Raw genomic sequence first — 114,545 nt, forward strand, 5'->3', positions numbered from 1 at the left:
TGATATTAAAGTTTATCTAGATTCTCCGCAGTCATTAATTGATACCAACTTCAGTGCTGGTAACAGTTATTGTAAGGCAATTCTGTGCTTACTGGTCTACCACGAACCAAAAGATTTTCAGGATAACGGAAAAGTTATTCTGGACAATTCCTGGCTGAAAGTTGCTAGTAGTAAAAATTATCATCATTTTTTCCCAAAGCATACTTAAAGAGTAAATCAGTTCTTGATAGCAATAGCCTGGTAAATATCACTTTCGTAAGTGATCATCTTAATAAATACAAAATTGGAGCGAAGTCACCATCTAGTTATATTGGTGATTTTCGGGATGAAAACAGCAATATAAATAAAGCACTCGACTCTCATTTAATTGATATAAATGGCTTTGGAATAGAAAGTAACGATTACGATACATTTCTGCAGGCGAGAGGCAGTCGCATTTACAACGAATTAAAATCACGAATTGACTTGAACCATAAAGAGCCTTTCAACGAGGCCATCAAGGAACTCATTCTGGCAGGTGAAAGTGACTCGATCGAATTTAAATCAACCCTCCGATATGACTTGCGGGAAAAAGGGATCAACAAGAAGTTGGAGTATGTCATTGCAAAAACCCTGTCCGCTTTTATGAACAGTGAAGGTGGACATTTGTTTATAGGCATAGATGATAACCAAAATGCATTAGGGCTTGATAACGACATTGAAACGTTAAGTAATAAAAGCATTGATGGCTTTGAGTTACAGGTTATTGAAGTGATAAAAAAATATATTGGTAGCGAATACAGTTCTCACATCAAAATTACATTCCCCGTTTTCGATGAAACTAGAATTTGTCATGTAAAAACTTCAAAAAGCAGTAAGCCTATATTTATCAGACACGGTGAAAATGAAGAATTTTTCGTGCGCATAGGATGCTCGTCGCAGCCATTATTGATCCGGCACAAATTATTCATGAAGCCGCGTAGGCGACTTTTGGGTCGCGGAAATAACGGCGCACGCGTTCGGGGTTTTGCTCAAGCATGGTCATGTGATCAGTCGCAGCAGCTCTGAGTTTTGCCTTGGTGCGCACTGGCACCTTTGAAGTGATGACGTGTTTGAGATCCGCATTCAGTCTTTCTTCGGGGTTGAGTTCAGGGCTGTAGCTGGGCAAGTAGAACAACTCGATTTTCTGTGCGTTCTCGGCAGCCCAAGCCTTTACAGGTTTGCTGTGATGAACTCTCAAGTTGTCCAGTATCAGAAACACCTTGCGGTCTGTATCCTTGATGAGCGCCTCCAGAAATTCAATGAGCTTGTCGGAGTTAAATGCCTCATCAATAATCATCCAGCGCGTTTTACCCTGATTGGTTACCGTCGCAATCATCGATAGCTTGTGGCGCGTGCCGCCTACTGCGAACGTCACAGGTGTCTTGCCCACCGGCGCATAGCTCCTGCCTCTGACATCCGTGTTGACTAGCGCCGTCTCGTTGCCCCAGTGAATTTCCGCACCTTCTGTTTTTGCTCTGGCTTCAATGGCCGGATATTGTTCATCAAGCCAAGCCTGGACGGCTTCAGGCCGCTGCTCGTATGCTTTTTTAATGGGTTTTTGTGGTGTAAAACCCCAACGTGCCAAGTAGTTGCCTACTGCCCGAATAGACAGCTTGATACCGTGCGCCAGCTCAATGTGCTGGCGCACAGCGGGCCTGCTCCATAGCGCAACATCGAAAACCAATAAAAATTCATTTATAAATCGTGCCGGGCCTATAGTGTGCCATTTATTGTGATGGGGGATTTCAATCAAACACGTGATGGAAAGAGCAGGGGGTATCGTTCACCCAATGGCATACAACTCCTTAATGGACAGCTAAGCCACAATCAACTCACATGCATAACGGAAGAGGATTTTGGTTCGCATGGAAAATTAAACCTGATCCTAAAAACAAAGACCTCTACAGGCATAACGTTGATCATATATGTGTATCTCGCTCTCGGATTACTGTCGAGCATGTAGGCGTTTGGGATCATTTTTCTGAAATGACGTATTGGTCTGATCACAACGGTGTATGTGCTGAATTATCATTACGGTAGCCTCTAACTGTGGCGAAACCATGTGGGTCATAGTTGTAAGGTTACCTGCACATATATTCTGAAAATCGTTGTTCGGCTAAGCCGCGTATGTCAGGTCGGCAATGCACTGTACGGCAATGAGTGTGTAAGTTGATCAAGTTCCCTTCATATTTTGGACGCAAAAAAAGCGTGCTCATTTGCAGGCAAGGATGAAGGGTGAAAGATTAAGGCGTGAAGCGGTTAATGCAGAATGGGTTGCTAGGCATGGATGGTTACCGTTTATGGATGGCTATTTAATTCAATTCTTCCTGAATTTGTGCCAAATGAAATACAGGACAGCACAGCAGTTACGAGTAGTATCAGCATTATTTTCAGTGCTATTGATCCGGCCAGTTGAAGTTTGAAGTTTTCATGCTGCATATTTCACGCGAGCATCCTGAAAGTATTTTTTGACACGCTCGGGTGATTTCTTCAATGTCTGCATATGCTCGGTTGTTGCGGCAGTTTCTTAAAGTTGATAACAGTGCATGACATATCTATGCGCAACAAATCACTGTAGATTTGGAAGGTCAACCTACACCCTCAACTAAAAATCAAAGATGCCGATAATAAATAATTAAGGCAAGTTACTGATGCGCTATCTAACACGCTATTAAACTCGTTATCGGACGGTGGCCGGGAAATCCTAAGCTGCCCTTACAAGACCAATGATTTAAACAAAAAAAAGCCCTGCATCGCTGCAAGGCTCTATATCTGAGTCGCTGATGCTTTGGGGGTACTCAATGAGAAAACCAACATTAAGAAAGCGCATTCGATTTAAAGATGTAAATTTGGACAAATAATAGGGTGAGCTATGAAAAAAATAATGATACTTCTGATCGTTGGCGGTATTGCATGGACTGGTTACACGAAATTTCAAACAGAAAGCTTGGCGAAAGCTAACGAGCAACAAGAATCGCAAGTTGGTAAAAAGCTTTTACCAGAACAAAATGAATCTACAAAGAGCATTGCCAATTCAAGTAATTTCAGATGTGATGGCAGAGTCTACTGCTCTCAAATGACATCCTGCGAAGAGGCTACATATTTTCTGCAAAACTGTCCTGGAGTGAAAATGGACGGCGGAAATGGTGGGCACCCGGATGGTGTTCCTTGCGAGAGCCAGTGGTGCAAATATAAATAGCTGATCTGTTAGTCAGCGTCGAAATCTAAAATTGGCGCAGGTGCAAGAAGGACGTTGCAATAGTGCCGGTTGCCCATTTATGCGCCTCGAAGGTTCTTTGTAGTGTGTAGTAGGATATCTACCTTGAGTTAACCCCTACCCGCATCTTCACGCTATGACTGAAGTTATTGGAATTGACCATATCTACATTGCAGCGTCTGATCTTCAGCGTTCCGAGTCTTTCTACGATCAGATCTTGCTAAAGGTGCTTGGCTTCCGAAAAAATAAATTCATCATAGGTGGCGATCCGCATATCCAATACTTCAATCGATATTTCGGGTATGTTCTTCGACCGGCTCGCAATTCCTCCGAGCATGACTCCTACTCTCCAGGGCTTCATCATTTTTGCCTTCGCGTCGATGCAATTGTTGATGTTATAGCTGTTGCCAATCAGTTACGTGCGGCAGGGATCGAAGCTTCGGAAGCAAAGCTTTACTCCGAGTACGCTCCCGACTATTGGGCAACATTCTTTCTGACCCCGATGGCGTTCGCCTAGAAGTTACTAACTATCGCCAAGAGCGTCGAGACCGCCATGACAATTGGTAGTTCGAGTAGAAACTTATTTTATTAATATATTAACCATGTGCTTATGTTATCTCTCGTACAGAACTTCCAGCATTAATTAAATAGAATTGTTTACGTATTTAAATTTAATTGCTCAATTGATAAAGGAGTTCCTAACATGGCTGCCGGACAAAATAAAAAATCTTCATCTAAGCAAGGGAAGCATCGAGCCCACGATTTTATGGAAAATATAGCATTAGCGGTCGAACCCACTTCAGGTGAACATCATCTACGGCATCATATAAGTCCGTCTGGAGTGTATAAAGGAAGAAAAGTGGTCAAAAGCAAAGGCAATTAGCGAGTTTAATAGTTCATGGTCTTGTCATTTAGCAAATATAAGTAGGGATTTAACAATTGTGTTGATCTGAGGCCGTATTCCAAGGTTGGCTTTATGTCATCAGTAAATTACATATCATATTGAATCCTGTAAATTTAAATTTCTCAAGGAGAATGCAATGGCTTATGTAGATGGTTTCGTTTTGCCGCTTCCAACAAAGAATTTAGAAACCTATCGTGAAATGGCGATCAAGTGCGGCGCAATATGGCGGGAGCACGGCGCACTGCAATTTCGGATAATGTAAAGCCTGGGAAGCTTACATCGTTTCCTCAAAGCGTTAATCTAGAAGCAGAAGAAACAGTGATCTTCTCGTGGATCGTGTATGAATCGCGTGCTCACCGCGACGAGGTCAATGACAAAGTAATGAAGGATCCTCGAATGGCCGATATGATGAAACCAGAGACTGCCCCGTTTGATGGAAAGCGAATGATTTACGGCGGTTTCGAGGTGTTGGTTGATCTTTAAACTTGCGAATAGATCTATGCGTGGTGCGAAACTGTAGCGGCAAATTATGCTGTGGTTCGAAGGCGAGGTTCCATAATTACTTTTATAAAATAAATACAATGAACTAAATTGTAAGTCTCAGTATATACCTTCAAAATTATAGGGATGTTCCTATGAGGAAACTCATCGCATCTACATTTGTGTCGCTTGACGGCATTATGCAAGCACCCAGTGGGCCGGAAGAAGACCCGACTGGCGGTTTTACTCTTGGTGGCTGGATATTCCCCTACTGGGGGACGCAAGCATGAATCTCTCGACATCAGGTTTCGACGGCAAGGATCGAGAGCTGGTACTTGGTCGGAGAACCTATGAGATATTTGAAGCGCATTGGCCCTACCAGCCTGATGATGATCCGACTGCGAGTACGCTTAATGCAGCAAAAAAGTATGTTGCTTCGAGCACATTGACGACGCTCGATTGGAAAAATTCGACTCTGCTTCACGGCGATGTAGTCTCGGCAGTTATCGCTCTCAAAACCCAACATGGCCCTAACTTGCAGATTATTGGCAGCGGCAATTTGATTCAAACGCTACAGGCCGCATCACAGATAGATGAGTACAACGTGTGGACTTTTCCAGTGGTGCTTGGGCGGGGTAAGCGCCTCTTCAGCGAGATTAGCAAGCCATCGGGGCTTAGGCTCCTTCACTCTCAAGTTTCTACCACTGGCGTTGTGATGAGTACCTATGTGCCAAGTGGCGATATCCTGCCTGGTTCGTTCCTGAGTGTCGCGCCTAGTGAGAAGGAGTTGGCTCGACGCAAAAAGATGGCAAACCAGATGCAATGGACGCTAGCATTTCATTAAAGCCGACGTCATTTCGCTGGGGGGATTATCTTATTTGACTGTCGTTTGAATGAACTTGGCGTGTTCCAAGTGAGCGGCGGCAGATTGTCGGAATTTAACTAACGCATCCTTAAGTTCTGTCATCTGTGCATTCGGAATTAATATTTTATCTAAAGTATCTAATAATACTTCGTGATCGATCACTTCATTATCAATATAAGCTTTATCAAAATGCTTACCTTTTAAGCTTTCGAGCCTTGCTATAACTACCTCACCCACATACTTAATGTTTTTACTAGCATCGCTCTCTGTTATAGATAATTTTTGTTTTTCGGCAAGTGCGATCGCCTGCTTGTTCATGTCTAAATGATCAATGACCATTCGTTCAGAGAAAATTTTAGTTTCTTTATCTTCGGATATTTTTATAGCTAGCTTACTAGTATCGATATCAACAGTATTGGCAGTTATTATGATTCCAAGTATCTGTGCATCGTTAGGTACAAACGTTTGAGATAATGCGGAGCTTGTTGCGATAACAAACACGCTTGCGACAAAAAAAGACAAATTGTTTCTCACGTTATGAGTCCTTTTTAATGATGATGGCTGAAATATTGCCAGCAATCTCTTCATACTAGTAATTATTGCGTGAATTACACAAAGCAAACAGATAAATGATAGCTGAGCTGGGTTGCATAGTCTGTACGTTGGAACACAATTTAGGGTGAAGTGAGTTATTGATAGTGGAAAATTATTTTGCTATTAAGGATTTTGGGTGTGATTCTCAAAGTAGCAATGATTCAGGTCAGAAAAGGTAAGGTGTAACAAAATGGAGGTGGCACTTTATGCTTCCAATTGAAGTGTTCCATATTAATTAACACTGGAAATGAAAAACCCCCTAATTATTTATCTTGATAGCTCTGACTTTTCAGATTTATCTAATCCTGAAAAAAGAACATCAGAAATAATTGAATTAGAAAGCCAACTGCTAAATTGGCAAATGCAAGGATATATAGAGCTAAGATTTAGCCATGTCCACCTGTTGGAAGCTGCTGCAACTGAACATAAATATGCTGATATAGCCGTCAAGACGGTTCTCTCTGATAAAGAATCTATGTAAATCGAGATGTTTCATTTCCCCGATCAAAATACTAGAAAATGAAGCTAGGATTCTCAGTGCAATGAATGATTTAGAAAATAAAATCATGATTTTTAATGACGAGGGTGGCTGGTTTCCAGATTTTGTAGATAACGATGAAACTGATGAATTAGAGACTTATGTTCATGAAGCACTAAATAGGATCCCAAATCGAGTAGAGCGAAGAATAAAACAAAGAAAATATTTGGATAAAAATGGTAAGTTAAAAATAGAATCCAGAAAAATGCTTTGTGAATCAGAAGACCTCTGTACATATTTTGCAGGAAAATTTACTATTTCATCTGAAGCTCTTGAGGCATCCTTAAAAAGCTATTTCAAAACAGGGTCATTCAAAGTCTTTCTGGATTCCATAAAACAGTCTATGTCCGACCTAGATAAACTGGGTCATATGTATGAAAAATATTGGGGAATTATTTCTCCCATTTCTTTATACCTTCGTGAAATTGGCATGGACATACTTAAATCTAAGACCCCAATATTAAAGTTCTTCGTAAATCAATTAAAGAAAACAATTTGCGTGGTGGAGATAATACAAATTTTTTAAATTTCGCAAATGAAAGTCTTAATAATTTAATTAGAGATATGCCAATTAATTTTGTAAGAAAATTAGCTGTTAGCCTTGGGTTAAATGTAGTGCAAGCTCCAAATTGGATATTGACCCCATCATTATTTACGATGACAACGTTGGCAGGTCATATAATTAAAACCACTACTCTAACGGAACGCAATGCAAAGGTAAGTGATTTTGGAGACATTAATCATCTAACTTATCTGCCATATGTTGATTTATTTCGCGCAGATGGTTTTATTTCATCGGTTATCAATGATGTTAAGTTGCCCTTTGAAACAGTTGTAGTAAGCAAACTTATCAACTTGCCGAATGCAATAGAAAAAAGCTTGAATAGGAGACCGTAAGTTGTCGAAGAAATCCCACTATCAGTAAAGATACGTTTCTTTGATCGCCTAGCTCTTAAGAAACACCTCCCAACCAACTGATTTTAAAAAGTAGAGTTAAGCGGGCTGTTCATTGACGACGAGTTTCATCCCCATTTTTTCAGCGCGCTGGGCTAGTTGCCGCAACACTCTTTCGCGATAGCGTTCTTCGTAGTAGTCCTGCCCTTGGTCGGTATATTCTTCTCCCTTGGTAAGCATGGTGTAAATCAGGCGTGCCAACTTGTGCGCGGCGGCGGTTACGGCTTTAGGTTTGTCCATGCGCCCGCACATCCTGCGGAAATATGCGCCCAGCGCCGACTGGCTGCTGCGCAATGCTGCTGCGGCCAATCTCAAGGCTTGGGCCGCCCGGTTGGCTACGCGCTTGGTCTTGCCGCTCATCACTTTGCCTCCGGTAATCTTGGTGCCGGGGCATAGCCCCAGCCAACTCGCGAAGTGCCCTGCCGTGGGGAAGCGCGACATGTCCGCCCCGGTCTCGGAGATCACCGCAAGCGCGGTGGTGACGTCGATGCCGTCGATGCGCGTAAGATCAACTCCGCACATCCTGAACAATTGCGTGCGCAGATCAAACTTCGGCGCGTTGCGGGCGCGACCACGCTTCTTTCCCTTCGCTGGTTCGCCGTCATGAACTTGCAGGCTTTGCAATTGCCCCTCGATCTCACGGTCGCACTCGGCTAGCTGTGTGCCGATGAAATCGAACATATCCAGCGCTTGCTTGAGCGCAAACAGATGCTCTGCGCGCCAGTTGCCTTGCAGGCTTTTTGCGATTTCGTCAGCGGTAGCGCGAATGCGCACATTCTTCATTGCGGCCAGCACTTGACCGTCGCGCTCGCCAGCGACAATGGCGCGCAGAATCTTTTGCCCCGTCTCGCCGACCACGTCCGAGATGACGTTGGTGAGCTGGATGTTCATCTGCGTGAGCGCCTTTTGCATGCGCTGCACATGCGTGCCCTGGCTTCTCAAAAGCATCCCGCGCTGGCGCCATAGAGAGCGCAATACGCACACGGCTTCGGTAGGACGAAATGCGCCGCGAAGCAAACCGTAGGTCATGAGTTGCTGCAACCATTGGCAGTCCAGCACGTCAGACTTGCGGCCCGAGACATTTTTGACGTGGCGCGCATTGACCAGAAACACTTTGAAGCCGCGCGATTCCAGAAGCTCGAACAAAGGGATCCAGTACACGCCCGTGGATTCCATCGCGACCGTGTCCACCCCGCAAGCGTCGAGCCAGTCGGCCAAGGCGTTGAGGTCAACCGTAAAGCTCGAAAACTCCCGGACAGGCTCGTCGTCCCTGTCCGGCGGCACAGATACGTAATGGGACGAACTACCGATATCGACTCCAGCCGCATGGGGATGGGTGATCGTTAAAGGCTCTCTGGATTTGCCGGGTTTGATACTGATTTTTTGCTTGCGTTGCACCATGATTATCTCCATCATTCGTTTTGGAATGTGGTGCCACATCGGGTACGTCGTCAAGCTCACTCTCTTAAACGGGATATCGGCCAAGCGTCCCAACAACGCCAAGCCAATTCATCAATGTCGATGACGTCACCCATGACCACGCTAACCCTCGGGCAATATGCACCATTGCTATTCCGGTCTTCCGTGGCACCTCATTCCACTTTGCCACATTCGGAGAGCGACGTGTTTCTTCGGCGCGATTTGCGGCACGGGGCCGATTACTACGCTAACCATTCCTCAACTAAAAATAAAATTTGCCGAAAAAGTAAACAAGGTAATCATTAATGCAATATTAAACATGCTACTCAGAATGATATCCAATTCATTACCGGATGGTGACTGGAAAATTTTAAGCTGCTGCACCTCACAGGTTTAGGTTAATGATTTAGACAATAAAAAAGCCCTGCATAGCTGCAAGGCTCTATATTTGGCTCCCCGACCTGGAGTCGAACCAGGCGTTACATGCATCAAAATCGCTAAAACATATCTATCGAGGAATGGGGCGTGTTGGTGCTTTCTTGAGGCGGCTCCAGCCGAGTCCCATAAGCCCAAAGGTGAGTAGGGCAAGAGTCGTAGGCTCGGGTACTCCCGAAACTTGCGTAAGGAAACCGCGAATCTCACCACTACCAACTACAGTAGTATGAATGTTGAAATAGGATTGATTGAGAGACATCCCATTGAACAAAAATGCTTCTGCTCCTGCTGTCGTCCCGCCATGAGCTGTGACAAAACTCGGGTTATAGGAAGAACTCAGGGTCATGTCCAAGATATTGTCGTAGATTCCTAAAGTAACTCCCAGAGAAAAACCTGCAAAATTTGGTGTGGTCGTAGCAACTCCGGCTGTCCCTGTCAAAGGATTCGCTGTGCAACAATGAATATGCGCAGCGGTTGTATTTCCCAGTAAGCCAGAAAATGTGACTTGTATATGCATCGTGTTAGCCACGTCATCAACAGTTATCATGGCAACACCTATTCCAGGCGAGGCGTTTGGAGGATCTTCATTCGGCCCGCCCAGATTCGCAGTGTATTGGATGATCGTCGCGTGAGAGAGAGGAGCAGTGAAAAGAATAGATATAGCCATCGCAAAGACAAATAATGAATTTTTCATAAATATCTCCTGTTGATCGTTGCATTGAATGTATGAAGCCAGTGCGGTACGAGCAGTAATTGCAAGCACACAACGGCTTGTAAATTGAAGGCAGCAAGAATTACGCCAAATAAAAACTGTTTAGTATAATCAGTATGTTGAAAGAGTGTTTAATAGTGCTGTAAATCAGACTGTAAAATTTCCTGACAGAACTCCCTTTAAAAATTCTGTTTTCATGGTTTTTTCTAAAAAATCTTCTAAAGAACATTTACTGTTAATGATTGTTAGACAGCTACAGAAAGCACGATATTGCAGGGTGCCGTTTTTGGCATGGTTACGTTTTGGCTACGACACATTTCACAGACACAATCCAATTTCAGCAAAGGTCTTTGCCTTAATAAAAGGCGGACTTACCGAACCTTAGGCACTGCATTTATGTAAATGATGAGCACAGTAATATTGCTGCAACATAATAATGATCAAATTTATACCAGCTCCAGCATACAAAGTTTTATGAAAGCAGTATGCGAATTGGAGACCCAATGAACTTTCCGAACCAAATAATGGAGAATGTATGAAAAGACTGGATAACGATAATTGGACTTTTGGCTCCCGTAAAACTCTCGTTAGGTTGAAGTTAGCGCTATTAATTGTTAATATAACGGTCTCTATTAGCTAAGAAGAATCTGATGTAAGAATGGGTATCTGTTGTTATTTTATGTTGCCTGATAGTTGCGTGCTTTTGTCCTATTAATTATTACCCTCAATAAACTATGACAACTTAGTAAAATCAAGGGGATATTGATGAAAGACTGGATACCGATGATTGCTTCAATGTGCGCAATAATTATGTGCTTTGCACTAACATGTGCTTACATTCTTAAGCTATGACAATTTAATCACAGAGTCACCAAAATTTTGGATTGCTCGGAAAGATATATTGCAATAGGAAATTGTTATGTCAATAGAATCCATGCTTAAAGCAATGGTTCATGAAATTCGAGTGCTGGGTGGTGCAGAAGCTCAGATCGATGCATATCTTACTGACTGGACTATGGCTACTGAGGATTCCGCGAACTCGTTGCCATGTCCTTCCTGTAATCTGATAGGTGAGCTCAAGCAACTAAATCACCTTGATGATACAGACGGAGTAAGTAAAGTCAGATGCACGTACTGTCGTAAGTTCTTTCGGTTCGGTAACACAATGTAACGATCCATAAGTAATTGGGCAAACCTCCTTTTTTCCTTAAAGCTTATGATCTTCTTCATCATTAATTATAATGATTCTCATTATCGAATAAATAACGGATAGATTTGTATGACACTTAAATTTTTGCTCGTAGAAATGTTACAACAAATTAGATTTAATAACGGTACAGAAACACAAGTCGAAACATATGTGACCGAATGGCGTAGCGCTATTGAAAATTTTGGGAAGCCTTGCCATGCCACTGTGCTTTATGAAAGGCCAAATTTAACGCCTAAACCATCTTGACGACGAAAAAGGAGAAAGTTGAACATCACTTTGTATATTCGCCCGACCTTTCTGGTTGGTAACTGATATCGAGCACCCGTACCTTTATGGTATTGCCTCCGGGTACCGGCCATTCCATCTGCTGACCGACCGCCCCAGCAACGCGCTACCGACCGGCGCCAATACGGAAATCCGACTGGGCTTTCCCAACGCGTCCTCAGGATATGACAGTGTCAGTTCGAACGTCTTTCCCGTCGGCTCAATAATAAAGCGAATGGTTGAGTTCATGGTTACAACGGTCGCCGGGATATTCTCGGGCTCAATTACCACCGCACGATCTAATTCATACCGCAGATTGTCCAATTCGGGCTGTGAATCTTTCGGCAGCGTATCTATTAAGTAGTTGAGCCGCACTAGATCCAGACTCGAAACAATGATGTTGGGAAGATCAGTCACAATAAATTTTCCTTATTTCCTGATTGATTTTAATTGCTTATGAAGTGGCACTCTTTGTAAGTTTTCATGAGGTGGCAATGAATTGTTCCAATTTAATATCCCACAAAGTAATCATTGATGCGTTATTCAACTCTTTATTCAAAGGAGATCGTGTAAAGAACACCCTCGATTTCAATTGAACTGAGGCGTGGTTTGCGCTACCAATAATCCCTATCTTGTTACTTCTATGGTTCAATCAGTACTCTGAACCGATCACTCTCACGCAGACCAAGAATCAAATAAATGCCCCTGAACCTAATGGGAACAGGGGCAATATCTTAACTAATAATGTGATAAGTTAAGATTCCACGTCCAAGGAGGAAAAACGTGGGAATAGCTTACGCTATACGAAAAGTATAGACAAAAAAATGCTGAAATAGTTCCCACCGCATTGCAACAGAGGTGAACCTACCGCATAGTCATAAGGACTTAAACTGAGGAGATAATCGCTTCAGCGTGAACATTAAATAAAAATCATATTACACACAGGGGAGAAAAAATTGGTCGTCTACCTATTGATACGGCCAAGTGAAGTTTGAAGGGGGAGGTGTCGTCACTGTGCAGTTTGACTAGCAGTGTTTGTAATATCGTTCTGATCATCGCCTCGGTTGCCTTTACGACGGCTTACGCGTAGACAAATAGGAAGCAAGGGAACCTGGTAGCCGTCTATGTTCTCCCCCGCACAGATTGAATTTGATTGTAAGCCTATACTTTAATTATTGAATACCTTTAATTTCGATTTAATGGATAACTTCGATTTTGATGCTTGGGCAAAGCTGGCGAGAACAGCTCCAGATGATTTTGAGTTGCGACGTCGTGCTGTTATCGAAAGTCAAATCTCCAGTAGTGATAATGTTTTCCGCTTGCGAGGATTGCAATGTCGTATTGACATGGAAAGGATACGTGCTCACACCCCGTTGAAGGCATGTTTGCGACTATTAACCTTGATGTGGGATGCGTTCGTAGATTTAAATAAGTCATTGAACACCTTGATGGGAAATGATTGCAGATCAACAAACGCATCATCTCATTCTGCGAGAAGTGCAGAAATTATCCCTCTGGCAACTAAATACAAACCACACGAATGAAACGTCGACCATTGCTTTCTAACCGTAACTGTTAAGGCGGTGGGGTTGGTTACTAATTCCAGCAGCTGGGTAACAATGAATCATGGATTCGCTCAAAGAGGGGGAGTATGTGCCGCTATACCTCGGCACTCATTTGAGTCCAGCCTGCTGCCTGTCAGAACCCTGAGCGTCTGCAGCGAAATTTATAACCGCCATGCGTAACGCTCAATCCGACAGAAAGTAATCAACAGTGGACACCACTCTTATTTTCTTGATGTGGGGAGTGCTGCTGTCTCTATCTGAAATCGTGAACTGACCCTGGTTGGCACTCTTAATTTTACCGAGCTTACTATTCGAATCAGCTGCGAATTGCTCAGCAACATGACGTGCATTCCTCGTGGCTTCTTCCACCATAGATGGCTTGACAGCGTTTAGCTTAGTAAACAGGTATTCCGTTTTCTGTTCGTATTCTTCCCCGCCGAAGGCGATTCCCTTTTTTCCCAACTCACCCAGGTTGTTTTTTGCGGATCGAGCAAGATCGATTTTAGTGGTATAGACAGCAATAGTTTGCTTAGCAGTGTAGCGTAGGCTCACATTTTGACCGCCGTAATTCTGCGCGAGCTTATCTGTTATCACGGGAGCCGCAATAGTGATTTCGGAAGGCGAGAAACCCGCCACTTCCAGAAATTTTGAGACCTGTTTAGTGTTTGTCTCCATCGACGCATAAAGTGCGCTCAGATCATTGCCAGCTGCAGTAAATCGAATAGGCCATGCAGCGATATCAGCTGGAACTTCCCGCTCAGAAAGCCCTTTAACGGAAACACTCCGATCATACGACTTAAATTTAAGTGCACTTTCTCCGAGGATATATCCAGCTACGATCAGTCCAATGCACAGCAGTGCGCCAAGAGTAAATGATGATTTTAGTTCGTTCGTCATATTAGATTTCTTTAAGCTCCAGTTGCGGTCTAATCGGGATAGAAAGGAGCATCGCCTCTCTCTCAAAGTCTCTCCGTCACGGTCAGGTACGGATTATCCAAAAATTATTCATGGCGGTTGGTATTATGTGAAGACATAAAACCCGTTTTACTCAGCATATGCTCGCTTTAATTCCTCAATGTCGATTTTCTTCATTTTAAGCATAGCTTCCATAGCTCTTTGTGATTTCTCAGAATTGGGATCATTGATCATCTCAACTAAATCAGTAGGGACAACTTGCCATGAAACGCCATACTTGTCTTTGAGCCAGCCACATTGCTATGCCTTTTCATCCCCACCTTAGATAGCCTCTCCCAGTAATAATCTACTTCTTCTTGCGTCTTGCAATTGATTTGAAACGAAATGGCCTCGTTAAATTGGAATATCGGCCTCCCGTTGAGAGCGGTAAACATCTGTCCATCAAGTTCAAAGGCCACGGTCATTACGATCCCACCAGTTTTCCATGAATTGCATATCCCGCTTTTCCGTATCGAGTAATTTTTAAGATTTTTGAGTTTTTAAAGATAGCGGTATAAAACCCCACTGCCTCTTCGGCTTATCATCAAACCACAAACAGGGTGTTATTTTTTATATAACTTGCATGATGGTTTGTAGTGGTCAAGTAATTTCGGACACAACGATAGGTTTTTTTGCTGCCCTGTTCCGCTCAAAGACGGAGGGCGACAGATTGCCCAATACTGAGTGTATGCGATTACAGTTATAGAATCCCACGATGTATGCGGTGATATCTGTTTTAGCTTCCGTTTGATTGGCATATTCGCGCTGCCAAACGCGCTCCATTTTGAGGTTCAGAAAAAAGCGTTCTGCCACTGCATTGTCCCAACAGTTGCCCTTACGGCTCATGCTGCAGACGAAGCCATGCTTCACTAGCAAAGCCTGATACTGGCCGCAGACATATTGACTGCCACGGTCGGAGTGGACGATCAACCCCGGCTCTGGTTGACGCTGCTGTATTGCCATGTGCAGTGCGGTGCAGACCAATTCAGCAGGCATGCTCGGCGCCATCGCCCATCCAACCACCTTGCGCGAGAATAAATCCAGCACTATCGCCAAATAGAGCCAGCCTGACCCGGTGCGGATATAGGTGATATCGCCCACCCAAGCAATATTGGGTGCGACCGGATTGAATTGCCGATCCAGAATATTGGCAGCAATTGGCAGATTGTGTTTGCTGTCAGTTGTGTGGATGAATTTACGCTTCCATACTGGCTTCAAGCCTGCCTGACGCATCAGGCAGCGCACCCGATAGCGACCAACTTGAATACCTTGCGCTTCCAATGCGGTGACCAGACGACGGCTGCCATAGCTTTGATGACTGGCCATGAAAGCAGCTCGCAGATGAGTGCTTGTTTTGCAAATCATTGGTTTGGCGAGACGGCTTCTAGCCTCATAAAAACCGGAACGACTCACTTCCAAGACGCGGCAACTCTGCTGAACAGGGATCGCCTTCTGTTGCAACAGGCAAATAAGCTGGTAGCTCATTTCAGTTCCCGGGCAAAGAAGGCTGACGCTTTTTTTAAAATATCAACATCCATACGAAGTCGACGGTTTTCTTGCTCCAGTTGGCGGACACGCTGTTGTTCAGCAGTAAGTGGATTGCCGATGCCACGCTGTCCATTTTGCTCGGCTTTATATTGCGTCACCCAACGACGGATCGCAGTCAGACCGATTCCCATGCTTTGGCTGACATGCTGAACACTCAGTCCCTGTTCCTTGATCATGCGCACAACTTCCAGTTTGAAACTGGTGTCGAATTTTTTTCGTTGCTTTGTCATTTAGTACTCCTCTGATGGTGGATTTTCCACCTATCGAGGTGTCCGTGCAAATTAGACCACTACATTCCTTAGAAATAGCCTGTGAATTATGAGGGTACTCTCATGGAGGCACTCCCTCACTATCGTCGTGGGTCCAGGGGGGGGTTACATTTTGACGGAAGGTGTGCCTAAGTATAATAACTATTTGTTTTTAATGGACAATATAGCAATATTTAGTTATAATTCAGTTGTCGCAATGATATGATATAAGCGGCGAATCGGGGAGCGCTAACTCTCCGACCGCCTAACCAAAATCGACTATTAAGAAGTCAAAAATGGCTAAGCAAGAGTATAGCCGCGCATTGTCGCGGGAGTGTGCATTTTTCTACGTTGACGGCATTCCTACCAAGGGCGCATGGCTTGAGCTGGACGATGTGGATTCATGGGATAAGGTGCGCGATGAGTTATCACAGCAAAGGCTTCACCTGTGATGAATTCGGGGGCGACATCCTTGTCGCTGACATCGAAGGATCACTGGCGCGGTGCTGCTACTCATCCAGCTTCGATCTGTTTGACCTTGACCGATTCATCGAAGTGCAAGAAGACATCATCCGGCACGGGTTCGACAGCGAGGCTGTGGCGGCATTTATTGGTTGGTATGGCTCATGGTCTCGGGATTCTTTCGAAAGTGCTTACATGGGCAGCTACGACAGCGAGGAAGATTTCGCTCAGCAGTATCTTGATGACTCAGGCACGCTAGATCAAATTCCCGAGAGTTTGCGGTACTACTTCGACGTGGAGCGATTTACCCGTGATCTGTTTATGGATGGCTACTACTATGACTCTGGGTTTGTGTTCTGTACAAACTGTTGACTGGGTGGGAGGAGCTTCCCCTATAGAGTTTTGACGACGGCAGAGTGTTCCCCTGAGCGCGGCCTCTATATGTATGGCCTCTTGCAGCCTAAGAAAGAACTATAACTCGCGCCGAGCAACGGCCCCGCCTTGTGCGGAGTTAGTTATTGTTGGGGGATAGAAAAATCCTGTTGTATGTGCAGTCCAATAAAAAGCGGGTAGAAATGAGGGTAGGATCAGAAACACAATCAGACTCAACCGGCGGGAACCAGCTTGGTTGTTGGCTTTGCAAAAATCACTTGCGGATATGTTGCAGGCGTATTATTTATCAATGTAACATGCTAATAAATAACGTTTTATTGATTTTTCCATTTAAATTCATCACAGCAGCTCAAGGCAAAGCGGTATAAATGAGGTATGTCAAAACAACCTACAAATTCTGCCCACCTTTAACGCATCAACCCACCCACCGTGGCAATTACAGGATGTTTCTACCCTATCGAAGAACTCATATTTACCGATACCCAGATCAGAAACACCCAGCTAGAAGCCAAATTCATCAAGCTTACCGGCGGGGGCGGATTATACATTGAAGTCACTCCATCAGGCGGCAAGCATTGGCGTTACCGTTTTAGGCTACGACTTTTAGGCTACAACAAGAATGCTTGTTCGCTATCGACCAATACCCGACATCAAGGCCGCCAAAACCAGATGTCTGCAAGCGATGCTCGCCTGTTAGTCAAGCAAGGCATAAATCCCGCTCAACAGCGAAAATTAAAGCCATAGTTATTAAATCAGAAATAGCTGAAGAGGCCTATTAATATTCTTCTCACCACTCTTAGTTAAAATAAACCACCGATAACCATTCTCAAGCGAAATTGTTTCGATAACTCCTGATTCCTTTAGGAAAAAGCCGGATTTCCCCGGTCATTGTGCAAATATGCTTAGGAAATCGCGAGTGTGGTGAAGTAAAAGTCCTGGCGAATTTAGAGGTATAATGAAATAAAACAACATCGCCGTGCTGGCTGCGTTTCGCTTGCACGATCCGACCTTATCAGGTGATCAACCTGATGCGTTAGGCCGGACAAGATTCATTTTCTTTTATAATAACTAAAAGCTTGCTCAGCAGACATCGGCTCAACCAATGAGTAGCAACGATTATATACATTATTCTTTTCGATCTTGGCTCTTACCACCATATTTTTGGATGCCTCAAGATTCCCTCTTTCCAAATTTGCGTCGATAGACACGGGGGTTTCAGTGCAAACATTCTCATATGTTGTATTTGTATTTTGTTTGCAATCAGTATTAATAGAGTTTCCTACGCCATTGGACGTACAGGAGACAGTACCAGGCTTCTCCACTTTTACAGTTCTGCATGCTTTATGCACACGATAGCCGCGCGATAAAACACTACTAATCTCGTCAATTTTGGCTTCGTGGATGGATTCATCATTACTTAAACGTTTGTAGTCACCATCTCGGGAGCAGACATATTGAGCTCTTTCGTATGAAGGCATTTTTTGAAAAGAGCTAACCGTTGTGCATCCACAAATAGAAACAAAAATTGCAGCAAAATATTTCATGTTGCTTGTCATTTATACCCCCCTTATGTGATGCGCGTCATCAGTCTTCGCTAAAACTAAGCATTCACTTTTACTATTTATCGCATAGGTTCATTACTGCTACAACTCGAGGTTAGATTTTTTTCTGAATATTGCCACGTCCAACAATATCAGATTTACGGGTTGAAACAAGCGGGTTTAAATCAAATTCAGATTGGCCAAAAAATTGAAGTTGTCAAATCGACGATTTCACGAGAATTTAGGTCAAATAAAAGGTGAGCCTCAGGGTTTAAAACATGATATCGAAAAATGAGGTATGAGATTAATTCAGAAATAATGAGATAACGTGCCCCGGCTGTGTGGGGCACGCTTAATTGCGCTGGTTACTTTTTCTTAGCTTTTACGCCAGCAACTGCGTCTTTCAACTTGCTGCCAACTTTAAATTTCGCGACTTTCTTGGCCGGTATTTTCAGCTCTTTTCCGGTAGCTGGATTCCGACCTATCCGAGCAGCACGCTGTTCAACAGCAAAGGTGCCAAAACCAATCAGCTGCACGTTATCGTCTTTTACCAATGACGCTTGTATAGCAGCCATCAACGCATTCAGTATTTCCTCGACATTGACCTTGGAATTCTTTGTGGACTTCGCTACTGCATCAATCAACTCTGCTTTATTCATAGTTATGACTCCCTTTAGTTGAAAAAACACTGCACTGTATCAAGCCATCGGATCAATGGCAATCACAGCCTCACAAATTAATTAAGAATCCCTCAAGAAAATTTACAGCCTCTATCCTAGTTCATGAACAGTACTGGTTCTGATAAGTGCAACTTGAAGTTACCTTGTATTATCGCCTTAGTTCTAGGTAAAACACGAAGCGAGCACAAAATATATTGTATTGTTGAACTTTAAAACCATTGGCAGAGTTTTTAAATTGGAGTCATAACGATTGATACCTTTATTGAGCAATCCCACCTAATTTTCGGTGGTGAAATCGAATATGTTCTTCGATGAACGTCGAAATAAAATAATACCCATGGTCGTAGTCGTCATGCCAGCGCAGTTCCAAGGGCTGCTGAGCAGCTTGGCAGACTGCTTCGAACGCGTGAGGAAACAATTGATTAGACAGAAATTTATCGCTTAACCCCTGATCAATCAGTATTCCGCTTGGAAATGGCGCATGCCTTTGTTTCATGAGCGCACTGGCATCGTATTGCTGCCAGGCCTCTTGCTCGCTGCCCAGATATGCAGTAAATGCCTTTACACCCCAAGGACATTTACTCGGTGCACAGATCGGCGCAAATGCCGACACCGTTTTAAAAAGATCCGGATTGCGTAGCGCCAAAACAAGCGCCCCATGCCCGCCCATTGAGTGTCCGGTAATACCAATACTGGAAAGCAACACCGGAAATTCCCGCACTATCAATTCATATAGTTCCAACACGTAACTGTACATACGGTAATGCTTGTTCCATGGTGCTTCTGTCGCATCGAGATAGAAACCTGCGCCGACCCCAAAATCCCAGCTATCTGCTTCTCCTGGAAGATTAGCGCCGCGCGGGCTGGTATCGGGCGTAATCAGCATCAGTCCTTGCTGCGCAGCACTACGCTGTGCACCCGCCTTGATCATGAAAGTTTCTTCCGTACAGGTCAGACCAGCCAGGCAGAACAGGGCGGGAACCTTGCCTTCTCGAGCCTGCGGCGGCAGGAATACCGAAAACCGCATCGGCAAGCCGATTGCTTCGGAATGATGACTATAGAACCGCTGGGCCCCTCCAAAACATGCGTGTTCGCTGATCAGCTCAAGCATGGTGCAGCCCCTTCAATACAGCACGACGGAACGGATCGACTCGCCGCTCTTCATCAAATCAAAACCCTCATTGATGCGCTCCAGCGGCAATGTATGGGTAATCAAATCATCGATATTCAATTTACCGTCCATGTACCAGTCAACAATTTTCGGCACATCAGTACGGCCACGCGCCCCGCCGAAAGCGGATCCTTTCCATTCACGACCGGTGACCAGTTGAAATGGGCGAGTGCTGATTTCTTGCCCGGCAGCAGCAACGCCAATGATGAACGATTGGCCCCACCCTTTATGGCAACACTCAAGTGCCTGCCGCATAGTGGTAATGTTGCCAATACATTCGAAAGAGTAATCAGCCCCACCATCGGTCAACTGAATTATGTGATTGACAATATCTCCAACTTCTTTCGGGTTCACAAAATCGGTCATTCCGAACTTGCGTGCTATCTCGATTCGCCCGGGATTGATGTCAACTCCGATAATTTTATTGGCACCCACCATCTTTGAACCTTGAATTACGTTCAGACCAATGCCGCCCAGTCCAAACACGACCACATTCGCGCCAGCTTCCACTTTGGCTGAAAAAACCACGGCACCGACACCGGTTGTCACACCACAGCCGATGTAACACGCCTTATCGAAGGGCGCATCCTCACGGATTTTAGCTAATGCGATTTCAGGAACGACGATGTAGTTGGAGAAAGTCGAGGTTCCCATGTAGTGATAGATGAGCTTGCCGTCAATTGAGAAACGTGATGTGGAATCCGGCATCAAGCCGCGACCCTGAGTCGAGCGGATGGCCTGACAAAGATTGGTCTTGCGCGACAGGCAGTACTTGCATTGACGGCATTCCGGGGTATATAGAGGAATGACATGGTCGTATTTTTTAAGAGAGGAAACACCCGGACCGACATCGACTACGATACCCGCGCCTTCGTGACCTAGAATCGACGGAAAAATACCTTCCGGATCAGAACCCGACAGGGTGTAATAGTCGGTATGACAGATTCCGGTGGCTTTAATCTCGACCAGTACTTCACCCTCTTTTGGCCCTGCAAGATCAACTTCTTCAATCGTAAGCGGCGCACTGGCCTTCCATGCGACTGCAGCTTTTGTTTTCATCAGTGAACTCCATAATAATTCATGAAAAAATAGCTCAATACAGAAGTATTGTAAACCAAGCATTACTAACATAAGGTCAGTTTTTATGCTTGCAAGGTTTGGATCACTAAGTTCTCCAATACACGTTAACCGAGCTACTTGCTGCCTATAATGTAGCTTGATTTCTGCTACCATTAGTCATGGGTTGTGTCACAAAATAATTTCACTTTTTGACCTCAATTACAACGCTCATTACGTAGCGCAGAACAAGTATCAACTTAATTTATTTAAAGGAAGCATCATGCCTAGCAACATCCATAGTAAAGCCATCACACAAGGTGTGCAGCGTTCGCCTAATCGTGCCATGTTGCGCGCCGTAGGGTTTGGCGATGATGATTTCAACAAGCCAATTGTAGGCATTGCCAATGCGTATAGCACTATTACACCCTGCAATGCGGGGTTGGGAACTTTAGCAACCCGGGCTGAGCAAGCGGCCCACGCCGCTGGTGCGATGCCACAGATATTTGGAACTATTACGATTTCTGACGGCATCTCAATGGGTACCGAAGGCATGAAATGCTCGCTGGTGAGCCGCGAGGTGATTGCTGACTCAATCGAGACGGTCTGTCGTGCTCAAAGTATGGACGGCATACTCGCCGTCGGTGGCTGCGATAAAAATATGCCGGGCGCCATGATTGCATTCGCACGTTTGAACATTCCTGCTATTTTCGTTTATGGTGGCACCATCAAACCCGGTCACCTCAACGGACGGGATTTGACCATTGTCAGCAGTTTCGAAGCAGTGGGGCAATTTATCGCGCATCGAATCGATGCAGCAGAGCTTCTGGCCGTAGAGCGCAAAGCCTGTCCCGGAATTGGTTCCTGTGGTGGAATGTTTACAGCGAACACCATGTCATCCACATTCGAAGTCATGGGCATAAGTCTGCCGTATTCGTCCACCATGGCGGCAGAAGACGCGGAAAAATCCGACAGCGCGGCACGGTCAGCCGAAGTGCTGGTGCAAGCCATCCAGAAGCAAATATTACCGTCTCAAATTTTAACCAAAAAAGCTTTCGAAAACGCAATTTCCGTGGTTATGGCGGTAGGTGGCACAACTAATGCGGTCTTGCATTTGCTGGCAATCGCGCATGCGATGGATGTTGACTTAAGCATTGATGATTTTGAAACAATCCGAAAACGCGTTCCAGTGTTTGCCGATATGAAGCCATCCGGCCGTTACGTGGTAACCGATCTTCACCAAGCCGGCGGCATTCCGCAGATAATGAAGATGCTCTTGGTACACGGCTTGCTGCACGGCGACTGCTTGACTATCACCGGCGAAACTATCGCGGAGGTACTTAAGGATGTACCTGCAGAACCACGTTCAGATCAAGACGTGATCCGCGCTTGGAATAATCCAATTTATCCGCAAGGACATTTAGCGATTCTTAAAGGCAATCTGGCGACGGAAGGTTCAGTGGCCAAAATAAGTGGCATTAAAAATCCGAAAATAACCGGCCCCGCGCGCGTGTTCGATTCAGAAGAAGCTTGCATGGAAGCAATTCTTGCAGAAAAAATCAATCCCGGGGAAGTGCTCGTAATCCGCTACGAAGGTCCTAAAGGGGGGCCGGGGATGCGTGAAATGTTATCACCCACTGCCGCCTTGGTGGGCGCCGGGATGGGCGAAAGTGTCGCGCTTATTACCGACGGTCGCTTTTCAGGTGGCACTTACGGCTTTGTAGTTGGACACGTTGCACCCGAAGCGGCAATGGGCGGTACCATAGCACTGGTCGAAGAAGGAGATTCTATTACCATTGATGCTGAAGCCCGCCTGATACAACTGAATGTAAGCGACCAAGAGCTTGCACGGCGTCGTGCCCTGTGGCAGCCACCGGCACCACACTATAAACGCGGCGTACTAGCAAAATATGCCCGACTGGTCTCTAGCGCAAGCTTAGGCGCGGTAACGGACGCATAAACGTGGGCATGCTAATTCAATTTTTATTCAACAGATGAAGGATTTTTGATAGGTGTACAAATAGTTAAACGTTTGATCAAGAATGAAAAGCGCAGCGTGATGTAGGTGCGATTTATGCACTCATATCACGCCGCACTTTCTCACCCTACGCAGTACCGCCCACTGTCAGTCCATCTATTTTTACCGTTGGCTGGCCGACGCCTACCGGCACGCTCTGTCCTTCCTTGCCACAAACGCCGACACCAGGATCGAGCGCCATGTCGTTACCTATCATTGAGATGCGGGTCAATGCCTCAGGACCATTGCCGATCAGAGTTGCACCCTTCACCGGGTAGGTGATTTTACCGTCTTCAATCATGTATGCTTCAGCGGTGGAAAACACAAACTTGCCGCTGGTAATATCCACCTGTCCCCCGCCAAAGTTCGCGGCATACAGTCCATGCTTGACTGAAGCAATAATATCCTGTGGATCTTTATCGCCATTCAGCATATAGGTATTGGTCATGCGCGGCATCGGCAGATGCGCAAAAGATTCGCGCCGAGCATTACCGGTAATTGGCACACCCATCAGGCGTGCATTCAAAGTATCCTGCAAATAACCCATGAGGATGCCGTCCTCGATCAAAACCGTGCGTTGCGTAGGATTGCCTTCATCATCCATTTGCAGGGAGCCGCGTCTGTTCGCAATCGTGCCATCGTCCACTACCGTAACACCCTCGGCCGCTACCCGTTCACCAATACGGCCGGAAAAAGTGGAGCTGCCTTTACGGTTGAAATCACCTTCCAGGCCGTGCCCCACGGCCTCATGCAGCAGAATACCAGGCCAGCCGGAACCGAGCACCACAGTCATATTACCCGCTGGTGCGGGCTTGGCATCCAGATTAATAACTGCCTGATGTACCGCCTTGGCGGCGTAATCGTATAATACTTCGTCCGTAAAAAAGGCATAGTCGAAACGCCCGCCCCCACCAGATGAACCCTGCTCACGCTTGCCGTTACTTTCCACAATAACTTGCACCGACAGGCGCACCAGTGGGCGGATGTCAGCATTCATCAAGCCATCGCTACGCGCCACCAACACCACCTCATACTCGCCTGCCAGGCCCGCTATCACCTGAGTAACACGCGGATCCAGGGCACGCGCATAACGCTCCAGGCGTTCCAGCATCGCGACCTTGTCTGCATCTTTCAAACTGGCGATAGGGTCGTGTGGTAGATAGAAATGTTTGTTGCTGTTCGCGCGTAACAGTGGCACAGTTTGCGTCCCGCCCTGCCGTGCAATCGCGCGTGTAGCCAGTGCTGCACTTTCCAAAGCGGCCCAACTGATGTCATCGGAATAGGCAAAAGCGGTCTTTTCACCGCTCACCGCCCGCACACCTACACCCTGCTCGATACCAAAGCTGCCAGACTTGACTATACCTTCTTCAAGCGACCAGCTTTCGGCGCGACTGTATTGAAAATACAGGTCAGCGTAATCCACTTTATGCGCCAGCATTTTAGAAAACATTTGCTCCAGATGGCGAGTTTCAAGCGCATGCGGTGCAAGCAGTGACTGCTGTGCAAGAGCAAATACAGTATCGTTATTTTGCATTGTCAAACCCATAGAAATTTAAAAGATCGTTACAAAAAATCCAGCTCATTTATGAAGCGCGTATTTGAAGCGGAAAAAAATTACTCGGACTTCTATATATCAAGTCATATATATAAAGTCGCATAGGGTTCCACCATAAAAAGAATACTGTTCAAAGAGACAAGCTTTGCATCAAGTCTTTCCTCACTATGCACTCCAAGAGCCAGGCGCTTCACATGTTTACACCTAACATGAGGTAAGCGTACGGTGAGACAGCGCTGGCAAGCTGGCGCGCAAGCTAGCATGATAGGATGGATCTATTTCCGCGACCACGACTCCTGAGCCGCGTGGCAATCGATCCAGCACTCTCCCCCACGGATCGACGATCATACTATTACCGTGTGTTTCGCGGCCGTTGATATGATAACCGCCCTGCCCTGCGGCCACTACATAAGCCAGATTTTCGATGGCGCGCGCGCGCACCAATATCTCCCAATGCATTTTTCCAGTAGTCTCAGTGAAAGCGGAAGGCAACACAATAATATTTACATCGTGCATAGCGCGAAACAACTCAGGAAAACGCAAATCGTAACAAATTGCCAAACCAATGCGGCCGAACGGACTATCTACCACCACTACCTGTTCACCTGCCTCAATAGTACGACCCTCATGGTAACGCTCATTGCCGAGTTCGAGATTGAATAAATGGATTTTGTCATAGCGCGCAACCTGTTCCCCCTTATCGTCATACACCAGGCAGGCATTACGCATTTTATCCGGCGCATCAGCAACCAACGGGATGGAACCACCAACCAGCCAGATTTTATGCTCACGCGCAGTCTCGCTCAAAAAAGTCTGGATCGCGCCACTGCCCGGTTGCTCACGCACTGCCAATTTATCCGTATCATTCAGTCCCATAATGGGAAAGTATTCCGGCAATACAACCAAGCGCGCCCCCTGATCCACAGCTTTTTCGATCAGGCGGCGTGCCTCGCTCAGGTTGGCCGGTACATTGGGTCCCGAAGCCATCTGCACGGCAGCAACCTTGAAAGTCTTTGCTTGCGCGTGAGCAGCCACACGTCGTTGGGTAGCATTTTCTTCTTGCATACTTCCAATTCTTTCATAGTATTATTTCATGGTGACGCAACAGACTTGCTTACACCCACTTTTTCTACATTCGGGTCGGCCCAAGCACCCGTAATATTGTATTCAAATGACGCCAACTTATCGAGCGGTTCGCGCAATATCTTGTTGGCAATGAAGACCCCAATGCCTACTACCGGACCAGCAGCAAACGCGCTCAGTAGGGATGCTGTGTTCCCCACAGTAGGCAGAATGCGCACACGCAAGTTTTGCGTTTCTTGGTTTAGATCCACCTGCCCTCTCATTGTCACTTTGGCGGCCGAACCTTCAATTTTAAAATCATCGGTAAACAGCATCCCGTTCTTGACTTGCGCCACTCCGTTGATGCTATCAAATTTAAAACCAGCGCTAAACACATCCGTAAAATCCAGCGTAATCCGCTTGGGCAGCGCTTGCAGACTCAAAATGCTGAGCAGCTTACCAAGACCCGGATCGATTCGCAGGAACTGTCCTTTTCCGGTACTCAGCTTGAGCGTGCCATCCAGTGTGGCATAGCTGAATTCAGCAGGAGGGCCGGGCCAAGAAAACGTCCCTTCCAGTTCTCCGCTGCCGTCCTTCACGCTATTTGGGTAGCCGGAACGGCCCAGAATTTTCCCTGCATCACTGATTTCCAGCTTGAGGTTGACTTGAGTCTGCTCCCCGCCAGGGCCCATCTGCCATTTTCCATCCGCAGTCAACTCACCGTCTGGGTTAGTGATAATTAAGCGCTCCAACAGCCAGTCGCGCTCATGCTGTTGCGCCAATAACTCCAGCTTGCCCAGATTTTTTCCATTCAGTATGAGACTGCTCACGGCCACGTCGAGCGCAGGGTGTTTCATGCTAGCAACATTTTTTTTAATAGCAATAGATGGAATTGCCGTACTTTTCTTTTTGCCACTTTCGTCCCGATCCAATTCCAGAGACAAGTTTTTCAAACGAGCAACAAACTTACCGTTACCCTGCGGCTGCCAACTCACTTCGCCATTAACTGACTTAGCTGCCAGTTGCGCAGCAATCGTGCCATTAATATTGCGTGCAATGATACGAAGATCATCTGCCATATAACCATACCCATTGATCTTCTGGATCAGCAAATCGACACCTGCGATACCGACCGGTGTCAATCCGTCCGACGCACTAGCCAGCGCTCCCCAACCTTCCATCGATAACTGCGGCAGGGTGCCGACGAGCCACACACCATCCTTTTCCAACCACTTGCCCGCATTGCCAAAATTGACTGTGCCGCGCTTGATGACCCGCTCGCCTCCCTCATCCCAACGCAAAAATTTCGCACTGAGGAGTTTGCCATATTGCACCGATAACAAGTCCTGTTGCGGAGTCATGCTATTCATCTCGAAGCGCAGCGGAATAATCTCGCTGGCGCGCTTTGTAAATGGCGCGGGCAGGTCAGATGCCAGCCCGACCAAATTGGAAGTGAGCTGCATACTGATGTGTTTTTTTAAAACCGTAATTTCTGACTCCCAATCGCTACTACCATGCAGATAATCTAGCAACGAATGCGGCGCTGCCTCACGTAGAGCGTCTATATTTGCGCGCCCAGCTATCTTTGCATTTGCAGCGCCACCTTTGTTGCTCTGCACTATTAGGGTGGCAGGTCCTCCAAAAACTTGCATCGTGACGTTCTCCGTGCGTAGCGATGATTCACTGAACAGCAGATCGCCATTAACTTTATGTAAAATTGGCACACTCTTGCCCAAGCTCACTTCATTGTCGAGAAAATGATAATGGCCGGAAACTATTGCCGGCTTACTACCACGCAATGGAATGTCCACTTGTAGATTCAGATTGCCAATACCACTCGACGTCATGTTGTCAGTGAGGCCATCGATATACCCGCGCACCGGGCTTTGCTGAATAAAATTCAGACCATGCTTCGTTTCACCCACCGACTCGCCCCGCACTTGCAATAGCAGGCCAGGACTTTCTATATCCGGCAGAATGACACTAATATTTTTCACAGACCCGCCCGCAGTCATAGCGGTCGGAGCAGTCACCTCAAGCCGTTTACCCTGAATCACCAATTTTGCAACGGCATTTTCCACACGAGGCCATCCTTTGGCGTACTCCACTGTCACTCCAGTTGCACGCGCCCGGATTTGAAACAAGCCCTTACGGTTTCCATCAAACGGAAAATCATTCAAATTACCCTTTAGGCGCAGATTAAAATCATCTGCTTGCCCGTCGATCAACGCATTTCGTATCCAAGTGTGGGCTTCGTTATTCAAAGCAACCAATGGAATATAGCGAGCGGTATGCTGCACTGCGGCGCGCGTCAGGCGAACAGTCAAGTCAATCAGACCAGGACTTTGAGGTAGTGACTGATAGCTACCAAAAAGATTTCCGGCAAGATCTGCGTTAGCTATAGAAACCTTATTAAACTTGACTTCCATCCCGCGGTCGTGCTTTTGCCAACTCAACTGTGCAATGAGTGAATCAAATGCCAAAGGCTCCGGCATAATCAGTGGCGCATCCACCGACAAATTTCGTGTGTTAAGTGACAGCGTACCGTTGGCGTCGTTACCATCCACTTGGCCGCTCAATCGAGTAAATCCAGGAACATTCCCCGCGCGCCGTATGGATAGTCCGTCGAAACGCGCCTTAATCTCGTAATTCAATAACTTGTCAAAATCACCCCGCCATTTTGCCTGCACATCGGACATACGCCCCTGAGGCGCAAATTTAGCTAGCTGCTGCTTCAGGCTAGACGTCAACGGCAGGAAATGCATCAAGCTGGTGAAACGGTCAATATCCAGCGTATTGACGCGCACCGCACCACTAGCAGGTTGTTTGTCTGTAGCATCTGCAAAACGCATGTATAAATCAATGGGCTGCAACACCAGGTCATTACTCATCTGCAAGGATAATTTCCGCGTGGAAATCTCAAAGCCCCGAACCACGTCGTGCCATTCAACACGCCCGCGCAACTTGATCACATCGAGCAGCGGCAAATCATCGGCCAATTGTGTCTGTAGGTCAGCCAGCGCCAGATCAGCAGTAAACTGGTTGATTTTTCCGTTCTCGACTCCCAGCCAACCACGCAACGCGCCTCTACCCCGTTTGGGTGAAATAGGTAGCGGTAACCATGTATTCCAAGCGGCAACATCGACATAATCCAGCTGGGTATATAGCTCCCCGCGCCAAGCATTGAAGTTGTCAAAGCTGGCACCAAAAAAATCACCCCGGAGATCCAATTGCGCAGACAATCCCGCTGGAGGTTGCGCTCGCAACGAAAAACTGTGACGGCGCCCACTGTTTTCAATGAGCATGTTCACTTGATTTAATATTAATGGGGGCGCAGCACGCTGCTCGTCCTGCCAAGTGATGCGAGCACCACGAACTACAATGTGTTTTTGGTGCAGTAACCAATCCGCCAGCCCGTGATCCGCAGGTTGGCCGGGAATATTACTCGACATTTTCATGCCAGCGATATGCAACAAGCCTTGCGCGTCCCGTTTTATCACCAGATCTGGCTGGTTAATCTCCAGGCTATATAGGCGCACCTGACCGGTCAGAGCTGTTATCCACGACACCACATTGTCCACTTGCTGCAATGCGAGCAAAGTTTGCCCCTGTTTATCCAGAATAAGTACATCGGTAAACAAGAGATGCGGGCGAATGCCATGCCAGTCTGCCTCAATCTTGCCAATAGTCACTGGCTGACCGACCACGTGACTGACCATAGCGGTGATGTTGTCGTGATAGCGTTCGATATCCGGCAATATCCAGTAACGCAATATCAACAACAATCCCCCGCCGGCGAACAACAGCAACACTGCACCCAATAGTGCGAATCGTGTTAATTGATTGCAACAGCGCCCACAAAAGCGCAAGCAAACTCTCAACATAAGATGGGATGGCCAAGTGACCATGTAAACAAACAAGCCAAGGCACGCATAGCAGATTTATAATGAACCATAAAGATGCGAACAGTTTAACCCTAAGCCCCCTCAATGAATACCGTCATCGCGCCCATTTCTGCTAATTTTGACACTGTTTTACAGCGCGCCCTGCGTGGTAGTCGATATGCACAACGCCTGCTCGATAGCCAGGAAGAATTACTACCGTGGCTGCGCGCGCACTATGCTCAACCGTGCAATATGGATGAAATGGCGGCATGGCTAGCCACCATACCAGTAACGAATGAAGATTCACTGTCACGCGCGCTACGCTGCTTGCGCAAGCGAGTCATGCTCAAGCTACTGACGCGCGACCTGGGCGGACTGGCCAATCTGGAGGAGGTAATGACCTGCATGTCTGCACTGGCAGAGCTAAGCGTAGGGCGCGCGCAAAACTTTATTATGGAAACACTGGTGCAACAGTATGGCCAGCCGATAGGTGCACTAAGCAGCACGCCGCAACAATTGCTGGTAATTGGCATGGGCAAACTGGGCGGCATGGAACTCAATGTTTCCTCTGATATTGATCTTATTTTCGTCTACCCGGAAGATGGCAACAGCAATGGTTCTCGCAGTATAAGTAACCACGATTTTTTTACCCGCCTGGGGCGTCGCCTCATTAACCTGATTAGCGAATTAACCCAAGAAGGCTATGTATTCCGCGTGGACATGCGTTTACGGCCTTATGGTGACAGCGGACCATTGGTGATGAGTTTCGCAGCGGTGGAGGAATATCTGGTAGAACAAGGTCGAGAATGGGAACGTTACGCTTGGATTAAAGCTCGAGTCATCTCTCCGGCAGAATATCCCGCTACGCAAGAACTTATGCAACTCGTACAACCCTTCATATTCCGCAAATATCTCGACTTCGGCGCATTCGAATCCATGCGCAAGCTGCATGCACAAATTAGCCAGGAAGTGCAGCGACGCGACCGAATTGACAATATCAAACTGGGGCCAGGTGGCATCCGCGAAATTGAGTTTATAGCCCAAGTTTTTCAATTGATACGGGGTGGGCGCGATGCCAGCCTGCGTATCCGTCCCACTTTGCAAGTATTGCAACTTCTGCGCGAGAACGACCAACTTACCCCAGATACCGTAATAGGGTTGAGTGCAGCTTATGTGTTTTTGCGTAATCTGGAGCATCGCCTGCAATATCTGGATGACCAGCAAACTCATGGCTTACCTAAAAATATTACCGATCAAGCGTTGCTAGCCGAAGACATGGGCTATCCAGATTACGATGCCATGTTGAAACAATTAAATCACCACCGCTCGTTAGTAAGCGGTCAGTTCGCCCAAATTTTCAGCACGCAAAAAGATAACACGATAACAAGTACGCTTTGGCACGAAAATTTGAACGCGGAAGCGTTACAAAAAGACCTTGGCAAATTAGATTATGCAGACACAGCAACCCTAGCTGAACGGCTGTTGCATATCCGTGACAGTGGCCGCTACCGCCAACTGCCGGACACCAGCCGCCAACGCATGGACAAATTGATCCCGCAGTTCATCACGCTATGTGCTGTGCCGAGCAACCGTGACCAAACCTTGCTACGCATACTCAATCTGTTGGAAAGCATTAGTCGACGCGCCTCCTATCTGGCCTTTCTGGCCGAATATCCCAAGGTGTTGCCACGGTTGATCGGACTTGCCAGCGCCAGTGAGTGGGCGTGCGAATACTTAATCAAGCATCCCATTCTGCTGGATGAGTTGCTTGATGCGCGTGAAATCTACCATGCACCCGATTGGATTGCTCTAGATACTGAACTGTTGACACAACTGGATCAATGCAATACGGATACCGAACGCCAAATGGATGTGCTTCGTCAGTTTCAGCATGCCCAAACATTCCATTTATTGGCAATGGATTTGCAAGGGCTGTTGCCGTTGGAAACTCTAAGCGATCATCTCAGCAACTTGGCCGACCTGATTTTGCACCATGTGTTGCAACTGTGCTGGCGTGACGCGCGCAAGAAGCACCAACAGCAAGCGCAATTTGCCATTATTGCCTACGGCAAATTGGGTGGGCGCGAACTTGGCTATTCTGCCGATCTCGACCTGATTTTTTTGTACGACGACCCGCATCCCGACGCAGCAGAAATCTATGCCCGGCTGGCTCAGCGCATCAATACCTTATTAAGCAGCTATACCTCCGCGGGCCGTTTGTATGAGATCGATTTGCGCCTGCGCCCCAATGGCGCTAGCGGCTTGTTGGTCAGTTCCATTCCCGCATTCGCTGAATATCAGCAGCATCATGCTTGGGTGTGGGAACACCAGGCGCTGACACGCGCGCGCTTCTGTGCCGGAGATGCACAAGTGGGCAAACAATTTGAAATCATTCGCACCAACGTGTTGCGCAAACCGCGTGATCTGAATGTGCTGCGCCAGGAGATCGTGGCAATGCGGCAGAAAATGCTGGACACCCATCCAAATGACAGCAATTTGTTCGATATCAAACATGATCGCGGCGGCATGGTAGATATCGAGTTCATAGTGCAATTTTTAATACTGGCACATGCTCACACCGAGCCAAAATTGACTGCTAACAGCGGCAATTTGGCACTATTACTGCTCGCCGGTGAATTAGGATTAATAAAAGTAGAATTGGCGGAAGCGGTCAGCAACTGCTACCGCAACCTACGCGCACTACAACACAAGATGCGCCTGAATAACCAATCACCCTATCGAATTGACAGGAAAGCAATCGACACCACATCGGTGCTTACGCTATGGGAAGAACTCTTGGGGCCACATGGTCAAGAAAAACGATAACTATCATCTCAAATGAAAACAACAATCACATTATGAGCACACAAAGCATTCAGAGTCAGGACATTAAAATTTCCGAAGTATTTCAAGGGTTCTACTCCGTCCCCGACTATCAGCGAGAATATGTCTGGCAGTCTGAGCAGGTTGAGCAGTTGCTGACCGATATCTATGGTGAGCTCAATGGAGCTGATCCAGAAAAGGCACCGGAATACTTCATCGGCAGTATCGTCGTGTGCCCAAGCAAGAATGGCGTTTTTGATCTCATTGACGGGCAGCAGCGGATGACAACACTCTTCCTGATCTTGTGTGCGATTCGGGATCGATTCGAAGTTCTCGGCTACAAGGCACCTGGAGCCCTTGCTCCCCAAATCGCGACGACATCTTCTGATGCTCACGGACGCGATGTGTTCCGGTATCGGCTGGATTTGCAGTATGAAGACAGTGGCGATGTGCTTGTTGGAATCGCTGATAAGAAAGAAGATCCTGCGAATGGCCAAAAGACCCGTTCTATTGAGAACATTCTGAATGCCTATTCGTCAGTCATGACGTTCCTCACCCAGCAGTATGGTGACAATCCGGACGCCCTTCGGGTTTTCTACGGTTATTTCATCAACAAGGTGAAGCTCATCCGCATACAAACGGAAGACGTCGCCAAGGCACTCAAGATTTTTGAGACGATCAATGACCGTGGTATTGGACTCGATTCCATGGACCTGTTGAAGAATCTACTGTTCATGAAGTCGGACCAGGATGAGTTTGAGGCACTAAAGAAGGTTTGGAAGGAACTTCAAGACACCATCTTCGATGCTGGGGAGAAGCCTCTTCGGTTCCTTCGTTATTTCATCTTTAGCAGCTATAGCGTGGAAGCGTTGAGGGAGGACGAGATTTACGGATGGTTCTCGAAAAATCAGAAGGTGTGCGGCTACGCGGACGACTCGCTGAAATTCGCGAAAGAGCTGCTCGATGCCGCAAAAGCCTACGGGCTATTCCTCAAGGGATGCGACCCATCTGGGAAGCAACGTCCCGAATTGCAGAGCTTGCAATTCCTTGGGGGCAGCGCAGCAAGGCAACATTTGATCCTGTTGCTCGCAGGAAGACATCTCCCAGATGTGCTGTTCAGCCAGTTGGTTCGCGAGGTCGAAAACTTGTTTTTCATCTACGTGGCGAGCCGCGAGAACACTCGTGATTTCGAGCGAAACTTTGCCAGATGGGCACCTGAACTGAAGAAGGCAAAAACAGAGGAAACTTTACAGCTGTTCCTGCGACAACGCATTGAACCGTCAAAGGCTGCCCTATCCGGGAGATTCGACGACGCATTCAAGCGAATGACTTCCGAAGAACTTCAGGTTTATCGCTTGCGCTACATTCTCGCAAAGCTTAACCAATATGTAGAGGTCAGCGCATACGGCGAAACAGAAGGCACGAAGTGGTTGAAGAACTATGTAGCAAACGAGTTTCAGATCGAGCACATCCAGCCACAAAAACCATGTCAGGAAGCACTCGATGAATTTGGAAATGTCTCAGACCCAGCAATCATCAATCGCTTGGGTAACCTTGTCTTGGTCGAGAAGCCGATCAACGCGTCGTTGGGAAATAAGCCGTATTCGAAGAAGCGGTTAGTCTATCCGCAGTCCAAGCTGTTGTTGGTTCACTCCATTTCTGAGCGACCCAAGATTGGGACGAATACGAGCATCGACCGCGCTGTTCGAGAACTCGAACCGTTTGCCGACTGGAATGAAGAAGCGGTGATTTCCCGACAAGCAAAGCTGGGTAGCATGGCTCGCGAAATCTGGAACGTCCCGAATACTGAGAAGAAGTAACCTCCGTCATGTCTATCAATGAATCCATCGTATGGAGCGGATGAACACCCGCGTTACCAACGTTGCGATGCAGTGGGAGGCACATCTTCTCACTGTGAATCCGGCCAAACGGCGCTCCGATTTATTGATGCGGCATATTAATGACTTGCATGCAGCCATGAAAACGGTGAAGAGTATATTCGTGCCAGTCGCCAATCCAAAACTGAGCGCAGCATCTGGCAGCGGCGGTATTGGGAACATCAAATCCGGGATGATAGCAACCAACGTATTGACAATAGATACACAGATGGCTATGCTTCGTGTATCTATTGTGTATGCACCGAAAGGAGAATTCCATGCGCGACGCCGCCATCAACCTACGGGCTTTGCCCGAGCAACGAGATTTAATTGATCACGCTGCAACTCTGCTAGGCAAGAACCGTTCGGATTTCATGCTCGAGGCTGCCTGCTCAGCCGCGCAGGCGGTAATACTTGACCAGGTTTTTTTCAGCCTGAATACCGACAAGTTCCAGCAGTTCACGGCAATGCTCGACGCCCCGCCCAGCCCAAATCCAGGGCTTGAGCGCCTCATGGCCGTGACAGCTCCTTGGGCCACCGTCAAAGCATGAGTTTGCAACTCAACGCACCTCAGCCACTCGCCACCACCCACATTTTGGATCGATTTGAGTGCGGCGAGGGCGTTCTCGACGAGTGGCTCAAGCGCCGCGCAATGGTCAACCAAATGAGCGGAGCTAGCCGCACGTTTGTAGTGGCGGATCAGGATAGTCATGTTTACGGCTACTATGCCATGGCTGCGGGCGCTGTCTCGCATCAGATGGCAACCAGTTCTGTGCGTCGAAACATGCCCGATCCCGTTCCCGTAATGGTTCTGGCTCGGCTCGCGGTTGACCACCATGCCCAAGGCATTAAGCTTGGCGCATCCCTACTGCAAGACGCCGTCAACCGGGCTGTGGTGGTTTCTCAGAACGCCGGTGTCCGAGCTCTGCTGGTGCATGCACTTCACGACCGCGCCAAGGAGTTCTACGAGCACTACGGTTTTCAGTCGTCGCCGTTGCATCCGATGACGCTGATGCTGAGATTGAATATCGGCAAGGCATGAACAAATGAAATTCAGCGCTCCTCACTTGGGCAGCATGATTGCCGAAGCGGATGCGGCGGCTTGGGCAACTGACTGATGCGATCCATGCGCTGCTGTAGCTTCGTTGCTGATCCACGCTTCTCTGTTGCCGCCGTCACCGACAACGCCAAAGACAACTCACCACCTACCAGCTCCCATTTGATCTTTGCCCGCTCCATTTTTCCCCCCCTTATTTCAAGTGTTGATAACTGGCCATTTACTGCACATTACAAATCCGCGTGTCGCTTCGCGCCAGCTATTATCCATATTGCGCTGGAGCTCGATCACCTGCACAGATTCGTCGGAAACCGCGAAATGTGCATCGAGTGCAGCGCCTATCTCAGTATGCTGCATCACGCTGGCTCCCGCATCCAGGCGCACCGGGGCCAGAAAACGTAAGCGTGGCAATATAGTCCAGTAGCTATCCGGTGTTGCTTGCGGTAGTACACCCACTGGGTGGCGTATCCACCAGCCGGACAAATGGTTGACAGATACGCCAGGGATTGGTGTGATGGGAATAAAAGATTTTCCCACTTGTATTACAGGGTAGAACAAGTAGCCTTTGATGAAAGCTTGTGTTTTTTTCAGCGCTACCCCTTGTGGCAGTGCTGCGCGCCCGGCGGGTGTGTGGCCTAATTCAAGTTGATGCTGAAATACGCGATCCAATTTAATATCGAGCCGGTCGCGCACCGCAAGGCCGATGAATGCATGTTGCTCGGACAATGGCTCCGCTTGCAGGTAGAACTTTACGGCGGTTTCCCAATGACAAGTATTTCCATCGGCATCACGAAATAAAAAGTCATATTCACCCAAGGTGCGTTGCGCATTTTGAACCTGCAAATTGGTGGCAAAAATTTGCGTATCAGGTATGTGCGCTAACCAGAATGCAATGAGCGATTCAAAATATTGGCCAAGGCGGCGTGTTGGACGCTGGGCAATAAAGTCATGCAGGCTGTGCGGGTCATGATCCAATCCAGCCAACCACTGGACACATGTTTTTAATTGCGCGCGGCACCATTCGTCTTCCACCACGCGTCCGGCATACGCCGCCCAAGTTTCATCCAGCAATCCCGGCGAACCGATAACCCACGCGAGGTCGCGGACAGTAGGGTCGCGTAATGAGTCCATGAACGAATCTTGCGGGAGGAGAGACATATTGACTAAAGTTGTTGTGGCAATGACGGCTGTGTGAGTGTAGCCGGATAACAGCAGGGGTCTGCCTCTATACGGGCTTATAGCCCACGCTGATGAGAATTTCCACATTCATCCAAATGCCTTGCTCTTCGACAAGTAATTCTATTTCTTCCTGATGCGATTGCCGGAAGCGTGCTAAATCAGATGAAGAAAGCTGACTCAATAAGCCGCGAAAGCCGCTATACCATAAAACATCCCACCACTCTTCAAACCCGGCAAGATGGTATCCAACCTGATAGGTATACGTATGCAATCGTTCCAGCTCCGCTGCTTGATACAAAATATGGATTTTCTCTACGCTGTCCAGTCGTTTCCAAGATAGCGATGGCATAGCTACCCCATAGGTCAAAATGCGCTCGATAAATTTTTGCGCTAGAGGATCCATAACAGCGCCCGTAAAGCTTGAAATTCCAATAGCGCCACCGGGTTTAACATGTTTGGCGATGGCTTTGAATCCGGCCTCCATATCAGGCAGGAAGAAGATGCCAAAACCACAACAAGCGGCATCAAATGAGTCGGCGTTAAAATTTGAGGCCTCCATATCCAGACATAAAAAATCGAGATTGGTTAACTGTTGTTGCTGAGCTTTGACCTTCGCCTTCGCCAACATTCCATCGGATAAATCAATGGCCGTCACATGCCCTGCGCCCAGCCGCTGTGCACAAGCCAGCGCAACCAAGCCTGTGCCAGTGGCTACATCCAACACATGTTCATTTCCAGCAAACTTCATGCTGTTCGCCAAATGTTCTGCCGCCGCTAAAAAAAAGCGCAGTGCGGGCTTGTCATAGCCTTCTGCCGCATTATTAAACGTTTCTTTAATTTTATATTTATACTCTTGCGTATCCATAACAATATTGGAGTGTGGGTGTTTTTCTAAATGTTGAAAATAGTCTTGAGCGAAAAGGCGCTACGCTCCAGGTCCAAGCCATGGAAAGCTACGCCAGCTGCAATTCCTGGTTTATTGAATAACGTGCTTTAGTTGTTCAAGAATCGCCGGATTTTCCAGCGTCGAAATGTCCTGCGTTATTTCTTCACCCTTGGCAAGGGCGCGCAGCAAACGACGCATAATCTTGCCGGAGCGCGTCTTGGGCAAATTGTCACCGAAGCGAATTTCGTCCGGCTTGGCGATTGGACCGAGTTCCTTGCTGACCCACTCACGCAGAATTTCTGAAATTTGTTTTGCGGTAGCGGCATCCTTCGGCCGCGAGCCTTTTAACACCACAAATACTACTATGGCCTCTCCTTTTATCTCATGCGGCTTTCCAACGACAGCAGCTTCCGCCACCAACGAATTGGACGCCAGCGCAGACTCTATTTCCATAGTTCCCAAGCGGTGGCCGGATACTTTCAGTACGTCGTCAATGCGTCCCAGGATCCAGAAATAACCGTCTTCGTCGCGGTGTGCTGAATCGCCCGCCAAGTAAGCGCCTTTCATTTCTTCTGGAAAATAGCCTTTGCGATAGCGCTCATCATTACCCCATATGGTGCGAATTTGAGACGGGAAGGAACGTTTGATAACGAGAAATCCTCCATGTTGGTCATGCACTTCATCACCTGCTTCGTTAACGATGGCGGCCATTATGCCGGGCAATGGCAGGGTGCAGGAACCAGGTTTGGTTGCCATTGCTCCCGGCAGTGGTGCAATCATGTGACAACCAGTTTCAGTCTGCCACCAGGTATCCACAATGGGACAGCGCGACTGGCCGACTACGGTGTAATACCACATCCATGCATCTGGATTAATCGGCTCGCCTACGCTACCGAGCAAACGCAGACTGGAAAGGTTGTATTGTTTCGGCAATTCGCCACCTAATTTAATCAGCGAGCGGATGGCGGTGGGCGCAGTATAAAAAGTGGTGACCTGATGGTCCTGAATCATCTTCCAGAAACGCCCGGCATCGGGCCAAGTGGGCACACCCTCAAATATCACTTGTGTCGCACCCATCGCCAGCGGGCCATATGCAACATAGCTGTGGCCAGTCACCCAGCCCACGTCAGCGGTACACCAAAAAATATCAGTAGGCTTATAGTCAAATACCCATTGCATGGAAACCATTGTGCCGAGTAGATAGCCGCCGCTGGAATGCTGCACCCCTTTGGGTTTTCCGGTAGAACCTGAGGTATATAAAATGAATAATGGATGTTCCGCGCCCACCCATTCCGGTTCGCATGTGCATGGGAGACCGTCAATCAGATCATGCCACCACAGGTCATGTTTCGCATTCCACTGAACATCATTGCCCGCGCGTTTATAAACAATTACGCTATGCACTGCATCACAACCGCCCATGCTAAGCGCCTCATCCACGGCTGGTTTGAGCGGCATCATCTTACCGCCGCGGAATTGCGCATCAGCAGTAATGACGGCACACGCCTGCGCATTTTCGATACGCTCGTTCAAACTTCTGGAAGAGAAACCGCCAAAAACGACTGAATGGATTGCGCCAATGCGCGCGCATGCCTGCATCGCTATCACTACCTCAATGCTCATGGGCATATAGATAACTACACGATCACCCTTCTGAATATTGCGTGACTTTAGGGCATTGGCGAACTGGCACACGCGAGCGTGTAACTCGCGGTAGGAAATCTTGATCACTTGGCTGTCGTCCGCTTCAAAAATCAGCGCAGTTTTTTCAGGTTGCGTTGCCAGATGCTTATCCAGACAATTATAAGAAACATTCAATTCGCCATCCGCAAACCACTCGTAAAATGGCGCGCGACTTTCATCTAACACTGTATTGAACGGTTTGTGCCATACGATATGCTCGCGTGCTAGCCGTGCCCAATATTCTTCATAGTTTTGTGCCGCCTCACTGCATAGAGCCTGGTAGGCTGCCATACCAGAAATATTAGCTTGTTCGACGAATGCATTGGCAGGTTGAAAAACACGGGTTTCTTGCAAAACTGATTTGATGCTGGTGGGCATGGCGCTCTCTCGGTATGGTTAATGTTTCATATTCTGGCGGGATTTAATGTAGATTTATTTTCGGATAGCGTCAACATTAAAGCTCACAGATGAGGCTCCACCCGTGCTTATTAGTCTAGTTAGGATATATTTGAACTTATTTGCCAGTCAAACTGCCAAATTGCGCAGTGACTGTACCTTGCCACTTCAAACTCCACTTGGCTGTATCAATAGTGGAGAAATGCTTATGATTATGTTTCTTCTGGCCCACCGAGAGATTCTGCCAAGCCTATATGATCAAAAGTCTATAATACAAACTTCTAAATTGACTCACTTTGAACCATTAACTATCAATCACGTTCAGGAGGCCCGATGCAAAAAATTATTCTTTCATTATCATTGTTGCTCGCGGTATCAACAGCAAACTCGGCAGAATCTCATATGCGCCCGGGATTATGGGAAATGACGACGACATCAGGCTTATTATCGCTCGTGCCAATGATTCCGCCGGATCAAATGCAAAATTTGACGAACTTGGCTAAACAGTACGGATTTGATATGCCCAAGATTAATAATGGTGCAGCAACCTCTCAAGTTTGCATTACCCAGGAAATGGCAAATCAAAAAATTCCAACTGTTTTGAATCAAAATCAATATGGATGTGATGTTAAAAATGCTGTCCAAACTGGAAACGACTACAAAATAAACCTTATCTGTGAGAACTCTGTCCTCAAGGGGAATGGAGTAACTGAGGGGATTTTTACGAGTCCAGAGAGCTTTACCGGGCGAACTGAATTCAATGGAGTTGTACAGGGCAATCCTGTTAGTGAACGCGCCTACACTGATGGTCGATGGATTAGTGAAAACTGCGGAACAGTGAAACCTTTCCGTGATCCTCGTTAAGCAAATTTACAACAACCTATGTCGTTTAGAAGGGGCTTGTTCCATAACGGCTCGAACTGGAGTGCGGTAAAACAGGTCAATTCCTTGACCCTTCATACGGGAAAAAGCGGGCAATCTTAATGATTTCCAAAATCTGTTATTATTAAACTCCAATAACAACAACTGTTCCCGGTTTGCAATTTAAAGATAAAAATTTATATATAAAGAGCTGCCCAGCCTTTATAAGATTTATTTCACGGCTAACCGCAGGGTTGCTATGGGGAGGTACACTATCGCTGTTTGGTTGTACGAGCGTAGGGCCTGATTTTAAGCAACCTGACCCGCCCGCTGTGACAAGCTACACCACCCAAAAATTACCGCTGCAAACTGCAACAGCACAAGGTAACTTTGGCGGAGCACAACATTTCGTAGTCGGGAAAGATGTACCCGTGAATTGGTGGCAGAATTTTGGCTCGCCCAAACTTAATGCGCTCATCGACCAAGCCCTAAACGCCAGTCCAACGTTAGATGCGGCGCAAGCTACTTTGTTTCAAGCACAGCAAACCTATGCTGCGCAAGCGGGTTCCTTGCAGTACCCCCAGGTGAATGCCAAGCTGGGTGCACAGCGTCAAAAGTTCAATCCTTCAATTTTTGGTCAGCCCGGCGGGAGCAAAATATTCGATTTGTATAACGCTGGCGTAACGGTTAGTTATAACCTCGATCTGTTCGGGGGCAACCGCCGCGCGCTCGAATCTTTTGCTGCGCAGGCTGACTATCAACGTTACCAGTTTGAAGGTGCGCGACTTACGCTTGCTGCCAATATCACGACTACTGCAATGTCACAGGCACAATTTACCGCACAGATTAAGGCCACTGTGGCCATTTTGGCAGCACAAAAAAAACAGCTGAATATTACGAGACAACGCTTCCAACTGGGGGCTGTGCCGCGCAGTGACGAATTTGCTTTACTTACCCAGGTAGAGCAAACCCGCGCTAGCATTCCGCTTTTGCGTAACAATCTTGAGAAAACAAATCACTTGCTTGCTGTGTTAGTGGGTCAACTACCCGGCACGGCGCAAATACCTAAATTTGTTTTAGCAGATTTTAATTTGCCGGCAGACCTTCCTCTTATCATACCTTCAGAACTGGTGCGTCAGCGTCCTGACATTCAGGCGTCTGAGGCCTTGTTGCATGTAGCAAATGCACAATATGGAGTAGCAGTCTCCACTGGCTATCCGCAAATTAACTTGTCTCCTACTCTGGGCTCGCAGGCTCTTGCTGCATCCAGCTTATTCGGAGCCGGATCAATGATTTGGAGTTTGGTAGGTCAAGTAACGCAGCCATTGTTCAATGCCGGCCTCAAAGCTGGGATTAAATCAGCAGAAGCTGGTTTCAATGCAGCAACAGCTAACTATCGCCAAACCGTGTTGCAAGCTTTACGTAATGTTGCTGACGTTCTGCGTGCACTAGACAATGACGCGCAAATATTACAAGCACAAGCCGCCGCCGATGCATCGGCACAAGCATCGCTTAATCTTATCCAACAGCAATTTTTATTAGGTGGAGTGAATTATTTGCAGCTACTTACCGCGCAACAACAGGCGCAACAAACTCAGATTAACTTAATTGCCGCGCAAGTTCAGCGTTTGACGGATACCGCAGCGCTTTATCAGGCTATGGGTGGTGGCTGGGTTGCCGCATCAAAGCAACGGGCGGAGATACCGCCGCAGCATACTCAATTAGCAATGCAAAATACCGAGCACAAAGGTTTTGTGCGGCATCTTTTGAACCCAAAGTGAGCATGGAGTATTTTCATGACTAAAGGAACGACCAAGCGCATGATCATCATGCTGCTCATAGCTGCAATAATATTCGGCGGAATTTATGCTTTTCAACAATTTCGCAACAAAATGATACAACAGTCTATCAAAAGACAGGCTAACCCACCGCAAAGTGTATCTACCACCGTAGCACAAACATCCACTTGGCAACCTTCAGTCGAAGCGGTAGGCAATCTGCGTGCTTCTAATGGCACCAGCCTGGCAGCCGAGGTCAGCGGCATAGTCACAGCCATACACTTTGATTCTGGAGCAATGGTGAAAACGGGCCAGCTGATATTAGAACTGAATGCCGCACCGCTTAAAGCTCAGCTCGAGCAGCTCAAGGTTGCCGTCCGGCTCGCCAAACAGACTTTCGACCGCGACCTGGCTCAACTCAAAATGCAGGCGGTCAGCCAAGCTGCAGTAGATATTTCGGCAGCCAATTTGAAAAGTGCCTTAGCGCAGGTAACGATGCAAGAAGCAATCATTGCACAGAAAAGTATTCGCGCTCCCTTTTCTGGCCAGCTGGGTATACGCCAAGTAGATCTTGGCCAATATCTGGCGCCAGGCACTGCGCTTGTAAATCTACAAAAACTCGACCCCATGTATCTGGACTTTACGGTGCCACAGGCCCAGATTGACTTGATTCATGTCGGCGAGAGCGTCACTGTGCAAACCAATGCATTTCCGAACAAAGCTTTCACCGGTACCATTTCCGCGATTGAACCGCAGGTGGATATATCCACACGTAATCTCAAAGTACGAGCAAGCATTGCCAATCCTAATGGTGAATTACTACCCGGATTATTTGCTACGGCGCGGGTAAAGAGAGGGGAGGAAAAACAGTACGTCACCCTGCCAAATTCAGCCATTGCTTATAACCCTTATGGCAGCACCGTGTTTTTAGTGAAAAATGAAGGAAAGGGAGCCGATGGCAAGCCTAAGCTGGTAGCCGAGCAGCGTTTTGTCACTACCGGCGTTACGCGCGGTGATCAAGTGGCAGTAATTAGCGGTCTGCAAGTGAATGAAGTTGTAGTCACTTCGGGTCAACTCAAGCTACGCAATGGCACGCCGATATTTATAAATAATAGCTTGCAACCGTCGAACAATCCCAATCCACAGGTAAAAGACGAATGAACAACACTGCTGGCGCTGCGATTAGAAAATTTACTGACATTTTCGTCGAACGCCCAGTTCTGGCAACCGTCATTAGCCTGGTAATACTGGTGCTGGGATTACGCTCGCTGGCCTCATTGCCGGTACTGCAATATCCTTACACCCAAAACGCGGTAGTCACCATCAACACGGCTTATCCCGGCGCCGATGCCAATCTGGTAGCTAGTTTCATCACCACTCCCCTAGAAAATGCAGTCGCTCAGGCCAACGGTATTGATTACATGACCTCCAGCAGTACCCAGGGAGTGAGCACTATTAGTGCCAATCTTCGATTAAATTATGATTCAAGCAATGCCTTAACCGAAATTAACACCAAGGTGAATGCCGTTCTTAATCAATTGCCACCACAGGCGCAAAAACCCACACTTTCTGTTAGCATCGGACAGACCATCGATGCGATGTACATCGGTTTCTACAGTGATGTTCTCAAACCTAACCAAGTCACTGACTATCTCGTGCGGTCCGTTCAACCCAAGCTACAAGCGATTGAAGGCGTACAAGTTGCCGAATTGCTGGGTGCAAAAAACTTCGCCTTGCGGGCATGGCTTGATCCACAAAAACTCGCCGCTGTGGGTCTCACCGCTGCCGATATCTATAGTCTTTTGGCTGCAAACAACTTTCTCTCATCCAGCGGCCAATCCAAGGGACAAATGGTGCAGATCAACCTGAATGCATCTACTGCGCTGCATTCAGTAGAGGAATTCAAGCAAATGATCATCAAGCAACAAGGCAGCTCGGTAGTGCGCTTAGCAGACGTAGCGAATGTTACTTTAGGCGCAGATGACTATGACACCAGCGTATCTTTTGACGGTAAAAAAGCGGTATACGTGGGTATTCAGGTTGCGCCAGGTGCCAATCTGTTGGATGTGATTGCTCGAGTACGCAAAGTGATGCCTGAAATTCAGGCACAGCTACCGCAGGGTATGAATAGCAATATCGTTTATGACTCGACCAAATTCGTCAATTCGTCGATTAACGAGGTCGTAAAAACGCTTGTGGAAGCTGTCCTCATTGTCACTGCAGTGGTATTTGTTTTCTTGGGCTCGCTGCGCTCGGTACTGATTCCGGTGATTGCGATACCCCTTTCACTGATAGGCACTTTCTCAGTAATGCTGGCCCTGGGCTATTCCATCAACCTGCTCACACTCTTAGCTCTCGTACTTGCCATCGGGCTAGTGGTAGACGATGCCATCATCGTAGTAGAAAACGTAAATCGTCATCTGGAAGAAGGACTATCACCTTTTGACTCAGCGACGAAGGCGGCGCGTGAACTCGCTAATCCTATTATTGCAATGACCATCGTGCTTGTTGCGGTATATGTACCGATAGGCTTTATGAGTGGCCTCACTGGCGCCCTGTTTACCGAATTTGCTTTTACTCTGGTCGGCGCTGTGACTATGTCCGCCGTGATAGCGCTGACACTTTCACCGATGATGTGTTCGCGCCTTCTACGCTCACCTAAGCGCGAGGGGGGTAACTGGCAAGATCGTTTAGAAATATGGTTGGATAAACAATTTGAACGGTTACACGTTCGGTATGAAAAAACTCTGCACGGCACACTCAACTTCGTCACGGTAATAGCCATATTCGCATTGGTGGTAATGGGTGGAATTTACTTTCTGTACACCACCTCGATGTCTGAACTCGCTCCGCAGGAAGACCAAGGTGTGCTGATTGCAGCCTCTTTTAACGCACCGGATGCGACACTCCAGCAACGAGAAATATTTGGTGAACAGATTCAGAAAGTTTTCAAAGCTCACCCGGAAACAGATCACATTTTCCAGCTAAATATGCCGACACAGGTTATCACCGGCATGGTACTCAAGCCTTGGGATGAGCGTGCTAAAACCTCCATGCAGCTACAACCCGAAGTACAAAAAGAATTGGGAGAAATTGCAGGCACGCAAAATGCTCTTTTCCAGCCACCTCCGCTGCCCGGTGCACGCGGCTTGCCAATACAATTTGTGATTACTACCACCGAACCATTCTCCAAGCTCTACGATGTATCCCAGAAGTTCTTGCAAGAAGCTGAGAAAACGGGCGAATTTATTTTCGTGCAGTCAGATTTGCGCATTGACCTACCCCAAACTACGGTAGTAATTGATCGCAATATGGCGTCACAGCTCGGGCTAAATATGCAGGACATCGGCTCTGGCCTGTCTGCCATGCTCGGCGGTGGATATGTGAACTATTTCGCGCTTGAGGGTCGGTCTTATAAAGTTATTCCTCAGGTAGCACAGCGTTTCCGCCTTAATACAGATCAACTCAAACACTATTATCTGCGTACTGCAAGCGGACAGATGGTGCCACTATCTACGGTAGCGCATCTGCAAACCAGTACCGAACCAGAAACCATCAATCACTTTCAGCAACAAAATATGGCAACCATACAGGGGGTGGCCTTTCCTACTATTTCACAAGGTCAGGCACTGGAAAGACTCAAAACTTTAGCGCAGGAAACTTTACCTGCTGGATACAACTATGACTACTCAGGCCCCTCACGACAATTTATACAAGAATCTGGCGGACTATTACTTACCTTTTTCTTTGCTATTATTATTATTTTCCTGGCACTTGCGGCTCAATTTGAGAGCTTCCGCGACCCTCTTGTTATTTTAGTCTCTGTGCCCATGTCTATTGCAGGAGCATTGATTTTTATCAATCTTGGTATTGGGCATGCCAAGCTCAATATTTACACTGAAGTTGGCTTGGTAACACTCATTGCTCTTATCTCAAAACATGGCATTTTGATTGTGGAATTCGCCAATAATTTACAACAAACAGGACTGAACAAGCGTGATGCCATAGAGAAAGCTGCTGGTTTACGTCTACGCCCGATACTAATGACAACTGCCGCCATGGTACTGGGTGTTTTGCCACTTATCACAGCCAGCGGTGCCGGAGCAGAAAGCCGCTTTAATATGGGCTTAGTGATCGCCAGCGGCTTATCGATAGGCACATTGTTTACCCTATTCGTTGTACCGGGAATGTATATGTTACTTGCTGCTGAACGTAACCATGAAGCAACCGTACCAAGGTTAAATACCCAAACTTAAAGGGCTCTATGTAATTCGTAGTGAGCCCGCAGCTTTTCCAGAATAGTCACGTGCGAACTGCCACGCCACGCGACCACTGCGCGACGCGCGCATCATCGACCACTGCAGCGCTTCACGACGGATCACGTCGTCCCAGTCCTTGAGATCGACGCCGAACACACTCAGCCAATGTCGCACGATCTGCAGATAGGCTTCCTGGTTAAAGCTATAGAATGACACCCACAGGCCGAAACGATCCGATAACGAAACTTTCTCTTCTACAGCTTCCCCGGGATGCAGCTCACCGTCGTCACCGTGCGTCATCTGCAGGTTCTCGGAGAAGTACTCCGGCATAAGGTGGCGGCGATTGCTGGTGGCATAAATCAGCACATTATCCGGTACAGAAGCGAAACTGCCATCGAGCACCGTCTTGAGCGCCTTATAACCCGGCTCACCATCTTCGAAGCTCAGATCGTCACAGAAGATGATGAAGCGCTCGGAGCGCTTACGCACTAGATCAACAATGTGCGGCAAGTCGACCAAATCAGTCTTGTCGACCTCGATCACGCGCAGACCTTCTGACGAATATTCAGTCAGCATAGCCCGGACAATGGAACTCTTACCCGTACCGCGCGCTCCGGTCAGCAATACATTATTGGCGCGCTGGCCACATACAAACTGGCGCGTGTTATCATCAACGCGCTTTTTCTGATCGTCGATATCCTTCAGGTCAGAGAGATGAATGAGTTGCAAAACGTGCAGCGGCTCAAGCCAGCCGCGGCCCTGATTCGTACGCCAGCGCTGGGCCAGCGCGCTCCAGTCGGGCATCGGAGGCGCCGGTGGCAGTATGGCTTCAAAGAGCGACATGAGATGCTCGGCGCGCGCGACCAAGCGCTCGATATCATCGGGGTTCATTGGCTTCCCTCCTTATTCCGGCTTGTCGTAGTCAATGCTCAAAACCACAGCCTACGTACCGGGCTGCTCGAGCTTTCCTTTCGGCCAAGTTGCCCACACAATCCTCAGTAATAAGTACAACGCTATAAATGTCTCAAGCAAAATAACCAACAAACCGTCCATAAGCGCTCCACTGCTTAAACAATTCAAACGAAACCAAACGTATATTTAGTCCAGCGCGGTACTGGCTCATGCCCACCCGTTCTCGACGGGCCCGATGCCCTGACCTTAACGAGATCTATCCCGAGCTGAAAGGCATGCGTCTGCGGGGGCACATCGAAGGTCGCAACTGGTGTTGTACTGAACCAATGGTAGCTCGCCATGATGCCTGACACGCAACGTCAGCGACTGCCAGCGAAGACTTGATGCGAATCGACGTCAAAGGATAGGAAATTCAACCGCGTAAGTCAAATTAACAACGAACGATACAGATTCCATGACTTCCGCGCAAAACGGTCACAGATCTGATCGAGGATGGAAGAAAAGCAAGTGAGCTGACTGACCACAAAACCGAGAGCATCCCGGGCCAAGGTTACAACCATCGAGCCGGTAGAAAATCCAAAGCGGTGAAATAATCTTACAAAAACAGCACTTCATCTTACAAGGTAAGCCAGTATCAATCTGAAACTGCTTGAATATATGGGGTGACTGATGGGGCTCGAACCCACGACAACCGGAATCACAATCCGGGGCTCTACCAACTGAGCTACAGCCACCACGGGGTAAAACATCAACAAGATGTGTCGTTGGCGTGCCCGACAGGAATCGAACCTGTAACCCCCAGCTTAGAAGGCTGGTGCTCTATCCGGTTGAGCTACGGGCACAATTTCCTGTGGAGCCATTCGACTCTGTACCACTAAGATATACTGGTCGGGGTGGAGAGATTCGAACTCCCGACATCCTGCTCCCAAAGCAGGCGCGCTACCAGGCTACGCTACACCCCGAAAGCGGAGCACTATACCTCGCATGCGATAAAAAATCAATAATGTTCGGGTTATTTGTCGCTGGCCTAATGAAATATTCATTTCTGTATAGACCAATGGCGAAACTTTATGTCGTGTCACTCCTTGCCACTAGAATGGGACCTTTTATGCAAGATAATGCCCACCTCTATTTGCGTGCAATTTGTGGCAACGCAAGTTTCAAGTAATAAATCATTGACCACAATGTCAAAATAGCAGCAAGATAAATCAACAATGTACCTAATGCATTAGCAGGTAAACCAACCAACGATTCATGGCAAAGCAGCAACAATATGGCAATCATTTGAAATACAGTTTTCACCTTACCCAGCATGGAAACCGCGGTGCTCTTGCTTTCACCAAGCTGAGCCATCCATTCGCGTAGTGCAGAGATGGCAATTTCACGACCGATAATGATGAAAGCAATGACCATATCCACATAGCCAAGCTTTACCAACATAATCAATGCAGCAGCTACCATCAGCTTATCAGCGACCGGATCGAGAAATGCGCCAAAAGCGGAAGTCTGATTGAGCGCACGCGCCAGATAACCATCTAGCCAATCTGTGAGAGCAGCCAACGCAAATATCATCGTACTGACTAGATGCTTGTGGTGCAGAGAAAGTGTTGTGTCAGGCAGGTAAAACACCCCGAGAAACACCGGTATAAGCATAATGCGCAACCAAGTCAGTAGATTTGGGATATTGAGTGGCATGATCAATGCAATTGTTGATAAATTTTTTCCGCTAGCGACAGACTAATACCCTCTACCTGCGCCAACTCTTCCAAACTGGCTTGGTACACGCCCTGCAGACCTCCGAACCGAGCGAGCAAATTACGCCTACGCCTCTCTCCTACCCCGCTGATCTCCTCCAGCATGGATGTAGTGCGCGTTTTACCGCGCTTAGCGCGGTGTCCCCTAATAGCAAAACGGTGCGCTTCATCGCGCACCTGCTGAATCAAGTGCAATGCTGGATTGTCCGGCAACAATTGTAGCGGTTTTTCATGCTGCGGAAGCAATAATTGCTCTAACCCGGGCTTGCGCTCCACGCCTTTGGCTACGCCCATTAAGGGGATTTCCATCAGGCCTAGTTGTTCCAACACCTGACAAGCCACACTTAGCTGACCCGCACCGCCATCTATCAAAATCAAATCGGGACGCTTGCCTTCCCCCGCCTGTAATTTTTGATAGCGACGAAACAAGGCTTGGCGCATGGCTGCATAGTCGTCTCCCCCAGTAATACCGCTAATGTTGTAGCGCCGATACTCGGCAGTACGCATAGCCAAATTGTCGTACACGACACAGGAAGCCACAGTCGCTTCGCCCATGGTGTGACTGATATCAAAACATTCGATGCGTGACAGTTGCGGTAGTGCAAGCACTTCGCGCAATTTCTCCAGTCGAGCAAGCTGCCCGGCCTGCTGGCCTGCTTGCTGGTGTAATGTCAGCAGAGCATTTTTCAGCGCCATATCCAACCATTGTCGCCGCTCACCACTTGCACTGTGACGTATCTGTACCTTATGCCCGACCTGCTCGCCAAGTAATTCTTCCAAGGCATTTGCCGCGAGAGGCGTGCTGGTGAGAATAAGAGGCGGCACGCTATGGTTTAAATAATGCTGTGCCAGAAAAGCATGCAACACTTCGTCAGCCGCCTGCCCTTCGGCATTTTGCGGAAAAAAGCTCTTATCACCGAGATGTCTGCCGCCACGCACCATGGCCAAGTTTAAACACAACACGCCGTTCAGCTCAGCGACAGCGACGATGTCCGCATCTGTTGCACGACCACTTTCCATGAACTGCTTTTGCTGCACCGTATGCAGCGCATGCAACTGGTCGCGTAGCGCAGCGGCCTGCTCGTAATGTTGTGCCTCTGCCGCTTGCTCCATGCCTTGGCGCAGCAATCCTTCCACCTCACTCTGCTTGCCCTGTAATAGCAAATTCGCATTGCGCACATCGATTGCGTAATTCTGCTGGCTAATCAATCCAACACAAGGGGCAGTACAACGATGAATCTGATGCAACAAACAGGGACGAGCACGATTGGAAAATGTGCTGTCCTCGCACGTACGGATGCGAAAAATTTTTTGCAGCAACTGTATACTTTCCTTGGCGGCATGTGAGTTGGGGTAAGGCCCGAAGTATTGATGTTGCTTACCAGTCGCGCCCCGATAATAAGCCAAACGAGGAAAACCATGCCCGGTCAGGACGATATATGGGTAAGATTTATCATCTCTAAAAAGTATGTTATATCGTGGTTTTAATGTTTTTATTAAGTTATTTTCCAGCAGCAGAGCCTCAGCCTCGGAGCGTGTGACCGTCACCTCAATACGGGCAATATGCGACACCATCAAGCTAATGCGTGGTGAAATATTTTTTTTCTGGAAGTAGGATGCGACGCGTTTTTTAAGCTGTCCAGCTTTGCCGACATAAAGCACTTGCCCTTGGCTATCCAGCATACGGTACACACCAGGCAGCAGGGGCAGACTGGCAACAAATGATTTAAGATCAAACTCGGTTGTTTGGGTCAAGGTTATTATTTAGATCACGGCTATGCAAATGTAGAACAATTGCGCTAAAAACGGCATGAAACATGGCCTCTGTCAGGCGCTTGGTCTGGGTATTGTAGCGGCTGCAATGGTAGCTGTCATACAGCATTATGCCGTTCGGCAATGCATGTCGCATGCCATGCGAAAATTTATAGTCTTTTATTTTCAAGTCCAGCGCACGCAACACCGCAAGATGAGCAATCGCCCCTAAAGCCAACACGACTGCGCCTAACGGTAAAGAAGCCAGTTCAGCCACCAGATATTGATTGCATTGTCGTACTTCGGCAGGTTCCGGCTTGTTCTGCGGCGGTAGGCAACGCACAGCATTAGTAATGCGGCAATCGCTTAAAATCAGTTCGGCATTAGCATGGCCTGCCACATCCAAAGGCTCGGCTTGGTTGGCAAAACCAAATTGACAAAGTGTGGAATACAGCAATTTTCCGGCAAAATCACCGGTGAATGGCCGACCTGTGCGATTCGCTCCGTGCATACCGGGTGCCAACCCCACTATTAGCAGGCGCGCCTGCGCATCGCCAAAGGATGGCACCGGGCGAGCATAGTAATCTGGATGCGTTTGGCGCACCTCATCCAGAAAGTTCGCCAAGCGTGGACATAAACAGCAAGCAGTTGAAAATTTCATACTAAAAAATAAAATACCGCGGATATCCAAATTAATTAAAGTAGACCCAGCGAACTTTGCATACCCTTATTACGAGAATTAATATATACATATTTTGTAAAAATATGAACGACGTTCAGTTCCAAGTGCACGAAATTATTAAAGTTTTAACCCGTGCCAGCAACTCAATCGTATAGCCTGAATTGCCTTCGTCGTGAACGTTGTATGCGATACATTTATAAACTTAGTATTTTAATTTTCACATATCCAGATAGATATTTCTAATTCGTCGGCTCTCGACGACAATAACATTTACTGTATTTCAAGTAGTTAGAATTATCATGCAAACTTTCTGTTGCCATGTAACGACACAAATATTCCAATTATCTAGTATTAGTATCATCTACATATCAAAAATACAATACTAATTAATTGTTTATTAAAAAATTAATTAGTATTGGCATGATAGATGCTTAGTTTATCAATACAGCAATATTGCTGAGCTGATATTAAGGAAAAAGATGAATTATTCTTCAACTTTACAAAATAAAGCGGCCCAATCAATAGCTCTTGCTTCCATGCTGTTAATTGGCGCGATTGGCATTGTTCAGGCTGATTCTGTTACAAAAGAAGGTGCGCCGTCTTGGGCAGCTTACGACACAAACAATGATAGCTCTGTTAGTTTGGAAGAAGCCACAACTAATAAAATGCCCATTCAAGTATTCAAAGAGCTGGATACCAACCATGACGGCAAATTGAGCTCAGATGAGTTCAACAAAGAAAGTAGGCCTATGAAATAATGTGAGTTTGTTCTGTTTTTTCATGAAAGCTCCCCTTCTGGTGCGTCAGCTCCCCTGACGCACTTTTTTTGAATCGCCTAAATATATTTTGTCCATATTTAAACAAATTGAGTCAAAACAAAATTCCGCATTAGATATGTAAACCCAAAATTACATTTGTGACATCGTAAGACTAGGAGCCTGCCCGCCTTCACATTCACTGACTAACAACTTGGATTGTGCGAGCACACGTAATCATGTTTACAAAAAAATATTTCAGATTGTCATCAAATCACTTTTCAGACTCTCAAGAACGACCATTATCATCGTAACTCAGCACCCATAAAATCACCTTTGCCGACTTCCAGACCATTGTGCCGCAAGATCGCATAAGCCGTGGTGGCATGGAAGAAAAATTGCGGCAGACCATAGTTAGATAGGTAAGTGTGGCCAACCATTTTTTTCTCTTTGGGTGTGCCCGGGCGCAACACGATTTCACGCGTTTCGCTGCCTTCGAATTGTGCGGGCGTTAGACTTTCGATAAACGACAAAGTCTTGCCAATTCGTTCCTGTAACTCGGCGAAGGTTTGTTCGTTATCGTCATACGCAGGTACCTCAACCCCTGCCAGCCGCGCTGACACACTCTTGGCAAAATCGGTGGCAATTTGCACTTGGCGGTTCAAGGGAAACATATCAGGGAATAGCCGTGCATCCAACAATACTGTCGGTTTAAATTTTTTCTCGATAGCGTATGCTTCAGCCTTGGTCAAAATAACGCTGAGGCTGTTCAGTAGCTGTTTGAAAACGGGTACGGACGTGGTGTACATATAAGTGGCCATAGATTTTTCTCGGTTAATTGATAAAAGTTATTTGCATACACTAAAATTTAAGCTTTACATGAATACGCATGGTTTCCCTTGCAATTATGATTTTATAGGAATCTCAATTAGCATTACACTTAATTTAACAGCCCAAAACTCCATCAACTGTGCAGCAACTACACTAACCTAACACAAGGGGCAGCAGAGTGCCCTTGGAACATTCTGGAGCACTCTATAGCTCCAACTTCACTCGAAAGACGTTCGGTGCCAGCGATAGAAAGTATTTATATATTTATTACTTTTTAATAAAAATTACATTAAATCACTGAAATTCAAGATAACTCAGTCTGAACCGCAGTTCGTTTTATTTAACTTGACAGGTATCTAGAATGAATTTCCTTCTTATTCTTCAACTTTGGATGCATAATTTTATGCTTGTGAAGCTCTGTTCCATTCTTGGCTAGTAGTAGATCACAATGCCTATGGCATGACACCATCAGAAAAGCTAAACAAGAAGTAGAAAGATCTTTCATACTCTACAAGAGACATACGCGGTATTCTGAGCTAAGTAAAAGCTACAAGATGACCATTAGTGCAAAGGTGAAATGATGTTTAATAAAGAAATCGTCATGGAAACACTCAATTGTTTACCAAATGCATACCCGCAAATGCTTGAAAAACGATTTCCTCATGTCCTCAGTAAAATTATTGAGCTCTGGGATTCACCTCATTGCGAAGCCTATTTCACCGACCTGCTACAACCCAATGGTCGTGGTGGTGGGAGACTGAATCGAGATGGCTTCCCAGATGAGGCATGGCAGGAAATATTCCAACTGAACGAGCTTTGCTGGATGCGCCGGTCTAAACTTGACGACAGTCAGTATTATTGAACAATGAAGTGAGTTTCTGGGTTCCATACAGAAACACCCTTCAAGCAATCTTTATGCTCGAGTCAGCTTGCCATTCTTTACCTTGACACGATCTCCTACCTGATAGCTAGTTCTTGAAGAATACTTGAAGGTCTTGCTGGAGCCGTCCTCCATCTCTACGAGAACGTGATATCTGATTCCAGATTTTGATTTTTTCTCCACCTGATGGCCGACATAAGCACCCCCTACAAGCCCTCCAATAGTTGCTAAATCTTGACCTCTCCCCCCTCCCACTTGGTGACCCACTACGCCACCCAAGACGCCACCGGTGACAGCTCCAACACCGCTCCCCTGTCCCTCAATTTTTATGGTCTTCACATCTGTGACCGTACCGCACTCATTACAAATTGCTTGAGCTCCTTGAGCTCCTTGAGCTGCTTGACTAAAAATAGCGATCGTTAGAACAGTGGATATAACCATTGTGATCCGAGATGAGAAATAATATTTAGAACGTTTCATAATTCCTCCATAAATTTTTTGGTTAGCGTGAAAAAAGCATATAGAACAATATGTTGTTAACACATACAAATATCATCCAAGCAATTAGTGGATAGGGTATCAATATTACCTTAATTTTTATTACTAGCATCTTTAGATTTAATGGAGGGGCATTTGTCGGAAACTGTCAATCGCGGATTATGTGAATTTTTGAGTTACCTACCGGAATGATTTCTCCTTATAATAAACATTCTCTATTTTATTGATGACTGAATTCACCGTAGTGCGGATTAATTCCCCTTTATTAAAGAACACTTATGACGCTAAAGAATAGTAAGCTGGACAAAATCGTGCTGGATGCACGTCAAAACGCAGAAAAACGTGCTATGGGATATCGCGAGCAAGCACTCAAGATGTATCCTTGGGTTTGTGGTCGCTGTGCCCGTACCTTTACCCGCGAGAATCTTCAGTTATTAGAAGTCCATCACAAAAATAACAACCATGACCATAATCCCACGGATGGTAGCAACTGGGAGCTTTTATGTACCTATTGCCATGAAAATGAGCACTCGCGAGTTAAAGACTCAGTAGGTCGTTCCGATGGTAAAAGCCCAGAAACTCTGGCTACCTTTAATCCTTTCGCAGACCTTAAAAATATCTTAAAAAAATAATATAGGATATTTATCAGGATCCGAATAACCATTAATAATTGTTCTATTGCATTCCCGAACTAGTCTCAAACGGTAACGAATAACGCAAGGTACAACATGCACCTGTTAATCTGCGTTTCAATAGTTGAAAGTATTATTGAATGGATGAAAAAAATGGGCGAGAATTTTTGCTATACATCACGGGCAAATTGAGGCGTTTGGCTTCTTTTTTTATTTTTGCTGCCAAACTATGATTAATAAAATTTGTTACCACTACGATTAGCTCGGTATTTTTTGGAATAACCCGAGATTTCTCGCCAGGCTTGCGACCGTTCCAATGTTCGATATCAACAATACCACGACCGAAAAGTTCATCTTTGATAGTTGCGACTTTGTCACCCCCTACAATTAATGCAGCCATTTGATTCCCCATATTTAGTATGTTGGAATCAGTCTAAAAGATAAACTTCTTTTTTAAAACCAATAAGATATTATATTCTTTGCAGTATTTAAGCTATGTAAACCTAACTAAACTAGACTTGATAACACAGTAAAACAGCATCAGCTTATTGGCTTTATTGATGCTGCCATCAGTTCCAGCTTTGCACTGTTTGTTAGGGTCGCTGCATTCAGTTACATTCCTAAAATGCATTGAATTGGACTTTCAGCTCGCTCGCGTAATTTACCTACGGCACGACATAGATTTGACTACACTGATAACAACCAGTACCGGCACATATTTAAGCTGCAACGCTTAAGGTCAAATCCACTTGTTCCCAGCTAAGCGCAGGCGCGGGACGCCCAAGGAAATAGCCTTGCACCCATTGCGCCCCAGCATGTTGTGCAAGTTCAAGTTGGCTTGGGGTTTCAATACCCTCAATAATTACTTCCGCACCCAGCTCACTAATAATTTCGACCAGCTTGGGTAGAATGCGTTGCATGCGGTTGTTGTGTTCTGCAAGGTGAATAATACTGCTATCAAGTTTCACATAGTCAGGCGAGAATTTGCACAGCCGGTTGATATTGGAATGTTCTTTACCAAAATCATCAATGGCAATTTTGTAGCCCCGTTCACGGTAATTGGCAATGGCATCATTCAGCAAATTATCTTGACTAACTGCACTTTCGTTAATTTCGATAACAACTTTATCGGTTGGCAAAGAATGATTATGCAATACTTGTTCGAATATTTTTCCATGCGAATTGACTGCCACTAGCAGCTCGGGATGTACATTGAGGAATAGCAGCTCTTTGCTTGGGCCCATGTTTAAATAGTTTAGCGTGTGCAAGGTACGGCATAAACGATCAAACTTTACCAGCTTCTCGGCGACCTCTGCCTGTTTGAACGCGGTGGGCGGAGCGATAGCATTACCTTCAAGATCGAATGCCCGTAGCAATGCCTCATATCCCAAAAGTGTATTTGTGGCCAAATTAAATATGGGTTGAAACACGCTACGCAATTCCAAACCGATGAAGTTCGCGCGTACATCGTTTTCCTGAACTTCAAGTCTATAATCGCTGAGACTGAGACTTAGAACATCGCGTAGCTCATTCTGTAGTGCATTTAAGCGATAAAGTTGTGACATGGCGAAACACCCTTATTTCCTGGAATAGATTTGGTCGAACAAGCCTCCATCTTTGAAATGCACTGCCTGCGCTTGTTTCAAGCTGCCAAACACTTCGTTCACGGTGAATAGCTTGAGCGGCGGCAAGGTGCTGGAATATTTCGCCAGAATCGCTGGATCACGTGGGCGCAATTCATGTTGCGCGGCGATATCTTGTGCTTCCGGTGAATACAGATGTTGCAGATAGGCTTCCGCTACTTTGCGCGTACCGCGTTTGTCCACCACTTTGTCCACCACGCTCACCGGCAGGTCCGCTACGATGCTGACAGGCGGATATGCTATGTCGAATTTGTCAGCACCATATTCCTGTTTGATGAGTTGCACCTCGTTTTCAAAGGTAACCAGCACGTCGCCGATATTGCGTTGTACGAAGGCTGTGGTTGCGCCACGGCCGCCGGATTCCAATATGGGTACATTGGCGAAAATCTTGGCTATCAAGTCTCTTGCCTGCGTTTCATTCCCCCCTTGTTTGATGATTGAGCCCCAAGCTGCTAGATAAGCATAGCGTCCATTGCCGGAGGTTTTCGGATTGGCAATAATTACCGACACGCCGGTTTTCGCCAAGTCAGTCCAATTTTTGATGCCTTTGGGATTGCCTTTACGTACCAGGAATACTGAAGTCGAGCTGAAAGGCGAACTGCCGTATGGCAAACGTTCAGCCCAATTGGCTGGAACCAAATGTTTGTCGGCCAGAATGTCTACATCAATGGATTGGTTCATCGTCACTACATCTGCTTCCATCCCATCCAAAACAGACCGCGCCTGTTTGCTGGAGCCGCCATGCGACTGGTTAATGGTCAGATCATCTGCGGTTTTTTGTTTCCAAAATTTGATAAATAGCGGATTGTAATTTTTATAAAATTCGCGCGACACATCATAGGACGCATTTAGCAGCGTCACCTTGGCAGCAAAGCTGGGTTGCACAACTGTCACTAACATGGCAAGTAACAGGGAGACTGGCAATAAATATTTCATCATTTCACTTGTTCCTTTCATCATATTCTTCTGCGGCCATATAGCCTTTTATAACCGTTTTTTCCTCTGTCATTCTTTATTATAAAAACAGGGCAGATATAACATCTGCCCTGAAACTGGACAGAGGTGCCCCGCAGGAAAATCGAGCCTATAAAATATATACATTAAAATTAAATAGTTAAAATTTTAAAAAGCATAGAGTGAAGTTTCAACATACAAAAAACTTGAGTTATCTTTACGCCCGGGCTGTACTAGCTGGGACGTTTTTTTAGTGAAGTCACCGGCCATGAAGTATACATAGCCCACGTTAAGCCCGATGTATTTGCTAATTGGATACCGCACGCGAATATCGAACTCTTCTCCTATGTTTTTGCCACTTTTACCAGTGGTATCGCGTAAGTTAGCCCCACCATTCCAGCGGTCAGTGGCACTGGCTAACTCATACCAGTTGTACCCAAAGTCAATTTTTAATTTACTGGTCGGATTAAGCTCAACGCGAACCTTGGAGGCATGGATATTTTCCATTTGGATATAGTCATTATTGGACCACGGCCTCGCAAAGCCAAACAGACGATCAAAGCGTTGACTGGTACCGTCTTTTGGGTTTTTATCCCCGCTGGCAAAGCCAACACTGCCACTAAAGCGGGGCTTCCATGCATGTTTGGCGGTATAGCCTGCTTCCAGGTTATAGGCGTAAGCATCCTGGTTCAGCCCGCCATCATTGCCCCATTGCTTAGCATAGTTAAAGTCATAATCAAGCCCTGTATCGCCTACAACACCATAACCTCGTAACCCGCCCGTGTTGATTTCACGGTTTATGTGAGCGCTGGCAGCAGCAATTGTTCCATCCGACGCATATTGAACTTTACTACCATTTTGTCGAAGCAAGTAATAGTAGGGTTGCAGTGTGACAATTTTGGACCATTTGCGCCAATCCCCGACAGCGCCATAGAACCATTGAGCATGATCGGCTTGATCCGTTGTTTCTATCAAGCGAACCATGGGTTGCAGCGCAAACACGTCTGCTTGCCAGTCACTTTTTTGCTGACCTAAAGTTGCCCGTAAGCCTTGAAAGGAATTCGTTGTATTACGCCATTCATTACGTGCAACCAAGCGTCTATCTGTTAACTCGAATGCCATGCGACCAACTTTCACACTGATAGGCCTGTCGTTACCCAGATCATCTTTACCTAGCGCATCTTTAAAATACAGCTCTCCGTAGCCTTGAATGAAATCAAGCTTATTTATATCCTTATTGTCGGGTGCGAAAACACTGCCAAACCGTCGCGAATCTTGAATTTCAATGGTCGCGCGCACCGGATCAAATTTACTTTTAACAGCAGCATAAAAGCGGTTACGAAGTAAAATCGGTGTATCTAAAGCATCTTTATTACGTCGAAAATCATTGTCACGATATTCATAGCGAATTCGAGATTCCAGGCCCAAATCCACCCAGTCCACATTGTCCAAGCCATCTATATCTTTCAGCCATGTCTTGTTGAGTTGTCTGACATAGCGAGGAGGTTCAGTTTCACGCTGCAACCCATAACTACGGATTGGAACATAATAGCTGGGGTTTGCTGCCGTGGTATTTGATGCTTCCGCTTTGGACGATTCTTTAATTTTCAAGGAAGCATTTTCCTTTTCTATCTCCTGTAGTCGTTCTGATATGCGTCTTTTTTGGTCCAATTCTTCGGCTTGCTGCTGGCTTAACTCCGGTTCATTTGCCTGCGCAAAGGCAATAAGTGGCGTTATTAGTACGGTACCAGCCAACAGGCTGGCTATTACCCGTAACCGGGAAGTTTTTTTCTTGTGTAACTGCAATGCTTTCATTCAGGCGTTCCTTAAAATTATGGGAGATTCAGTGGTCCAGTCAGTCTGGAAATAACCCTTGATTGTTTATCTCATTCTTCCGGTTATAATTTTGCAATTGATACTTCGGTAGATTTCACTAATGCCACTACGTCTGAGCCGACGCTCAACTCCAGCTCGTTGATGGAACGGGTGGTAATAACTGAAGTTACCGTACCAAATGGCGTTCCTACCACGACTTCCGATACGACTGGTCCGGTCACGATTTCAATAATCTTACCCTTGAATTGATTCCTTGTATTAATTGTTTTGATGCTCATTTTTCCTCCGGAATTGGTCATATCTAACCGACTGCATATCAGTCCTGATATCGAACATCGTTATATTCGTATTAGTAATATCGTATTTGCATCGGCAATGAGCTCGCTAATTTAGCCATGCGTGCTCCCATTGAATTGCCAAGTGAGATCGCGCAGCTGTGATTGCATTTATACCTGCCCGAATTTCATAGAGCAGCAGGCTGTTCGAATAACCATTTAACTGTTGCAATATCGCATCGACATTTAAATACTCCTCCTGATCGGTCCCGATTACGAATTGAAGAACACTTTGATAATTATTCAATTCGCTGTTTGTGTTTACTGCTTGAGCGGCCAATTCGTCTTTGTTGTATGTGTCCATGAACTACTCCTTGGTTAATGGAAAATCAATTTCTGTAAATTGGAATTAACAACACATTCGACAAATCAGCCAGATATCCATTACCGTTACTTTTTGGAATAAATCTGATCGAACACACCGCCATCAGCAAAGTGTTCCTTTTGCGCCTTGCTCCAACCGCCGAATTCACCATCTATGGTAATAAGGTTCAGTTTCGGGAACTGTTTGGCGTATTTCGCGGCCACTTTTACATCCGTAGGGCGATAGTAATTTTTGGCCGCGATTTCCTGACCTTCCGGGCTATAAAGATAGTTCAAATAAGCCTCCGCCACTTTACGTGTGCCATGTTTGGTAACGTTCTTGTCAACCACGGTAACGGGGGGCTCAGCCAGAATACTCAACGAAGGTGCCACGATGTCAAATTTATCCGGTCCCAGTTCCTTGACGGCAAGGGAAGCTTCGTTTTCCCAGGCCAGCAATACATCGCCAATTCCGCGCTCAACAAATGTAGTTGTGGAACCACGGGCACCCGAATCTAATACAGGCACATTGGCAAACAATTTGCCGACAAACTCCTTGGCCTTGGCTGGATTGTTGCCATTCTTCTTTAACGCATATCCCCACGCTGCCAGATAATTCCAACGCGCACCCCCTGAAGTTTTAGGATTAGGCGTAATTACAGATACACCGGGTTTAATCAAATCATCCCAGTCGCGAATATTTTTTGGATTACCCTTGCGTACCAGAAACACGATGGTGGATGTATAGGGCGAGCTATTGTGATTCAAGCGGGTTTGCCAGTTAGCCGGAATTAAACCAGCCTTGGTTTGTAGTACGTCCACATCGTAAGCCAGAGCTAGTGTCGCCACGTCTGCTTCCAGACCATCGATAATGGCGCGTGCTTGCTTACCCGAGCCGCCATGCGATTGCTTGATGGTGACATCATCACCGGTCTGAGCTTTCCAGTGTTTGACGAATGCTTCATTGAATTCCTGGTAAAGCTCACGCGTTGGATCGTAGGAGACGTTCAGCAACTTGATGTTTGCCGCCAGGACGAGCGGACTTACTGCGGTGAATAGCAATGCCAGTGTCGATGTGATAATAATTTTATTCACTTAAATTTCCTTTAAAGTTGAAGTGCATTAACAAATTTGTCGCGAATGTTCTTGAGCGAGGTGTGCATTCTGGAGAGGTTCTTTTCTTGCGTGAACCAATTAATTCTTAATTGCATATCTGTTTTTTTTATATAGGAGAAAATTACAGAATTAGATCGGCTATACAACGAACGGTGCAACGAAATTGACAGTACTGCGCAAAACACGGAAACTACATAACAGTGCCGATTTGACATCAGCTTGCGGGGCACTTTAAAAATTCCAGCTAAAGCGAAGCAACCCGCTCCGCTCAAGCTGAACGGGTTTTGTTTTTAGGGATTCTTAATTGAACGTATCAAATAGCGTCGGCATCGTCAGTGCACAACACGCACAATTCAACACCCCTTTTTTATGTAAAAGCGGGGCTGTGTTGCCCAGTTATGAGCTGATTTATGAGACTTACGGCACGTTAAATAAAGATAAATCCAACGCCGTCCTCGTCTGCCATGCGCTTTCCGGCCATCATCATGTAGCGGGGTATTACGCGGAGGATCCAAAAAACATCGGTTGGTGGGATACGATGATCGGTCCCGGCAAGCCTATCGATACGCAAAAATTTTTCATCATCGGGCTGAATAATCTTGGTGGATGTAATGGTTCCACGGGGCCCATCAGCATCAACCTCAACACGGGAAAACCTTATGGTGCAAGCTTTCCCGTGGTGACAGTGGAAGACTGGGTGAAGTCGCAAGCTCAGCTGGCCGATAAACTCGGCATTAATCAATTTGCTGCAGTGATTGGCGGCAGCCTGGGCGGGATGCAAGCGTTGCAATGGTCGCTGGCCTATCCGGGGCGCGTGCGCCATGTACTGGCGATCGCCTCGGCACCTCGCCTGACCGCACAGAATATCGCTTTCAATGATGTGGCACGCAGTGCGATTTTGACTGACCCAAACTTCTACGGCGGTGATTATTACGAACACGGCGTGGTGCCGACGCGTGGCTTGCGCTTGGCGCGCATGCTAGGGCATATCACCTATCTTTCCAACGATGCGATGGCGGACAAATTCGGGCGTGGCCTGCGCTCCGATAAGTACAGCTACAGCTATGATATCGAGTTCGAGATCGAGTCTTACCTGCGCTACCAAGGCGATAAATTCGCCGCCTATTTTGATGCCAACACCTATTTGCTTATGACCAAGGCGCTGGATTATTTTGATCCCGCCCGCGAATACAATGATGACCTGAATAAAGCTTTCGCCGTTGCTCGCGCAAACTTTTTAGTTCTGTCATTTACCACCGACTGGCGTTTTGCACCGGAACGTTCGCGCGCCATCGTCAAGGCACTCCTTCATAACCGCCTTAAAGTCAGCTACGCGGAGATTACCTCGACGCACGGGCATGATTCTTTTCTTATGCAGCATACGCATTACCATGATGTGATGCGCGCTTACTTCGACAATATTGCCAGCGAGTTTACTGCATGAGCACGCACGATCACTCTACACTCGCCGCAACCCGCCCTGATTTTGCTGCAATCGCAGCATGGATTCCGCAGGGCGCTTCAGTGCTGGATTTGGGTTGCGGTGACGGCAGCTTATTGCGCTATTTACAGGGTACGAGCAAGGTGCAGGGCTACGGAGTGGAAATCAGCGACGATAATGTCGTGGCATGTATTCGGAATCAGGTGAATGTAATTCAAGGCGACTTGGAATCGGGACTTTCCGGCTTTGAAAGCAATGCCTTTGATTATGTCATCCTGTCACAGACGCTACAGGCCACTCGTCACACGGAACCTCTGATGCAGGAAATGCTGCGCGTGGGACGTGAGGGTATCGTCAGCTTTCCCAATTTCGGCTACTGGCGGAACCGTATGAACATATTGCAGGGCAATATGCCCGTATCTGAAGATCTGCCCTATCAGTGGTATGACACACCCAATATTCATCTGTGCACACTGCATGACTTTGAGACATTCTGCCATGACAATAAAATATATATTCTCGACCGCCGTGTCATGACAGGCGATAGCGAGATAAAACTATTGCCTAATCTGCTAGGTAGCACAGCGGTGTATCGCTTCAAGCGTGCTGTTTAATTCATGAGTGTGATCGCGCAGCTGTTCACGCGGCGCATGTTGATTTGTATATTTACAGGATTCAGCTCTGGTCTTCCGTTGTACCTGTTGTTCAATTTGGTGCCCGCCTGGCTGCGGAGTGAGCACGTTGATCTCAAAACCATCGGCCTATTCGCGCTGATCCAGTTTCCCTATACTTGGAAATTCCTGTGGTCACCCCTGCTGGACCGCTATGTCCTGCCTATCCTTGGGCGACGGCGCGGCTGGATGCTGCTCACCCAACTGGGTCTATTGGCAGTAATTGCCTCGATGGGTGCATTTTCGCCGCAAAGCGATCTACACACTATTGCCTACATTGCAACGCTATTGGCATTTCTGAGCGCGACTCAGGACATCGTGCTTGATGCCTATCGGCGCGAACTGCTAGAGGAAAGTGAACTGGGATTGGGCAATGCGGTGCATGTAAATGCCTATCGCATCGCTGGCTTGGTGCCGGGTTCACTGTCACTGATCCTGGCAGATTTTATGCCGTGGAGTATAGTATTTATCATTACAGCGTTGTTCATGTTGCCCGGCATGGCGATGACGCTAATGGTGAAGGAACCACTGAATACTAACTCGCCAAAATCCCTGCGTGATGCGGTTGTTGAACCGTTTCACGAATTCATCACTCGGCAAGGTTGGAAAAGTGCGCTGCTCATCCTCACCTTCCTGTTCTTTTACAAACTCGGCGACAGCATGTGCACCGCACTGGCCACCCCGTTCTACATGGATATGGGATTCTCTAAAACACAGATCGGCCTGATCGCCAAGAATGCGGGACTGTGGCCCGCTGTAATTGGCGGCTTGCTGGGTGGATTATGGATGGTAAGGATCGGCATCAATCGCGCCTTATGGTTGTTTGGTGTTGTTCAAGTGGTATCAATCTTTGGTTTTTTCTGGCTGGCATCTGTGGGGTTCCATGCCGAAATTACCACCGTGGAACTCACTCAGCTCGCCATAGTAATCGGCATAGAAGCTTTGGGCGTGGGACTCGGTACAGCCGCGTTCGTCGCCTTCATTGCGCGCACCACCCACCCCGCCTACACCGCCACGCAATTCGCGCTATTCACCAGCCTTGCGGCTATGCCACGCACCTTCGCCAATGCAGCGACTGGCTGGCTGGTGGAAGCAATCGGCTGGACGGGATTCTTTTTGCTGTGCGCACTGCTGGCACTGCCAGGAATGGTATTGCTATTAAAAGTGGCGCCGTGGAATGGGTCGAATTCATTAACACATCAATAGTTAGCAAAAAAAGATGGGTATCTTATTAAATTTTGCACGACCTATCCAGCACCAAGTTCCGAATTCACTCCGTCATATCTCCATTCAGCACCTTGTAGCGATACTTTGTTACCAGACAAAATGGTACTCAATTTGAAACACCGTATGACTGCCATATATCCATTCGTGTGACATGTTGTCGCAGCTAAAACTGACTGGCTAACCCAATGGTTTATTAAATCATGTGATTAATAATTCGTCATCTATCGAAACCCCACTCGGACGTGTAGGTATCTATGCTGCGTGCGACATCGTTCGTTGGCTCGGCTTTCCAACCCGTATTGTACGAATGATTCTGTTCAGGCTACAATTACGAAAACGCGAACAATTTTTATTTACATTTGAGAGGGTGCCAGCCACCTGATCGGGAAGGAATGTTCATGGGGACCGCTGAGCTTGTCCTTCAGCAAGAAGTGCATGCGCTCTACAGCAACCACCACGGTTGGCTGTATGGCTGGCTGCGCAAGAAACTGGGCTGCTCGCATCGTGCTGCCGATCTGGCACATGATACTTTTGTGCGGTTGCTTGCCCGCGAAGAACCGGTGGCCATCCAGGAACCCCGCGCCTTTCTTACAACTGTGGCACAGCGCGTGCTGGCCAACCATTGGCGGCGCGAACAGATCGAACGGGCCTACCTCGATGTGCTGGCACGGGTGCCGGAAGCCTTGGTACCATCGCCGGAAGAACGAACCATCCTGCTCAAAACACTCGTCGAGATCGACTGCCTTCTTGACGGCTTGCCAGCTTTGGCCAAGCGCGCGTTCTTGCATGCCCAGCTCGACGACATGACGCATGCTGAAATCGCGGCCGAACTCGGCATCTCTATCAGCACCGTCAAGCGCCATCTGGTGCGTGCGGGCATCCAATGCTATTTCGCGTTGACGGCGGACTGAGGTAAGTACGCTGATGAGTCTGGACGCAAGCCTGGGAGTAAATCCCGATGCAAACAGCGACCCATCTTCACCGAGCGCCCCTCGCAACGACCATGGCCTTGGCCGCTCCAGCGACATCCCGCCGCACGTTGCTCGGCGTGCGGTGGAATGGTTGGTAGAGCTGCAATCCGGTGACGTCAGCACCACCACCCGGCAGAGCCTCCAGCACTGGCTGGGCTTACATCCCGACCACGAACGTGCCTGGCAACACATAGAGGCCGTCAATGGCCAGCTACGTAGCGTGGTCTCGCCCATGGCTTCGGCCATCGCACATGCTACGCTGGTCCCCCGCCGTTCAGTCAAACGTCGTGAGGTGATCAAAACCTTGGCCGTCCTGTTGTTCGCGGGCGGTACAACCTGGGTGGCCAAAGACAGCATGCCTTGGCGCGAATGGACAGCGGACGAGCACACTGGCGTGGGCGAACGGCGCACCGTCACACTGGCCGACGGCACCACCGTGACCCTGAACACCGACAGCGCCATCAACATTCGCTTCAGCGTCACCGAACGCCGCGTGCGGCTGGTCAGCGGTGAAATTTTAGTGAGCACCGGCAAGGATGGCGATCACAACGGCAACGGCCGCAGCAGTATTGGCAATGGCGTGACACGCCCCTTTGTGATTGAAACCGCGCAAGGTGAGCTTCAGCCACTGGGCACGCGCTTCGTCGTGCGCCAACAGGCAGATGCTAGCCGGGTGGATGTCTTTGAAGGCGCAGTCGACATCCGCCCGCACGATGGCGCCGGGGCAACCCGCATCCTGCACGCTGGCGAGCAAACCCGCTTTACTCGCAACGCCATCAATGAACCCACCGCGATCAATGACACCGATGCCGCGTGGATCGACGGCATGCTGATCGCGAGTGGCATGCGCCTGGCCGACTTCCTCGTCGAACTCAGCCGCCACCGTCCCGGCCGCCTGAGATGTGATCCGGCCATCGCCGAACTGCTCATTTCCGGCAGCTATCCACTGGCCGACACCGATCACATCCTCGACACCCTGCGCACCACGCTGCCAGTAGAGATTCACTTTCTCACGCGCTACTGGGTCACCGTACGGCCGGCTCATACATAGCTTTGTACTGCCGCACCAAACCTGTGGCGGAAAAATATTTCGGCTCAGGTGGTCTATTTTCGATTCTCACGGGACATAGGAGTTGAGCGCATCACATCTCCAACCTGCCAGAGAGGAATCAAACATGGAGCAACACGACAGAGCCGACATCGGCGGCGGCATCGACACCCGCAACAGCGGCAAGGCACCAAGTCTTCAACGCTTCACCCATAGCCTACTGGCATGCGCCTTTACGACGTCGGTTTTTACGACAACAGCCATCTGGGCAACATCGGTGCATGCGGCCGACGTAGCGACCATCGCAACTTCGCGCACTGCCTACAACATTCCCCCTGGTCCACTTGAAGGCGCACTCAACCGTTACGGTCGCGAGGCGGGCATCCTGTTGTCCTACCCCACCGAGCTCACGGCTGGACGGCGCAGCCAGGGCCTGGCCGGCACCTACAGCGTACAGGAAGCCCTGCCGCTGCTACTTGCCGGCACTGGCTTGGCGGCGGTGGCTCAGCCAGGGGATGGCTGGACGCTAGTGAACGTCCAGACTTCGAGCCAGGCCGAACCGGGCAAAGAACTCCCCCTTGTAAGTGTGACGGCCGAGCGCACGGGAAGCTTCAAGTCCAATGTTGTCCAGGTTGGTGCGTTCCGGGACATGGCACCGCTTGATGTCCCGCAGACCAGCAATGTAATCACGCGCGAAGTGCTCGATGCACAGGCTACCACCAGTCTGTTTGGAGCCTTGCGTAATACGGCTGGCATTACACGCACGCAGTTAAGTGGTTCGACTTATGACAACGTCGCCATTCGTGGCATCTTGGTAGAAAATCGCGGCAACTACCGCCTGAACGGATCACTGCCAATAATCAACTTGATCGACATCCCGCTGGAAAACAAGGAGCGAGTCGAGGTTCTCAAGGGGGCGTCCTCGTTATATTACGGCTTCGTACCGCCATCCGGTATTGTTAATATGGTGACCAAGCGGGCGGGCAATAATCCGGTAACAAATCTCGGACTGATGGGTAATCAGTATGGCGGCGCGAATGCTCACCTCGACGTTGGGCGACGTTTCGGTAGTCAGCAACAATTCGGCGCACGGGTTAACTTGCTTAAAGGTCGCGAGGATATTGGCATTAACAACTATTCCGGTGACCGCATGCTGGCTTCAGGCGCATTCGACTGGCGGGTTAGCGTAGTAATCGGCCCCGTGCCGCAAATCGCGCCGAAGAAACACGTCGCTCTCCGAATGTGGCAAAGTGGAATGAGGTGCCACGGAAGACCGGAATAGCAATGGTGCATATTGCCCGAGGGTTAGCGTGGTCATGGGTGACGTCATCGACATTGGTGAATTGGCTTGGCGTTGTTGGGACGCTTGGCCGATATCCCGTTTAAGAGAGTGAGCTTGACGACGTACCCGATGTGGCACCACATTCCAAAACGAATGATGGAGATAATCATGGTGCAACGCAAGCAAAAAATCAGTATCAAACCCGGCAAATCCAGAGAGCCTTTAACGATCACCCATCCCCATGCGGCTGGAGTCGATATCGGTAGTTCGTCCCATTACGTATCTGTGCCGCCGGACAGGGACGACGAGCCTGTCCGGGAGTTTTCGAGCTTTACGGTTGACCTCAACGCCTTGGCCGACTGGCTCGACGCTTGCGGGGTGGACACGGTCGCGATGGAATCCACGGGCGTGTACTGGATCCCTTTGTTCGAGCTTCTGGAATCGCGCGGCTTCAAAGTGTTTCTGGTCAATGCGCGCCACGTCAAAAATGTCTCGGGCCGCAAGTCTGACGTGCTGGACTGCCAATGGTTGCAGCAACTCATGACCTACGGTTTGCTTCGCGGCGCATTTCGTCCTACCGAAGCCGTGTGCGTATTGCGCTCTCTATGGCGCCAGCGCGGGATGCTTTTGAGAAGCCAGGGCACGCATGTGCAGCGCATGCAAAAGGCGCTCACGCAGATGAACATCCAGCTCACCAACGTCATCTCGGACGTGGTCGGCGAGACGGGGCAAAAGATTCTGCGCGCCATTGTCGCTGGCGAGCGCGACGGTCAAGTGCTGGCCGCAATGAAGAATGTGCGCATTCGCGCTACCGCTGACGAAATCGCAAAAAGCCTGCAAGGCAACTGGCGCGCAGAGCATCTGTTTGCGCTCAAGCAAGCGCTGGATATGTTCGATTTCATCGGCACACAGCTAGCCGAGTGCGACCGTGAGATCGAGGGGCAATTGCAAAGCCTGCAAGTTCATGACGGCGAACCAGCGAAGGGAAAGAAGCGTGGTCGCGCCCGCAACGCGCCGAAGTTTGATCTGCGCACGCAATTGTTCAGGATGTGCGGAGTTGATCTTACGCGCATCGACGGCATCGACGTCACCACCGCGCTTGCGGTGATCTCCGAGACCGGGGCGGACATGTCGCGCTTCCCCACGGCAGGGCACTTCGCGAGTTGGCTGGGGCTATGCCCCGGCACCAAGATTACCGGAGGCAAAGTGATGAGCGGCAAGACCAAGCGCGTAGCCAACCGGGCGGCCCAAGCCTTGAGATTGGCCGCAGCAGCATTGCGCAGCAGCCAGTCGGCGCTGGGCGCATATTTCCGCAGGATGTGCGGGCGCATGGACAAACCTAAAGCCGTAACCGCCGCCGCGCACAAGTTGGCACGCCTGATTTACACCATGCTTACCAAGGGAGAAGAATATACCGACCAAGGGCAGGACTACTACGAAGAACGCTATCGCGAAAGAGTGTTGCGGCAACTAGCCCAGCGCGCTGAAAAAATGGGGATGAAACTCGTCGTCAATGAACAGCCCGCTTAACTCTACTTTTTAAAATCAGTTGGTTGGGAGGTGTTTCTTAAGAGCGACAATCTTTCCTTCAAGCTCGATCTGGAACATTACCGCAAGAACGTTTCCGAGCAAGCAGCGATAGTAGCGCCTGCGGCAGTCAACGGTATAATCACACTGCCCGGGGTACCTGACGCTCAACTCAATCTGGCCGGCGAATGGCAAAAATACGATGCCAAGGCCACCAACCTGCTGTTTCGCACTGACTATGTGCTGAGCGAAAACTGGGGGATGCTGTTTGAAGCGGGCAAGGCGCGCACGGAACGTGACCGCAACTTTTCCCAATTCCAGAATTACAACCTCACCACTGGGCAAGGCACTTTACGGACCTTCTTTGCCCGTGGCCAGGAGTTTGAAAACAAGAACTACCGCGCAGAACTGTATGGGCGCTTGCCGGGCCAGTTGATCACGCACGAGCTGACGTTTGGCTATAACGCCAATGAGCGTAGCGCAGATTTACGCACCCAGCCTCTCGGCCAGGATGTCGCGCAGAACCTGTACACACCGGTTGCCATCGCGCAGCAATTTCCCACCTCGGCGTTCACTTCCATGCCATCAACGATTAAAGATAAGGGTTTGTATCTTACTGACAGGGTATTGATTGGTGAAAAATGGCAAGCCACGCTGGGTGTGCGGGCAAGCAACTACGAGAGCGTTACCACCACTACACGCTATGAAGCGGATGGACTCAATCCGCAACTTTCGCTTATGTACAAGCCGGTCAAAAATGTGTCCATTTATACCAGCTATCTTGAGGGACGCGAAGAAAGCGGTCAGGCACCCGCAAACCGTGCAAATGCTGGCGAATTATTGGGTCCAGCCTTATCCAAGCAAAAGGAAATAGGGATGAAGGCAGAGATTGCAAAAGGTATCCTGCTGCAAGCCGCCTATTTCGATATCACCCGTTCGTCTACCACGGTAGATTCGTCCAACCGCTTTGTCCTCAACGGATTAGCGCAATATAAAGGTATAGAGCTGGCGGCCTCAGGTGAAGTGACCAAACAACTATCGCTCATCGCCTCGGCCCTGTTTCTGGATGCCAAACAATTGAACGCAGCTAATGCAGGGACATTCGGCAAGACTCCCGACAACACTCCGGAGCAAACTGCAAGCCTGTTTTCTGAATATCGTCTGCAGAGTGTGCCAGGTCTGGCACTTAGTGGTGGCTTGTATTACGTGGGCAAGCGTCCGGTCAATAATGAAAATCAAGCTTTCGTAGACGGTTATACGACAGTGTCATTGGGCGCCCGTCATAACACAATTATTGCAGGTCAACGAACTACATTCCAGGCTGTGCTTGACAATGCAGCCAACAGAAACTACTGGAGTACAGCTGGCAATGGCCTGCTGGGCGTGGGGGCACCGCGTATGCTGAAGATCACAGCCCGGATGCAATTTTGAAAGGTGATTATATAAAAGGACACCGAGACATAGTCTTTCGGGCCGTATTAATTACGTAATCGGCCCATTTGATTGAAGATGTTTATCGTACAGACAGCCCTTCAGGAATCGAAACAAGACTGCCGGAGATATCAGCTGTGACTGTTAGAAAAATTGTTTCCAAACTACATCTGTATACCGGTTTGGCTATTGGATTGCTGCTGATATTAAGCGGGCTGACTGGTAGTGTGTTGGTATTCCGCGAAGAGGTCGAGGCGCTGGTATATCCAGAATTGATGAAATCAGTGCCGCGTGACGAGCGTGCTTCTTTACAGACGGTGCTGGAAGCAGTGCAGCACGCCTATCCGGAAGACAAACCGTTTTTCATCCGTATGCCGCGAACTCCAGAGCAAACCTATTTAGTTAAAATGAACAGTGCGCATGACTTGTTTGTTTATGTTGATTCTTATAACGGCATGATCTTGGGGGAACATCGACAGGAAGATACATTTACTGGATGGATTTCGCTACTGCACACTGAACTTTTAAGTGGCGATCGTGGCGAAATTATCCTTGGGGTAAGTGCACTGCTACTGATTGGAATGAGCATAACGGGCCTCATTTTATGGTGGCCCCGAAAAGGAAAGTTTTTATCGGGGTTTAAAATCCAATGGGCCGCACATTGGAAAAGAATGAATTTTGATATACATCGCGCTTCGGGTATCTATACCGTTGTTTTTCTTCTACTGACTGCTTTTACAGGCACGTCTTTAGTATTTAATAAAACGGTTATCAACTTGATCAATGCAATCACTCAAAGCCCACCGCGGGCTGCCCCACCGCTTTCCGATCCTCATCAAGCATGGATGCCGAGGCCTGCACTCGACATGATGTTGCATCAAGCCGACTATATGCTGTCCGCCACCACCACCTGGGTTAATCTTCCCCAAAAACCGGGGGCACCCTTGGTGATACGAAAGAAATTCGTCCAAGAATTTCATCCAAATGGCAGAAGTTTCGTCTATTTTGATCAATATTCAGGAAAGGTATTACAGGTGGAAAACGTGTTGATGGCTTCTCTGGGCACGCGCATTTTTAACACACTTTACCCGATACATATCGGCGCAATAGGCGGGACACCTACCCGTCTTTTACAGGTGATCATCGGTCTGTCGCCGCTCATTCTATTTACCACCGGCTATGTCATGTGGTGGAACCGAAGGAAGGCGAAACGATATCACTCCCGCCTAATAAAATAAGGCGTAAGTTTGAATATGCGAACAGGTTTCCTCTCTTTACCAATGCTAAAAATCAACCGCTTGACTCGTCCGCTCGTAACCAATTTATTTAAGAGTGAACAGTGATCACGGCCGAAGGACTCGCTCAACTCAATGTATTGACTGACCAACCTTCTGTTCCCAATTACCCCAGTGTGATTGATGCAGCGGGTTAATCAATGGCATGACCACCGCCAATGATCTGGGTTTGACCATGCTGTGCCTGGACAGGACATCGTGCATACTGATGGCTGGCTGCGTCCTATCCGGTTGAGCAATTTGACCATCCACTTTAAATTGACCGCGCCCAGCAACTCTATTGGGCGTGACATCCGGCCATGCGCATCGCCTTGTACTGGCTGCGCGATAGCATCGAAGTGATGCTCAATCGGGACAGGATACCGTTATTATAGGAATTCACTATTCCATTGAATATCCGTTTTAAGCTCATTCGTTCGTGTCCATTTTCTTCAACTTACATCAAATAAAAATCATTCAAAATTTGAAGGAATGAAGATAAATCTACTTCTCTAAGCGCCAACTATGTATGACCGGATAAAGAACAATGATGCTTGTCCATATCAATCTGAATTGTCACATGTCCAATAGTAAAGTTGTCGTGCAATTCTGCGGCAACACGGCACAGGAACTCATTCCCCGGATGTCCATCTCGCACGACCAGATGAACGGTAAGTGCAATTTCTGAGGTGCTCATCGCCCACACATGCAGATCATGTACTTCGATGACATTGGGCTGCGCTGCCAGATAATTTTTCACCTCGTCTAATTTAATTGATACCGGCACACCATCCAGAGAAAGGTGTAAAGACTGGCGCAACAAGTCCCATGTACTCCACAATATCACTACAGCAATGACCAAGCTGATGGCGGGGTCGAGCCAAGCCCAACCCGTCCAGATAAACATCGCGCCTGCGATGACCACACCAAGTGAAACCAGCGCATCTGCCGCCATATGAAGAAAAGCGCCACGCAGGTTGAGATCTGTTTTATTGCCGGACATGAATAGCCAAGCGGTGATGCCGTTGATCACTACTCCAATAGCGGCAACCAGCATGACGATGCCACCCTGAATCGGCACCGGATGACTGAATCTGCCGACGGCTTCCCACACGATGCCGCCTATCGCAATCAACAAGATCATCGCATTAAACAATGCGGCAAGAATCGTGGCGCGCCCCAAACCGTAAGTGTGTTTCTGATTGGGTCGCAACCGTGCCAGATATAAACCGCCATATGCCACAAGTAAGCCAAGCACATCGCTCAGGTTATGCCCGGCATCAGAGAGGAGTGCGAGTGAGTCGGCTTGCCAGCCGAAAATCGTTTCAACGACTACGAACAGCACATTCAGTGCAATGCCGATGGCAAATGCTCGGCCGTAGTTTGCGGCGTGGCTGTGTGAGTGATTATGGGCTGTCATGATATTCCTTAAGGAGCAGCGGTGACATGAGATATACACTAGCAGCAAAATCTCCTGTAAACAATGGGCTGACGCTATCCCCTACCATAAACACAGGGACATAAAAAAGCCCCGCAGGTTAAACGTGCGGGGCTGACATCACATTGACAGTAGCTATATGTTGCGATCCAACTGTCGCACCACCCTTACCAGGCGATCGATTTCTTCGTAGGTGTTGTAGAACGCCAGTGAAGGGCGCACGGTTGCTTCGAGTCCGAAGCGACGCAGAATTGGTTGGGCACAGTGGTGGCCGGAGCGCACGGCAATTCCTTCCTTGTTGAGCGCGTCGCCTACTTCGGAAGTTTGGTAGCCCTCCAGCACGAAGGACAGCACACTAGTTTTCTCCGGTGCAGTGCCGATCAAACGCAGGCCAGGAATGCTATTCAGCCCCTTATTCGCGTACACCAGCAACTCATGCTCATAACGATTGATGTTGTCGATGCCGATCTTCTGCACATAATCAATGGCCGCACCAAGACCAACCGCATCGGCAATATTGCCTGTACCTGCCTCGAAGCGCATGGGGGCGTCGTGGTAGCGCGTCTTCTCGAAGGTAACATCTTCGATCATGTTACCGCCGCCCTGCCACGGGGGCATAGCTTCTAGTATTTCCCTCTTTCCATACAGCACCCCGATGCCAGTGGGTCCGAATACCTTGTGACCCGAAAATACAAACCAGTCGCAATCGAGATACTGCACGTCGGCACGCATATGCGAAACGGACTGTGCGCCATCGACCAACACTCGAGCGCCGTAACGATGCGCCATCTCCACCATCTGTTTGGCAGGAGTGACCGTGCCGAGCGCATTGGATACCTGGGTGAACGACACCAGCTTGGTGCGGGAATTGAGCAGCTTCTCGTACTCGTCGAGCAGCACCTGACCATTGTCATCTACTGGTGCGACGCGCAGCTTCGCGCCCGTCTCGGCACACAGCATTTGCCACGGCACGATGTTGGCGTGATGTTCCAGCCAAGTGATGACGATCTCGTCGTCCTTAACGATGTTCTTGCGTCCCCAGCTTTGGGCGACAAGATTGATCGCTTCGGTCGTGCCGCGCACGAACACAATCTCGCTGCTGGAGCTGGCATTAATGAAGTTGGCGACCTTGTCGCGTGCACCTTCATATGCATTAGTGGCGCGCGCCGCGAGCTCGTGTGCCGCGCGATGAATGTTAGAATTCGCGTGCTGATAGAAATAGGATAAGCTGTCAATCACCGACTGCGGTTTCTGTGTCGTCGCGGCATTGTCCAGCCACGCCAACGGACGACCATTCACCAACTCTTTCAGAATAGGAAAATCGCGACGCACCGCAAGTACATCGAACGGTGGATGAGCCGATGCTGCGATCTGTTCTGTTGCAGACGTTTGCGGCAAACTGGCTGGTGCTGGTTTTCGGTTAAATCGTGCTGCTTCTTCCAAAAAATACAACGTAGCGCCGGTCGCCCTCGGATGTTCCTTGGCATTTTCTTTTAGCAAATCGCGCAGCACGTCTTCACCGGGCAGCCCCATACCCAGATTCGGTGCTAGCAGGAAGTCTGAACCGGGTACGAAATTGCGACTCACTGCTACTTCCGGTACCGGATTATTTCGGGTTGCCAAGTGCAAATCCAACGGATCGTGACCAGTCAACGGCAAGTTCAGGTCGTTTGTGCGTGGCGGTGTAGTAGCGCTTTGCGAGGGCGTGTGAGCGGACGGACTGCCCGGCACGGCAGAAAAGAGTTCATTCGCCAGCCGAGCAATCAGCGCGGTATCCGGCACAAAATTTCGCCCGCCCGCCAATGCGACAACATCTTCGTGCGCTGGAATACCGCCCGTACTGATATCCGGAAAAGGTAGATTACTTGTACTCATGGTACTTATCCACTTCAACATTATCGAGCACGGCAAGCGCGTCATCGGTCAACACGGCAAGTGAGCAATACAACGAAACCAGATAGGACGCGATCGCTTTGCGATCGATGCCCATGAAACGAACCGATAAGCCTATGCTTTGTTCGCCGGGGAGATTCGGTTGATACAAGCCGACTACGCCCTGTCTGCTTTCGCCCGTGCGCAACAAGATGATGCTGGTCTTGTTCTTGACGACGGACAGCTTGTCTAAAGGAACCAGAGGGATGCCGCGCCAAGTCAGAAATGGCGATCCAAACATAGTAATAGTGGGCGGTGGTACGCCACGGCGCGTACATTCGCGACCGAATGCGGCGATCGCCGAGGGGTGTGCCAGGAAGAAGCCGGGTTCTTTCCATACTTTAGCGATCAGCTCGTCTAGATCATCCGGTGTCGGCGCGCCGGTGCGGGTCTTGATGCGTTGGCTATCCGAAACGTTGTTCAATAAACCGTATTCCTTGTTGTTGATCAGTTCACTTTCCTGACGTTCTTTAACAGTCTCTATAGTCAGACGCAATTGCTCGCGAATCTGATTGTGCGGGCTGCTGTACAGGTCGGACACACGGGTATGGACATCAACCACGGTATTCACCGCACTTAGCATGTATTCACGACCCCATTCTTCGTAATCGACGAAGGTCTGCGGCAATTCGCGTTCATCGCGTTGCGAGCAGGCAACGGTTACACGCGACGCATCTTTCACCTTGTTCACACGATAAATACCGGCCTCAAGTGGGACCCAGTTCAGCATATGTGCGAGCCAACGTGGAGTGATGGTAGATAATTGCGGGACGGTCTTGGTGGCATTCGCCAGCGTACGCGCGGCGACATCGCCCAGCGCCAATTGTTCTTTGTGGTCTACAGCCATGATCAACTCCTTATGAAATAAAAGAATAAAGTTATTCGAAACAATGCTAAGTGATATTCCGCCAGTTCTCGAGGGGCTTCAACATGCTATAGCCACCAAACCGCCTTGTAACATCTCAAAGATGTTCGCAGCGGGCAATTAATGTTGACAGCCGAACCTCTAACGCACTGGCCAGTTTGAAAACGGTTATTAGAGAGGGCGTGGCACAGCCGCGCTCAACCTCGCCCAAATAGGAGGGCGCGCTCAATAACCAACCGCAACACCTTGGAGAGGTTAAGGTGTTGGAATGGAGAAATCAGGAAAGCATTACAAGCAGTTGAATGCTGAAGAGCGCGCGACGATTATGCTAATGAAACGAGAAGGAAGTGGACTGAGGGAAATTGGGCGATTCTTGAAACGCTCGCCAAGCACTATCTCAAACGAGATTGCACGAGATTTGGGATGTGAGTCTGGCTACGTTGCCTCCTTGGCTGGCGAACAGGCACGCCGTTTGCGAATCAAGCCCCGTAGGCCATTGAAGCTCGTGGAGGGGAATCCGTTGTTTGAAGTTGTGAAGGAACATCTCAAGAAGAAATGGTCACCTGAGCAAATTGCAGGCACACTTAAAAGTATGTACCCAGATCAGCCTTCACAACGTGTAAGCCATGAAACGATTTACCACACCCTTTACGCCATGCCGCGTGGTGAACTGCGCCGTGAATTGATTGCCAGCTTACGCTGGAGTCGTGACAAGCGCCGTTCCAAGACCCGTGCTCCAGATGGTCGCGGACATATCGCAGAAATGCAGAGCATCCACCTGCGTCCGCCGGAAGTGGCGGATCGTTTGATAGCGGGGCACTGGGAAGCCGACATGATCAAAGGTGCGATGAACCGTTCCTCAGTCGGCACGCTGGTCGAACGCACTACATTACTGGTGGTGTTAGCCAAAATGGCTGATGGCACGGCGCAATCTGCCCTGGACGGTTTCAGTGAAGCGCTCAGTGCAATTCCGCCAGAGCTACGCAAGACCTTCACCTACGATCAGGGGCGCGAGATGAGCAAACACGTGCAACTGACTGAACGAACGGGTATGGCGGTTTACTTCTGCGACCCGCACAGCCCGTGGCAACGCGGCTTGAACGAAAATACGAACGGACTGCTGCGCCAGTATTTGCCGAAGGGAGTAGACCTGTCGACCTACACGCAAGAACAGTTGGATGAAATTGCTTGGAGTTTAAATACACGTCCGAGGAAATCGCTCGGATTTCGAACACCCGTAGCGGTTTACAACGAGCTCCTGCTCAATATGGAATTCGCTAAATTCGCGACTAAACATTAACTGTTGTGGTTGGTTCTTGAATCCGCCAAGCGATTAAGGCAGGCACGTTCTGCCAACTGCTCCTGAGACCAGCCACGCTCTTTCCTTAATTGACGTAGCACCAAAGAGAATTGTTCAATGAATGTGCTCATGGCTGGCGCATCTCGGTATTGGATAATTCATGCTTCGAACTGGCTTGAGTGATATGGCTATTTGGCGGCACGCTGTGGGTCAACCAGACATTTCCGCCGATAGTTGAGCCCTTTCCGATCGTGATTCGACCCAGAATGGTGGCCCCTGCATAAATAACCACATCGTCTTCCAGAATTGGATGGCGCGGCTGACCCTTTTCCAGGATGCCGTCTGAACCCACGGAAAATCTTTTTGCCCCTAACGTCACGGCCTGGTACAAACGAACCCGTTCGCCAATGATTGCGGTTTCGCCAATTACCACGCCGGTACCGTGATCAATAAAGAATCCGGAACCGATCTGTGCGCCCGGATGGATGTCGATGCTGGTTTTGGAATGTGCCAGCTCGGCAAAAATGCGCGCAATCATGGGAACACCCAGACGATACAATTCATGCGCTAGCCGATGATAAATAATGGCCTGTGCACCGGGATAACACAGCAGGATTTCATCCACGCTATGTGCCGCCGGATCGCCGATGTAGGCTGCACGGACATCGGTATCCAGCAAGCTTCGCACCTTGGGCAGCGAGGCCGCAAAAGCCAGTACGATGTCCCTCGAGTGAGCCTTGATGTCATTGTCCGGTTCTCTGCCGGATTGCCGGGCGGTGTAATTCAACTCCAACAGCACCTGCTGATGTAAGGCATGCAGTGTGGTATCCAACGTATACGCCACAAAGAAGTCTTCGCTCTCCTGCCGCAGATCAGGTGGGCCAAGACGCATGGGAAACAATGCACCGCGCAACCCTGCCGCAATGTCGCGGATGGAGCCTGGGGCGGGTAGTTCGCGCCCACCGCTTTCTTGATCACGTGCACAGGTTTCGCGCCAGTGCCGACGCACTTCATGTAACTCGCTGACTACACGATCTAGCCCCCAGTTATGATGCGGAACAAAGGTATCCATCAATTTCATACTAGCAAGCCCATAACGTTGGACATCCCATCGAACAAGATGGAATGCATTTAACCCCAGCGTAGAATTTAGCTGCAATCTCTGTGTGTATGTGTGCAATACCCCGATGCAAGCCATGCCTACTTTGAGTGGCAATAAACATACAACAATCTCCTCAAACGAATGCCTATCAAAACGGGCTCTGTGCGAATACAAACGCATCCTTGGTAATCAAGGATGCTGATCGTACTCTTCCAAGCTAAAAACAATAACCAAGAAAATCAGATAAGTTATGCACAAAACAGAATATCGGTGCAAAGCCTGCCCAGCTATCATTCAACGAGCCTTGAGCGTGGTCAGCCTTGTTTGATCTGATCCTTGTCATTGCACGCTTGGATCACAGCCGTGGCAACAATGAGCATGCTAAAGCTGTTCAAAGATACTCTGGACACCTTCATGATGCGCGATTGATCAATGGTGTTTAAATCGAGACCATATTTACAAGCAAAATGAGCAACCCATCGTTATATTTTTTGTTATCTTGGGCCTCTTTAGTGAGGCAATCATATGAAAATCGGAATACCAAAAGAAATCAAAGCTAACGAAAGCCGTGTCGCACTGGTTCCATCCGGTGCAGAATCGCTTATTGCGGCCGGGCATTCTGTGCTGGTCGAGGCAGATGCAGGATTTGGTAGTGGCTTCAGGGACGAGCAGTATCTTGCGGTAGGGGCACGTATCGTCTCCGATGCCAATACAATATGGAAGGATGCCGATCTAATAGTTAAAGTTAAAGAGCCGATTGAGTCAGAGTGGCAGCACATCAAGCCTGGTCAAACACTGTTCACCTATTTTCATTTTTCCGCAAATGAAAAATTAACCCAAGCACATCTGGATTCTGGTGCAACCTGCATCGCTTATGAAACGATTGAATTGCCCTCACGCGAATTGCCACTGCTGACACCCATGTCTGAAGTCGCCGGACGCATGGCCGTACATGAAGGGGCCAAATATCTCGAAAAACCATATGGTGGACGGGGCGTTTTGTTAGGGGGTGTCCCCGGTGTGCCACCCGCACATGTTGTCATCCTCGGCGGCGGCGTAGTGGGCATGAATGCCGCCAAGATGGCAGCAGGTCTGGGCGCAAGTGTCACCATCCTTGACCTTTCACTAGAGCGGCTACGCTACCTGAGCGATGTCATGCCAGCTAACGTACAGTTGGTTTTTTCCAATCGACACAATCTGCTGGAACAAATTGCCAGCGCCGACCTTGTCATTGGCGGGGTGTTGATCACCGGAGCAATTGCACCCAAGCTGATACGCTACGAGGATCTCAAGACCATGCGCCAAGGCTCGGTGATCGTGGATGTTGCAGTGGATCAAGGTGGCTGCATTGAAACAACCCATCCCACCACGCACGAGAACCCGATTTATGTGGTCGAGGGAGTCATTCATTATGCTGTGGCGAACATGCCCGGCGCAGTACCTCGCACCTCCACGCTGGCGCTAACTAATGCAACTTTGCCTTATGTGCTGCAATTGGCAAATAAGGGCTGGAAGCAGGCACTTAAGGATAACTCTGCGTTGCGCAAAGGACTCAATATCGTGAATGGGAAAATAACTCATCACGCGGTCGCGCAGGCATTCGGAATGCTTGCCTACGCTCCGGAAAATTTTCTCGATTAACCCCTCGATTAATTCGTGGTACGCAAATCTTCGGCCAGCGATTTTATTGGGCTGGGAGTCGTGGCAAGTTGTGCGACAGCCTCACCCTCATGGAACATCCACAATGTGCCCGGCACCATGGCTTGCCAAGGCTCGTTATCGGTCAACGGCACGGTAGCGATAATAGCCACGCGATCATTAGGCGTGGTCACGTGGCTGAAATCAACTGTCATATCCTCATCCTTAAGATGCGCCACATTGAATGGGCTATGGCGGATCAGGTAGTTTAATTCAGTAGAGCAATGCGCGAAAAGGCATTCGCCATTAGACAATAGATAGTTAAAGATGCCCATGCCAGCAAGCTGGTCGGTTAGCTCATGCAGTGCGGCAAACAGAACGTCACGCGCTGGCGGTGTGTCATTAAAACGAATTCTCAGACTTTGCAGCAACCAGCAAAAAATACGTTCACTATCAGTATTTCCCACAGGAAGAAAAGCACCATATAACTCAGGCTGGAATTGCGGCAGATTACCGTTGTGCGCAAAAACCCAGTACTGGCCCCACAGCTCGCGCACAAACGGATGGGTGTTTTCTAACGACACCAAGCCTTGTGTCGCCTTACGAATATGCGCAATGACGTTAAGGGATTGGATAGGATAGTTGCGCACCAGTTCAGCGATAGGCGATTGGGCTGAAGGTTTTGGATCTAAAAATAGCCGCACGCCCTTGCCCTCGAAAAAAGCGATGCCCCAACCATCAGCATGTATGCTCGTTTCTCCGCCCCGTTTCTGGAAGCCAGTAAAGGAAAAACAAATATCAGTGGGAACATTGCAGTTCATGCCGAGCAGTTCGCACATATCTCAAAACAGCGCAAGCTGATGGTTCGAGGGCAATTTATGATACTCATCGCCTTGATTCTTGACGTACTTGCCTATCATAGCTTCTCCATGTACCCAACCGGTTTTGCAAAAAAAACCTTCCGTCCAGATTCACCATCCCACAACTGTTCGCTCATTCGAAATGCTTACCCCGCAAAGCGGCGGGGAATTTAACCCACAAAGATTAATTGGTAAGCCTAGCCACAGTAACTATTACCAGTGCAAAGATAATGATAACCGAGCATATCGCAAAAAATACCGGGATCCAGTCTTTCATAAAATGCCTCTTTATTTGAAAGATGAATGATTCTAATAATAGATGAAAATGGCTTCAAGTTTTCGTGAAGATTGACTGGGCTTCTATTTCTTAAGCAACGATGAAGTAAATTGCAAGCTTTAATGAGAGTAAACGAGGTTTGCCAAATTACTTGTGGATCGTCACATTGTGTTTATAAACACAAAATACTTACGACAACGTGTGCATCTGACTTTACCCACGCCCTTTTCGTCATCAAGATGATTTAGGCGTTGAATCGCGCCTTTCAAAAAACAAATGGGACATGGTAAAGGCTCCCCAAAATTCTTAATAGCGCTACGCCATTCGGTCAAATATGCGTCGACATGTGTTTCTGCACCACCCCGAACTCGAATTTGTTGCAACATTTCTTGAAGCATAAATTCAAGCGACATTACATCTCCTGTTCAAACGTTGACAGTTCATTTTGACTTATTATTAGCAGGTACCTGTAAGGCAGAAGAATTGTTAGTTGATGCGTTACCGTAAGGATTGCCATAAGGTGAGTAAGGATCAGTAATTTTTGTTGGTGATTGACTCCCGCCATGCCTTCCATATCCGTTGGACGAATAACTCTGCTCGCTCTTATTTTTACTAAGATTGCTCATATGCCGCCCGGTCTGGCTATCTTTTGTCTCAGCTGCTGCATTCGCAGGACTTGTGAATGCTATATAGACAAGTGTCACTAGCACGACGATTGCTACGGCTTGCAATGACATTATTTTGATTCCTGGTGACATGATATTTTTCCTTATTCATTTTTATTTTGTTGAAGGTTTGCCACTATCTCAAGCAACCTATCAATGATGCACCATGCCTATATCAGCTCATCCGGCTAGGTCTAGTATATGCTGCTTACAGGGCTGCTGCTAATCACCTTTACGCGCGTATGCTTCAAGGATGATAGGAGTGAAGCTCGGGCACAATCACATTACATTGTACTCAGGTTATTTGACGAGGCGGCTGTACGCATGGATGCACAAGCCAAGATATTGGTTGCTCCGGCGCGTTCCCAGCCATATTTAATTCCAGAATAAATTTCCGAAACCATTCATTCCAATCAACAACAAGTTCGTTAAATTTCTCACTGTCTGAATTCATTAATTCTTTGGTTGCTATTTCTGGCATTGGAGGAATATTCATATCTGCCCATCATTATTTGATAATGAGAATCATTCTATTTATAGTCGAACAAAATAGCAAGCTTTAATGAAAATTAAAAGGAATTATGTCTTTGACTCCTTTACATTCTGTTAAGTATTGCATCTCTGCATATCGTGCTTATTCCCAAATAAGATAAGCAAAGCTGAATTTATGATTTTTACTATGTTCTTGGCGTCTATACACTGCACGACTGATTTGATTTAAGGATAATTTGATGGCGTCATTTAAAGCGCACAGCGTGTTGCCGGGATTCAATCTGGCACTTGGCTTCACGCTTTTGTATCTCTCGTTGATCGTACTAATTCCGCTATCTTCGCTGTTCTTCAAAACAGCGACACTAGGCTGGGGCGGTTTTTGGGAGGTGGCCACAGGCGAGCGGGTGCTAGCCTCGCTGCGTGTCACATTTGTAGCTTCCTTTGCTGCTGCGGTACTGAATGCCATCTTTGGTCTGGTAGTCGCATGGGTACTGGTGCGCTATACCTTCCCCGGCAAGCGTTTAGTGGATGCGTTGGTGGATTTGCCATTCGCCTTGCCTACCGCCGTAGCGGGCATCACTCTAGCCATGCTGTATGCACCTAATGGCTGGATCGGCCACTACTTTGCCGAGCATGACATCAAAATAGCGTATACCCCGCTCGGCATAGTGGTGGCGCTCACTTTCATCGGCTTGCCCTTCGTGGTACGTACGGTACAGCCAGTACTGGCTGATGTTGAGGCCGAAATAGAAGAGGCAGCCGCGAGCTTGGGTGCAAGTCGTTGGGATGTATTTCGTCGGGTTATTTTTCCTTCAATATATCCAGCTTTGTTGACGGGTTTCGCATTAGCTTTCGCACGCTCGATTGGTGAATACGGCTCAGTCATTTTCATCGCGGGCAACATGCCGTTCATTTCAGAAATCGCGCCATTGCTAATCGTCTCCAAACTGGAGCAATACGATTATGCGGGTGCCACGGCAATTGCCTTGGTCATGTTGATAATTTCATTCGCCCTGTTATTGGCTATCAATGGCTTGCAGTGGTGGAGCAACCGCCGGGAAATTAGATAATGTCTTTACCCCAACAATTGATCAATAATCGAAAAATCGCCACGCATGAATCCAAAGCGGTAACGCTGGTACTCATCACTGTTGCGCTGTCATATCTGTTGCTTTTTCTCGGCATACCGTTATTTGCTGTGTTCTACGAAGCACTGGGCAAAGGCTGGTCTCTTTACTGGGCAGCATTGCAAGACCCTGATGCGTGGTCGGCTATCGAATTAACCTTGATTGCAGCGGCTATTGCGGTGCCAGCCAACCTGGTGTTTGGTGTCGCAGCGGCTTGGGCTATTGCCAAATTCGAATTTCGTGGAAAAAGTGTATTGATCACACTGATTGATCTACCGTTTGCCGTCAGCCCGGTAGTGTCCGGCCTGATCTATGTACTACTGTTCGGCGCGCAGGGCTGGTTCGGGCCGTGGCTGCAAGAACATGATATCAAACTTATTTTTGCTGTGCCGGGTATTGTTTTGGTCACTATTTTTGTTACCTTTCCATTCATTGCACGTGAGTTAATTCCGTTGATGCAGGCACAAGGCAAAGAGGAAGAAGAAGCGGCGGTATCGCTCGGCGCTTCTGGCTGGCAAACCTTTTGGCGCGTCACCGTGCCCAACATCAAATGGGGTCTGCTGTATGGTGTGATTCTTTGTAATGCCCGTGCGATGGGTGAATTCGGCGCGGTGTCAGTGGTGTCCGGGCACATTCGAGGTATGACCAACACCATACCGCTGCACGTAGAGATTCTTTACAACGAATACAATTTTGTTGCAGCTTTCAGCGTGGCCTCACTGCTGGCCTTATTAGCTTTGGTTACGTTGCTCGCCAAGTCGATCGTCGAATTTAAGGTCAAGAGCAATGGCGACAGACTTCCTCATGGAGAAACGGAATGAGCATCACTATTCAAAATTTGAATAAGCAGTTCGGCAATTTTACCGCGCTAAACAACATCAATCTCGAAGTAAATAGCGGCGAATTGCTTGCGCTACTGGGCCCTTCTGGATGTGGCAAAACATCATTGCTGCGCATTATCGGCGGACTGGATGTACAGAATTCCGGCAAAATATTTTTTCATGGCAAAGACGTTGAACAGCGCGATGCGCGTGAGCGCAATGTCGGTTTCGTGTTTCAGCATTACGCACTGTTTCGTCACATGACAGTGTTCGAAAATGTTGCATTCGGTCTCCGCGTAAAACCAAAAAAAGATCGCCACAACGAAACCGAGATCAAGCGCCGCGTACATGAGCTATTGCAACTGGTGCAACTCGATTGGCTGGCGGATCGCTATCCGGCACAGCTTTCCGGAGGCCAGCGACAGCGCATCGCTTTGGCACGCGCATTAGCAGTTGAACCACAAATTTTGCTGCTGGATGAACCATTCGGCGCGCTGGATACCAAGGTCCGCAAAGAACTACGCCGCTGGTTGCGTCGCTTGCATGACGAACTTCATGTAACCAGTGTGTTCGTCACTCACGATCAGGAAGAAGCGCTGGAAGTGGCAGACCGCATCGTGGTAATGAACAAAGGCAACATTGAACAAGTGGGTTCACCAGATGACGTATATGCCAACCCTGCCTCACCTTTCGTGTATCAATTCATCGGCAATGTAAATTTATTTCACAGCCGGACTCATGCCCTTTGGACGCAACAACAAGGCGATGCCGTAGCCTACGTACGTCCGCATGACATTGACATTAGTCTGATACCGCAGCAATCTTCCCTGCCGGTAGTGGTGAAGCAAGTGCGTGCCATCGGGTCGGTGGTACGACTGGAAGCAGCAATCGGGCAAGACGGTGAAGTGGTAGAGATCGAGCTAAGTCGCGAACGTTTCAACCTCACCCCGGTAGCCGTAGGTGACGAAGTGTTCATCCGGCCCCGCCAGATTAAGCTGTTCGAAGCATAACGGAGGAAGTCATGAACTTTCAACAATTGCGCATCATCCGTGAAACGGTCGCAAACAATTTCAATCTCACCGAGGCGGCTAACGCGCTATTCACCTCACAATCTGGCGTCTCCAAGCACATCAAGGATTTGGAGGATGAACTGGGGATTGAGTTATTCGTGCGCAAAGGCAAACGACTGCTGGGATTGACCGAACCTGGACGTGAACTTGTGGGAATAGTTAATCGTATTCTATTGGATGCGAACAACATAACTAATTTGGCTAACCAATATAGCGGACGTGATGTAGGCCGCCTTACCTTGGTTGCCACGCATACCCAAGCACGCTACGCCTTGCCTCGAGTGGTGACGGAATTCAAGAAAGCATTCCCCAAAGTGCATCTAAAATTGCACCAGGCCAGCCCTAATGAAATAGTTTCCATGCTGCTGGACGGCCAGGCAGACATTGGCGTGGCCACTGAAGCACTTTCCGATGTTACCGGACTCGATATATTTCCTTATTATTCCTGGCACCACGCGGTAATTGTACCTGCCGGTCATCCGTTAGAAAGTGTTCATCCGATCTCGTTGGAAGCGGTTGCGGATTATCCCATCGTCACCTACCACGATGGCCTAACTGGACGGGCCGGAATTGACCAGTCCTTCGCTGCGGCGGGGCTGGAGCCCGACATTGTCATGTCCGCGCTCGATGCGGACGTAATCAAGACGTATGTAGAACTAGGACTGGGCATTGGGATCATTGCCTCAATGGCATTCAATCCATCCAAGGATACCGAGCTCCGTTTGCTCGACAGCTCACACTTGTTTGGCAAGAACACCACTTATATCGCTTTGCGGCACGGACACTATCTGCGCAACTTTGCATACCGTTTCATCGAGCTGTGTTCTCCCGCTCTTGATGAAGCGGTGATTCGTGCTGGTGTGGCACCGCTTCAAGCTGAAGAAGTTAATGATTGATTATTTCTTGCCCAACTCATTAATCAGCGTTCAATTTTTCCAGCAACTCACGTATTTTTAGCGGATCATTAGCACGCAATATTCTTTGCGTCAGCGTAACAAGCTCTGGCAGGCTTGTGTTAAGTACACACTGTTTCACACTGAGCAGCTGCGCTGAATTCATGGAAAATTGACGCAAGCCGAGACCGAGCAGCAGGCGAGCGTAGTCGGCATTACCGGCCATTTCTCCACATACCGAAATCGGAATGCCAGCCTTATTGGCGTTACCAATGACATGCGCCAGCAAGTATAAAACAGCGGGATGGAGCGGATCATACAGGTGGGCCACCTCTTCATCCGTGCGGTCTATTGCCAGCGTATACTGGATCAAGTCGTTGGTACCGATGGAGAGGAAATCCAGTTTCTTGATAAATACGTCGAGCACCAGAGCGGCTGCAGGAATTTCTATCATGCCGCCAATTTGTATTTCACGATTATAAGGGATGCCCTCATCATCCAGGCCTTGCTTGGCATGAACGATGAATTGCAGCGTCTGGTTGATCTCCGACACACCGGAAAGCATGGGTATCAGTATTTTTACGTTGCCATAGTGCGAAGCGCGTAGCAAGGCACGTAATTGAGTACGAAACAATTGCGGCTCAACCAGGCACAGCCGGATAGCGCGCAACCCTAATGCGGGGTTGCTGGCAACACGTTGGGCACCATTAAGTTGTTTGTCCGCACCAAGATCAAAGGTACGAATGGTTACAGGCAGTCCTTTCATTCCTTCTGCCACAGTGCGGTAAGCTACAAATTGTTCTTCTTCATCCGGCAGGACATCACGATTAAGGAACAAAAATTCGCTGCGGAATAAGCCTATACCGGTGGCGCCATTTTCATAAACTTCCGCCAAGTCGTGTGGAAGCTCAATATTCGCGTGCAGCTCAATAGCGGTGCCGTCCAGTGTATTGGCAGGCGTGGATTTGAGGCACTTCAGTTTTTTCCGTTTTTCTTCCCATTGGTTCTGAAACAGTTTGTATTGGACAAGAACTTGTTCATCCGGGTTAACAATAACAACACCTTGCCCACCATCCACGATAAGCAGATCGTTCTCACGCATCAACTGGCGCGCACGATGCAAACCCACCACACAGGGCGTACTCAGACCACGCGCTATGATGGCGGTGTGCGAGGTGGCACCGCCCAAATCAGTAAGGATGGCGGAAAATTGGTGCGGCTTGAGTTGGATCAAATCAGCCGGACTAATATCGTGCGCTACCAAAATCATTTTCACGCCAGGCATGGTGGCAGGCGGGAGGTAGCCCGGCTGGCCGGTAAGCTTCTTAAGCACGCGCTCTACTACCTGCACTACGTCAGTTTTACGTTCACGCAGATAGACATCGTCAAACGCCTCGAATTGAGCTACCAGAGCATCCATCTGTATCTTGAGCGCCCATTCTGCATTGCATTGTTCACGCTCTATCATTTTGCGCGATGCCTGGTCGATATGCTCATCAGCCAAGATCATCAAATGCAGATCGAGAAAAGCATCGAACTCGGCAGCTGCATGCAGCGGACGATTGCTGCGCAATCCGGCTAGTTCTTGGCGCGTGCTTTCCATCGCAGCGTCGAAGCGCGCAACTTCTTCATGCACCAGATACTTGGGCATCACATAGTGCACGACTTCTAACACCGTGTGCGAAAGAAGATGAGCATGGCCGATGGCAATACCACTGGAGACTGGAATGCCATGCAGGGTAAAACTCATTCACCTTCTCCGAAATAATCATTAATCAGGGCAACGATTGCATCCATCGCCTCCCTCTCCTTTTCGCCGCTGGTTTCAATGTTAATGGTGCTCCCTTTGGCAGCGGCCAGCATCATTACACCCATAATACTTTTTGCATTCACGCGCCGACCTGCACGTGTCATCCAAACCTCACAGGGAAACTTTGAGGCAAGCTGAGTCAGCTTGGACGAGGCACGCGCATGTAGCCCCAGCTTGTTAATGATTAGTGCATCTTGGTTCAACATTACATCCCTCATCCGTATCCATTAAAACAATACATTCGCGCCCGCCTTCCAACGCCTTCTGAGCGACTTCGGCCAGCGGTTTGTGGCTATAACAAACTGCGCGCAACAGCATAGGCAGGTTTACTCCCGCCACACCTACTGCTCGACCAGGCTGAAACAGCCGCCGCCCGATGTTGCATGGCGTCGCGCCAATTAGGTCGGATAACACCAACACTCCTTCTCCAGTATCCAATTGCGCTATGAGTTCCCGTCCCTCCTCTTCTTTACGCTGAGGGTCGTCATCTGCCAGAACCGACAATACCTTCAAATTAAGCGACACATCGCCCATGACATGCCGTACGCAATCCACCAGGCTAGCACCGAGACCATTGTGGGTTATCAATAAAATTCCGACCACTTCAAATAACTCCTAAACGATAAACATAAAACAAGAGAAAATAATCAGCAAACTTGAATCACGCTTCCATTTCTTCTAGCTCTAACGCCGCCGCCAACAGTGCAATTCTAGCCACGACAGCGTAGGCATAGAAACGGTTCGGCGTGTCGTCCGGAGCACAATCCGGATTAGGCAAAATACAGCTGGTATCGAACGCCAGCGGAACAAAATGCATGCCCGGTGCATTGAGATTCTCATCCACAGCGCGCCCGGTATGTACGCGATAAAAACCGCCCACTACGAAATGATCGACCATATATACCACCGGCTCGGCAACTGCATCATTTATGCTCTCAAAGGTATATACGCCCTCCTGCACCAGCACATCGGAGACATGCATACCTTCTTTTACCACGGCCATTTTGTTGCGTTGTTTGCGGTTGAGGCTCCGCACTTCGCTGGCGTCCTTCACCGTCATGATACCCATACCATAAGTGCCAGCATCGGCCTTGACGATAACAAATGGAGCTTCCTTGACGCCATATTCAGCATACTTCACTCGCATCTTCTGCAGAATGCTGTCCACATGCATGGCCAAACACTCCTCACTGGAACTCTGCTTAAAATCAACCTGACCGCAGCTAGCAAAATAGGGGTTAATCAGCCATGGATCTATGTCGAGTAGCTTGGCAAACTCGGCCGCAACACGGTCATAAGCGCTGAAATGTTGCGATTTCCGCCGCGTGGTCCAACCCGCCGCTAGCGGAGGAAGCGTGGTCTGTTCCAAATCCTTCAATATGTCCGGCACGCCAGCGGAAAGATCATTATTGAGCAGCACCACGCAGGGGTCGAATTTGTCCAGTACCAAGCGATTCCCTTTACGCTGCAAAGGTTCCAGCGTGAGTGCGCTGCCATTGGGCAATGCCAGTTTGGTGGGCTGAGTAATTTCCGGCAACATGCTGCCAATACGCACATTCATACCTGCCCGTTTAAGAATCAGGGCGAGCTGGGCCACGTTTTGCAGGTAAAACGTGTTACGTGTGTGATTCTCAGGGATCAGTAAAACACCACGAGCTTCCGGGCAAATTTTTTCAATTGCGCTTTGTGCAGCTTGTACACACAACGGCAAAAAATCTGGATTAAGATTGTTAAAGCCGCCCGGGAACAAATTAGTATCCACTGGTGCCAGCTTGAAACCACTATTGCGCAAATCCACCGAGGTGTAAAACGGAATGGTGCGCTCTGCCCATTGCGAGCGAAACCAATGCTCGATAGTGGGCTGTGCGTCGAGCATCCGCCGCTCAAGATCAAGCAGTGGACCATTTAAGGCGGTAGTAAGATGTGGAATCATAGTGTCTTTATATATGGACTATTAAGAAGAAATGCAAAGCGGGCATTGTAGCCCAGCCGCCCTGACCGGTGTGAGCCGCACACATGGTAGAATGTGCGCCTTAATTTTTTGAGTACGCCATGTTATCTACCGCTAATATCACTATGCAATTCGGCGCCAAGCCGCTGTTCGAAAACGTTTCTGTAAAATTCGGCGATGGCAATCGCTATGGCCTGATTGGTGCAAATGGCTGCGGCAAATCCACCTTCATGAAAATTTTGGGCGGAGATTTGGCGCAAACTTCCGGTAATGTAATGCTGGACAAGGGTGAACGCCTCGGCAAGCTGCGTCAGGACCAATTCGCCTTTGAGGACAATACCGTATCAGAAGTAGTGATGATGGGGCACGCCGAAATGTGGGAAGTCATGGTGGAGCGCGATGCAATCTATGCCAACCCGGATGCCAGCGAAGAAGATTACATGCACGCCGCCAACCTTGAGGCAAAATTTGCCGAATTCGATGGCTACACGGCCGAAGCACGCGCGGGCGAATTACTGAACGGTGTGGGAATCCCCCAGGAGCTGCACAATGGGCCGATGCGTGCGATAGCACCGGGTTTTAAATTACGTGTGCTGTTAGCTCAAGCACTGTTTGCCGATCCTGAAATTTTGTTGCTGGACGAACCGACCAACAACCTCGACATCAACACCATACGGTGGCTGGAAGACTTACTGAACGCCCGTAAAAGCACCATGGTGATCATTTCGCATGATCGCCACTTCCTGAACAGCGTGTGTACCCATATGTCCGATCTGGACTACGGCAAAATCACCACTTTCCCCGGCAATTATGACAATTACATGCTTGCCTCCTTGACCGTACGCACGCAGCTCGCCACCGACAACGCCCGCGCCAAGGAAAAGGTCGCGGAACTAAAAGCTTTCGTGGCACGCTTCTCGGCTAATGCATCAAAATCAACCCAGGCACAATCCAGAGCGAAACAGATTGACAAAATAAAAATCGAAGACATTAAGCCATCTACCCGCCAGTACCCCTTCATCCGCTTTGACTATGATGAGCGGGAGAAACTACATCGCATTGCGGTGGAAGTGCAAAAGATGAGCAAAGGTTTTGATCGCCCGCTATTTTCTAATTTTAATTTCCGTGTTGAAGCCGGTGAGCGCGTCGCCATCATCGGCCCCAACGGTATTGGAAAAACTACATTACTACGCTGCCTGGCGGGCGGCCTTGAAGTGGATAACGGCACCATTAAATGGACAGACAAGGCCAACGTCGGGTACTTCGCACAAGATCACGCACATGACTTCGCCAAAGATGAGGTACTTACCGATTGGATGACCTATTGGAGACGCGAGGGAGATGACGACCAAAAGGTACGCAGCGTTCTCGGACGTTTGCTGTTCTCCGGTGACGATGTCAAAAAAAGTGTAAAGGTGCTGTCCGGTGGCGAAAAAGGACGCATGATGTTCGGCAAACTCATGCTGCAAAGACCCAACGTATTGTTAATGGATGAGCCAACCAACCACCTTGACATGGAATCCATCGAGTCGCTCAACACCGCGCTGACTGAGTACAAAGGCACACTAATATTTGTAAGTCATGACCGCGAATTTGTAACTTCACTCGCTACACGCATTCTCGAAATCACCCCACAAGGTGTATCCGACTATCATGGTACGTATGAGGAATATCTGCGTGATCAGGGCGTGGCAACTTGAATCTGCTCCTAGCCTTACAGTGACATGTCCTGCCAGAATGAAAAATTCGCGTTGTTTCGGCTAGATACATGCATAGATCGATAGCACCTCTACTTTAAGTGGTCAGACGGCGATATTTATGATGTGGAAATTGTGGACTATCACTAAAGGAAAATACGATGACTCAAAAATTACTCGACCCTATTCCCCCCGGCGAGATTTTGCTGGAAGAATTCATGAAGCCCATGGGCGTCAGCATCAATGCCTTATCAAGGGATGTAAGTGTGCCGCCCAATCGAATCAGTGAAATTGTGAACGGCAAGCGCTCGATCACTGCCGATACTGCATTGCGCCTTGGCAAGTATTTCGGCGTATCCCCGGAAATCTGGCTCGATCTGCAAAGCGATTACGACATCCGCATGGCACAGCGCACCGTCTGGCCGCAGATTGAGCCGCTTGTCCGCGCCCATACAGCAAAAGTGTTGGCGCCGGCGCCAATCAGTCAGTAACTTACTACCCCACCCTCTTGACTTGACGACGCATATACGCATCGTTGATGATCGGTACCTGTGCCTGAGCCGGCTGTTGAAACGCTGGTTTCAACTGGGCTTCTAGGTGTCTTATGCGCACAGCGATGTGTTTTCGTATTTCCGACAGGTTTCCTTCATACTCCCCAGCACACAACCTTATGGAATCTGTAGGCCAGTCTAGGGTACTCATAATAGGATCAGTTTGCATCGACGGTTTCGTTTGCAGTGTTCCAGGGCGGAGAGTACAGTGCCATGCGATCAGCTCTGGCTGCAACTGAGCACCAGTTAGCCAGGTTAACTCACCCCAAGCCCCGCCGTTTCGAGAAATCACATAGTCTGCCTTTGAAGCCAGATGGTCGGTAATATTCCGCAACTTTCGGAATTCTTGGGTGAACTCGCGTAGCGGTGGAATACCACCCTTTGTGTTGCCAAACTTAATGCCGGGCATCTGTGTATACATCATGCTAAAACGATCAACAGCATCGACGAACCCCCAAGCATCAATAAAGACGTGAGCGAAAACATCTGGGGTATCATTTGACGCAGGCGGATTCAGCGCCAAATGGGTCAGTGCATCTCTAAGTCGACTGTACGTAACATCCAATATCTCTACGGCATGTCGGATTCCGTCCAAGAAGAATGCTTTCTTCCGCTCGAAATTGACGGGAATCCGCCTCAGTACCGAGTCACGCCCAAGTAGCAGATACTCCGACCCTCGGATCGGCAAGAGTTGTTCTTCGTCTGGCTGATCTGGTGCGATCATGGCTTCCTCTGGCATCGATGTATCATGTCGACGATGCATGCCAGACTTCTCCTTCATCACATAGTTCGCGGCATAACCTAATGCATCAAGAACTTCAGTTATGGCAGCGTGAGACATAAGGGATGGATCCACCAACTCATGCACGTAGCGCCATTTTACAAATGGTGCGTCTCCCACGTGCGCTAGCGCCTCCACGAACAACTCAATTCGTCTGTCCGAGGCATCTAGCAACGGTACCTCCGTTTTGTTGCGAAACATCCCAGCAATAAGAGCCTGATGCTCTAGAGGTATTTTTTCCCATAGGTGCCCGAGGCGATGTCCAGACTTGTGCTTTGAAGAAGGCTCTTCGCTCTCGGCTCTCTCCAACATCAAGAAAAACTTGAAAAACAGCTCTATAGCAAAGCTGGAACACACAATTGCAGGAAAAGAAAGCTCGGGACGATCTGTCTTTTTGCCATGGCTGCTAATTAGTAAACCAGAATGTGCGTATGCGGTTGCTATTGCATAAAGCGCCGCGTAGTCCACTTGTGATTCGCCGGGAATTAGTAAGAGTGAGGGAATTGCGGGGTAAGTTGTCATCATAAAAGCATAGCATCAACGCCCAACTAATGCCTGTCAACTAGCGACTGCGCGTTTTTTCTCACCAACACCTTGGGAGAAGCGTACGAAATAACCGGCCTGCCGCTGTTTACCAATGACTGGCAGAAGAAGCTAGCAGCGCCAACCAAGTAAAGGAGGAAATACCAGTGATGGTAGTGCTGGGCAATCTGCCGTACTCCTACGAATCAGAGAATAACGGCGCCTGGTTTGCTGGACTGCTGCGCGGCATATCTACGTAATCAGGAGGTGGCAACATGAATCCACTCGTAGCTTTACATTGACATACCCTGCCAGAATGAAAAAATTCGCGTTATTTCGGCTAGAGACACGCCCTACAACATCCCCATGGCACAGCGCACCGTTTGATTGCAGATTGAGCTGCTTGTCCGCGCCCATACAGCAAAAGTGTTGGCGCAGGCGCCAATCAGCTAGTAATCAAATGGCAGACAGACGCTCAACCGTGTCCGGGTAGCGCTCAACCATACGGATCAAAATTGCAGCTTGGGCATTCGGACTGGCTCGGCCTTATTCTCAGTTTTCCAGTGTGCGTTCGTTAGTACGCAGGTATCTGGCGAATACGGTTTGCGACAGGTGCAACTTCTCCCGCAGACTGAGCAACTCTTCCGGGGTGATGGTGAGCGCAGGTTTCTTTTCAACTACATGCTGGCGCAAGGTGATCTTGCCTCGCGGTGCCATTGGGCTATCTGGGCGGCTGATGTATGTCCAGCCATTCCGGCTAGTCAGATCGCGAAACGTTACGAGGTCTCATAGACAATCATTTACAATGGTGCCCCTTAGTGCCACGTCAGTCACTGAACCTCAGCCGGATACGAGCGGGGGGAAATCACACAGGCAAGATGCTCCATGAATGCAGTAGAAATCGAGGAAGCCATTTCGGAACTGGCCCTTCAGCCTTTCAATGCGACAGAGTTTCCGTTTGAGTTTCTGGCCGCTTTCGGCAATAAGGACACAGCCCTCAAACGCCTGCGTACTGGCAACAACAATGCTTCGGATGTGCCTGGTGGCGTGCTCCAGCGCAACAATATCCATATCGCCGTGTGCGAAGGCGGCACCGTGGGTGCTTCCCTCAAGGCCTTACGCGCCAGCCCCGCCACTACAAAAGCCCGTGCCAAATTCATCCTCGCCACCGACGGGCAGACCCTGGAGGCTGAAGAGTTGACTGGTGGCGAAACCATCGCCTGCGCCTACCCCGACTTCCCCAACCATTTCGGCTTCTTCCTGCCGCTGGCCGGTATCTCCACCGTCAAGGAGATCAAGGACAACCCCGTCGATGTGCGTGCCACGGGCCGCCTGAACAAATTGTATGTCGAACTGCTGCGCGAAAACCCAGACTGGGCCACAGACGAGCGCCGCGCCGACATGAACCATTTCATGGCCCGGCTCGTGTTCTGCTTCTTTGCAGAAGACACCGACATTTTCAACGGCGATGGCTTGTTCACCCACACCATCGAGCAAATGAGCGAGCGCGATGGCAGCAACACTCACGAGGTGCTGCAAGCTATCTTCCGCGCCATGAACATCAAGGTCGCCGAGCGCGACTATGCCCAGCCCCATTTGCCGAACTGGGCCAATGGCTTCCCCTATGTGAACGGCGGCCTGTTTTCCGGCGCGACCGACGTGCCGCGCTTCACCCGCATGGCGCGCACCTACCTGATCCATGCCGGGAATTTGAATTGGCAACAGATCAACCCGGATATTTTCGGCAGCATGATCCAGGCCGTGGCCGACGACGAAGAGCGTGGCGCATTGGGCATGCACTACACCAGCGTGCCCAACATCCTGAAGGTGTTGAACCCCTTGTTCCTGGACGAGCTGCGCGCACAGTTGGCTGAGGCGGGCGATAACAAAATCAAGCTACTGAACCTGCGCAAGCGCATGACGCGCATCCGCGTGTTCGACCCGGCCTGTGGTTCGGGCAACTTCCTCGTCATCGCCTACAAGCAGATGCGCGAAATCGAGGCGGAAATCAACCGCCGCCGGGAAGAGCCGCATTTGGGCAGCGAGATTCCATTGACCAATTTCCGGGGCATTGAGCTGCGCGACTTTCCGGCGGAGATTGCACGCTTGGCGCTCATCATTGCCGAGTTCCAGTGCGACGTGCTGTATCGCGGACAAAAGGACGCGCTGGCGGAGTTTTTGCCGCTGGATGCGCAGAACTGGATTGTTTGCGGTAATGCACTGCGGCTGGATTGGTTGGGTATTTGCCGACCTACGGGGACAAGTGTGAAGGTGGTCGCGGATGATTTGTTCGGCACACCGCTCGATCAGGCTGAGATTGATTTTGCGAATGAAGGGGGTGAGACGTATATCTGTGGCAATCCACCGTATTTGGGTTCCACTTGGCAGAAGGACGAACAGAAGGCGGATTTGCAAGCCATATTCGCCAACCTCACCAAGAACTGGAAGTCACTGGACTATGTGGCGGGCTGGTTCATGAAGGCCGCCGATTACGGCACCAAGACCAATGTCGCTGCCGCGTTCGTGTCCACCAACTCCATCTGCCAAGGACAGCAAGTGCCCATTCTTTGGCCGCTGGTTTTCAGCACCGGCAACAAAATTGCGTTTGCGCACACCTCGTTCAAATGGGCTAATTTGGCCAGTCATAATGCGGGTGTGACGGTGGCAATCGTGGGCATCAGCAACCAAATAGGCAAGCTGCGCAAGATTTTCTCAATGAGTGATGACGGTATCTCACTCGTCAAAGAAGTCGAACACATCAATGCCTATTTGGTGCCAAGTATCAATGTTATCGTGGAAAAGGCACCTCGCCCTTTGGGTGAGTTGACAGAAATGTTACGTGGCAACATGCCATATGATGGTGGCCATTTGCTACTCGCCGGTGATGAAGTCGATGCACTTAGCCTAACACCAGAGCAACATGCCCGTTTTATTCGCCGTATCTACGGCTCGGCAGAGTTTATTCGTGGTCAGGAACGCTATTGCCTATGGATTGAGGATACCCATCTTGAAGAAGCGATGCGCATTGCACCAATTCGCCAACGTATTGACGGCGTGCGAACAATGAGGCTAGCGAGCCGAGACAGCGGAGCCAATGAAATGGCTGCGCGGGCACACCAGATGAGGGAGATGAATATTGGGCAGAGGCAGACGATTGTTATGCCTTGTGTTTCATCAGAGTCACGCGATTATTTACCTGCGGGAGTCGTTGACGAAAACTCAACTGTTACAAATCTCGCTTTCGCCCTCTACGATGCGCCCCTCTGGAATATGGCGTTGATCGCCTCCCGCCTGCATCTGGTCTGGATTGGCACGGTCTGCGGCAAGCTGGAAACGCGTTATCGCTACTCCAACACCCTCGGCTGGAACACCTTTCCCGTGCCGCTGCTCACCGAACAAAACAAGGCTGACCTGACCGTCTGCGCCGAGAACATCCTGCTGGCCCGCGAAGTGCACTTCCCCGCCACCATCGCCGACCTGTACGACCCGGACAATATGCCGGGCAACCTGCGCCACGCCCACGAGCGCAACGATGAAGTGCTGGAGCGCATCTACATCGGCCGCCGTTTCAAAAACGACACCGAGCGGCTGGAAAAACTGTTTGAGCTTTATACCAAGATGACGGCAAAGGTATCGATATGACGAATTCTAACCCGCCTGAGAACCTTCATGCTGCCCACGGAGATGCAGGACTAAAACAGAGCCGTGAACTTGCAGACAAGATAGATCACTGGCTAGAGCTGTTTAATGTGGAACTATCGCAACAGGAGCTGCCTCTCTCTCAGCGTCCATTTCGGGCGCTCATGATGCTGTTTCGTGAAGGTGCTATCGAGGTTAAGGCGGGTGAAGAGCGCGTCGATCAACCAACAAACCTCGCAAAAAACTGGGAAGAGCCCTGGTTTCGGGTTCTGTTTGACGCCGTAGAATATTGGTATTTTGATAAATACGGCTCACCCGCCATGAAAGCTAAAGGGACGTCCCCTCTTATTGGTGCGGTGATGATTCGAGACATGCCATTCATCATCGCTGCTCCTGCTAATAGGACGAGAGTTGAAGAGGAAGGCGAACTTGCCTGGATGTATTTCGAGGAAGGGCTTGGGGAAGGCGAAGAAGCAACTTCTTGGATCGTTGGTGGTCCGGATCTTTCAAAACTCAATGATAAGGCTCGTGCGTTAGTTGCTGCCGAGGCAAGGCAGACAGTCGAAGTTTTGCGTTACCTTGAGTTCAGGCGTGTGACTTTTCGCTACGATGGCGATCATGAGGTACAAAAGCTGATTCAATCGACGCTGACCTATTTGAAGCAAGCAGCAGAGCGCTTGGTTTCCTTTCAGACTCCTGAGATAGGCCCTGCTTGGTTTGATTTACAAATGGCCAACGAGGCAGCCCTTAAGGCAGTAATTCGCAAAGAAACCAGATCGCAAAAGAAAATTCATCCGCTTGATGAATTGCTGAAACTAGCGGGCAAGCACGGCGTGACTTTCGATGCGACCAAACTTTCCACATGGCCTTCTTTCAAGGACATTAGTGATTGGAGGTACGGACTAGGAAGTCCACCTGGAATCACGGAATTGTACTTTGCTTATCGGCTGACACTTGAGTTGGTCCAAGCCGTTATGAATCAGATTACTCCGTCGATACAGCCCGGGTTTGGCATCTTGCTCAGGTATCAACCCTGGAGAACGAAGAATGCGGCTGGAAAATTTCGAGCATGATAATGCTACCTAGACTTGAATTATTCACACACGAGCGCAACGACGAAGTGCTGGAGCGCATCTACATCGGCCGCCGTTTCAAGAACGACACCGAGCGGCTGGAAAAATTGTTTGAGCTTTATACTAAGATGATGGCTGGTTCAGGCAAGCAGGGCAAAGGCCGTAAGTAGGGGCGTTGCAAGCAGGGTGGCCACGGCTGGTCAAAATAATAGCGTTGTGATACAGTGAATACACGCATTCAACTGGAGACTCTTAATATGGCAACTTCAATTCGCCTTGCTCCTGAAATCGAGCAAAGGCTTGATTACCTCGCCTCCCATACCGGGCGCACCAAGGCGTACTATCTGCGCGAAATCATCGAGCATGGCATCGAGGAAATGGAGGACTATTACCTTGCCGCCGACGTGCTGGAGCGTGTCCGCAAGGGACAAGAACAGGTGCATTCCGCTGCTGACGTGAGAAAAGACCTTGGCCTGGACAATTGATTACGCGGAGACGGCCAAAGCGCAGCTACGCAAGCTGGACAAGCAGACGGCGCGGCGCATCGTTGATTTTATGGATGAGCGGGTCGCCGGACGGGAAAATCCGCGCGACTCAGGCAAAGCGCTGACCGGCTCGCTGGGTGGTTTCTGGCGTTATCGCGTGCGCGACTGCCGGGTGATTTGCGACATTCAGGACGGTGTATTGCGCGTGCTCGTGGTGCAGGTTGGCAACCGGCGCGAAATTTACCGATAGGGGGATTTATGGAGGCACAGCAGCGTTTGGTCCTGATGACCGGTGTCGAAAAGAACGCAGCAAAGACCGCGTTCCATGGCTTGGCATTGGCGGGACGTTTTGCTGATTTCCCCCTGCGCGAAGATATCCCGACTTCTGTCGATATTCCGCGTTTGGAGCTACGTCTTAAGGTTGAGGACAAAAATGAGCATGAATGAAGCGCCTCCCACCATGAACTCGCCACCTTTCCCAACATGAAGGGGTTTTCGCCGCGCAATCTCAAGGTTTGGCCGCCCCTCAAACTTACCGCAAGCGGTTCGTTTTGTCCGCTTCACGGGCAGTTTATTTTGCTGGATTCCCGCCTGCCCCCCGCTTTCGCGAGGGTGACAAGGAATGGCCGGGCTAATGGATTATCCGGATTTAACTCATTGGTCTAGCCACAATGCTGTTCACTTAACCGTTCATAGTGAGCTTGTCGAACCACCAGCTTCGCAACTGGAGCCCTTCGACAAGCTCAGGGCGAACGGAATTTTTCTAAAGTGAACAATATTGGGTCTAGCCGGATGGGAAATTTGTGCAGCAAGCTGCAGCACAATTGCCCCAGCATCGAGCAGATCGAGCGCGAACTGGCAGGCAACGACATAACCACGGAGGACGATACACAGTGACCAACCCGACCAGTCCCACCAACGCCTACACCGTGCCGTCGGTGTCCATCACCACGGCGCGCACCGGCGCTTCCAGCAAAGCCAACATGCTGGGCATGCGCGCCATGCAGGAGCGCGCCTATGCCAAGCGCGGCGAACAGTATTTGCTGATCAAATCGCCACCGGCATCGGGGAAATCCCGCGCGCTGATGTTCATCGCGCTGGACAAGCTCAACAATCAGGGCTTGCGGCATGCCATCATCGTGGTGCCGGAGCGGTCGATTGGCAGCAGCTTCGCCGACGAACCACTAAGCCAGTTCGGCTTCTATTGGGATTGGCAGGTAGCGCCGCAGTGGAACCTGTGCAATGCCCCCGGCGTGGATGAGCCACGCGTGGCCAAGTCCAAGGTGGACGCGGTGCGCAAATTTTTGGAAAGTACCGATAAGATTTTGGTCTGCACTCACGCCACTTTCCGCTTTGCGGTAGAAGAACTGGGCATTGAGGCATTCGACAACCGCCTGATCGCCATCGACGAGTTCCATCACGTCTCCAGCAACCCGGACAACAAGCTGGGCAGTCAGTTGGGCGCGTTCATCACCCGCGACAAGGTGCATCTGGTAGCGATGACTGGGTCTTACTTCCGTGGCGACAGCGAGGCGGTATTGGGGCCGGCGGATGAGGCCCGGTTCGAGACGGTCACTTATACCTACTACGAGCAGCTCAACGGCTACCAATGGCTCAATCGCTGGACATCGGCTACTTCTTCTACACAGGCCCATACGTTGATGCCGTCACAAAGGTGTTGGACCCGGCATTGAAAACCATTGTCCACATTCCCAATGTGAATGCCCGCGAAAGCCTCAAAGATAAGGAGCGCGAGGTAAATGAAATCCTGCACGGCTTGGGCGAATGGAAAGGCCTTGATCCGGCCACCGGATTCCATCTGGTGCAAGCCCGTGATGGGCGTACCCTGAAAGTGGCGGATTTGGTGGATGACAGCGATCCGGCGAGACGCTCTCGTGTGCTCACTGCGCTGAAAGATCCCGCGCAGAAGAACAATCGCGACCACGTGGACATCATCATCGCGCTGGGGATGGCGAAGGAAGGCTTTGATTGGATTTGGTGCGAACACGCGCTGACCATAGGCTACCGCAGCAGCTTGACCGAAATCGTGCAGATTATTGGCCGCGCCACTCGTGATGCCGAGGGCAAGGAGCGATCGCGCTTCACCAATTTGATTGCCGAACCCGCAGCCGAACAGGCCGCCGTGGCCGAGGCGGTGAACGACATGCTCAAGGCCATTTCCGCCAGCCTGCTGATGGAGCAAGTGCTGGCGCCGCGCTATGAGTTCACGCCAAAAAACATTGGCCCAAAGGAAGGCTTCGATTATGGCGCGGAAGGCTACAAGGACGGCGGCCATAACATTGGCGTGAACACAGACACCGGCCAGATTCACGTCGAGATCAATGGGCTGGTAACGCCACAAAGCCCGGAAGCTACACGCATCTGCAAGGAGGACTTGAATGAAGTCGTCACCAGCTTTTTGCAGGACAAGACCGCGCTGGAGCGCGGCCTGTTCGACAAGGAAAACACACTGCCCGAAGAGTTGACCCAGTTACGCATGGGCAAGATCGTGCGCGAGCGTTACCCGGATTTGAGCGATACTGACCAAGAGGCCATCCGTCAGCACGCTATTGCTGCGATGAACATCACCCAACAGGCCAAATTGGCCTTGGCCCAGGCCGATGCAAATGGAGGTGCAGGCGACGGTACGGTACAAGGCAATACGGCTTTGCTGGATGGGGTGCGCAAATTCGTCAATGTGCGCGACCTGGACATTGACCTGATCGACCGCATCAATCCCTTTGATGCCGCCTATGCTGTGCTGGCGAAAGCGATGGATGAGAAATCGCTGCGTCAGGTACAGGCCAGCATTGCCGCCAAGAAGGTGAGCATCCCCGAAGACGATGCCCGCGAGCTGGCAAAACGTGCCTTGCAGTTCAAGAACGAGCGTGGCCGTCTGCCGGATATCAATTCCGCCGATGCGTGGGAAAAACGCATGGCTGAAGGCGTGACTGCGCTAGCGCGCTACCGCGCACAAGCGAAGGCGGCACAGGCGCAAGGAAAGTCCGGCAATGGCTGAAATGGACGATGACGAACTGCTGGATGCGTTGGGTGTACAAGTCGCCCCGCTCAAGGCCTCCAGCCGAACCCCGCGCGAAGAACGCATCATCGCTGGCTTCGAGGACATCCTGCGCTTCCATCAGGCCAATGGGCGCGCTCCGCTGCATGGCGAGGACCGTGACATCTTTGAGCGCCTGTATGCCGTACGCCTGGATCAGCTACGCAAGTTGCCAGAAGTGCAAACCCTGCTAGCTGAACTGGATGGCCCCGGCCTGTTGTCTGGTGGGGCAGCGGCCCTGGCAGATGTGGATGACCTAGACGAAGATGCCTTGCTGGCCGAGTTGGGTATAGGGGATAAATCCGCCAACCAGGATGACATCACCGTGCTGCGCCATGTGCGTTCCAGCGTTGAAAAGCGTGCAGCGGAAGAAATTGCCGACCGCACGCCATGTGCGGATTTTGACAAGTTCCAACCGCTGTTTGAGCAGGTGGAGCGGGAGCTAAAGGCTGGCGTTCGCCAGTCCCGCCAGTTTGGGCGTGATTCCAACTTTAAGGTGGGCAATTTTTTTGTCTTGGGCGGTTTATTGGTTTATGTGGCCGAGCAGGGTGACATTTTTCGCACGGGCAACAATGAACCCGATGCGCGCCTGCGCGTGCTCTACTCCAACGGCACCGAAAGCAATCTGTTAATGCGCTCTCTACAACGTGCGCTCTACAAAGACGAAAACGCCCGCATGTTGACCGGTACGGACATGGGGCCGCTGTTTGGCAATACGCCAGAACCAGACGACATTGAAACCGGAACCATCTATGTGCTGCACAGCTTGTCCAGCCATCCATTCGTCGCCGAGCACCGCGAGCTGATCCACAAGATCGGCGTGACTGGCGGAAAAATAGAGACTCGCATTGCTGGTGCAGAAAAGGATGCCACCTATCTGTTGGCCGACGTGGAGGTGGTCGCCACCTACAAACTCCACAACCTGAACCGCATTAGGCTGGAAAATGTCTTCCACCGCTTGTTCGGCACAGCACAGCTCGACTTGACCATCGAAGACCGCTTCGGAAATCCGGTGAAGCCAAGGGAATGGTTCCTAGTGCCGCTCCATGTGATTGACGAAGCGGTTCAGCGCATTCGGGATGGGTCAATCACCGAAGTGGCCTATGACCCGAAAACGGCTCGGTTGGTAGGTTGAGTATGTGCAGAATTCTGTGAACTTGCTCTGACAGCTTCGCTGTTCTAATGCTGGCACGATGCATTGATCGTCACTGCCAGTTTAAGATCGCCATTCCGCATTTCAGAGCACTTAATATTGATGGTAAAGTTGGGCGACTCATGCACTCGCTTGTCCCATATTGTCAGAAATAGCACACTCTTCGTTATCACAACCGACGCGCCCTGCAGCAGGTTGCTCTTGATATTGATTACTATTGGGATCGATCGCAGCCTCACTCACCAGTTGGCCGATCGTTGCTCCAACGCGCAAATCATCCATACGACCGAAGTGATTAAGTCGGATGCGGCCTTGCCGGTCCAGAAGAATCAGCGTGGGTGTGCCCCTCATATTAAATGCTTCCATCGTGTGGGGAATGTTGCCTGTTGTTGATGGTCGATCCACAGCAACGGGGAAACGAATATGGTATTCATAAAGGAACGCCTCTAAAGCCACGGGTGTCATTGCACTGTGATGCTCAAAGACACTGTGAATACCGATCACGGCAACATCTGCTGCCGGAAAGGTTTCATGGATAGCCGCAGCCTGTGGCAGACCATGTGACACACAACCAGGGCATAACATCTGGAATGCGTGCAATACGACCACGCGTCCGCGTAAATCTGCAAGCGTAATAGAACGTAGTGTATTGAGCCATTGAGATACTTGTAGTTCCGGAGCTACTGGGTGGATGTTAGTCATACGATTATTCCTGAGCTAGGTTAAGTATTGCTGAGTGAGGCTAAGCCACCCCAGCAAAGCTGCCATCTAAGTACGCGTAATTGACGTTAGTGAAATCAATCGCCCTTTAAAAAGTCAGATTGACATAGTCAGGAAAAATATTCAATACGACGTGAATCATGATTTAGACGATCTGTTCGTCATTGAACCCCACCGTGCTCAATTCGACGATATCGACATCGGCCATTTGCGCACGGTCAGGTGAAGAGGAGTGTCATTTTTAATGACTCTAAATCCTTAAGTGTTTAGGTGGCTTAGATACACCCTGCTACGGTTGCGGCAGGATATCCAGCACAGATTCAGATGGCCGACACAAACGTGTTCCTAATGGTGTTACGACGATCGGGCGGTTGATCAGAATCGGGTTTGCGATCATGAAATCGATCAGTTCGTCATCGCTCCATTTCGGATTATCCAGATCCAGCTCTTCAAATAGCGTGTCTTTACGGCGTAGCACATCACGTACAGGCTTGCCAATGGCTGCGATCAATGTCACCAGTTCGGCGCGGCTAGGCGGCGTTTTCAGATACTCGATAACACGCGGTTCAATACCCCTATCGCGGATCAACGCCAGAGTATTGCGCGAAGTGCCGCAGCCAGGGTTGTGATAAATAGTTATGTCAATCATAAAGGCTACTTTTCTCAAAAAGTTCAAACCCGATCATACCAAGACTTGGAATTGTTGACTAACTACCAAAGCATTGCGGGCATCTGGATCAGCGCGCCTACCACTGTGGCAAGGGCCACACAAGAATTGAAACTAAAAGACTGATGGCTGCAGACATTGCCAGCTGAAATAAATTGGAAGCCCGATAAGCGCCAAAGGAAGGCAGTGTTGTGCAAAGAATTAAGAAAAATTTAATACTGCTTAAGGTGGGTTATGCGTCACAAGGAAAATCTTTTCCTGCAATTGGGTTATACCCTTGTCGCGAAATCGTGGTTCCTTGTCGAGAATGTCCGCGCTATACAGCAGGCGCACCTCGCCTGCTTTTTCATAAAGCGCCCTTACCTCAGGCTCTGTTACGCTAAAAGGCGGCCCTTGCATTTCATGCTGTGGGTAGTCGAAGGTGACCAACAAGGTTTTTACGCCGGAAGCCAGAATGGTCTGCATGTGGGCTGCGTAGGCACTGCGCATTGGTTGGGGTAGCGCGATGAGCGAGGCGCGATCGAAAACTGCACTCACCCCGGCTACATCCTCTGATGTCATCTGGAAGAAATCGCCGCAGTAAAGCCGGAGTCCTTCTGTCTGGTAGATGTTAAAGGTGTCGTGTTTTGTGACTGACGCATGCAGGCCGCTCTCAGCAAAGAATGCCTCGACCGCCAATGGACTGATTTCCACGCCAACCACTTCATGGCCTTGCCCGTGCAGCCAAAGCATGTCGCGGCTCTTGCCGCAAAGTGGGACGAACACACGACTGCCAGAAGCAAGGTTCAGTGCAGACCAGAATCGCTGCAAGTGCGGGTTAATTTCTTTCTGATGGAAACCTGTTTCACTTCTGGCCCAACGTTCGCGCCAATAATCTGTATCTATATTCATCACCCTGCCACGAAAGTGTAGTTGGAATAGCTATGCTCGCCGCCACAGAAGATCAAGTTCTGTGGCATGCAATGATCATGCCCAAACTTTTGACGAGGCTTATCAATCGAACAGGGGTGCATGAGAAACTGGATAATGCAATTCACGGTTCAATCTCCAGAGTGGTTACTTTCTTTTCCGTTATCTTCCGACTTGTGGGTCAGAAACAGCGAAGCACCGATCAGGGCAATGGCGCCGCCGAGATAAAGCAGGTCGAGCGGGGTCGATATCTTCATGTTCAGTGCTTCTTCGAACAGGGTGACGATCAAGATCATCAGGATTACCTTTGCCAGCCGCGCTTTGAGGTCGTCCAGACTCGCGATAACCAGAATCTTGCTGGAGGCCTTGCTGCCATGTGCTTCATCAATGTCACTGACAAACAATTCATACATGCCCAGCGAGAAAATCAGCATAAAGGTGGCAAGCAAGTAGCCGTCCACCACTTCCACCACATGGCTGATGGTCTGGTCATGCAGAAGCTTGCGCGCCTCTTCGGTCAAAGCGGAATCGGCGTAAGGTAGTATGTGGCCGACAAGGTACACCACGTCCACTGTGGCCATATAGAAAATCGCAATGGCAGCGGCCATGCTCGCCACAACAGCTACCACTACCACGAAGCGTCCGTTCCACAACGTAGCTTCGAACCATTTTTCGATAGCTTTTAACATATTGGTATTTTATTTCCTGATAACTGAATGCGAAAAAACAAGTTCATGAAGTACTGTGAGTCCACCCAAAAATATTTGAATATTAATTATTATCGAACACAGGATAAGCAGAATTTTTCTGGTGCACCTATAGGATAGTCATAGTAAATAAAAAAGGCTTACAGAGTTTAAGCTGCAAGCCTTTGATTTATCTGGTCGGGGCGAGAGGATTCGAACCTCCGACCACTTGGCCCCCAGCCAAGTACGCTACCAGGCTGCGCTACGCCCCGAAGGTACGAATTATAACAGAGCAAAAAAAATCCACGGATAAAAATTTGGGCTAAGTACGCTTGAAGATGGAGGCGGGGGTCGGAATCGAACCGGCGTACACGGCTTTGCAGGCCGCTGCATGACCACTCTGCCACCCCGCCATGTTGCGCATGCTTTAAGAAAATAAGGGAAAGCCAGATACTTTCCCAAGAAGGTGGAGCGGGAAACGAGACTCGAACTCGCGACCTCAACCTTGGCAAGGTTGCGCTCTACCAGCTGAGCTATTCCCGCAAAAATCGAAGTCCGCATTATAGTGATATTGCTATCAGTGTCAAGAAAACGGCATAAGTTCTTATCGCGCAAAGAAACTCTCCAAGCTTGTGGTATATGATTTATCCGGTATAACTCAACCACAGGAACTGTACAGGTCTGACTCTGTAACTCAGGAAAGAGGAGGAATCAACAGCGTACCGTTTATTTGCTGTAATACCGGACAAATCAATTTATTGCTGACAAAAATGGGCTCAATCAATTCGCCAATTACCCGACTTGATTGAGAAAAATTACGATGTTTTTGCTAACGTGGCGGGCATCTCTGTATAATGCACGATGTGAAATGAGTCGGTTAGTAATCCTCATTCCAAACTTGCTTTATCTCGCCCGGGTGGTGAAATTGGTAGACACAACGGACTTAAAATCCGTCGGGGAGAAATCTCTGTACCGGTTCAAGTCCGGTCCCGGGCACCAATAATCAACAAGTTACATGTATTTTTATGGGCAATACTATAAGCGAGCAAAAGTAAAAATAATCTTAAAATAAGCAAGTTAAATAAAACTTAATCAAATTTGAAGCTGCAAATAACTTTTATTTGTTTGTTCAGATTGTAGGTTGTATATGAACGCAATCCAAGTTTCGATACGTCTGGTGGATGGCGGGATGCAAGAATTCACCTGTGGGCACGAGCTATTGCATAAGCTTCACTCGCTTCAATCGCAAGGCCTTGCAGGCAAGCAACTCATTCATCGCCTGATTACTGATGATTGGGGCGCACCTCCGGTTCTCGTTGAAATAAAAGACATAGGCCTTAATGGTGAAAGTCTCGCAATACGAATCCCCTACACCTAATCCATTCTTTTCTGTCTTTCTCGCCTACTAAAAAAAGACACCGTAAGATCGCTTCATTGACGTGTTTTGCCTGCATTACATCCCACTATATTCGCCTCTGATTTTTGGCTACCGCTTATTCTATGATTATTTTTCTAAAATAGATTATTCAAGTAAATGAAAAATAACGTATTAAAGCATTGTAACAACGGATTGTTTATCCGTTTTGCGACTTAGTCGCTCACCTCCTCCTACCGGAAAGACAAACGGCTATCTGCTCCTCAAATATTTAACGGCGATACCTTACACTCTAATCGCTGCCTCAAACACCCATACCTCACCGCATCAGCAGCATGATCAGGCTCACTCGAATCTACGTCCTCTACGCGCTTTTGATCACGTCCCAGGTAGGGTACGGTCTCCCAAAAGTATTCGCACGTCCTCGCGATGTATAGGCCGGGGACATCAGGCTTACCCGCATCAGCCAACAACCTACGCATAATATTCCAGCCGGTAAGTCGGTCGGCTTTCTTGGCTGCAATGAAACGGACGCCGCCCTGGTTAAATTCGTCAGCAATTGCCCGCACCGCTGCCGGACTTACTGAAAATCGCATCAGCAGCAACGCCCATAGGCTTAATTCTCCACCGCTTACACATGGCAATGATTTCCTCTGAAAGTATTGGTACAGTCCAGCCTAGACCCTCGTTTTGTCTATCCCGTTTCGCAGTTGCGAGTTCATCCACAATCACCAGCGAATCACGCGAATAATAGCGGCCATCCGGCCCATTGGTTCCGGGGCTCTTGGCGAAGATGTAAGGAGCACTCGGGGCACTACTGCCAAAATCATGAGCAAGGTATGTTTCCCAGGACTTGCCATAGTGCTCAGGTATTTTGTCCCACGGATCTACGCAGTTACGGGACTCATCTAAGACGCTGGCAAAATATGCGCCTCTGCTTACTGTCCAGTCTCCGTCTATCCAGGCACGCAATAATTCTGGATCGCTGGGACAAGATGATTCAAGCTGATTGCGGTACTGCTCAATGTCAATGAATTGATTGCCGATGAACGTACTCGGAGCGTAACACCAATGTCGCTTAGATTTGGGTTCGAGGAATGGGCACCATGGTATACCAGTAAATACATACTTTTTGGCAATCCAATGATGACCTGGGCCGCCAGGGTTTGCCGCAAGCACAACGCGAATAGGTACATCCTTGGGGCCACGCAGATTCGATCTGAGGATGTCAAGTAAATCAGGTGTAGAAAATTGGCCGATCTCATCAGCCATCAGCAGAGTGAAAGAGCGTCCCTGATATTTGGAATAGTCGCTATGTGTTTCAAGTTGTCCGAACTCAAGATAGGCTCCGTTTGAAAATCGCCAGACATGCTCAGCGCCGTTGTAGCGCGCCGCTGTGCCTGGCCTATCCAGGCACCCCGGTAGAATTGGCGCACACCCTGTCAGTCCATGTGATGAGAACGCTATCGAAAAACCTTTCTTGCCAGTACGAAAACCTGCTGCAAATAGAAGCAACCGGCACAGGGCTGAAGTTTCGGAAAGTAAAGCTCATGGTGCACGCCCGCCGCCATGAATATCTTTCGCGCAGTCATGGAGTGGGTCGGACTGGGGTTCGACGCTGGCGGTATCGTGGTCATTGCCGTGGCGTTTTAGTCGCCGTTGGTCGCCGGCGTTTCGGCCGCGCAGGCGATGGACGTTCGGCGCTTCCGGCAGGACTTCGTCGACGCGATCGTGCTCGGCCTGGAGTTCCTGGTAGCGGGCGACATTATCCAAACTGTGGGAGTGGCGCCGACACTGGAGAACGTAGCCGTGCTGGCGATCACCGTACAGATCCGCACGGTTCTCAGCATGACTTTGCAAGTCGAGATTGAAAGTCGGTGGGCGTGACAATGTCAAAACGTTGATCATCTAGTTCCCTCTAAGTCACAGTTCTCGGACGCAGCTTGTTCTGGGGCTTCGAAGTCTTACGAATCAAAAGGGGATGGAACATGAAACGAGAACTTTGTTTCGTTCAATCATGTGTTGTAAACGGTATTAAGATTTCTACATTGAATTGCGATGATCTGACATTGTCAGCAAGATAGAGGACCGACTAATCCAATTCATGCAATGCGGTGGGTACATTGACCTCACACTCTAAAGAAAATCTTCGCGTGCATGGCGGCCACCGCGCCAACCGTTCCTTCTGTTTAACTGATTATTACGCATTGGTGTCAATATCATTACGTGCCCAATTGCAGCCCTATCGGGGCTGAATATCTAAACTTGAGAATATGACATTTATACCAAAGATAAATTATTTAGTTTAATTCATGCACTGCCTGCACCAATACCATAGCTTAGAGTGTCGCGACATGACGATCGCTGGAGCAAGCTCGAGCGCAAAAGCTTTCTCAGTGCAGCAATCGTCCATATGTTTCATCATGCCTAACAAGGTCACCGCTCATCTTATCTCAGCATTTTGATCTCAACATCAACGATTAGGAGAGAAACCCACAGGGATCTATCAGACCACCACATCCCTTCCACCGCCGCAAACATCCTGATGCACTCCCTTAAAGCAATTTGCACGCCTCGGCAAAGTCGAGACGTGGGCTGCGCGGGTATAGCTTGGCTGAATCACCATAGCCGAGATTGCACAGAAAGTTGGACTTCACATGGCTATCGGGAAAGTATTCCTGCTCGAATTTATCCAGCCCACCGCTGGCGGGGAAAAATTCGTGGTCGACCTTGGCATTATCGAAGCCGGACATGGGCCCGCAGTCCAGCCCGAATGCGCGCGCCACAATCATAAAATATGCCCCCTGCAGGGAGCTATTACGTCGCGCCGTGACCTCAGCGAGCTCCGGCGTGTGGCGAACCAGGCGCGCGCATCCGCAAGGGGAAACAACTTCGGCAACAGCTCGTAGAATTTCACGTCATAGCCAATGATGGCAGTGACCGGAGCCGTCATGGTCTTTTCTATATTGCCCGGCGCCAGGGCGGGCAACAGCCGCTGCTTCGCCTCCGGCGTGCGCAGAAACAGGATACGCGCCGGACAACAATTGGCGCTGGTCGGTCCCCATTTCATGACGTGGTAGATCTGGTGCAAGATATCGTCACTCACCGACTTGTTTAACCAGCCATTGTGGGTGTGGGCCTTGCGAAACAGCAGGTCCAATCCTTCTTCGCTCAATGTGTTGCTCATGGTTCGTCTCCTCAAACAGGTTGAATTTGATGTAAAAATAAATATAGTGCAACCTAATTTTTAGGATGAAAGCACCCCGATAAAACCTCCAATTTACTTGATCAGGCGCGTGATAAGCTGCATGTACAACCCTACATCATTCACACCGAGCAGGCCTGTGAGAGACATAATAAAGTAATACTAAAAAATAAAAATAAGCAAATTTCTTATTTTTGATTAGGGTAGCGTTGCATTCTGTTTGAAACTTAAGTAACAGCTAGCTCTATTGACCTTTTGGAGGATGTCAGAAGCTTTTGCTGTCCAGATAGACGGTTTGGGATATTTGTTGTAGTGAATGATTCATCGGTGGCGATCTTTTTACTTTCAAGACCCACGAGTAAAATATGCCGCATGAAACCATTTAATGGCCGAGTCAATAGCAGCAGGAATCTATTGGTGTCCATTATTGACAACCTACCTCAATCTCGGCTGGCTGGCCACTCGTCGGATTCATGGATCTATTACGCAAGGCGTTTTTGCGCCAACGGCCAGATTTGCTGGAGCAAGCAGCAGGGCAAATCGCGCGGGCCGAAGCGGGCTGGCTGTGCCTGGCCAACGGCCCCGCAGGGGACGAGTCCTGGCAAGTGGTAAAATGATCATTACCGGGCTGCAATAAGCTTTTTCATAAATTTAACGTATCAGCACATGGATTTTTAGTAGTATGATTGCCCTATCAGCTGAACATCTCCCTGCGGAGGTGAGCTGAAAAATGTGTTGCACCCACCCATCCCCCAAAAGGAGCTAGCCTATGTGGACCAAACCTGCCTACACCGACCTGCGTATCGGCTTTGAAGTCACCATGTACTTCGCAAACCGTTAATTTGTTTTGCTGTACAACGCCTCGGTCAGCCGGGGCGTTGTTATTTTCAGCGCACACCGAAATGGGCCGCGATGTACATCCAGATTCTAGGTTCAGCCGCTGGCGGCGGGTTCCCGCAATGGAACTGCAACTGCGTCAACTGCAAGGGCTTTCGCGACGGCACGCTCAACGCCCGCGCCCGCACGCAGTCGTCGATTGCGCTGTCCGATGGCGGCATTCACTGGGTGCTGTGCAACGCCTCGCCGGATATCCGTGCCCAACTGCAGGGCTTTACGCCCATGCAACCGGCCCGCGCCCTGCGCGACACCGGCATCGACGCGATCATCCTGCTGGACAGCCAGATCGACCACACCACGGGCCTGCTGAGCCTGCGCGAAGGCTGCCCGCACAGCGTCTGGTGCACCGACATGGTCCATCAGGACCTGACTACCGGTTTCCCGCTGTTTAACATGCTCACCCACTGGAACGGCGGCCTAGACTGGCAGCGTATCGAGCTGGAAGGCAGTTTCATCATACCCGCCTGCCCGAACCTGCGCTTCACCCCGCTGCCGTTGCGCAGTGCCGCGCCGCCGTACTCGCCACACCGCCTCGACCCGCACCCGGGCGACAACATCGGCCTGATCGTCGAAGACCTGAAAACCGGTGGCAAACTGTTCTACGCGCCGAGCTTGGGCAAGGTCGACGACGACCTGCTGAGCCGCATGGCCGACGCCGACTGCCTGCTAGTGGACGGCACGATGTGGGACGATGACGAGATGCAGCGCCGCGGCGTGGGCACCCGCACCGGTCGCGAGATGGGCCACCTAGCGCAGAACGGCCCCGGCGGCATGCTCGAAGTGCTCGAACGCCTGCCCGAGCAGCGCAAGATGCTGATCCATATCAATAACACCAACCCGATCCTCGACGAAGACTCTCCCGAACGCGCCGAGTTGAACCGCCGGGGCGTCGAAGTCGCCTTCGACGGCATGAGCATCGAGCTGTAGGAGCCCGTCATGACCGACGCCACGCCAATGACCACCGCCGAATTCGAACAGGCCCTGCGCGCCAAGGGTGCCTATTACCATATCTATCACCCGTACCACGTGGCGATGTACGAGGGGCGCGCAACCCGCGAGCAAATCCAGGGCTGGGTCGCCAACCGCTTCTACTATCAGGTCAATATCCCGATGAAGGACGCGGCGATCCTGGCCAACTGCCCGGATCGCGAAGTGCGTCGCGAATGGATTCAGCGCCTGCTCGACCATGATGGTGCACCCGGTAAAGACGGCGGCATCGAGGCCTGGCTGCGCCTGGGCCAGGCCGTGGGTCTGGACCCTGACCAGCTGCGTTCCCAGGAACTGGTGCTGCCCGGCGTGCGCTTTGCAGTCGACGCCTACGTCAACTTCGCCCGTCGTGCCAGCTGGCAGGAAGCCGCCAGCAGCTCGCTGACCGAGCTCTTCGCCCCGCAGATCCATCAGTCACGGCTGGACAGCTGGCCGCAGCACTATCCCTGGATCGACCCGGCCGGCTACGAGTACTTCCGCACCCGCCTGGGCCAGGCTCGCCGTGATGTCGAGCATGGCCTGGCGATCACCCTGCAGCACTACCTCACCCTGCAAGGCCAGCAACGCATGTTGGAAATCCTGCAGTTCAAACTGGACATCCTCTGGAGCATGCTCGATGCCATGACCATGACCTACGAGCTGAACCGTCCGCCCTACCACAGCGTCACCGACCAACGTGTCTGGCACAAGGGAATCGCCCTATGAGCTTCGATCGAAACCTGACCCCGAAATGGCGCACCGGCTATCGCTTCCAGTACGAACCGGCACAGAAAGGCCACGTGCTACTCTATCCTGAAGGCATGATCAAACTCAATGACAGCGCCAGCGCCATCGGCGGGTTGATCGACGGCGCGCGCAATGTCGCGGCCATCATCGTCGAGCTGGACAAGCAGTTCCCCGGCATACCCGAACTCGGTGACGACATCGAACAATTCATGGAGGTCGCTCGTGCAGAGTACTGGATCGAACTTGCCTGAGCTGCCGGTCAAGCCTGAGGTCGGCCTGCCACTGTGGCTGCTGGCCGAGTTGACCTACCGCTGCCCGCTGCAATGCCCGTACTGCTCCAACCCCCTGGACTTCGCCGCCCAAGGCAAGGAGCTAAGCACCGAACAATGGTTCAAGGTATTCCGTGAAGCACGGGAGATGGGTGCCGCGCAGTTGGGCTTTTCCGGTGGTGAACCGCTGGTGCGCCAAGACCTCGCTGAACTGATCGCCGAAGCCCGCAAGCTGGGTTTCTACACTAACCTGATCACCTCGGGTATCGGCCTGACCGAACAGAAGATCGCCGACTTCAAGACCGCCGGCCTGGATCATATCCAGATCAGCTTCCAGGCCAGTGACGAGCAGGTCAACAACCTCCTGGCCGGCTCGAAAAAAGCCTTCGCGCAGAAACTGGAAATGGCCCGTGCAGTGAAGGCCCACGGCTACCCGATGGTGCTGAACTTCGTCACTCATCGGCACAACATCGACAAGATCGACCGCATCATCGAGTTGTGCATCGCCCTGAAAGCCGACTTCGTCGAGCTTGCCACCTGCCAATTCTACGGCTGGGCACACTTGAATCGCGTCGGCCTGCTGCCGACCAAAGAGCAACTG

114 protein-coding genes, 7 tRNA genes and 5 pseudogenes (2 of these 126 only partly in view) are annotated in these 114,545 nt (G+C 49.2%); 65 read left to right on the forward strand and 61 right to left on the reverse strand.

Going from position 1 to position 114,545, the window contains the following annotated elements:
* Together MKZ32_RS09160 and MKZ32_RS09165 are read left to right on the forward strand one after the other, a co-directional pair.
* On the forward strand, positions 1–208 hold the 3' end of the coding sequence (locus MKZ32_RS09160) for a hypothetical protein (protein ID WP_239796991.1). 488 nt of this gene lie to the left of the window's left edge; the window shows 208 of its 696 coding nt (coding positions 489–696); its start codon lies beyond the left edge, outside the window; its stop codon occupies positions 206–208.
* Positions 209–465: 257 nt separating this feature from the next.
* Entirely contained in the window at positions 466–1,047 is a 582-nt protein-coding gene (locus MKZ32_RS09165) for an AlbA family DNA-binding domain-containing protein (RefSeq protein WP_239796992.1), read from the forward strand.
* On the opposite strand, the pseudogene MKZ32_RS09170 reads toward MKZ32_RS09165, so the two are convergent.
* Positions 947–1,696, reverse strand: a pseudogene (locus tag MKZ32_RS09170) (IS630 family transposase); the annotation flags it as partial. The gene MKZ32_RS09165 and the pseudogene MKZ32_RS09170 sit on opposite strands and share 101 nt — an antisense overlap.
* 1,197 nt (positions 1,697–2,893) lie before the next feature.
* Between MKZ32_RS09170 and MKZ32_RS09175 the strand changes: the two are divergent.
* From MKZ32_RS09175 to MKZ32_RS09200, 6 genes and pseudogenes are all read left to right on the forward strand, one after another.
* Entirely contained in the window at positions 2,894–3,220 is a 327-nt protein-coding gene (locus MKZ32_RS09175; RefSeq protein ID WP_239796993.1) for an excalibur calcium-binding domain-containing protein, read from the forward strand.
* 154 nt (positions 3,221–3,374) lie between these two features.
* Complete coding sequence (locus MKZ32_RS09180; protein WP_239796994.1) at positions 3,375–3,755, forward strand: VOC family protein; 381 nt, start codon at positions 3,375–3,377, stop codon at positions 3,753–3,755.
* A 186-nt stretch (positions 3,756–3,941) separates the two neighbouring features.
* A complete protein-coding gene (gene rpmF / locus MKZ32_RS09185; protein WP_239796995.1) occupies positions 3,942–4,121 on the forward strand; it encodes a 50S ribosomal protein L32 in 180 nt (59 codons plus the stop codon).
* A gap of 220 nt (positions 4,122–4,341) precedes the next feature.
* Positions 4,342–4,625: pseudogene (locus MKZ32_RS09190) on the forward strand (DUF1428 domain-containing protein).
* 152 nt (positions 4,626–4,777) lie between these two features.
* Positions 4,778–4,912: a dihydrofolate reductase family protein gene (locus MKZ32_RS09195; RefSeq protein WP_239796996.1), complete on the forward strand. Its 135-nt coding sequence runs from the start codon at positions 4,778–4,780 to the stop codon at positions 4,910–4,912.
* Complete coding sequence (locus MKZ32_RS09200; RefSeq protein WP_239796997.1) at positions 4,909–5,466, forward strand: dihydrofolate reductase family protein; 558 nt, start codon at positions 4,909–4,911, stop codon at positions 5,464–5,466. The genes MKZ32_RS09195 and MKZ32_RS09200 overlap by 4 nt, the downstream gene beginning before the upstream one ends.
* A gap of 30 nt (positions 5,467–5,496) precedes the next feature.
* On the opposite strand, the gene MKZ32_RS09205 is transcribed toward MKZ32_RS09200, so the two are convergent.
* Positions 5,497–6,021, reverse strand: coding sequence for a DUF4142 domain-containing protein (locus MKZ32_RS09205; RefSeq protein WP_239796998.1), 525 nt, complete (start codon positions 6,019–6,021; stop codon positions 5,497–5,499).
* A gap of 307 nt (positions 6,022–6,328) precedes the next feature.
* On the opposite strand from MKZ32_RS09205, the gene MKZ32_RS09210 reads away from it, so the two are divergent.
* The 3 genes from MKZ32_RS09210 to MKZ32_RS09220 all read left to right on the forward strand — a co-directional run bounded on the left by MKZ32_RS09210 (position 6,329) and on the right by MKZ32_RS09220 (position 7,516).
* Entirely contained in the window at positions 6,329–6,562 is a 234-nt protein-coding gene (locus MKZ32_RS09210) for a hypothetical protein (protein WP_239796999.1), read from the forward strand.
* Positions 6,563–6,623: 61 nt separating this feature from the next.
* Positions 6,624–7,145 carry a hypothetical protein gene (locus MKZ32_RS09215; protein ID WP_239797000.1) on the forward strand — a complete coding sequence of 174 codons (522 nt, stop codon included), beginning with the start codon at positions 6,624–6,626 and terminating at the stop codon, positions 7,143–7,145.
* Positions 7,115–7,516, forward strand: coding sequence for a hypothetical protein (locus tag MKZ32_RS09220; protein ID WP_239797001.1), 402 nt, complete (start codon positions 7,115–7,117; stop codon positions 7,514–7,516). The genes MKZ32_RS09215 and MKZ32_RS09220 overlap by 31 nt, the downstream gene beginning before the upstream one ends.
* 96 nt (positions 7,517–7,612) lie before the next feature.
* Here the strand turns inward: MKZ32_RS09220 and MKZ32_RS09225 are convergent, their stop codons facing one another.
* The 3 genes from MKZ32_RS09225 to MKZ32_RS09235 form a co-directional block, all read right to left on the reverse strand.
* Entirely contained in the window at positions 7,613–8,974 is a 1,362-nt protein-coding gene (locus MKZ32_RS09225; RefSeq protein ID WP_239795878.1) for an IS110 family RNA-guided transposase, read from the reverse strand.
* Between the two features lie 526 nt (positions 8,975–9,500).
* Entirely contained in the window at positions 9,501–10,121 is a 621-nt protein-coding gene (locus MKZ32_RS09230) for a CHRD domain-containing protein (RefSeq protein ID WP_239797002.1), read from the reverse strand.
* 1,558 nt (positions 10,122–11,679) lie between these two features.
* Complete coding sequence (locus MKZ32_RS09235) at positions 11,680–12,030, reverse strand: GreA/GreB family elongation factor (RefSeq protein ID WP_239797003.1); 351 nt, start codon at positions 12,028–12,030, stop codon at positions 11,680–11,682.
* Between the two features lie 782 nt (positions 12,031–12,812).
* Between MKZ32_RS09235 and MKZ32_RS09240 the strand changes: the two genes are divergently transcribed.
* Entirely contained in the window at positions 12,813–13,157 is a 345-nt protein-coding gene (locus tag MKZ32_RS09240) for a DUF3135 domain-containing protein (protein ID WP_239797004.1), read from the forward strand.
* A 204-nt stretch (positions 13,158–13,361) separates the two neighbouring features.
* On the opposite strand, the gene MKZ32_RS09245 is transcribed toward MKZ32_RS09240, so the two are convergent.
* The 4 genes and pseudogenes from MKZ32_RS09245 to MKZ32_RS09255 form a co-directional block, all read right to left on the reverse strand.
* Complete coding sequence (locus MKZ32_RS09245; RefSeq protein WP_239797005.1) at positions 13,362–14,075, reverse strand: SIMPL domain-containing protein; 714 nt, start codon at positions 14,073–14,075, stop codon at positions 13,362–13,364.
* A 147-nt stretch (positions 14,076–14,222) separates the two neighbouring features.
* Positions 14,223–14,393: pseudogene (locus tag MKZ32_RS15460) on the reverse strand (VOC family protein); the annotation flags it as partial.
* Positions 14,333–14,557, reverse strand: coding sequence for a VOC family protein (locus MKZ32_RS15465; RefSeq protein ID WP_320412264.1), 225 nt, complete (start codon positions 14,555–14,557; stop codon positions 14,333–14,335). The pseudogene MKZ32_RS15460 and the gene MKZ32_RS15465, both read right to left, overlap by 61 nt.
* A 175-nt stretch (positions 14,558–14,732) precedes the next feature.
* Positions 14,733–15,910 (reverse strand): IS3 family transposase gene (locus tag MKZ32_RS09255; protein ID WP_239796902.1). Its coding sequence is split into 2 segments (ribosomal slippage): positions 14,733–15,643 and positions 15,643–15,910, totalling 1,179 coding nucleotides; the frame shifts between segments, so codons are not numbered across the junction.
* A gap of 314 nt (positions 15,911–16,224) precedes the next feature.
* Here MKZ32_RS09255 and MKZ32_RS09260 point away from each other — a divergent pair.
* From MKZ32_RS09260 to MKZ32_RS09270, 3 genes are all read left to right on the forward strand, one after another.
* On the forward strand, positions 16,225–16,380 hold the full coding sequence (locus MKZ32_RS09260; protein ID WP_239797007.1) for a hypothetical protein: 156 nt from the start codon (positions 16,225–16,227) through the stop codon (positions 16,378–16,380).
* Entirely contained in the window at positions 16,349–16,762 is a 414-nt protein-coding gene (locus MKZ32_RS09265) for an antirestriction protein ArdA (RefSeq protein WP_239797008.1), read from the forward strand. Before MKZ32_RS09260 ends, MKZ32_RS09265 begins: the two co-directional genes overlap by 32 nt.
* A 450-nt stretch (positions 16,763–17,212) precedes the next feature.
* Positions 17,213–17,527, forward strand: a complete 315-nt coding sequence (locus MKZ32_RS09270) for an Arm DNA-binding domain-containing protein (protein WP_239797009.1) — start codon at positions 17,213–17,215, stop codon at positions 17,525–17,527.
* A gap of 305 nt (positions 17,528–17,832) precedes the next feature.
* Here MKZ32_RS09270 and MKZ32_RS09275 read toward each other — a convergent pair whose 3' ends face one another.
* From MKZ32_RS09275 to MKZ32_RS09290, 4 genes are all read right to left on the reverse strand, one after another.
* A complete protein-coding gene (locus MKZ32_RS09275) occupies positions 17,833–18,339 on the reverse strand; it encodes a hypothetical protein (protein WP_239797010.1) in 507 nt (168 codons plus the stop codon).
* Positions 18,340–18,689: 350 nt separating this feature from the next.
* On the reverse strand, positions 18,690–18,983 hold the full coding sequence (locus MKZ32_RS09280) for an HU family DNA-binding protein (RefSeq protein WP_239797011.1): 294 nt from the start codon (positions 18,981–18,983) through the stop codon (positions 18,690–18,692).
* A gap of 280 nt (positions 18,984–19,263) precedes the next feature.
* On the reverse strand, positions 19,264–20,115 hold the full coding sequence (gene fghA / locus MKZ32_RS09285) for an S-formylglutathione hydrolase (RefSeq protein WP_239797012.1): 852 nt from the start codon (positions 20,113–20,115) through the stop codon (positions 19,264–19,266).
* A 12-nt stretch (positions 20,116–20,127) separates the two neighbouring features.
* Positions 20,128–21,234 carry an S-(hydroxymethyl)glutathione dehydrogenase/class III alcohol dehydrogenase gene (locus MKZ32_RS09290; protein WP_239797013.1) on the reverse strand — a complete coding sequence of 369 codons (1,107 nt, stop codon included), beginning with the start codon at positions 21,232–21,234 and terminating at the stop codon, positions 20,128–20,130.
* A 280-nt stretch (positions 21,235–21,514) separates the two neighbouring features.
* On the opposite strand from MKZ32_RS09290, the gene ilvD reads away from it, so the two are divergent.
* Positions 21,515–23,191: a dihydroxy-acid dehydratase gene (gene ilvD, locus MKZ32_RS09295; RefSeq protein ID WP_239797014.1), complete on the forward strand. Its 1,677-nt coding sequence runs from the start codon at positions 21,515–21,517 to the stop codon at positions 23,189–23,191.
* Positions 23,192–23,336: 145 nt separating this feature from the next.
* Here ilvD and tldD read toward each other — a convergent pair whose 3' ends face one another.
* The 3 genes from tldD to MKZ32_RS09310 form a co-directional block, all read right to left on the reverse strand.
* Positions 23,337–24,782, reverse strand: a complete 1,446-nt coding sequence (gene tldD, locus MKZ32_RS09300) for a metalloprotease TldD (protein WP_239797015.1) — start codon at positions 24,780–24,782, stop codon at positions 23,337–23,339.
* A 225-nt stretch (positions 24,783–25,007) separates the two neighbouring features.
* On the reverse strand, positions 25,008–25,868 hold the full coding sequence (locus tag MKZ32_RS09305) for a carbon-nitrogen hydrolase family protein (protein ID WP_239797016.1): 861 nt from the start codon (positions 25,866–25,868) through the stop codon (positions 25,008–25,010).
* Between the two features lie 26 nt (positions 25,869–25,894).
* Positions 25,895–29,749, reverse strand: coding sequence for a YhdP family protein (locus tag MKZ32_RS09310; protein WP_239797017.1), 3,855 nt, complete (start codon positions 29,747–29,749; stop codon positions 25,895–25,897).
* 105 nt (positions 29,750–29,854) lie between these two features.
* On the opposite strand from MKZ32_RS09310, the gene glnE reads away from it, so the two are divergent.
* From glnE to MKZ32_RS09335, 5 genes are read left to right on the forward strand one after another with little or no spacing between them, the layout of a single operon-like run.
* Positions 29,855–32,575, forward strand: a complete 2,721-nt coding sequence (gene glnE / locus MKZ32_RS09315; protein WP_239797018.1) for a bifunctional [glutamate--ammonia ligase]-adenylyl-L-tyrosine phosphorylase/[glutamate--ammonia-ligase] adenylyltransferase — start codon at positions 29,855–29,857, stop codon at positions 32,573–32,575.
* Positions 32,576–32,607: 32 nt separating this feature from the next.
* Positions 32,608–34,392 carry a DUF262 domain-containing protein gene (locus MKZ32_RS09320; protein WP_239797019.1) on the forward strand — a complete coding sequence of 595 codons (1,785 nt, stop codon included), beginning with the start codon at positions 32,608–32,610 and terminating at the stop codon, positions 34,390–34,392.
* 40 nt (positions 34,393–34,432) lie between these two features.
* Positions 34,433–34,783: a hypothetical protein gene (locus MKZ32_RS09325; RefSeq protein WP_239797020.1), complete on the forward strand. Its 351-nt coding sequence runs from the start codon at positions 34,433–34,435 to the stop codon at positions 34,781–34,783.
* On the forward strand, positions 34,728–35,000 hold the full coding sequence (locus MKZ32_RS09330; protein ID WP_239797021.1) for a type II toxin-antitoxin system TacA family antitoxin: 273 nt from the start codon (positions 34,728–34,730) through the stop codon (positions 34,998–35,000). Before MKZ32_RS09325 ends, MKZ32_RS09330 begins: the two co-directional genes overlap by 56 nt.
* Entirely contained in the window at positions 34,997–35,491 is a 495-nt protein-coding gene (locus MKZ32_RS09335; RefSeq protein ID WP_239797022.1) for a GNAT family N-acetyltransferase, read from the forward strand. Before MKZ32_RS09330 ends, MKZ32_RS09335 begins: the two co-directional genes overlap by 4 nt.
* Before the next feature lie 11 nt (positions 35,492–35,502).
* On the opposite strand, the gene MKZ32_RS09340 is transcribed toward MKZ32_RS09335, so the two are convergent.
* From MKZ32_RS09340 to acs, 4 genes are all read right to left on the reverse strand, one after another.
* On the reverse strand, positions 35,503–35,688 hold the full coding sequence (locus tag MKZ32_RS09340; RefSeq protein ID WP_239797023.1) for a hypothetical protein: 186 nt from the start codon (positions 35,686–35,688) through the stop codon (positions 35,503–35,505).
* 16 nt (positions 35,689–35,704) lie between these two features.
* Positions 35,705–36,637: a DUF1853 family protein gene (locus tag MKZ32_RS09345; protein ID WP_239797024.1), complete on the reverse strand. Its 933-nt coding sequence runs from the start codon at positions 36,635–36,637 to the stop codon at positions 35,705–35,707.
* A 94-nt stretch (positions 36,638–36,731) separates the two neighbouring features.
* Positions 36,732–37,550 carry a class I SAM-dependent methyltransferase gene (locus MKZ32_RS09350; RefSeq protein WP_239797025.1) on the reverse strand — a complete coding sequence of 273 codons (819 nt, stop codon included), beginning with the start codon at positions 37,548–37,550 and terminating at the stop codon, positions 36,732–36,734.
* 111 nt (positions 37,551–37,661) lie between these two features.
* Entirely contained in the window at positions 37,662–39,632 is a 1,971-nt protein-coding gene (acs, locus tag MKZ32_RS09355) for an acetate--CoA ligase (protein ID WP_239797026.1), read from the reverse strand.
* A 351-nt stretch (positions 39,633–39,983) separates the two neighbouring features.
* On the opposite strand from acs, the gene MKZ32_RS09360 reads away from it, so the two are divergent.
* The 4 genes from MKZ32_RS09360 (at position 39,984) to MKZ32_RS09375 (ending at position 46,545) form a co-directional block, all read left to right on the forward strand.
* A complete protein-coding gene (locus tag MKZ32_RS09360) occupies positions 39,984–40,514 on the forward strand; it encodes a DUF3617 domain-containing protein (protein ID WP_239797027.1) in 531 nt (176 codons plus the stop codon).
* 173 nt (positions 40,515–40,687) lie between these two features.
* A complete protein-coding gene (locus MKZ32_RS09365) occupies positions 40,688–42,292 on the forward strand; it encodes an efflux transporter outer membrane subunit (RefSeq protein WP_478210036.1) in 1,605 nt (534 codons plus the stop codon).
* Between the two features lie 15 nt (positions 42,293–42,307).
* Positions 42,308–43,450, forward strand: a complete 1,143-nt coding sequence (locus MKZ32_RS09370) for an efflux RND transporter periplasmic adaptor subunit (protein WP_239797029.1) — start codon at positions 42,308–42,310, stop codon at positions 43,448–43,450.
* Positions 43,447–46,545 (forward strand): efflux RND transporter permease subunit, encoded by a 3,099-nt coding sequence (locus tag MKZ32_RS09375; RefSeq protein ID WP_239797030.1) that lies wholly within the window; start codon positions 43,447–43,449, stop codon positions 46,543–46,545. Before MKZ32_RS09370 ends, MKZ32_RS09375 begins: the two co-directional genes overlap by 4 nt.
* Before the next feature lie 6 nt (positions 46,546–46,551).
* On the opposite strand, the gene MKZ32_RS09380 is transcribed toward MKZ32_RS09375, so the two are convergent.
* From MKZ32_RS09380 to MKZ32_RS09410, 7 genes are all read right to left on the reverse strand, one after another.
* Positions 46,552–47,439, reverse strand: coding sequence for an ATP-binding protein (locus tag MKZ32_RS09380; protein ID WP_239797031.1), 888 nt, complete (start codon positions 47,437–47,439; stop codon positions 46,552–46,554).
* 679 nt (positions 47,440–48,118) lie between these two features.
* A tRNA-His gene (locus MKZ32_RS09385) sits at positions 48,119–48,194 on the reverse strand.
* Positions 48,195–48,225: 31 nt separating this feature from the next.
* A tRNA-Arg gene (locus tag MKZ32_RS09390) sits at positions 48,226–48,302 on the reverse strand.
* Positions 48,303–48,345: 43 nt separating this feature from the next.
* Positions 48,346–48,422: transfer RNA gene (locus MKZ32_RS09395), tRNA-Pro, on the reverse strand.
* A gap of 166 nt (positions 48,423–48,588) precedes the next feature.
* The gene (gene pgsA / locus MKZ32_RS09400; RefSeq protein ID WP_239797032.1) at positions 48,589–49,155 is read right to left on the reverse strand and encodes a CDP-diacylglycerol--glycerol-3-phosphate 3-phosphatidyltransferase; all 567 of its coding nucleotides are present in this window, start codon (positions 49,153–49,155) and stop codon (positions 48,589–48,591) included.
* A 2-nt stretch (positions 49,156–49,157) separates the two neighbouring features.
* The gene (gene uvrC, locus MKZ32_RS09405) at positions 49,158–50,969 is read right to left on the reverse strand and encodes an excinuclease ABC subunit UvrC (protein ID WP_275584284.1); all 1,812 of its coding nucleotides are present in this window, start codon (positions 50,967–50,969) and stop codon (positions 49,158–49,160) included.
* Positions 50,947–51,627 carry a uracil-DNA glycosylase gene (locus tag MKZ32_RS09410; RefSeq protein ID WP_239797033.1) on the reverse strand — a complete coding sequence of 227 codons (681 nt, stop codon included), beginning with the start codon at positions 51,625–51,627 and terminating at the stop codon, positions 50,947–50,949. The genes uvrC and MKZ32_RS09410 overlap by 23 nt, the downstream gene beginning before the upstream one ends.
* Positions 51,628–52,127: 500 nt before the next feature.
* On the opposite strand from MKZ32_RS09410, the gene MKZ32_RS09415 reads away from it, so the two are divergent.
* Positions 52,128–52,406 (forward strand): PLC family EF-hand domain-containing protein, encoded by a 279-nt coding sequence (locus tag MKZ32_RS09415; protein WP_239797034.1) that lies wholly within the window; start codon positions 52,128–52,130, stop codon positions 52,404–52,406.
* Between the two features lie 302 nt (positions 52,407–52,708).
* Here MKZ32_RS09415 and MKZ32_RS09420 read toward each other — a convergent pair whose 3' ends face one another.
* The gene (locus tag MKZ32_RS09420) at positions 52,709–53,224 is read right to left on the reverse strand and encodes a DUF1993 domain-containing protein (RefSeq protein WP_239797035.1); all 516 of its coding nucleotides are present in this window, start codon (positions 53,222–53,224) and stop codon (positions 52,709–52,711) included.
* 587 nt (positions 53,225–53,811) lie between these two features.
* Between MKZ32_RS09420 and MKZ32_RS09425 the strand changes: the two genes are divergently transcribed.
* Entirely contained in the window at positions 53,812–54,096 is a 285-nt protein-coding gene (locus MKZ32_RS09425; RefSeq protein ID WP_239797036.1) for a hypothetical protein, read from the forward strand.
* 51 nt (positions 54,097–54,147) lie between these two features.
* Here MKZ32_RS09425 and MKZ32_RS09430 read toward each other — a convergent pair whose 3' ends face one another.
* Positions 54,148–54,594 (reverse strand): glycine zipper 2TM domain-containing protein, encoded by a 447-nt coding sequence (locus MKZ32_RS09430; RefSeq protein ID WP_239797037.1) that lies wholly within the window; start codon positions 54,592–54,594, stop codon positions 54,148–54,150.
* Positions 54,595–54,890: 296 nt separating this feature from the next.
* Between MKZ32_RS09430 and MKZ32_RS09435 the strand changes: the two genes are divergently transcribed.
* On the forward strand, positions 54,891–55,244 hold the full coding sequence (locus tag MKZ32_RS09435; RefSeq protein ID WP_275584285.1) for a YajD family HNH nuclease: 354 nt from the start codon (positions 54,891–54,893) through the stop codon (positions 55,242–55,244).
* Between the two features lie 133 nt (positions 55,245–55,377).
* On the opposite strand, the gene MKZ32_RS09440 is transcribed toward MKZ32_RS09435, so the two are convergent.
* From MKZ32_RS09440 to MKZ32_RS09470, 7 genes are all read right to left on the reverse strand, one after another.
* Positions 55,378–55,644 (reverse strand): DUF2325 domain-containing protein, encoded by a 267-nt coding sequence (locus tag MKZ32_RS09440; protein WP_239797038.1) that lies wholly within the window; start codon positions 55,642–55,644, stop codon positions 55,378–55,380.
* A 319-nt stretch (positions 55,645–55,963) separates the two neighbouring features.
* A complete protein-coding gene (locus MKZ32_RS09445) occupies positions 55,964–56,809 on the reverse strand; it encodes an EAL domain-containing protein (protein WP_239797039.1) in 846 nt (281 codons plus the stop codon).
* A 12-nt stretch (positions 56,810–56,821) separates the two neighbouring features.
* Positions 56,822–57,826 (reverse strand): sulfate ABC transporter substrate-binding protein, encoded by a 1,005-nt coding sequence (locus MKZ32_RS09450; protein WP_239797040.1) that lies wholly within the window; start codon positions 57,824–57,826, stop codon positions 56,822–56,824.
* Between the two features lie 183 nt (positions 57,827–58,009).
* Positions 58,010–59,656, reverse strand: coding sequence for an alginate export family protein (locus MKZ32_RS09455; RefSeq protein WP_239797041.1), 1,647 nt, complete (start codon positions 59,654–59,656; stop codon positions 58,010–58,012).
* 83 nt (positions 59,657–59,739) lie between these two features.
* Complete coding sequence (locus MKZ32_RS09460) at positions 59,740–59,955, reverse strand: TOBE domain-containing protein (protein WP_239797042.1); 216 nt, start codon at positions 59,953–59,955, stop codon at positions 59,740–59,742.
* Positions 59,956–60,061: 106 nt separating this feature from the next.
* Positions 60,062–60,316 carry a hypothetical protein gene (locus MKZ32_RS09465; protein ID WP_239797043.1) on the reverse strand — a complete coding sequence of 85 codons (255 nt, stop codon included), beginning with the start codon at positions 60,314–60,316 and terminating at the stop codon, positions 60,062–60,064.
* Between the two features lie 86 nt (positions 60,317–60,402).
* Positions 60,403–61,401 (reverse strand): sulfate ABC transporter substrate-binding protein, encoded by a 999-nt coding sequence (locus MKZ32_RS09470; protein ID WP_275584321.1) that lies wholly within the window; start codon positions 61,399–61,401, stop codon positions 60,403–60,405.
* Between the two features lie 334 nt (positions 61,402–61,735).
* On the opposite strand from MKZ32_RS09470, the gene metX reads away from it, so the two are divergent.
* Genes metX through MKZ32_RS09485 form a run of 3 tightly spaced genes read left to right on the forward strand, consistent with a single transcriptional unit; the run spans position 61,736 to position 64,749 of the window.
* On the forward strand, positions 61,736–62,875 hold the full coding sequence (gene metX, locus MKZ32_RS09475) for a homoserine O-succinyltransferase MetX (RefSeq protein WP_239797044.1): 1,140 nt from the start codon (positions 61,736–61,738) through the stop codon (positions 62,873–62,875).
* Positions 62,872–63,486, forward strand: coding sequence for a methionine biosynthesis protein MetW (gene metW / locus MKZ32_RS09480; RefSeq protein WP_239797045.1), 615 nt, complete (start codon positions 62,872–62,874; stop codon positions 63,484–63,486). Before metX ends, metW begins: the two co-directional genes overlap by 4 nt.
* 3 nt (positions 63,487–63,489) lie before the next feature.
* Positions 63,490–64,749 carry an AmpG family muropeptide MFS transporter gene (locus tag MKZ32_RS09485; protein WP_239797046.1) on the forward strand — a complete coding sequence of 420 codons (1,260 nt, stop codon included), beginning with the start codon at positions 63,490–63,492 and terminating at the stop codon, positions 64,747–64,749.
* Positions 64,750–64,822: 73 nt separating this feature from the next.
* Here the strand turns inward: MKZ32_RS09485 and MKZ32_RS09490 are convergent.
* Positions 64,823–64,923: pseudogene (locus tag MKZ32_RS09490) on the reverse strand (transposase); the annotation flags it as partial.
* Between the two features lie 245 nt (positions 64,924–65,168).
* On the opposite strand from MKZ32_RS09490, the gene MKZ32_RS09495 reads away from it, so the two are divergent.
* From MKZ32_RS09495 to MKZ32_RS09520, 6 genes are all read left to right on the forward strand, one after another.
* Positions 65,169–65,681 carry a sigma-70 family RNA polymerase sigma factor gene (locus MKZ32_RS09495; protein ID WP_239797047.1) on the forward strand — a complete coding sequence of 171 codons (513 nt, stop codon included), beginning with the start codon at positions 65,169–65,171 and terminating at the stop codon, positions 65,679–65,681.
* Positions 65,682–65,694: 13 nt separating this feature from the next.
* Complete coding sequence (locus MKZ32_RS09500; RefSeq protein WP_239797048.1) at positions 65,695–66,792, forward strand: FecR domain-containing protein; 1,098 nt, start codon at positions 65,695–65,697, stop codon at positions 66,790–66,792.
* A gap of 124 nt (positions 66,793–66,916) precedes the next feature.
* A complete protein-coding gene (locus MKZ32_RS09505) occupies positions 66,917–68,071 on the forward strand; it encodes a TonB-dependent siderophore receptor (protein WP_239797049.1) in 1,155 nt (384 codons plus the stop codon).
* 168 nt (positions 68,072–68,239) lie between these two features.
* Positions 68,240–69,601: an IS110 family RNA-guided transposase gene (locus MKZ32_RS09510; protein ID WP_239795878.1), complete on the forward strand. Its 1,362-nt coding sequence runs from the start codon at positions 68,240–68,242 to the stop codon at positions 69,599–69,601.
* A 30-nt stretch (positions 69,602–69,631) separates the two neighbouring features.
* Positions 69,632–71,029 carry a TonB-dependent siderophore receptor gene (locus tag MKZ32_RS09515; RefSeq protein WP_239797050.1) on the forward strand — a complete coding sequence of 466 codons (1,398 nt, stop codon included), beginning with the start codon at positions 69,632–69,634 and terminating at the stop codon, positions 71,027–71,029.
* 68 nt (positions 71,030–71,097) lie between these two features.
* Entirely contained in the window at positions 71,098–72,267 is a 1,170-nt protein-coding gene (locus MKZ32_RS09520) for a PepSY-associated TM helix domain-containing protein (protein ID WP_239797051.1), read from the forward strand.
* A 559-nt stretch (positions 72,268–72,826) separates the two neighbouring features.
* Here the strand turns inward: MKZ32_RS09520 and MKZ32_RS09525 are convergent.
* The 3 genes from MKZ32_RS09525 to MKZ32_RS09535 all read right to left on the reverse strand — a co-directional run bounded on the left by MKZ32_RS09525 (position 72,827) and on the right by MKZ32_RS09535 (position 76,520).
* Entirely contained in the window at positions 72,827–73,723 is an 897-nt protein-coding gene (locus MKZ32_RS09525) for a cation diffusion facilitator family transporter (protein WP_239797052.1), read from the reverse strand.
* Positions 73,724–73,876: 153 nt separating this feature from the next.
* Positions 73,877–75,616, reverse strand: a complete 1,740-nt coding sequence (locus MKZ32_RS09530) for a family 2A encapsulin nanocompartment cargo protein cysteine desulfurase (protein WP_239797053.1) — start codon at positions 75,614–75,616, stop codon at positions 73,877–73,879.
* Entirely contained in the window at positions 75,603–76,520 is a 918-nt protein-coding gene (locus tag MKZ32_RS09535) for a family 2A encapsulin nanocompartment shell protein (RefSeq protein ID WP_239797054.1), read from the reverse strand. Before MKZ32_RS09535 ends, MKZ32_RS09530 begins: the two co-directional genes overlap by 14 nt.
* A gap of 286 nt (positions 76,521–76,806) precedes the next feature.
* On the opposite strand from MKZ32_RS09535, the gene MKZ32_RS09540 reads away from it, so the two are divergent.
* Positions 76,807–77,838, forward strand: coding sequence for an IS30 family transposase (locus MKZ32_RS09540; protein WP_239796587.1), 1,032 nt, complete (start codon positions 76,807–76,809; stop codon positions 77,836–77,838).
* Here MKZ32_RS09540 and MKZ32_RS09545 read toward each other — a convergent pair.
* Positions 77,835–77,969, reverse strand: a complete 135-nt coding sequence (locus tag MKZ32_RS09545; RefSeq protein WP_239797055.1) for a helix-turn-helix domain-containing protein — start codon at positions 77,967–77,969, stop codon at positions 77,835–77,837. The two genes, MKZ32_RS09540 and MKZ32_RS09545, sit on opposite strands and share 4 nt — an antisense overlap.
* Positions 77,966–78,919, reverse strand: a complete 954-nt coding sequence (epsC, locus tag MKZ32_RS09550) for a serine O-acetyltransferase EpsC (protein ID WP_239797056.1) — start codon at positions 78,917–78,919, stop codon at positions 77,966–77,968. Before epsC ends, MKZ32_RS09545 begins: the two co-directional genes overlap by 4 nt.
* 546 nt (positions 78,920–79,465) lie before the next feature.
* On the opposite strand from epsC, the gene ald reads away from it, so the two are divergent.
* Positions 79,466–80,581: an alanine dehydrogenase gene (gene ald / locus MKZ32_RS09555; protein ID WP_239797057.1), complete on the forward strand. Its 1,116-nt coding sequence runs from the start codon at positions 79,466–79,468 to the stop codon at positions 80,579–80,581.
* Between the two features lie 8 nt (positions 80,582–80,589).
* Here the strand turns inward: ald and MKZ32_RS09560 are convergent, their stop codons facing one another.
* From MKZ32_RS09560 to MKZ32_RS09570, 3 genes are all read right to left on the reverse strand, one after another.
* On the reverse strand, positions 80,590–81,417 hold the full coding sequence (locus MKZ32_RS09560) for a class II glutamine amidotransferase (protein WP_239797058.1): 828 nt from the start codon (positions 81,415–81,417) through the stop codon (positions 80,590–80,592).
* A gap of 459 nt (positions 81,418–81,876) precedes the next feature.
* Positions 81,877–82,128 carry a hypothetical protein gene (locus tag MKZ32_RS09565; RefSeq protein WP_239797059.1) on the reverse strand — a complete coding sequence of 84 codons (252 nt, stop codon included), beginning with the start codon at positions 82,126–82,128 and terminating at the stop codon, positions 81,877–81,879.
* A 27-nt stretch (positions 82,129–82,155) separates the two neighbouring features.
* Complete coding sequence (locus tag MKZ32_RS09570; RefSeq protein ID WP_239797060.1) at positions 82,156–82,473, reverse strand: hypothetical protein; 318 nt, start codon at positions 82,471–82,473, stop codon at positions 82,156–82,158.
* Between the two features lie 108 nt (positions 82,474–82,581).
* On the opposite strand from MKZ32_RS09570, the gene MKZ32_RS09575 reads away from it, so the two are divergent.
* The 5 genes from MKZ32_RS09575 to MKZ32_RS09595 all read left to right on the forward strand — a co-directional run bounded on the left by MKZ32_RS09575 (position 82,582) and on the right by MKZ32_RS09595 (position 86,786).
* Entirely contained in the window at positions 82,582–82,770 is a 189-nt protein-coding gene (locus tag MKZ32_RS09575) for a hypothetical protein (RefSeq protein ID WP_239797061.1), read from the forward strand.
* Between the two features lie 341 nt (positions 82,771–83,111).
* Positions 83,112–83,942 carry a sulfate ABC transporter permease subunit CysT gene (gene cysT, locus MKZ32_RS09580; protein ID WP_239797062.1) on the forward strand — a complete coding sequence of 277 codons (831 nt, stop codon included), beginning with the start codon at positions 83,112–83,114 and terminating at the stop codon, positions 83,940–83,942.
* Positions 83,942–84,820: a sulfate ABC transporter permease subunit CysW gene (cysW, locus tag MKZ32_RS09585; RefSeq protein ID WP_239797063.1), complete on the forward strand. Its 879-nt coding sequence runs from the start codon at positions 83,942–83,944 to the stop codon at positions 84,818–84,820. The genes cysT and cysW overlap by 1 nt, the downstream gene beginning before the upstream one ends.
* Positions 84,817–85,830: a sulfate/molybdate ABC transporter ATP-binding protein gene (locus MKZ32_RS09590; RefSeq protein ID WP_239797064.1), complete on the forward strand. Its 1,014-nt coding sequence runs from the start codon at positions 84,817–84,819 to the stop codon at positions 85,828–85,830. The genes cysW and MKZ32_RS09590 overlap by 4 nt, the downstream gene beginning before the upstream one ends.
* 11 nt (positions 85,831–85,841) lie before the next feature.
* Positions 85,842–86,786 carry a CysB family HTH-type transcriptional regulator gene (locus MKZ32_RS09595; RefSeq protein WP_239797065.1) on the forward strand — a complete coding sequence of 315 codons (945 nt, stop codon included), beginning with the start codon at positions 85,842–85,844 and terminating at the stop codon, positions 86,784–86,786.
* A gap of 19 nt (positions 86,787–86,805) precedes the next feature.
* On the opposite strand, the gene ptsP is transcribed toward MKZ32_RS09595, so the two are convergent.
* From ptsP to gshA, 4 genes are read right to left on the reverse strand one after another with little or no spacing between them, the layout of a single operon-like run.
* On the reverse strand, positions 86,806–88,533 hold the full coding sequence (ptsP, locus tag MKZ32_RS09600) for a phosphoenolpyruvate--protein phosphotransferase (protein ID WP_239797066.1): 1,728 nt from the start codon (positions 88,531–88,533) through the stop codon (positions 86,806–86,808).
* Positions 88,530–88,799 carry an HPr family phosphocarrier protein gene (locus MKZ32_RS09605; protein ID WP_239797067.1) on the reverse strand — a complete coding sequence of 90 codons (270 nt, stop codon included), beginning with the start codon at positions 88,797–88,799 and terminating at the stop codon, positions 88,530–88,532. The genes ptsP and MKZ32_RS09605 overlap by 4 nt, the downstream gene beginning before the upstream one ends.
* Complete coding sequence (locus MKZ32_RS09610) at positions 88,771–89,196, reverse strand: PTS sugar transporter subunit IIA (protein WP_239797068.1); 426 nt, start codon at positions 89,194–89,196, stop codon at positions 88,771–88,773. Before MKZ32_RS09610 ends, MKZ32_RS09605 begins: the two co-directional genes overlap by 29 nt.
* A 58-nt stretch (positions 89,197–89,254) precedes the next feature.
* Entirely contained in the window at positions 89,255–90,526 is a 1,272-nt protein-coding gene (gene gshA / locus MKZ32_RS09615) for a glutamate--cysteine ligase (protein ID WP_239797069.1), read from the reverse strand.
* A 119-nt stretch (positions 90,527–90,645) separates the two neighbouring features.
* Between gshA and MKZ32_RS09620 the strand changes: the two genes are divergently transcribed.
* Both MKZ32_RS09620 and MKZ32_RS09625 read left to right on the forward strand, forming a co-directional pair.
* Positions 90,646–92,244: an ABC-F family ATPase gene (locus tag MKZ32_RS09620; protein WP_239797070.1), complete on the forward strand. Its 1,599-nt coding sequence runs from the start codon at positions 90,646–90,648 to the stop codon at positions 92,242–92,244.
* A gap of 158 nt (positions 92,245–92,402) precedes the next feature.
* The gene (locus MKZ32_RS09625) at positions 92,403–92,732 is read left to right on the forward strand and encodes a HigA family addiction module antitoxin (protein WP_239797071.1); all 330 of its coding nucleotides are present in this window, start codon (positions 92,403–92,405) and stop codon (positions 92,730–92,732) included.
* A 4-nt stretch (positions 92,733–92,736) separates the two neighbouring features.
* Here MKZ32_RS09625 and MKZ32_RS09630 read toward each other — a convergent pair whose 3' ends face one another.
* Complete coding sequence (locus tag MKZ32_RS09630; RefSeq protein WP_239797072.1) at positions 92,737–94,098, reverse strand: hypothetical protein; 1,362 nt, start codon at positions 94,096–94,098, stop codon at positions 92,737–92,739.
* Positions 94,099–94,647: 549 nt separating this feature from the next.
* Positions 94,648–94,812 carry a helix-turn-helix domain-containing protein gene (locus MKZ32_RS09635; protein WP_239797073.1) on the reverse strand — a complete coding sequence of 55 codons (165 nt, stop codon included), beginning with the start codon at positions 94,810–94,812 and terminating at the stop codon, positions 94,648–94,650.
* 168 nt (positions 94,813–94,980) lie between these two features.
* On the opposite strand from MKZ32_RS09635, the gene MKZ32_RS09640 reads away from it, so the two are divergent.
* The 9 genes from MKZ32_RS09640 to MKZ32_RS09680 all read left to right on the forward strand — a co-directional run bounded on the left by MKZ32_RS09640 (position 94,981) and on the right by MKZ32_RS09680 (position 103,485).
* Positions 94,981–97,737, forward strand: a complete 2,757-nt coding sequence (locus MKZ32_RS09640) for a class I SAM-dependent DNA methyltransferase (RefSeq protein WP_239797074.1) — start codon at positions 94,981–94,983, stop codon at positions 97,735–97,737.
* A complete protein-coding gene (locus MKZ32_RS09645) occupies positions 97,734–98,807 on the forward strand; it encodes a hypothetical protein (RefSeq protein WP_239797075.1) in 1,074 nt (357 codons plus the stop codon). Before MKZ32_RS09640 ends, MKZ32_RS09645 begins: the two co-directional genes overlap by 4 nt.
* Positions 98,804–98,977: a hypothetical protein gene (locus tag MKZ32_RS09650; protein WP_239797076.1), complete on the forward strand. Its 174-nt coding sequence runs from the start codon at positions 98,804–98,806 to the stop codon at positions 98,975–98,977. Before MKZ32_RS09645 ends, MKZ32_RS09650 begins: the two co-directional genes overlap by 4 nt.
* 54 nt (positions 98,978–99,031) lie before the next feature.
* Positions 99,032–99,292, forward strand: a complete 261-nt coding sequence (relB, locus tag MKZ32_RS09655) for a type II toxin-antitoxin system RelB family antitoxin (protein WP_239797077.1) — start codon at positions 99,032–99,034, stop codon at positions 99,290–99,292.
* Positions 99,276–99,542, forward strand: coding sequence for a type II toxin-antitoxin system RelE family toxin (locus MKZ32_RS09660; protein WP_239797078.1), 267 nt, complete (start codon positions 99,276–99,278; stop codon positions 99,540–99,542). The genes relB and MKZ32_RS09660 overlap by 17 nt, the downstream gene beginning before the upstream one ends.
* Before the next feature lie 8 nt (positions 99,543–99,550).
* The gene (locus MKZ32_RS09665; RefSeq protein ID WP_239797079.1) at positions 99,551–99,739 is read left to right on the forward strand and encodes a hypothetical protein; all 189 of its coding nucleotides are present in this window, start codon (positions 99,551–99,553) and stop codon (positions 99,737–99,739) included.
* A 446-nt stretch (positions 99,740–100,185) separates the two neighbouring features.
* A complete protein-coding gene (locus MKZ32_RS15845) occupies positions 100,186–100,986 on the forward strand; it encodes a DEAD/DEAH box helicase (protein WP_239797080.1) in 801 nt (266 codons plus the stop codon).
* Positions 100,983–102,311, forward strand: a complete 1,329-nt coding sequence (locus MKZ32_RS15850) for a hypothetical protein (protein WP_239797081.1) — start codon at positions 100,983–100,985, stop codon at positions 102,309–102,311. Before MKZ32_RS15845 ends, MKZ32_RS15850 begins: the two co-directional genes overlap by 4 nt.
* The gene (locus MKZ32_RS09680; protein WP_239797082.1) at positions 102,304–103,485 is read left to right on the forward strand and encodes a GIY-YIG nuclease family protein; all 1,182 of its coding nucleotides are present in this window, start codon (positions 102,304–102,306) and stop codon (positions 103,483–103,485) included. The genes MKZ32_RS15850 and MKZ32_RS09680 overlap by 8 nt, the downstream gene beginning before the upstream one ends.
* A 138-nt stretch (positions 103,486–103,623) precedes the next feature.
* On the opposite strand, the gene MKZ32_RS09685 is transcribed toward MKZ32_RS09680, so the two are convergent.
* The 7 genes from MKZ32_RS09685 to MKZ32_RS09715 all read right to left on the reverse strand — a co-directional run bounded on the left by MKZ32_RS09685 (position 103,624) and on the right by MKZ32_RS09715 (position 107,028).
* Entirely contained in the window at positions 103,624–104,205 is a 582-nt protein-coding gene (locus MKZ32_RS09685; RefSeq protein ID WP_239797083.1) for a redoxin domain-containing protein, read from the reverse strand.
* 307 nt (positions 104,206–104,512) lie between these two features.
* Positions 104,513–104,872, reverse strand: a complete 360-nt coding sequence (arsC, locus tag MKZ32_RS09690; protein ID WP_420887727.1) for an arsenate reductase (glutaredoxin) — start codon at positions 104,870–104,872, stop codon at positions 104,513–104,515.
* A gap of 240 nt (positions 104,873–105,112) precedes the next feature.
* Complete coding sequence (locus tag MKZ32_RS09695; protein WP_239797084.1) at positions 105,113–105,781, reverse strand: thiopurine S-methyltransferase; 669 nt, start codon at positions 105,779–105,781, stop codon at positions 105,113–105,115.
* Positions 105,782–105,930: 149 nt separating this feature from the next.
* Entirely contained in the window at positions 105,931–106,488 is a 558-nt protein-coding gene (locus tag MKZ32_RS09700; RefSeq protein ID WP_239797085.1) for a YqhA family protein, read from the reverse strand.
* Positions 106,489–106,680: 192 nt separating this feature from the next.
* Positions 106,681–106,757, reverse strand: a tRNA-Pro gene (locus MKZ32_RS09705).
* 67 nt (positions 106,758–106,824) lie between these two features.
* A tRNA-Cys gene (locus tag MKZ32_RS09710) sits at positions 106,825–106,898 on the reverse strand.
* Positions 106,899–106,952: 54 nt separating this feature from the next.
* Positions 106,953–107,028 (reverse strand) — tRNA-Gly (locus tag MKZ32_RS09715).
* Between the two features lie 367 nt (positions 107,029–107,395).
* Between MKZ32_RS09715 and MKZ32_RS09720 the strand changes: the two genes are divergently transcribed.
* Together MKZ32_RS09720 and MKZ32_RS09725 are read left to right on the forward strand one after the other, a co-directional pair.
* A tRNA-Leu gene (locus MKZ32_RS09720) sits at positions 107,396–107,484 on the forward strand.
* Between the two features lie 148 nt (positions 107,485–107,632).
* Positions 107,633–107,863, forward strand: a complete 231-nt coding sequence (locus MKZ32_RS09725; protein WP_239797086.1) for a hypothetical protein — start codon at positions 107,633–107,635, stop codon at positions 107,861–107,863.
* A 260-nt stretch (positions 107,864–108,123) separates the two neighbouring features.
* Here the strand turns inward: MKZ32_RS09725 and MKZ32_RS09730 are convergent, their stop codons facing one another.
* On the reverse strand, positions 108,124–108,456 hold the full coding sequence (locus MKZ32_RS09730) for a hypothetical protein (RefSeq protein WP_239797087.1): 333 nt from the start codon (positions 108,454–108,456) through the stop codon (positions 108,124–108,126).
* 804 nt (positions 108,457–109,260) lie between these two features.
* On the opposite strand from MKZ32_RS09730, the pseudogene MKZ32_RS09735 reads away from it, so the two are divergent.
* A pseudogene (locus tag MKZ32_RS09735) lies at positions 109,261–109,419 on the forward strand (ISNCY-like element ISCARN112 family transposase); the annotation flags it as partial.
* A 100-nt stretch (positions 109,420–109,519) separates the two neighbouring features.
* Positions 109,520–109,747, forward strand: coding sequence for a DUF1622 domain-containing protein (locus MKZ32_RS09740; protein WP_239797088.1), 228 nt, complete (start codon positions 109,520–109,522; stop codon positions 109,745–109,747).
* A gap of 668 nt (positions 109,748–110,415) precedes the next feature.
* Here MKZ32_RS09740 and MKZ32_RS09745 read toward each other — a convergent pair.
* Together MKZ32_RS09745 and MKZ32_RS09750 are read right to left on the reverse strand one after the other, a co-directional pair.
* Entirely contained in the window at positions 110,416–110,652 is a 237-nt protein-coding gene (locus MKZ32_RS09745; protein ID WP_239797089.1) for a nitroreductase family protein, read from the reverse strand.
* A complete protein-coding gene (locus MKZ32_RS09750; RefSeq protein WP_239797090.1) occupies positions 110,649–111,047 on the reverse strand; it encodes a malonic semialdehyde reductase in 399 nt (132 codons plus the stop codon). Before MKZ32_RS09750 ends, MKZ32_RS09745 begins: the two co-directional genes overlap by 4 nt.
* Positions 111,048–111,538: 491 nt before the next feature.
* Here MKZ32_RS09750 and MKZ32_RS09755 point away from each other — a divergent pair, with 491 nt between their 5' ends.
* From MKZ32_RS09755 to pqqE, 6 genes are all read left to right on the forward strand, one after another.
* Positions 111,539–111,682: a hypothetical protein gene (locus MKZ32_RS09755; RefSeq protein ID WP_239797091.1), complete on the forward strand. Its 144-nt coding sequence runs from the start codon at positions 111,539–111,541 to the stop codon at positions 111,680–111,682.
* Positions 111,683–111,834: 152 nt separating this feature from the next.
* A complete protein-coding gene (gene pqqA / locus MKZ32_RS09760; RefSeq protein ID WP_003243383.1) occupies positions 111,835–111,906 on the forward strand; it encodes a pyrroloquinoline quinone precursor peptide PqqA in 72 nt (23 codons plus the stop codon).
* Positions 111,907–111,977: 71 nt separating this feature from the next.
* Positions 111,978–112,889, forward strand: a complete 912-nt coding sequence (pqqB, locus tag MKZ32_RS09765) for a pyrroloquinoline quinone biosynthesis protein PqqB (RefSeq protein ID WP_239797092.1) — start codon at positions 111,978–111,980, stop codon at positions 112,887–112,889.
* 9 nt (positions 112,890–112,898) lie between these two features.
* Positions 112,899–113,654: a pyrroloquinoline-quinone synthase PqqC gene (pqqC, locus tag MKZ32_RS09770; RefSeq protein ID WP_239797093.1), complete on the forward strand. Its 756-nt coding sequence runs from the start codon at positions 112,899–112,901 to the stop codon at positions 113,652–113,654.
* Positions 113,651–113,926, forward strand: coding sequence for a pyrroloquinoline quinone biosynthesis peptide chaperone PqqD (pqqD, locus tag MKZ32_RS09775; protein WP_239797094.1), 276 nt, complete (start codon positions 113,651–113,653; stop codon positions 113,924–113,926). The genes pqqC and pqqD overlap by 4 nt, the downstream gene beginning before the upstream one ends.
* Positions 113,919–114,545 carry the 5' portion of a pyrroloquinoline quinone biosynthesis protein PqqE gene (gene pqqE / locus MKZ32_RS09780; protein ID WP_239797095.1) on the forward strand. It continues 513 nt past the right edge of the window, so the window shows 627 of its 1,140 coding nt (coding positions 1–627); it begins with the start codon at positions 113,919–113,921; its stop codon lies off the right edge, out of view. Before pqqD ends, pqqE begins: the two co-directional genes overlap by 8 nt.

Origin of the sequence: Candidatus Nitrotoga arctica (assembly GCF_918378365.1) — a bacterium.
Lineage (GTDB): Bacteria > Pseudomonadota > Gammaproteobacteria > Burkholderiales > Gallionellaceae > Nitrotoga > Nitrotoga arctica.

Excerpts from the sequence above, each read along its gene's own strand:
- MKZ32_RS09175 (WP_239796993.1), top strand. The coding sequence starts at position 2,894 with ATGAAAAAAATAATGATACTTCTGATCGTTGGCGGTATTGCATGGACT.
- MKZ32_RS09180 (WP_239796994.1), top strand. The coding sequence starts at position 3,375 with ATGACTGAAGTTATTGGAATTGACCATATCTACATTGCAGCGTCTGAT.
- rpmF (WP_239796995.1), top strand. The coding sequence starts at position 3,942 with ATGGCTGCCGGACAAAATAAAAAATCTTCATCTAAGCAAGGGAAGCAT.
- MKZ32_RS09195 (WP_239796996.1), top strand. The coding sequence starts at position 4,778 with ATGAGGAAACTCATCGCATCTACATTTGTGTCGCTTGACGGCATTATG.
- MKZ32_RS09200 (WP_239796997.1), top strand. The coding sequence starts at position 4,909 with ATGAATCTCTCGACATCAGGTTTCGACGGCAAGGATCGAGAGCTGGTA.
- MKZ32_RS09210 (WP_239796999.1), top strand. The coding sequence starts at position 6,329 with ATGAAAAACCCCCTAATTATTTATCTTGATAGCTCTGACTTTTCAGAT.
- MKZ32_RS09215 (WP_239797000.1), top strand. The coding sequence starts at position 6,624 with ATGAATGATTTAGAAAATAAAATCATGATTTTTAATGACGAGGGTGGC.
- MKZ32_RS09225 (WP_239795878.1), bottom strand. The coding sequence starts at position 8,974 with ATGGTGCAACGCAAGCAAAAAATCAGTATCAAACCCGGCAAATCCAGA.
- MKZ32_RS09230 (WP_239797002.1), bottom strand. The coding sequence starts at position 10,121 with ATGAAAAATTCATTATTTGTCTTTGCGATGGCTATATCTATTCTTTTC.
- MKZ32_RS09240 (WP_239797004.1), top strand. The coding sequence starts at position 12,813 with ATGGATAACTTCGATTTTGATGCTTGGGCAAAGCTGGCGAGAACAGCT.
- MKZ32_RS09245 (WP_239797005.1), bottom strand. The coding sequence starts at position 14,075 with ATGACGAACGAACTAAAATCATCATTTACTCTTGGCGCACTGCTGTGC.
- MKZ32_RS15465 (WP_320412264.1), bottom strand. The coding sequence starts at position 14,557 with ATGACCGTGGCCTTTGAACTTGATGGACAGATGTTTACCGCTCTCAAC.
- MKZ32_RS09260 (WP_239797007.1), top strand. The coding sequence starts at position 16,225 with ATGGCTAAGCAAGAGTATAGCCGCGCATTGTCGCGGGAGTGTGCATTT.
- MKZ32_RS09265 (WP_239797008.1), top strand. The coding sequence starts at position 16,349 with ATGAGTTATCACAGCAAAGGCTTCACCTGTGATGAATTCGGGGGCGAC.
- MKZ32_RS09275 (WP_239797010.1), bottom strand. The coding sequence starts at position 18,339 with ATGACAAGCAACATGAAATATTTTGCTGCAATTTTTGTTTCTATTTGT.
- MKZ32_RS09280 (WP_239797011.1), bottom strand. The coding sequence starts at position 18,983 with ATGAATAAAGCAGAGTTGATTGATGCAGTAGCGAAGTCCACAAAGAAT.
- fghA (WP_239797012.1), bottom strand. The coding sequence starts at position 20,115 with ATGCTTGAGCTGATCAGCGAACACGCATGTTTTGGAGGGGCCCAGCGG.
- MKZ32_RS09290 (WP_239797013.1), bottom strand. The coding sequence starts at position 21,234 with ATGAAAACAAAAGCTGCAGTCGCATGGAAGGCCAGTGCGCCGCTTACG.
- ilvD (WP_239797014.1), top strand. The coding sequence starts at position 21,515 with ATGCCTAGCAACATCCATAGTAAAGCCATCACACAAGGTGTGCAGCGT.
- tldD (WP_239797015.1), bottom strand. The coding sequence starts at position 24,782 with ATGCAAAATAACGATACTGTATTTGCTCTTGCACAGCAGTCACTGCTT.
- MKZ32_RS09305 (WP_239797016.1), bottom strand. The coding sequence starts at position 25,868 with ATGCAAGAAGAAAATGCTACCCAACGACGTGTGGCTGCTCACGCGCAA.
- MKZ32_RS09310 (WP_239797017.1), bottom strand. The coding sequence starts at position 29,749 with ATGTTGAGAGTTTGCTTGCGCTTTTGTGGGCGCTGTTGCAATCAATTA.
- glnE (WP_239797018.1), top strand. The coding sequence starts at position 29,855 with ATGAATACCGTCATCGCGCCCATTTCTGCTAATTTTGACACTGTTTTA.
- MKZ32_RS09320 (WP_239797019.1), top strand. The coding sequence starts at position 32,608 with ATGAGCACACAAAGCATTCAGAGTCAGGACATTAAAATTTCCGAAGTA.
- MKZ32_RS09325 (WP_239797020.1), top strand. The coding sequence starts at position 34,433 with ATGAACACCCGCGTTACCAACGTTGCGATGCAGTGGGAGGCACATCTT.
- MKZ32_RS09330 (WP_239797021.1), top strand. The coding sequence starts at position 34,728 with ATGCGCGACGCCGCCATCAACCTACGGGCTTTGCCCGAGCAACGAGAT.
- MKZ32_RS09335 (WP_239797022.1), top strand. The coding sequence starts at position 34,997 with ATGAGTTTGCAACTCAACGCACCTCAGCCACTCGCCACCACCCACATT.
- MKZ32_RS09340 (WP_239797023.1), bottom strand. The coding sequence starts at position 35,688 with ATGGAGCGGGCAAAGATCAAATGGGAGCTGGTAGGTGGTGAGTTGTCT.
- MKZ32_RS09345 (WP_239797024.1), bottom strand. The coding sequence starts at position 36,637 with ATGGACTCATTACGCGACCCTACTGTCCGCGACCTCGCGTGGGTTATC.
- MKZ32_RS09350 (WP_239797025.1), bottom strand. The coding sequence starts at position 37,550 with ATGGATACGCAAGAGTATAAATATAAAATTAAAGAAACGTTTAATAAT.
- acs (WP_239797026.1), bottom strand. The coding sequence starts at position 39,632 with ATGCCCACCAGCATCAAATCAGTTTTGCAAGAAACCCGTGTTTTTCAA.
- MKZ32_RS09360 (WP_239797027.1), top strand. The coding sequence starts at position 39,984 with ATGCAAAAAATTATTCTTTCATTATCATTGTTGCTCGCGGTATCAACA.
- MKZ32_RS09370 (WP_239797029.1), top strand. The coding sequence starts at position 42,308 with ATGACTAAAGGAACGACCAAGCGCATGATCATCATGCTGCTCATAGCT.
- MKZ32_RS09375 (WP_239797030.1), top strand. The coding sequence starts at position 43,447 with ATGAACAACACTGCTGGCGCTGCGATTAGAAAATTTACTGACATTTTC.
- MKZ32_RS09380 (WP_239797031.1), bottom strand. The coding sequence starts at position 47,439 with ATGAACCCCGATGATATCGAGCGCTTGGTCGCGCGCGCCGAGCATCTC.
- pgsA (WP_239797032.1), bottom strand. The coding sequence starts at position 49,155 with ATGCCACTCAATATCCCAAATCTACTGACTTGGTTGCGCATTATGCTT.
- MKZ32_RS09410 (WP_239797033.1), bottom strand. The coding sequence starts at position 51,627 with ATGAAATTTTCAACTGCTTGCTGTTTATGTCCACGCTTGGCGAACTTT.
- MKZ32_RS09415 (WP_239797034.1), top strand. The coding sequence starts at position 52,128 with ATGAATTATTCTTCAACTTTACAAAATAAAGCGGCCCAATCAATAGCT.
- MKZ32_RS09420 (WP_239797035.1), bottom strand. The coding sequence starts at position 53,224 with ATGGCCACTTATATGTACACCACGTCCGTACCCGTTTTCAAACAGCTA.
- MKZ32_RS09425 (WP_239797036.1), top strand. The coding sequence starts at position 53,812 with ATGATGTTTAATAAAGAAATCGTCATGGAAACACTCAATTGTTTACCA.
- MKZ32_RS09430 (WP_239797037.1), bottom strand. The coding sequence starts at position 54,594 with ATGAAACGTTCTAAATATTATTTCTCATCTCGGATCACAATGGTTATA.
- MKZ32_RS09435 (WP_275584285.1), top strand. The coding sequence starts at position 54,891 with ATGACGCTAAAGAATAGTAAGCTGGACAAAATCGTGCTGGATGCACGT.
- MKZ32_RS09440 (WP_239797038.1), bottom strand. The coding sequence starts at position 55,644 with ATGGCTGCATTAATTGTAGGGGGTGACAAAGTCGCAACTATCAAAGAT.
- MKZ32_RS09445 (WP_239797039.1), bottom strand. The coding sequence starts at position 56,809 with ATGTCACAACTTTATCGCTTAAATGCACTACAGAATGAGCTACGCGAT.
- MKZ32_RS09450 (WP_239797040.1), bottom strand. The coding sequence starts at position 57,826 with ATGATGAAATATTTATTGCCAGTCTCCCTGTTACTTGCCATGTTAGTG.
- MKZ32_RS09455 (WP_239797041.1), bottom strand. The coding sequence starts at position 59,656 with ATGAAAGCATTGCAGTTACACAAGAAAAAAACTTCCCGGTTACGGGTA.
- MKZ32_RS09460 (WP_239797042.1), bottom strand. The coding sequence starts at position 59,955 with ATGAGCATCAAAACAATTAATACAAGGAATCAATTCAAGGGTAAGATT.
- MKZ32_RS09465 (WP_239797043.1), bottom strand. The coding sequence starts at position 60,316 with ATGGACACATACAACAAAGACGAATTGGCCGCTCAAGCAGTAAACACA.
- metW (WP_239797045.1), top strand. The coding sequence starts at position 62,872 with ATGAGCACGCACGATCACTCTACACTCGCCGCAACCCGCCCTGATTTT.
- MKZ32_RS09485 (WP_239797046.1), top strand. The coding sequence starts at position 63,490 with ATGAGTGTGATCGCGCAGCTGTTCACGCGGCGCATGTTGATTTGTATA.
- MKZ32_RS09495 (WP_239797047.1), top strand. The coding sequence starts at position 65,169 with ATGGGGACCGCTGAGCTTGTCCTTCAGCAAGAAGTGCATGCGCTCTAC.
- MKZ32_RS09500 (WP_239797048.1), top strand. The coding sequence starts at position 65,695 with ATGAGTCTGGACGCAAGCCTGGGAGTAAATCCCGATGCAAACAGCGAC.
- MKZ32_RS09505 (WP_239797049.1), top strand. The coding sequence starts at position 66,917 with ATGGAGCAACACGACAGAGCCGACATCGGCGGCGGCATCGACACCCGC.
- MKZ32_RS09510 (WP_239795878.1), top strand. The coding sequence starts at position 68,240 with ATGGTGCAACGCAAGCAAAAAATCAGTATCAAACCCGGCAAATCCAGA.
- MKZ32_RS09525 (WP_239797052.1), bottom strand. The coding sequence starts at position 73,723 with ATGACAGCCCATAATCACTCACACAGCCACGCCGCAAACTACGGCCGA.
- MKZ32_RS09530 (WP_239797053.1), bottom strand. The coding sequence starts at position 75,616 with ATGAGTACAAGTAATCTACCTTTTCCGGATATCAGTACGGGCGGTATT.
- MKZ32_RS09535 (WP_239797054.1), bottom strand. The coding sequence starts at position 76,520 with ATGGCTGTAGACCACAAAGAACAATTGGCGCTGGGCGATGTCGCCGCG.
- MKZ32_RS09540 (WP_239796587.1), top strand. The coding sequence starts at position 76,807 with ATGGAGAAATCAGGAAAGCATTACAAGCAGTTGAATGCTGAAGAGCGC.
- MKZ32_RS09545 (WP_239797055.1), bottom strand. The coding sequence starts at position 77,969 with ATGAGCACATTCATTGAACAATTCTCTTTGGTGCTACGTCAATTAAGG.
- epsC (WP_239797056.1), bottom strand. The coding sequence starts at position 78,919 with ATGAAATTGATGGATACCTTTGTTCCGCATCATAACTGGGGGCTAGAT.
- ald (WP_239797057.1), top strand. The coding sequence starts at position 79,466 with ATGAAAATCGGAATACCAAAAGAAATCAAAGCTAACGAAAGCCGTGTC.
- MKZ32_RS09560 (WP_239797058.1), bottom strand. The coding sequence starts at position 81,417 with ATGTGCGAACTGCTCGGCATGAACTGCAATGTTCCCACTGATATTTGT.
- MKZ32_RS09565 (WP_239797059.1), bottom strand. The coding sequence starts at position 82,128 with ATGTCGCTTGAATTTATGCTTCAAGAAATGTTGCAACAAATTCGAGTT.
- MKZ32_RS09570 (WP_239797060.1), bottom strand. The coding sequence starts at position 82,473 with ATGTCACCAGGAATCAAAATAATGTCATTGCAAGCCGTAGCAATCGTC.
- MKZ32_RS09575 (WP_239797061.1), top strand. The coding sequence starts at position 82,582 with ATGCTGCTTACAGGGCTGCTGCTAATCACCTTTACGCGCGTATGCTTC.
- cysT (WP_239797062.1), top strand. The coding sequence starts at position 83,112 with ATGGCGTCATTTAAAGCGCACAGCGTGTTGCCGGGATTCAATCTGGCA.
- cysW (WP_239797063.1), top strand. The coding sequence starts at position 83,942 with ATGTCTTTACCCCAACAATTGATCAATAATCGAAAAATCGCCACGCAT.
- MKZ32_RS09590 (WP_239797064.1), top strand. The coding sequence starts at position 84,817 with ATGAGCATCACTATTCAAAATTTGAATAAGCAGTTCGGCAATTTTACC.
- MKZ32_RS09595 (WP_239797065.1), top strand. The coding sequence starts at position 85,842 with ATGAACTTTCAACAATTGCGCATCATCCGTGAAACGGTCGCAAACAAT.
- ptsP (WP_239797066.1), bottom strand. The coding sequence starts at position 88,533 with ATGAGTTTTACCCTGCATGGCATTCCAGTCTCCAGTGGTATTGCCATC.
- MKZ32_RS09605 (WP_239797067.1), bottom strand. The coding sequence starts at position 88,799 with ATGTTGAACCAAGATGCACTAATCATTAACAAGCTGGGGCTACATGCG.
- gshA (WP_239797069.1), bottom strand. The coding sequence starts at position 90,526 with ATGATTCCACATCTTACTACCGCCTTAAATGGTCCACTGCTTGATCTT.
- MKZ32_RS09620 (WP_239797070.1), top strand. The coding sequence starts at position 90,646 with ATGTTATCTACCGCTAATATCACTATGCAATTCGGCGCCAAGCCGCTG.
- MKZ32_RS09625 (WP_239797071.1), top strand. The coding sequence starts at position 92,403 with ATGACTCAAAAATTACTCGACCCTATTCCCCCCGGCGAGATTTTGCTG.
- MKZ32_RS09630 (WP_239797072.1), bottom strand. The coding sequence starts at position 94,098 with ATGATGACAACTTACCCCGCAATTCCCTCACTCTTACTAATTCCCGGC.
- MKZ32_RS09635 (WP_239797073.1), bottom strand. The coding sequence starts at position 94,812 with ATGGCACCGCGAGGCAAGATCACCTTGCGCCAGCATGTAGTTGAAAAG.
- MKZ32_RS09640 (WP_239797074.1), top strand. The coding sequence starts at position 94,981 with ATGAATGCAGTAGAAATCGAGGAAGCCATTTCGGAACTGGCCCTTCAG.
- MKZ32_RS09645 (WP_239797075.1), top strand. The coding sequence starts at position 97,734 with ATGACGAATTCTAACCCGCCTGAGAACCTTCATGCTGCCCACGGAGAT.
- MKZ32_RS09650 (WP_239797076.1), top strand. The coding sequence starts at position 98,804 with ATGATAATGCTACCTAGACTTGAATTATTCACACACGAGCGCAACGAC.
- MKZ32_RS09665 (WP_239797079.1), top strand. The coding sequence starts at position 99,551 with ATGGAGGCACAGCAGCGTTTGGTCCTGATGACCGGTGTCGAAAAGAAC.
- MKZ32_RS09680 (WP_239797082.1), top strand. The coding sequence starts at position 102,304 with ATGGCTGAAATGGACGATGACGAACTGCTGGATGCGTTGGGTGTACAA.
- MKZ32_RS09685 (WP_239797083.1), bottom strand. The coding sequence starts at position 104,205 with ATGACTAACATCCACCCAGTAGCTCCGGAACTACAAGTATCTCAATGG.
- arsC (WP_420887727.1), bottom strand. The coding sequence starts at position 104,872 with ATGATTGACATAACTATTTATCACAACCCTGGCTGCGGCACTTCGCGC.
- MKZ32_RS09695 (WP_239797084.1), bottom strand. The coding sequence starts at position 105,781 with ATGAATATAGATACAGATTATTGGCGCGAACGTTGGGCCAGAAGTGAA.
- MKZ32_RS09700 (WP_239797085.1), bottom strand. The coding sequence starts at position 106,488 with ATGTTAAAAGCTATCGAAAAATGGTTCGAAGCTACGTTGTGGAACGGA.
- MKZ32_RS09725 (WP_239797086.1), top strand. The coding sequence starts at position 107,633 with ATGAACGCAATCCAAGTTTCGATACGTCTGGTGGATGGCGGGATGCAA.
- MKZ32_RS09730 (WP_239797087.1), bottom strand. The coding sequence starts at position 108,456 with ATGCGATTTTCAGTAAGTCCGGCAGCGGTGCGGGCAATTGCTGACGAA.
- MKZ32_RS09745 (WP_239797089.1), bottom strand. The coding sequence starts at position 110,652 with ATGATTGTGGCGCGCGCATTCGGGCTGGACTGCGGGCCCATGTCCGGC.
- MKZ32_RS09750 (WP_239797090.1), bottom strand. The coding sequence starts at position 111,047 with ATGAGCAACACATTGAGCGAAGAAGGATTGGACCTGCTGTTTCGCAAG.
- MKZ32_RS09755 (WP_239797091.1), top strand. The coding sequence starts at position 111,539 with ATGGATCTATTACGCAAGGCGTTTTTGCGCCAACGGCCAGATTTGCTG.
- pqqB (WP_239797092.1), top strand. The coding sequence starts at position 111,978 with ATGTACATCCAGATTCTAGGTTCAGCCGCTGGCGGCGGGTTCCCGCAA.
- pqqC (WP_239797093.1), top strand. The coding sequence starts at position 112,899 with ATGACCGACGCCACGCCAATGACCACCGCCGAATTCGAACAGGCCCTG.
- pqqD (WP_239797094.1), top strand. The coding sequence starts at position 113,651 with ATGAGCTTCGATCGAAACCTGACCCCGAAATGGCGCACCGGCTATCGC.